Source organism: Brevibacterium ravenspurgense, assembly GCF_001584615.1.
GTDB classification, from domain to species: domain Bacteria; phylum Actinomycetota; class Actinomycetes; order Actinomycetales; family Brevibacteriaceae; genus Brevibacterium; species Brevibacterium ravenspurgense.
Window position 1 is genome coordinate 57,410 of the sequence record NZ_LQQC01000004.1, and the last position, 101,596, is coordinate 159,005.

The following is a 101,596-nucleotide window of genomic DNA, read 5'->3' on the forward strand; positions in this document are numbered from 1 at the left end:
ACAGTCGTCATCGGCACCGGCATCAATGTGCACCTCGCACAGGACGACCTTCCGGTTGAGACCGCCACGTCGCTGCTCGTTGAGGGCTTCGAGTTCAGCCGCGAAGCGCTCCTGGCCGCTGTTGTCAGCCGACTGCGCGAGGCCCTGGACTCGGCGTTCAGCCGCCCGGCGGTCGGAACAGCAGAATTCTGTGCGGACATGTCCGCCTCCATGGCCACCATTGGCCGCGACGTTCGGGTTGAACTGCCCGGCCAGGAACCCCTCACCGCGCGGGCGGTTGGCCTTGACAAGCACGGCGGACTCGTCATTGAAACCGCTGAGGGCCTGCAGACCGTCACCGCCGGGGATGTCATACACGCGAGGCTGCTGTGACCGAACCTGATCCGCGCACTCGAGCTCTGCCGCAGATCAACGAGCACACCGTTTTCTCACGGCCGGACGCACCATGGAACCGCGACGCTGCGGCAACAACCGAAATCCAGCGGATTGCCGAAACCTCCGAAGAGTTCAGTTCGAGCTTCCAGGAAGAGCGCGCACGCGCCAACGCGCGGTCTTCCGATGACTCCAGCGTCTCTGAACTGCGCGACCGCCTGGAGTTTTCGCAAGGACTGGCGGACGACCCCAACCCGCCGACAGAAGCGGTACCGGACCTTTTGGACAACCCGGAGCTCATCGAGCAGCGCATACAGCGACTGCGCGCGGCGGCGTCGCTGCTGGAAGAACAGCTGCTGGGCGGCAAACGGGTCCTGACCAGACGCGAAGTAGCCCAGCTGGCAGGTGTTTCCACTGTGTCTGCCAAGAAGTTCTGGCGCGCCCTCGGCCTGCCAATCGCAGAAGAGGGCACACCTGCCTTCACGATTCGCGATGTCAATGCACTGGCCGAAATGGCTGATCTTGTGGCGCGCAACATGGTGGACGAAGAGACCGCGGTGGCGCTCGCTCGCGCCATCGGCCAGACCACCGACCGTCTGGTGGTGTGGCAGATGGAGACGGTTGTCGAATACCTCGCTGAATCACGCCAGCTGGATGAGCGTCAGGCGCGCGCGGTTGCGCTGAGCCTGTTTGAGCAGATCCTGCCGTCGCTGGAAAAGGTCATGCTGTACGCGTGGAAGCACAACATGGCCAACGTCTTCGGCCGGCTCAACGTGAACCTGGGCGACGACGCCGGTCCCGGCGGCAAGAACGCCGGCCAGCCAGGTTTCTATGATTCAGCCATGCCGCTTGCCCGCGGAATCGGCTTTGTCGACCTCGTGTCGTTTACCCGACTATCGCAGCAGATGGAGCCCAGGCAGCTTGCCAGCCTGGTCAAGCGCTTCCAAACCCTGTGCTACAACATCGTGACCGCCGGCGGCGGCCGTGTCATCAAAACCGTTGGCGACGAAGTGTTCTTCGCCGCCGAAACTCCGCGTTCGGGTGCCGAGATCTCAGTGCGGCTCATGGAGCGCATCACCGAAGACCCTGACCTGCCGAAAGCCCGCGTGGGCTTTTCATGGGGCAAGGTCCTGTCCCGCCTGGGCGACATCTTCGGTTCGACCGTCAACCTGGCAGCCCGCCTGACTTCAATCGGCGAACCCGGAACGGTCACCACCGACTGGGAAACCTCGTCCGTCATTGCGCAGACGGAGGCCTATGAGTTCTCCAATCGCCGCACCGTGAGCCTGCAGGGACTGGGCGATATTACGATCGTCGACATGCACCGCGGTCAGGCACCGCGCATGGTCGTCGACGTCGAACCCTGAGATCGAGCTTTGACGGTCGGCTGAGCGTGCCCCGTCAGAGCCCAGGCTCCGTCAGAACAGCTGTTCGTCGTCGTGGGACACAATGACGCCGCTGTCGTCATCCTTGTCCCGGCCGATCCGCGCGTAGCGGTCGTCGTCGCTGAAATCAGGTGCGCCCGCAGCGCCCTTGGCTGTGCTCTTGGCACCGCTCTTCGCGGCTTCTCCACCACCGGCGGGTGCGGTTCCCTCTGCCGAGGTGCCGTCGGCTGCCGCTGGATCTGCGGCAATGCCGGTGCGCGGCAGGGTGCCGATCGCATCGATCCGGCCTTCAACGGGAGCGCCCGAACCGTCGCGGCGAGACAGCTCGTCCGGCAGTGCGCGTGCACCGCCGGTCTTGGCGGCCGCCTGCGGGTTGGGTCCGGCAAAGGCTGTTACGAGCTCGGTTTCGTCCTTGAGGAAGCGGTGGCTGCGCATACCCGCGGTGGCACGTCCCTTGGCAGGGAAGTCCGACAGCAGGGAGACCTTGACGGATTCGGTTTCCTCGCCGTTGAAGTTCACGCCCTTGGCAATCGTCACAACCCGGTTTTCCACGGCTGGGTCGACAACGCTGAAGCTGATGACCTCGATGTCCTTCGGCAGGCGAATGCCCGCGACACCGCCAGCACCGGGCCCCTGTGCGCGAACGGCGTCGAGGGTGAAGGTGAGCAGATTGCCCGCCTGGGTGATGAACACGGCAGATCCGTCATCGAGGTTGGGCAGCTGGCCGGCGCCCACGACGGTGTCTTTGCCCTTGAGCGCAATGATGTCCCACACGTCGCGGTTGTTCGGGATCTCACCTGCGGCAACGCGTTTGACCACGCCCAAGCGTGTGCCGAGCACCACCTCGGCAGTGGGGTCGATAAGGGTGATGACCTGTTCTCCGCGTTCGAGCTCGATGAAGTCGGTGATCTTCACCCCGCCCGACAGCACGGGGCGGGTGGCCTGGTCCGGCAGGGACGGCAGGTTGATGATGTCGATCTTGTGCACCCGCCCCTTGTTCGTCAGAGCACCCAGGGATCCGCGGGTGCTCGAGGGGATCTGCGCGATGAGAGCGTCGTTGGCAGCCCTGCGGCCGGTGGCTGACAGTTCGCCGGCTGTTGCCGTCCGGGCGATCTTCCCGGTGGTGGACATGAGCACCCAGCAGGGTTCGTCGGCCACCTGCAGGTTCTTGCCCTTCTTGCGGCCGGCGGCCTTGATCTCCTTGAGGCTGCCCTCAACGAGCACCGTGCGGCGGCCGGTGTCAAGAGCCTCCGCGGTCTCTTCGAGCTCATCCGACACGAGGGTCTTCAGACGGTGTTCGTCGCCGAGGATCTCCCGCAGGTCTTCGATCGTGGCCTGCAGTTCGTCGCGCTCAGCTTCGAGTTCAATGCGGGAGAACTTCGTCAGGCGGCGCAGCTGCAGGTCGAGGATGTAGGTCGCCTGGATTTCGGAGAGGTCGAAGACGTCCATCAGCCGGGTGCGCGCCTGTGCGGCATCGTCAGAGGAGCGGATCAGCTGGACGACCTCGTCGATGTCGAGGATCGCAACGAGCAGACCCTCCACTAGGTGCAGGCGGTCGAGTGCTTTCTGCAGGCGGAATTCACTGCGGCGGCGGATGACGTCGATCCGGTGGGCAATGAACACCTCGAGCAGGGCCTTCAGCCCCAGGGTTCGGGGACGGCCGTCCACCAGGCAGACGTTGTTGATGCCGAAGGAGTCTTCCATCGGGGTCAGGCGGTACAGCTCTTCGAGAACAGCTTCCGGGTTGAAGCCGGACTTGATGCCGATGACCAGGCGCAGGCCGTGCTTGCGGTCAGAGTAGTCATCAACCGAGCTGATGCCCTGCAGCTTTTTGGCCTGGACGTTGTCCTTGATCTTCTCGATGACCTTTTCGGGGCCCACAAGGTAGGGAAGTTCGGTCACGGTGATGCCACGGCGACGCGGCGTGATGTTCTCAAACTTCACGGTTGCGCGAGTGCGGAAGGTGCCGCGGCCGGTTTCGTAGGCATCCCGCACACCCGACAGGCCGATGATCCGGCCGCCTGTCGGCAGGTCCGGACCCGGGACGAAGCGCATGAGCTCATCCAGGGATGCGTCGGGGTTGAAGATCAGGTGGCGGGCGGCGGCGATGACTTCGCCGGGATTGTGCGGGGCCATGTTGGTGGCCATGCCGACCGCAATGCCGGAGGCCCCGTTGACCAGCAGGTTCGGCAGTGCGCTGGGCAGCGCTTCGGGCTGAGTGAGTGAACCGTCGTAGTTCGGCACAGTGTTGACGGTGTCTTCGTCCAGGTTGCGCAGCATATGCATGGCCGCTTGGTCCAGCCTGGCCTCCGTGTAGCGGGGAGCCGCGGGGCCGTCGTCAAGCGAACCGAAGTTGCCGTGGCCGTCGACAAGCGGGACGCGCATGACAAAGGATTGAGCCATGCGCACCAGCGCGTCGTAGATGGCGGTGTCGGAGTGCGGGTGCAGCTTGCCCATGACATCGCCGACAATGCGCGAGGACTTGACGTAGGGGCGGTCGGGGCGCAGCCCCATTTCCGACATTTGGTAGAGAATGCGGCGCTGGACGGGTTTGAGGCCGTCGCGAGCATCCGGCAGCGCGCGGGAGTAGATGACCGAGTACGCGTATTCGAGGAACGACGTCTCCATTTCCTGGGTGACATCGATATCGACGATCTGACCGTCGGTCACGCGGCTTCCTCCTTGTGCAGCGGCTGTGCCATCAGGAGGTCAGTGTAGCGCTCAGCAGGGCAGAAACCGCTGATTTCACGGTCGCCGCGTCGGCTGAGCGCGCTTAAGCGTCAGTCAGTCGGCGGTTCACATCCTGCGGCGCAGAGTGTCCATGCGGTCTGCATCAGCCGCCAGCTGAATGCGGGCCGACAGGAGGTAGCTCTTATCGGTGGTGATCATAATTGGGCGGATTTCAATGCTGCGGATGACGGGGAACTCGTCAACCAGCGCCGCCAGGCGCAGCAGGATCTCTTCGGCCGGTTCGACGTTGGCCACCGGCAGGCCCTTGTAGCCGAACAGACGAGGTGAGGCTCCCGGAGTGCGCACCATGTTGCGGGCATCGAGGTCGGTCAGGGGAGCGACCCGGTGGGCAACATCGTCCAGCAGCTCGGTGGAGTCACCGGCAAGGGAGAACGACACCATGGGCCCCAGCAGCGGGTCCTCGCCGGCGCGGATGACGCACCCGACACCCGCCGGCGCCATCGCCTGCACGTCGATGCGGCGGTCGTCATCGTCATCGAGCGATTGCGCGATGACCTCGGCGATGCCGTTCCAGTCGCCCACGAGCTCCGCCTCGTTCTGAATGGCAAGGCGCACCCCGCCGAACTCAAAGCGGTGACGCAGCTTCCTGTGGACAGCCTTCAGCGCTACCGGATAGCCGATCTTCGCGGCGGCCGCCTTGGCCTCTTCGACAGTCGAGGTGGATATATAGGGCAGCACGTCGATGCCGTAGGCGCCCAGAAGAGCGTGCGCGGCCTCATCAGTCATGGTCACCCTGGGCGAATCGGCTTCCGCCAGGCTGCTTTCGATGATCCGGCGGGCTTCGCGAACCTTCAGGTCTGTGAAGATCGGGTAGTGGCCGTGATCGGACTTCTTGTACACCGCGTACTCGGTTGCCCGGGCAAGCGCCCACACGGCAGCTTCGGGACCGCCGTAGGACGGGACGACGTGCTTGGTGCGCTCGCCGTCGGCAGACCGGGTGTAGGACGTGAGCATTTCGTCCTTGCCGTACACCCCGAGGAAGCACGCGACCGTGGTCTTGCCCGACTGGGCTGCTGCATCCGCAATGGCCTGCGCCATCTGGGATGACGAAACACTGGGGGAAGGCGTGATGATGACGACAACCGAATGCACGTGCGGGTTGGCGTACACCTGCCGCAGCTGAGCTTCGAAGTCATCGACCGTGGCCTCCGGGTGCATGGACACCGGGGCGGTGCCGAGCTTCAGCCCTTCTGCGCGCACACACTGTTCGACAAGTGTTGACAGCGCTGCGGAGTTGCCCACAATGCCCACGCGCTTGCCGTCCGGCAGCGGCTGCGTGTCGAACACCTGCGCAATGTCGTACATCTGGCTGACCGAGCGGGCGCGAATAACACCCGCCTGCGCAAGAACCTGATCCATGGCGCTGGCAGACAGGGACGACACGCGCACCGCGTGACCCGGCGGGAGCTCACCTCCGGTGAGATCGGACTTGATGACGATGACGGGCTTATTGCGGGTGACCCTGCGGGCAATACGCGAGAACTTTCGCGGATTGCCGATCGATTCGAGGTACAGGCACACGACGTTCGTGGCGGGATCTTCCTGCCAGTACTGCATCATGTCGTTGCCCGACAAGTCCGCACGGTTGCCGGCAGACACAAAAGTCGAAATGCCGATGCCGCGCTCGCGGGCAGCCGCCAGCATTGCCGTGCCCAGAGCACCCGACTGGCTGAACACGCCCACGTGGCCGGGATCGGGCAGGAACGGCGACAGTGAAGCGTTGAGGTCAACTTCGGGGTCGGAGTTGAGAACACCAAAGGAGTTTGGGCCGATCAGGCGCATGCCCCACGTGCGGGCGGTGGTGAGCACCTGCTCCTGCAGTCGCGCACCCTCTTCTGAAGTCTCCGCAAAACCAGAGGAGACCACGACAACGCCCTTGACGCCTCGTTCCGCGCAGTCGCGGACAACCTGGGGGACAGAGACAGCAGGGACCGCGATGACGGCGACATCGATGTCGCCCTCAATCTGATCCAAGCTCGACACGGTGGGCAGGCCCGCAACCTCGGAAGCCTCCGGGTGGACGATGTTGAGCCGACCCCGGAAGCCGCCGGCAGTCAGATTGCGCAGCAGCAGATTGCCGATCGACGCACGGCTGCGCGAAGCCCCGAATACAACAATCGATTCGGGGTGCAGAATGCCGCGCACCGACAGGGCCTCAGCACGATGCTCACGCGATGCCAGCACCTGCCGGGACTTCTCCGTGGGGTCGATGTCGAAAGCAACAGCCACAACCCCGTCATCGAATTCGCGGGTGACCTCGTAGCCGGCGGCGGCGAACACCTGCAGCATGGGACGGTTCTGCGGCAGAACCTCGGCAACAAAACGGTCAATGCCCATTTCGCGGGCCGCAGCGGCCAGGTGCTCCAGAAGAATTGAGCCGATGCCGCGGCCCTGGTGCGCATCCGCAATGTTGAACGCCACCTCGGCAGAGTTCTCATCCAGCCGGTCGTAGCGGCCGATGCCGATGATCTCGTCGCGGATCGTCATGACAAAGGCAACGCGGTCGCGGTAGTCGACGTTGACGAACCGCTCGAGGTCCTTGTCTGGGATCTGCTTGATCGGGGCGAAGAACCGCATGTAGATGGATTCGGCTGACTGCTTCGAGTGCATAGCCTGCACACCGTCGGCATCACTTTGAAGAATGGGGCGCAGACGCGCCGTCGCACCATCGCGGAGGACAACGTCGGCTTCCCAAGACTGTGGATAGGCGCTCATACCACCCAGCTTATGCCCCGCGGGGGCTCCCGCCTAGCCCTACGCGCGGGCGGCAGTAGACAATGGTGCAATGGACCTTCCACAGCGACTCATCGCCGACATCCAAGACGCCGGCTACTACCCGCAGATAGCAGCGACTGCAATAGCGGAAGCCCTGCTGGACGAACCCGTGCTCGACCACCTGGTCTACACCGACACGCACATGGACCTCGACACCATCCACCGGCTGGTGAGCGTCTTCGTGCTCACGCCCACCCGACTGGTGCTTGCGCGCGTTGACGACGAACCACATCCCGAACCGGGGTGGAGCGAACCGCGTGCCCTGTGCAGCACAGAAGAAGTGGAACTCGGCAAGCTCGCGGCCCCGGCAATCTTCGCCACCTACGCTGATCCCGCCCACTACCGCCCCGGTGACAGCCCTGTGGAAGTGCAGCTCATCATGTCCTGGGGTGCACGCAGTCGCCTGGAGGTGTTCCCCGAAAACTGCGGCAACCCCGACTGCGATGTCGACCACGGTTTCAGCGGCGGCACGTTCAGCGAAGACGTCGCCCTGCGCGTATCCGCCCAGGCCGAAGGCCAGCAGGCCGTCGATGCGACCGTCAGCTTCGCGAACACACTGCGCCGGGTCATCCACGCCGCACGCACCCAGCGCCGATAAACCCAACATCCCGCCCAGGCCGCACGGCAGTGCGGAACCGGGCCTCCGCCTCGTCAGAGAAATCCCGTACGCAACGTCAGAAAGCCCAGCGTGACACACCAGTTTCAGCCGCCGGACTACGCGAACAGCCCGCTGCTGTCGGACATCGTTCCGGCAGCGGCCGCCGCACTCGATGCCCAGAGTGTGCTGTCAGCCGATCAGCGACTGCGCACCGAGCGGATTCTCAGCGGCAGTGCGGCCGAAGCTCGCGTTGTGGTTGTCGTGCTCATCGACGGCATGGGGCTTGAACTGCTGCGCGCCCGGAAGGCCTACACGCCGTTTCTGCGTTCCGTCGGCCAGCACCTGAGGGCCGGCAGTGCGGGCTTTCCGTCGACCACCGCGAACTCGCTGTCCTCGCTCGGTACGGGAATGCTGCCCGGTGGGCACGGAATCATGGGCTACAAACTCCTCGACCCCGAAAGCGGCGAGGTGTTCAATCAGCTGACAGGTTCGAGCGAAGTCGACCCCAGCCGGTGGGTGCCGGACACCACGCTGTTCGAGAGGCTGACCGCCGCCGGTCTTGACGTCGTGCAGCTGGGCGAACCGAAGTTCAGCCGCGGCGGACTCAATGCGGCAACCCTGCGCGGGGGTCGCTTCCGCGGCTCTGACTCCTGGGAGCAGCGGGTGCGTCACGCACACGAAGAAATGCGCGCTCCCGGCCGCCGGCTCGTCTACTTCTACTGGGGCAAACTCGACAAAACCGGACACCAGGCCGGCTGGAACTCCGACCAGTGGATCGAACAGCTCGAACAGGTCGACCAGATGCTCAGCGGCCTCGCGGCAGCGCTCGGGCCGGACATGACAATGATCATCACCGCTGATCACGGCATGGTCGATGTCGCCCACGACAACCGCATTGACCTGGCCGAACACCCTGAGCTGGCGGCGGGATTGACAGCCGTCGGGGGAGAGCCCCGGGCGGCACACCTCTACACCCGCGACGGCGCTCGCGACGACACAGCGGAAGCCCTCCGCGCTCAGCTGGCCGGCAGGGGACGCGTCATGACCCGTACCGAAGCCATTCGCGAAGGCTGGTTCGGGCAAGTCGCCGATGCCTTCCGCGCCCGCATCGGCGACCTCGTGGTGGTGTGTGACGAAACAACCGCCATTGTCGATTCGCGCAATGATTCGCCTTCGGCTCTGAGCCTGCTGGGCCACCACGGGGGAGTGAGCTCAGCCGAGCTCACCATCCCGCTGCTCGTTCTGCACGGCTGAGTCTGCTTTTTGGGCTGAGTCTGATTCTGGGGCAGGTGCCGGGTTGCCGAAATCTGACGAGGTGTCTGTCAGGACCTCGCGCCTGTGCGACTTTCCGCGGTACAGCCAGGATCGGTAGGCGAAGTACCGCATGATGTTGCCCAGCAGCAGTCCGATGACATTGCCGGATATGTTGTCGGCCAGCAGCGATGTGAAGCCCAGAACATCGTGGGAGACCCAGAGGGTGAGAAGCGCGATGCCCATCCCCGCGGCATTGACGGCGAAGAACAGGATGCCCTCAAAAGCGGGCCGGTAGCGCGACTCCTGGTCGGCAAAGGTCCAGCGCCGCGACCCGATCCATGAAACAGCTGTTGCACACAGAACCGCCACGGTCTTCGACCACACGGGGTGGCCCTGCAGGACAGTCAGCATGAGCAGGTTGAAAACGCTGACGTCGACGAAGAATGCGACAGTCCCGACCACCGTGAAGCGGCCGATTTTGACGAGTTCGCGTCTCTTCTTGCCCACGCGCCCACTATAGGCAGGCTGCACCCACTGCGGGTTGGTCGACACTGGGTGCGAGTCACTCAGGGCTTGGTCGGGTGGCGGGCGCTAGAGTGAGGGCGTGTCTTTTCCACGTATTGGTGTAATCGGCGGCGGTCAGCTGGCGCGCATGATGGCGCCGGCTGCCGAAGCGCTCGGTGTTGCTTTTCATGTTCTGTCGGAGGCAGAAGGGTCTTCTGCCGCGCAGGTTTCCTCTCAGGTGACCGTCGGGGACTACAAGGACTTCGACACGCTGCGCGCGTTTGCTGAAACGGTCGACGTCATCACCTTCGACCACGAGCACGTGCCGACTGAGCACCTCGAAGCCCTTGTGGCAGCCGGTCACAGCGTCCACCCCGGCCCTCACGCGCTCGTCTACGCGCAGGACAAGCTCAAGATGCGCGCCAAAATGGACGAACTCGGCCTGCCCAACCCCACGTGGCGCGAAGTAACAGACACTGATTCCCTGCAGGCCTTCGGCGATGAGATCGGCTGGCCGATCATCGTGAAAACGCCCCGCGGCGGCTATGACGGCCACGGGGTCAAGCTCATCAACAGCGCCGACGAAGCCGCCGACTGGTTCGGCAAGGGCCCGCTGCTGGCCGAAGAGGCCGTTGACTTCACCCGCGAACTGTCCGTCATGGTCGGCCGTTCGCCCATGGGCCAGACCGCCGTGTGGCCGGTTGTGGCAACCCTGCAGGAAGGCGGCATCTGCACTGAGGCCGTCGCACCCGCTCCCGACCTCGATCCCGCGAAGGCCCAGGCAATCACCGCTGATGTGCTCACGGTCGCCGAATCGCTCGGCGTGACCGGTGTGATGGCGATGGAGATGTTCGAAACCGCTGACGGCTACATGGTCAACGAACTGGCCATGCGGCCGCACAATACGGGCCATTGGACACAGGACGGCTCAATCACGACCCAGTTCGAACAGCACCTGCGGGCCATCCTCGATCTCCCGCTGGGTGACCCGGCCCCGAAAGCACCCGTGACGGTCATGGCGAATGTCCTCGGTGCCGACCGCGAAGACCTCTACCGGGCCTATCTGCACGTTTTGGCTCACGACCCGCAGGTCAAGGTCCACATGTACGGCAAGGGAGTGCGTCCCGGTCGTAAGCTCGGACACGTCAACATCAGCGGTGACAACGTCGAATCGGTTCTGGCACGCGCCCGCCACGCGGCGCACTTCATTGCCGGAACTGACACCAACCCGCACCCTGACCTGCCCTGAGGGAGGACGCAGACATGAGCACCAAGCCGAAAGTCGGCATCGTCATGGGGTCCGACTCGGACTGGCCCACCATGAGCGCCGCCGCGGACGTCCTGGAAGAACTGGGCATCGAGTTTACGGCGGAAGTCGTTTCCGCCCACCGCATGCCCCACGACATGATCGAATGGGGTGCCCGTGCTGACGAGGCGGGGTATTCCGTCATCATCGCCGGTGCCGGAGGTGCCGCCCACCTTCCCGGGATGATCGCCTCGGTCACGTCCCTGCCGGTGATCGGCGTTCCGGTGCCGCTGAAGCACCTCGATGGCATGGACTCACTCCTGTCGATCGTCCAGATGCCCGCCGGTGTGCCGGTGGCGACCGTGTCGATCGGCGGAGCGAAGAACGCGGGCCTGCTGGCCGCCAGAATCATCGGCGCCGGACGGGATGACGAGTCGGCGGCTCTGCGCGGTCGCCTTGACGACTACCGCCTCGAACTGGGGCGTGCCGCTGAAGAGAAGGGCCGAGCGCTCAAGCGCCGGCTCGAAGAGCACAGCTGAAAGGGAAACCAATGTTCGATGTCTACAAGCTGACCGAAGAGCACGAAGAGATCCGCGCTGCGGTGCGCTCGATCGTCGAAGACAAAATCGTCCCCGCCGCAGCCGAAGTCGACGCTGAGGCGCGCTACCCGCAGGAAGCACACGATGCTCTCGTGGCCACCGACTTCTTCGCCCCGCACGTGGCCGAAGAATACGGCGGTGTGGGTGCAGACGCCCTGGCAACCTGCATCGTGATCGAAGAGGTGGCCCGCGGCTGCATGTCGTCGTCCCTCATCCCCGCCGTCAACAAGCTCGGCTCCATGCCGGTGATCCTCGGCGGCGGCGAAGAGATCAAGCAGAAGTACCTGTCGCAGCTGGCACAGGGCCGCGGATTCTCCTACGGCCTGTCCGAACGCGAAGCAGGCTCCGATACCGCCAGCATGAAGACCCGCGCTAAGCGCGACGGCGACGACTGGGTGCTCAACGGCGTCAAGACCTGGATCACGAATGCAGGTGTTTCTGACTTCTACACCGTTATGGCCGTCACCGACCCCGAAGGCCCCCGCGGCCGCAACATCACCGCATTCGTGGTGGAAAAAGACGACGAGGGCTTCACCTTCGGCGAAAAGGAGCGCAAGCTCGGCATCAAGGGCAGCCCCACCCGCGAACTGTTCTTCGAAGACTGCCGCATCCCCGGCGACCGCATCATCGGCAATGAAGGCGAAGGCCTCAAGATCGCCCTGCGCACCCTCGACCACACCCGTGTGACGATTGCCGCGCAGGCCGTCGGTGTTGCCCAGGGTGCGCTCGACTACGCGATCGACTACGTCAAGGACCGCAAGCAGTTCGGCAAGTCCGTGTCCGACTTCCAGGCTGTGCAGTTCATGGTCGCGGACATGGGTATGAAGCTTGAAGCCGCCCGCCAGCTGACCTACGCGGCAGCCGCGAAGTCGGAGCGCGATGACGACGACCTCGGCTTCTTCGGCGCAGCCGCCAAGGCCTTCGCTTCCGATGTCGCCATGGAGATCACCACCGATGCGGTGCAGCTGCTCGGCGGTGCCGGCTACGTTGTCGACCACCCGGTTGAGCGCATGATGCGCGATGCGAAGATCACCCAGATCTACGAAGGCACCAACCAGATCCAGCGTCTGGTCATGGGACGCAAGCTGCTGGGCTGAAAGACGACACCCGCATGAGCCAGCGCAGGCAGCTGCAGTACGCAGACCCCATCCGCAACCCCAAGCGAAGCCCACAGTATGTCCGGGATCGCCGCGGGTGGTGGCTGCTGCTGTGCTCTGCGCTCGTGCCGGGTTCCGTGCAGAGTGTGCTCGGCGCCCCGCGGAAGTTCACCCGGACGGCGCTGGGCATCACACTCGGCACCTGGGTGCTGGTGCTGGCGGCCGTCATCATTGCGCTTATCAAACGCAGCTTCCTGTTGACCGTCGGCACCGATCCCTTTCTGTTGATCGTCGTTCTGCTCGTGGTGCTTGCCGCCGGCATCAACTGGGTTGTGTGTCTGCTGGACACCATGCGGCGCGTGAAGGTCGTCAGCCTCAGCAAGAAGACCCGGCCGAAGTTCTTGGCTGTAGGTCTGGCTGCCGCCCTCATCGTGGGCCTGGGCACCGCGTGGGGCGGCGTGACGGTCAACGCGCAGCGTTCGCTCATGTCTCAGCTGTTCGCTTCCGGCAAGCTCAAGAAGCCGGTCGAGGGCCGGTACAACGTGGCTCTGCTCGGCTCTGACGCGGGCAAGGGCCGCGAGGGCATCCGCCCCGACAGCCTCACGGTTGTGTCGATGGACGCCAAAACCGGAAAATCGGTTGTCATCGGCATTCCCCGCAACACCCAGAACGTGCCGTTCCCCAAGTCTTCGCCCATGCACAAGCACTTCCCGCAGGGCTACAACTGCGGCAATGACTGCCTCATCAACGCCGTCTATCAGGAAGCGGAAAAACACGCCGACGAATACGAGGGCGATGTTCCCGCTGGAGTGCAGGGCACGGTTGAAGCCCTCGAAGGCGTGACTGGCCTCGACATCCAGTTCTACGCGATGATCGACCTCAAGGGCTTCGAACAGCTCATTGACGCCATGGGCGGCATTCGGCTGAATTCGGAAGTGCGCGTGCCCATCTCGAGGCCCATCAACCCGGCCACCGGCAAGCACTATCCGCCGAAGGAATGGATTGAACCGGGGCAGAACATCAAAATGGATGGTCGCACAGCCCTGTGGTACGGCCGTTCCCGCGAATTCTCCTCTGACTACGAGCGCATGGTCCGCCAGCGCTGCGTGCAGGAAGCCATGCTGCGGCAGATGGATCCGGCGACCCTTATGACGCGCTTTACGAAACTCGCCGCGGCCGCACCGGATGTCATTTCAACCGACGTTCCGCAGCGGCAGGCCGACGACTTCATCAACCTGGGCATGAAGGCGAAATCGCAGAAGATGCTCTCGGTTGAGCTCACCCCGCCGCAGGTCACACCTTCCCATCCGGACTTCACAGTGACCAAGAAGCTGGTCCAAGAGGGAATCGAGAAGTCCAAGCAAGAGGACAAGCAGGCATCAGCGGGGCTGTTCGCGCCCGCACCGGCGCACGCGGCTGAAAAGAAGCCCAAGGCCAGCTCCATCTGCTCGGTTCCCAAGTGATTTCGGTGAATGTAACCTCCTCTTCACCTTGATGTCGCCTTCTGCGGCCATAGCGTTCACAGTGGACTCCTACGGTAGCCGGACGCTAAGGTTGCAAGGAGACGATGTTGAAGCTACAAGGCTCGCCGGCTAACTACGCCTGGGGTTCGACCACCGCCATTCCCGCCCTTCTCGAACAGGCTCCCACTGGCGAACCCATTGCCGAAATGTGGTTCGGAGCGCACGAAGCCAGGCCCTCAAAGGTCGTCTGGTCCGCCCCCGCATCGGAACAGGCCTACGGAATTGCAGTTCTTCCGCGCACCCTGTCTGACGTTGTTGCCGAAAGCCCCGCCGCTGTTCTTGGCGAAGAAACGGTTGAAACCTTCGGCCCGCGTCTGCCCTTCCTCGTGAAACTTCTCGCAGCGGACAAGGCGCTGTCGATTCAGGTGCACCCGGACCTCGAACAGGCCCGTGAAGGCTTTGCCCGCGAAAACGCCGCCGGCATTCCCATCGATGCACCGCACCGCAACTACCGCGACGCGTGGCACAAGCCCGAACTCATCTACGCCCTGTCGCCGTTTGATGCACTCACGGGTTTCCGCGAGCCTCACGCGATTGCGGCCACCGTTGACCGTCTGCTGGCTGCCGAGGTGCCGGGCACCCACGCGGCACTGCTCACGTGGCGTGAGGTCCTGGCGGGGGACAACCCGCTGCAGGACTCCATGAACCTCCTGCTGGATACTCCCAACTTCGGTGCGGTTGCCGACCGTCTGGCCGCCGCCGATATCCCTGAGGCTGCACCAGACTGCGATTCGCGCATCGGATGCGATATCGATCCGATCCACATCCTGCGGATGACCAACGGTGATTTCCCGAACGACGCGGGCGCTCTCGTTGCGCTCATGCTCAACATGGTCCGCATGCTCCCGGGCCAGGCTCTTGCCATGAAGGCCGGCATTCCGCACGCCTACCTGCGCGGTCTGGGCGTTGAAATCATGGCCTCGTCTGACAACGTCGTTCGCGGTGGCCTGACCAGCAAGCACATCGATATTCCCGAACTGCAGCGCCTGGTGCGCTTCGAAGTGCAGAAGCCCCACATCCAGCACCCTGATGACAGCGGTCTGCTCGACACCGGATGCCGCGACTTCGGAATGCAGGTCATCAGCTGTGCTGACAACCTCCAGCTCGGCGAGGACGCTCCCACGATCGCCCTGTGCACCTCGGGTGAGTTCCAGGTGAGCACCGACCACGGCACCCAGCAGCTGAACCCGGGTGACGCCTACTTCATCGGCGCTGACGAAGCCCCTCCCACGTTCAACGGCCAGGGAGCCCTGTTCGTCGGCGGCCTGGGACGCTGACACACCGGCTGGCTGCTTCAGCCAGCAGGCGCAGACACTGAGAGGGACGGTCAGATGACCGTCCCTCTCACTTGTCCTGCATACACCCACAAGCAACAAAACACCCGTCAGCAGCAAGGCTGACGGGTGTTTCTGTGGTTGATGGGTATCCCGGCAGGATCAGACGTCGGCAACCTGCATTTCGGGAACATCTCCGTCTACGATCAGCTTCGCCTGCGTCTTGTCGACGATTTCCTCGACAGTGACACCGGGGGCGCGTTCAACGAGCGTGAAGCCCTCCGGGGTGACGTCGATGACGGCGAGGTCGGTGATGATGCGCTGCACAACGCCCTTGCCGGTCAGCGGAAGTTCGCACTTCTCAAGAAGCTTGGGCGAACCGTCGCGAGCCACGTGGTCCATGATGACGAAAACGGATTTCGCGCCGTGTACCAAGTCCATGGCTCCGCCCATGCCCTTGACCATTTTTCCGGGGATCATCCAGTTGGCGATGTCGCCCTTCTCATCGACCTGCATAGCACCGAGAATGGCCGCATCGATCTTGCCGCCGCGAATCATGCCGAAGCTCTGCGCAGAGTCGAAATACGCTGCACCCGGGCGCATGGTGACGGTTTCCTTGCCGGCGTTGATGAGGTCCGGATCGACCGTTTCGCGGGTAGGGTAGGGGCCCACGCCCAGGAGGCCGTTTTCGGACTGGAGCACCAGCTGGACGTCGTCGGAAACATAGTTCGGGACGAGGGTGGGCATGCCGATGCCGAGGTTGACGTAGCTGCCGTCTTCGAGTTCCTGCGCGGCGCGGGCAGCCATCTGGTTGCGTGAAAGTGCCATGTCAGTCCTCCTGCACCGTGAGCTTTTCGATGGGCTTGTCAGCAGCTTCTTCTGGGCTGAGCTTCACAACCCGGTGCACGTACACACCGGGCACGTGAACATCCGCCGGGTCGATTTCGCCCGGTTCGACGAGCTCTTCGACTTCTGCGATCGTGATGCGTCCGGCCTGCGCAGCCGGCGGGTTGAAGTTCTGTGCTGACTTGTTGAACACGAGGTTGCCGTGGCGGTCGCCCTTGGCCGCACGGACGAGCGCGAAGTCGCACGGCAGAGACTCTTCAAGAACATAGGTCTGCTCTTCGCCGAAGGTGTCGAACTGGCGTTCTTCCTTGGCGGGGGAGGACTCGACCACGTTGCCATCGGCGTCATAGCGCCACGGCATGCCGCCTTCGGCCACCTGGGTGCCGGCACCCGTAATGGTGTAGAACGCCGGAATCCCAGCACCGGCAGCGCGCAGCTTTTCTGCCAGAGTGCCCTGCGGGGTCAGTTCCACGGTGAGCTCTCCGGACAGGTACTGGCGGGCGAACTCTTTGTTTTCGCCGACGTACGAGGCGATCATGCGGCTGATCTGCTTGCTTTCGAGCAGAAGGCCAAGGCCTCGGCCATCAGTTCCCGCGTTGTTGGAAACGCAGGTGAGATTCTTTGCACCCTGATCACGCAGAGCGCGGATGAGGTATTCGGGAACTCCGACGACTCCAAAGCCGCCTACGGCAATGCGGGCGCCGTCAAAAATGTCTGCAACCGCTTCAGCGGGTGATGAAACTTCTTTGTCCATGGTGCGAACCTATCACGCGGCCCCATTGGCTTTGCAGGGCTTTCAGCCCAAGGTGAGAATCCCGCCCAGAAGAGCCCGCAGGGCGTTGGTGAGCTCCGCCTCGTCAGTGGGGAAGGCAGGCAGAACAGCGTCCGGTCCCGGCTCTTCGGGAATCGGGACACTCAGCGTCCTGCCCTTCACGTCCAGCCGCAGCTGCTGCGTGTAGGCGAGAGGAAGCACGTCCGGCAGGGAGCGGACCTCGGTGATGAAGTCGAGGAAGTCCTCAGGGACGTCGGTGGTCAGTGCCAGCGGTTCGGTCGCGTAGACGAAGACCTCATCGGCATCGAAAGCCGCGCTCGCCTGCTCCATGCCGGCGGGAACAAGAGCCATGTGAGCGCCATCGGGGGCTGGCGAATCGGCCTCGAGGACCGAAACCGGCAGACCGAGGCCCGCCGCGGCGACCATGCCGGCGGCTGCCCGCCAGTGCAGGTGGCCGTCGGTGATGACGGCTAGTCCCGAGGCCCCGTAGTCCTCCCACAGAGCGGTGGACTTATAGATCCAGTTGGCGAACACAGCGCCTGTGAGCTCAAGGTCTCCGGAAGGCCCGGACCAGCGCACGGCCGGTTCGGAACGGGCGGCAAGCTGGGCGATGAACGATGCGAACACGGTTCTCCTCGGTTGGTTTGGAAGGCGGGTCAGGGCACGATGATCCGCACGTCGGCGCCGCTGCCGTCGGTGCGCACGTGAGCGTCGGCGCGCAGGCCCTCAATCCACAGCGCCGAACTGAAGCGTTCGACAAGAGCACCCAAGCCGATGGCCGCGCGAGGGTCTTCCACTGTGGTCTGCGTTGCCGGTTCGATGAGCACACGAGCGCCGGAGCCCATGGGCACAAAGCGCCAGCCGTCTTCGCCGGGTACGCGGGCGGGACCTGAGCGCACTGTCGCTATTGCGCGGCTGACGTGGGCAAGGATGTCGTCGTGGCGGGTGCCGGAGATCGGCCGGAGGCCCTCCGGGTGGGCACCGAGCGCACTCTGGCACGCTTCGGCCCAGCCCAGGCGGAACCACGGGGCCAGCCCGCCTGTTTCGTCAAAGGTTTCCGCGGGATGCTCGGTTGGCGCGTCCGGTACGACAGGGCTGCTGCTGTGGGCGCGGATGATCGCAAGCGTCGAGTCTTCTGCAGTGAGCGCCGCAGTCGCGGCTGCGTGGTCGGCTGTTTTCTGGTCGACAACCCCGTACGAGGCGAGGCTTCCCGCCCGCTGTCCCCGCCGGAAGGGGTGGGGGAGGTCCTGGAAGATGACGACTCCGATATCGGCCGAGAAATAGGAGCGCAGCCACGCGCCGGCCCCAGCTGCCCACCGGTGCGGGTGGTGCACCGGGGCGATGACGGTTTGCCCTTTTGCGCGGTGGCCGCCGTTGAATTCGACGGTGCCGTTGGAGGTGAAGGTCAGGCGCACGGGGGTGCCGTTGAACGTCCGCGAGGCTATGAGTGCGCGGGTGGCTTCGGCAACGCTTGTTTCGACGTCAGGGCTATCGGCCGGCAGCAGGCGTCCCTGGCAGGCTGACACGAAGTCTGCGCGCACGGCGATGATGTCGTCGTCCCGGATTTCCACTCGGGCCCTGTCGATGTCGGCGGCGATCAGAGCTGCCGTGCGGTCAGTGTCGAGGGGGTTCTGCGGGAAGCCCGCGGCGATTCCAAACGCCGTGGCCAGCGATGTTCGCGCCATCATCCCCACACCGTGGTCGGCCCGTCGTCCGGGCGTGCCGAGGCGGCCTCTGCGAGGAGTTCAGCAAGCCGCTCATCGGCTTTTTCGCCGCCGAGCCCGGTGCGGGTTTCCGCATCCAGTCGGTCGGCGCCGACCGTAAGAACTTGGGCGCGGGTGCCGGTGAGAGCATCCATCATGCCCGGCAGGCGGAGCGTTGGTTCGGCCGTGAACTCGGGGCGTTCGTCGACGGCGAAGATGACAACGTCGGCTTCGCGGATTGCTTTGAGTACGCCAGGCGCGGCTTTGGCACTGTCGAATACAGGCCGGGCAATGCGCGTGGCGTCCGTGCGGCCCTCTGCGGTGTAGCGACGTGCCGGCCACGCTTCCTCAGACTGAGCTCCCGGGACGACCACCATCGTTTCGACAGCGGTGTCGGTCAGCGGCAGCAGAGTGAAATCCGGTGCGTAGCGCTTGCTCATGGCCTGTGTGACCGCGGCCAGCCCGTAGCCCAGCCCCATAAGCCGGCTGCGCAGGACCGCCGCGGCCAGCTGGAGGTCGTTCATGCGGAACCACTCGGCGTCTACCCGAAAAGCGGCCAGTTCGGCTGCTGCGCCACCGGGAACCGGCGATGCCGGCGGGATGAGGCAGGCATCGATGTCGGGGCAGAAGCGCAGCCCGTGGACGGTGACGTCGGTGAGCGTGGAGGCAATCACCGTCAAGTCCGTATCGGCATGCTGCAGCCCCGCCTGGCGGACGTCGGCGAGCACGTGGGTGAGTCCGTCGGTGACGGGCAGAACGGTGATCTTCATGGGCTCATCATGTCATCCGATGTTCGTGTGCGCCGAATCGGTGCACAGTGTTCTTTCTGCCGCGCTGCGGTGCTCCGGGTGTCTGGTGGGAGTGCTGTCCGGCGGGAGGGGAAAGGGTGCAGTGGATGGGAAAAATCATGAGAAATCGGCCCGATTCCCACAGGTTGTGGTGTGCGGGTTAGTCGGTGGCCACATGTTGTGTTCATGTGGCCAGTGGGGTGGGAACGCGTGTTCTATTGTCGGGTTCTGGGAGGGTTGAATAGCATGGCCCCACTTGACTAAAGGGGAATGACACACGTGTAATTTAACTACGACGCGTCCCGCAAGGACTGTCGTAGAAAGGGGAAGCACGTGTCAGAAGCGCGCAAATACAAGAGTTCTCCGCAGCGTCCGGCACCCAGTGTCACCGAGCGTGCAGCTCAGGACTGGTTCGTCGACCCTGCGCACTCCTCCCCGTCTTTCGTCCCGGATCCGCTCTCTGTCGATCCTACCGAGCTCAAGCCGATTTCCGGCGGACCCGATGCCGGCATTTCCAGCATCAATCCGCTGGCTCTCCTCCTGGGAGAAGGCGACGGCGGTCTCGATTGGCAGGACCAGGCGCTGTGCGCCCAGACGGACCCCGAGGCTTTCTTCCCCGAAAAGGGCGGCTCCACCCGCGAAGCTAAGAGGGTGTGTGCTTCCTGCGAGGTTCGCGCCGAATGTCTCGAATACGCGCTGTCCAACGACGAGCGTTTCGGAATTTGGGGTGGACTGTCAGAACGCGAACGACGTCGTGTGAAGAAGCAGGTCGTGTGAACTCCACGGACTGAAAAAGGGGCGAGGCGCCAGCCGTCGCCCCTTTTCCGTTCCCGGGCCGCTGCCTCGGGTGGGCATCAGCCGAACATGAGGTCCAGCAGCTCCGTCAGCTCCGCATCGAGAATCTGGCCCCTCTCCTGGGCAGTGCGCGCCAAAGCGCGCAGCGGTAGGTAGTTGACCTCGATGATGCCGGGGCTTGTATCCGTGCGCTCATAGGCGAGAGCCGCAAGGCCCATCGACGTGGTCAGCCCCTGCTGGCCAGCCGGCGGCACCCAGCACAGCCGCAGTTCGTAGTCTTCTGGATTGGCACCTCGGGCAGTGAGCAGCTCAGCCAGCAGCTCCGACCCGGCCCTGTCCAGCTGGTCCCGGCGGGTCAGTGATGCCGGAGCGTGCGGCGGCAGAGCCGAACCGCGAAAATCACGATGCCTGGACACGGGGCCTCCCTTCCGGGCCAGCGTATCCGCTCAAACGCGCAGCGGCCTGTACTACACTGCCTGTGTGTTTCGCACCTGTTCCAAAATCGGCTGCTCTGAACCGGCCAATCGCACGCTCACCTATGTGCATTCCGAAGCGTGCATTGTCATCGGCCCTCTTTCCCAACAGCCCGAACCGGGAGCACACGACCTGTGCGAAACTCACTCCGATCGGATCACCCCGCCACAGGAATGGCAGATCATCCGCTTGGAAACCGACGGCCCGCCCATCGAGCGAACCCGCGATGATCTGCTGGCGATTGCAGATGCCGTCCGCGAAGCCGAACCCGAAGCGCCCGAAGGCCGCAAACACGGACACCTGACCATCATCGAGGACACATGACTCGCTATGCGCGTGAACGCCGAACCGTCGGCGCCTATGACGTACGCGGGCTCGTCGGCGAAGAGCTCACCGACGACTTCATCTTCGCCTTCGGCTGGGCTGTTGCCCGCGCCGCACAGGCCGAATGGGGCAGCGAGGAGATCCTCATCGCCCACGACATGCGGGAAACCTCGCCGCGTTTTTCGCGCCTGCTGGCGGCCGGCAGCCGGCAGGCGGGACTGCAGCCGAAGAACATCGGCATGGCCTCGACCGATCAGCTGTACTTCGCTTCCGGCGAATACGGTCTGCCCGGTTTCATGGTGACCGCCAGCCACAACCCGCCCGAATACAACGGAATCAAAGTGTGCGGACCCGGAGCATCCGGTGTGTCCCGGAAAGACCTTCTGGGCACAGCACTCGAACTGCTGGACTCCGCCCCCGAATGTTCCTACGGCCCCGGCTCCGCTGACTCTGCGGCAGCCGCTGATACGCAGCTTGGCGTCGATGAAGCGCTGGCGCAGCGCACGGCCCGCGGCTTCGCCGAGCGCATCCGCAGCCTCACCGGCTTAAACCGGGTCCAGGGGCTGACGATTGTCGTCGACGCCGGAAGCGGCATGGCCGGGTTGACGGTTCCGCAGGTGTTCGGAAGTGCGGCGGAGCTGGAGGCGCTGAACATCACGGTGCGCGGCATGTACATGGAGCCCGACGGCACTTTCCCGTACCACCCGGCCAACCCGCTGGATCCCGCCAACCTCGTCGACCTGCAGAAAGCTGTCATCGCAGCGCGTGCCGAAACAGCCGAACCTGTCATCGGCCTGGCCTTCGACGGCGATGCCGACCGCTGCTTCTTTGTGGATGAAAACGGCGACACCGTGTCAGCATCCGCGATCGGTGCGATGACCGCCGTCAACGAAATCCGCCGCGTCCGCGCGGAAGAACAGCCCGTTGTGCTGCACAACCTGCTCACATCGCGTTCTTCAGTGCAGTGGGTGGAAAAGGCCGGCGGAACGCCCGTGCGCACTGCGGTGGGGCATTCCGGCATCAAACAGGCCATGCGCACCAACAACGCTGTCTTTGCGTTCGAGCACTCAGCTCACTACTACTTCCGCGATTTCTTCGGGGCAGACTCCGGTCTGCTCGCAGCAGGGCACGTGCTCGCCGCCGTGCACGCTTCGGGCAAACAGCTGAGCGAACTGGCAGCTGACTACGCGCCCGGGCCCATGAGCGGCGAAATCAATTCACGCGTCGAAGATCAGCAGACGGTGCTGGAGGCCGTGGCTGAGGCCGGCCAGCGCGGTGACTTCGGCCCCGTGACAATTGATCGCCTGGACGGAATCACGCTCGACGGTGATGGCTTCTGGATCAATGTGCGCACATCCAATACGGAACCGCTCGTACGGCTCAACGTAGAAGCCGGCAGCCAGGAGCGGGTTGACGAACTCGTCGAAGCGGCACTGGCCATCATCCGCGCATAGGCCCGCTCGGTAAGCCCACTCAGCCTGCGCAGAAGGACGCCTGCCGCGCTTACTGCAGGCGCATGGCTCACTGCAGGCGCATACCGTGAGGCAGCCTGTCCATGCGGCTGGCGAAGACGTCTTTTGCCTTCTGCGCGTTCTGCGCTCGCCGGTAGCCGTCCCAGCGCTGGAACTCCACGATCGTGGCAATGAACTCTTCGGGCAGTGTGCCCATTGGGGGAGCCGGGGCAGCGTAGTTGTTGAGCTCATCGGCGATTTCCACCGCTCGCGCCCACCGGGATTCCTTCGTGTGCATGTGAGCCGTTGCGAGGAACTGTGCCGCGCGGTGTTGCAGGGGTGCGGGGATCGGGGAAATGTCAGCGCTGCGCGCCCAGGCCGCCAATTCGGGCTTGACGGGATTGGTGCGCGTCGCCGGCAGCTTTGCCCGTTCGCTGATGGCGATGGTGCCCGCCAGGTGATCGCCCAGCCGCTTCGTGTCAGCGGAGAACAAACCCACGAGAGCCGCGACACCGCCTCCGGAGCCCAGAATCTCAAAAGGCCACAGGAGGGCGCGGATGAGGCTGTGGCGAAAAGCCAGGGCGCCCCCGTCGTCGCGGACGATCCGCAGTCCCACAATGAGCTTGCCGACAGAACGGCCGCGCGTCAGAAATTCGACGATGCAGGGCACGCCCACAAGAATGAAGATCGACGCGAGCGTGACGATCGTGATGGCAAGCAATTCGCCGCTGTAGGTGTCGACATTGCTCAGAAGGTATGCCAGCCCGATGAAGTAGGCGATGTAGACGACCGTGTAGATCGCGAAGTCAATAGCGCACGATGCCGCCCGCGCCATGAGGGATGCGGGGCGGATGCTGAGGCTGATGGCCTCACCGGTGACGAGTTTGCTCACCCGTACATCCTCGCATATTCGCCGCCGGGTCAAGATGCCTTAATCTGGTCTTTATGGATCCCATTCTGCTGGCCGCTTTGAATTCGCCGGACTGGAAAGAGCTGCAGCGCCTTTCGAAGAAGTCGCGCCTGTCCGGCCCCGAGGTGGCAGAGTTCAACCGCCTGTACCGCAGGGCGAACAAAGACCTGTCGCATCTGCAGACGGTCGCCCCGGAATCAGACGCCGCGGTCTACTTAAGCAGGGTAGTTCTGCAGGCGAGGGTCCACTTCGGCTCTGTTCCCGGTTCTGCGAAGTCGACGGCCACGCGCTTCTTCGGGCAGTCGCTGCCGGCGGCACTGTATTCGCTGCGCTGGTATTTTGTCGGCGTTTTTGTGCTGTTCACGGGTGTTGCCGTGGGCACCCACATCTGGGCGGCAACCACGCCGGGTCTGCTTGACTACATGCTGCCGCCGGAAGCACAGCGCGAGATCGCCGAACGCGGCTTTGTCGCCTACTACCGCGAAAACCCCAGTTCGGTCTTCGCCCTGGGCGTGTGGGTCAACAACGCTTGGATTGCCGTGCAGTGGGTGGTGCTCGGCATCACCGGGATCTACGTAATCAACGGCATCATCATGAACGCGGCGAACACGGGGATCATGGCCGCTGTTATGTATGAGGCCGGCTACGCGGAGGACTTCTGGAAGTTCATCCTGCCCCACGGTGTCCCGGAGATCACGTGCATCCTCATTGCCGCTGCCGCGGGTCTGAAGATCTTCACGTCTTGGATCATTCCGCGCAATATGACGCGACGTCAGGCTGTGGCCAAAGAGGGCCGTTCGCTCATCACGGTTGCCATGGGACTCGTGATCTTCCTGTTCCTGTCCGGGCTCATCGAAGGCTTCATCACGCCGTCCTACATGCCTTTCGGAATCAAGATGATCTTCGGTGCTGCACTCACCATCGGCATCGTCGCCTACACGATTGCGCTGGGTCGTCCCGCCTACCTTGCGGGTCTCGACGGGGACCTCGACGAGGAGCGCGCCGGCTACCGCACCGTCACCGTCCAGTAAGCCCGACCACAGAGAAAGCCGTGGTCAGCAGACCACGGGGCAGGCACCTCGTACGTCAATTCACGAGGTGCCGCTCGTCAGAGCTTCCCCTGCGCCTTAAGCCGGATGTAGAGGTCCGCAAGCGCCGGCGGGAGCTTCTCTTCGGGTTCGGTGAGTGAATAGACGCCGCTTGCCGACATTGCGCGGCTCAGCGCACGCTGATTGAGCATTTCCCGCTGTGCCGCACCGGCCCGGTACACCTGAGCGGGCGAATAGACCTCGTCGGCCATGTCCTGCAGCTGCGGATCGGAAACCGAGGCGAACGCGATCTGGTGGCCGCGCTTGAGCAGCGGCAGCGACGGCAGAACGTCCTCCTGGATGGTGATGGCATCCAGGGGAGTGAGGAACACGACGAGCGCCTGTGTCGAGCAGCGCTTGAGAACCTCAGAGGCCATGACCTGCCAGTCGGATTCGTACAGGCTGGGGAAGATGTCCGCGATCTCCTCATCAAAGCGGGGGATCGCCTTTTCCCGGGCCAGGGGGCCGAACGCGGTGCGGATCCTGGCATCGGCCACGATCACATCCACGCGGTCGCCAGCCGAACCGGCCAAAGCCGTCAGCAGCATCGCCGCTTCGACGAACGTGTCGAACTGCGTGCCCTCAGCCGAGCGCTTCGCCGCCAGCCGGCCTGAGTCGATGACGATCACCACGCGACGGTCACGTTCGGGCCGCCACGTCTTGACCATGACCTCCTGGGCACGCGCCGTGGCGCGCCAGTCAATTGAGCGCACATCATCACCCGGCACGTATTCGCGCAGCGAATCGAACTCGGTTCCCATGCCGCGCACCATGAGTGCCGTGCGGCCCTCCAGTTCCCGCAGGCGGTGCAGACGCGAAGGCAGGTGGCGCCTCGACAGGAACGGGGGAGTGATCGCAACCTGGGCCGGAACATCAAATGACACCTGACGGCCGGCAATCCCCAAGACCGAAAAGCTGCGCAGCGTGACCTTGTCCGCTGACAGCCAGCCGCGGCGCGTGGGAGTGAGCGTCTGTCGGCGCACGTGCGATTCGCCCGCGGCAAGACGACAGCGGTCCCGGTTGTTCTCAGCACCGGCACTGGGCGACCACGCATCACGCAGGTGCAGCCTGTACGTGCGCTTGGTGGGATTGTGCAGGGTGAGGTCGGCCCACGTTTCCTGGCCCAGACGAACCTTGCCGCCGGCAGTGCGCGCCGCCTCAATCCTGCGCGGGGACGGCGTGATGAGCAGGTCGACGACAATGCCGACCAGCAGCACCGTGATCCCGATGAGCGCGGCCGCGGTCGTCTGCAGGGCAACAACGCCTACGCCGATGATCCCGGCGAAGACCATGGTGCGCCACGTGAGAACCATCAGCGCGGAACCGCAACCGTCGACACGATCGATTCGAGAACATCGTCGACGTCGAGACCGTCCATGTGCGCTTCAGGGTTGAGGCGCACACGGTGGCGGAAGGAAATCGGCACGAGGAACTTGATGTCATCCGGGGTGATGAACGCCCGCCCGTACAGCCACGCGTGAGCCCGCGCGGCAGACAGAAGGCGAGTGGCGCCTCGGGGAGACACACCCAGTTCCAGTGACGGGGCCTGGCGTGTGGCCTGCACGAGGTCGACGATGTAGCCGAGCACTTCCGGGGCGCAGTAGACATCTGCCACGCGCTCGCGGGCAGCGAGGATCCCCTCGGCGTCGATCTGCGGGGTCACCCCGGCATCGGCCAATTTGTCGGCTGCGAAGCCGCCTGCGTGACGCTGCAGAATGTCAAGCTCAGCATCGCGCTGCGGCAGGTTCATCTGGACCTTGAACAGGAAGCGGTCCAGCTGGGCTTCTGGCAGCGGGTAGGTGCCGTCGTACTCGATGGGGTTCTGGGTGGCGGCAACGAGGAACGGCTGGGGCAGGGAGTACGTGTTGCCGTCGACCGACACCTGCTTCTCTTCCATCGCCTCGAGTAGGGCCGACTGGGTTTTCGGCGGGGTGCGGTTGATTTCGTCGGCGATGAGGATGTTGGTGAACACCGGGCCGGGACGGAACTCGAAGTCGCCGGTCTTGGCGTCGTAGATGGTCGAACCGGTCACATCGCTGGGCATGAGGTCCGGGGTGAACTGGATGCGCGCGTGATCGAGCTCAACAGCGTGCGACAGCGCACGCACCAGCAGCGTTTTGGCGACACCGGGAACACCTTCCAGCAGCACGTGGCCACCCGTGAGAAGCGCAATGAGCAGAGCGTGCGTGGCGTGGCCCTGACCGACGACCGCGTTAGCAGTGGCGCTGCTGACAGCGCCGAAGCGTGCCCGCAGTTCGTGGTCGACGTCCGTCAGCTGGTGATCCTGGGCCAGGCGGTCAACAAGCGACGATGCGGGCTGTGCGCCGGGCTGCTGAGCGCTCGCCTGGGGGTTCGGCTGGGCGGGAGCCGCTGCCGAGGCGGAGTCGGCGGGGGCGGGCACCGAACCGGACGGCTGTGCGCCGGGCTGGTGCGCGCCGGGCTCGTTCTCCGGCATGTCTGGGATGGGAGCGCTGGGGTCGTGCTGGTTTGTCATAGTCGCCTTTCGAGTTCGCTGATGGCCTGAGCCAGGCTGACAAGTTCTGCGTCTGATGTCGGTTCTGCGTGCAGCAGAAGGTGCTCGATGCGCTGTGGACTCTCGCCCAGTTTGGCCGCGACCGCGCGGCAGACGTCTTCTGCCGGAGCTGACGTGGGCACGCTGAGCTTGCGGGCCAGCGAGATGATCGCGGCCTGCTGAATGGGTCGCAGGGTTTCTGGTCGGGCCCCGGCTCGCTGCAGAAGACCCGCGTGTCCGGTCACGGTTTCCTTTGCCGGAACAGTCACCGGCAGGTGCTCGGCAGCCAGTGGGCCGAAGCGGCGTCCGCGCCACAGCAGAGCCACCAGAGTGAGCACGCCGATCCACAGGACTGCGAAGTACACCCACTGGGGAACGAAATCCTGGGTCTCCTGGATATCGGAGTCGATGAAGTCATCGGGATTCGGCCAGAACAGGACGACGGAATCTGCGTCCGCGACGAGACCCATAGCCAGTGAGGCATTGCCGTGCAGGGCGATCTCGTCGTTGCCGATCCAACTGCTGTTGCCCATCACCGTCATAGTGCCCTTGCCGACCGGAGCTTGGACGAGGCCGGAGGCCTGCTTGCCCATGTCGGGACGGTAATAGCACTTCACCGAGTCTTTGTGGGTCGAGTAGTAGTGAATGAAGGGCGCGCTGACCGGGCCTGCCTTCTTGGCCGCGGGGTAGTCACAGGCAGGTTCGCGGGATTCTTCAAAATCGTCGGGGCCGGCGAATTCCTCTGTGGGGTGGATTGTGTTTCCCCAGCCGCCCATGTCGTACGGGGCTGAAAGGATCACGTGGCCGCCTTTTTGAGCTGCGGCGGTGATCTTCTGCCTGCTGTCGACGGATATGTCGTCCGGGTTGATGACAACGACCGTTGTGCCAGGTTTGGCAGCGGCTTTCACGGCTGTGTCGAAGTTGTCGGTCTTCTTAAGCTTGGCGCCGTGGTCTTCAAGAAGTTTGGCGTAGGCGTGAGTTCCGTCTGCGGCGAAGCTGTCGTAGTGCCCGGAGCGTGTTTCGTCGCGTTCCGCGGAGGTCAGCGTGATCGCCGCACTGGCCATGAGGAGAACAGCCACCAAAACGAGCCACAGACCGGCTGATCGACCAAGGGACTTCAGGCTGCGTCCGGCACCCGCTGAGCGTGTGCCGCGGACCGCGACGTCGAGTGCGGCGCTCATGCCCTCACCTGCTCAGAACCGCGGGAGTTTGCAGCCTCAGCCGAGTCAGCTGTTTCCTGACCGGGCGCGCGCAGCGCTTGAGTTGCGGAGTCGAGCTGTTCGGCAAATCGGTAGTCGGCTTCGTCGGCTGGATGGCTGCCGAAGACGATCCGGTCGAACAGAGAGGCGGCCTTATTCAGCTTGTCGCTCATAGCCGGCAGTGCCGCGGAAGCCGCGGCTGCAAGCTCCGCTGCAGTCGAGGCGGCCTCGACATCGATGATCCGCTTCTTGTTCAGCTCTGCGAAGACTGCGCGAATCTGGTTGGCAGTGGCATCTGCCCAATTGCCGTTCTCAGCCGCTTCGTGTGCGAGCTTGCGGAACACGCGGGGTTCGACACCGGTGAACTCGGAGTCCATTTCGAACAGCTGCTTCGAGAAGTCGTCGTCGGTGCCGCGGCGAACCCGCCAGATCACAAAGCCCACAACGGCGGCTGTGAACAGGATGACGCCGATGATGAACCACGGGGACTGGGCGTTGTCGACCCCTTCCGCGAGCTTCTGGAAGAACAGGTCGAGCATGCGCTTGATCTTGCCGAAGAACGAAATGTCGACTTCGCTGTAGCGAGGATCAGACAGTTCGCGTTCGGCCCATTCACGGCCCTGTTCTGGGGTGGGCTGCTGCAGTCCGCTCATACTTCCTCCGCTTCTGCTAGGAGGACGAGGTCATAGCCTTCTGAGCGCATGCGCAGGTTGAAGTAGACAGTTGCCAGAAGGGCCGCCCGGTAGGCGTAGAGGAGAACGCCGATGGCCAAAAAAAGCCCAGTGAAGATGGTGCCGAGAACAGCGGCGACAGCAGGCCCCTCGAGCTCGCCGCCGCCGAGCATCAGAATCGAGAGCACGCCGATGACGCCTCCCAAGTAGATGAAAGCGGGTGTGGCGATGATGCCGATGACCTGATTGGCCAGCCAGAACCCGAACACGGTCTGCCCTGCCACCTGCAGGAAGCCGCGGCCGGTCATCTTCCAGGACCGGGCGATGGCGGAGAAGATCCCCACTCGCTCCTGGGCGATGATGCATCCCGTTAGACTCAGGCGAATGCCGAAGAACACCGTCAGCGCCCACCAGACGAGGACGAGCGCTGTGCCGAGAGTCAGGCCGATGACAGTCCCGCCGACGGCGCCGGCGAGAATCGCTGCGGCAAGGAACACTGCGAGGACAACAAGGTGGGCCGTGCCCATAAGCAGTGCCGCACTGAACAGCTTTCGGCGGCATCCCCGGAGGCTCTGCCAGCCCTGGCGCAGCGTCATTGGGCGGCCGAAGAACGCTTCGCGGGCGCCGACGCTCGTCATTCCGCTGAACACGATGAGGATGGCTAGGGTGAGGTATTCGACGATTCCCGCGCCGATCTGCACCACAAAGCTCAGACCGCTCAGAGCTTCTTCGGATGAATTGAGGAGCTTGGTCAAGAAGCTGTGCCCGAAGTACCACGTGATGGCTCCCGCAAGAGCAAAGAGGCCGGCGGTCAGCCCTGCACCGAGTCCTGCGCTGCCGTAGGTCAAGCCGGGGAAGCGGCGCATCAGGCGGAAGCCGCCGTCGAGCACCTCGAAGAAGCCCAAGGGGCGCTTGGGCAGAATCCCCGGGACAGGCGGGGGAGACCATTGGGGCCGGCGGCGAGCCTTGGCGGGAACCCGCTGGCCCGTCGACCAGTCGACGGTCAGACCCCAATCAGGGCTGTTCTGTGTGAACACTTCACTCCTGCGAGATGAGTATTTGACCAGCCCATCATTCCACAGGTTCCCGTGATCAGGCTGCGCGAAAATCGGCGGGCCGAAGTGAAAACCTTTGGTGGGTAGGGAACAATAAAAACTATGAACGCACGGATTCTTGTGGTAGACGACGACACGGCGCTGGCCGAAATGATCGGCATTGTGCTGAAGTCAGAAGGATTTGACCCCGATTTCTGCGCCACCGGCGATGGCGCCCTCGGAGCATTCCGCGAATCCAAGCCCGACCTCGTGCTTCTTGACCTCATGCTTCCCGGCAAAGACGGCATGGAAGTCTGCCGCGAAATCCGCCGGGAATCCGATGTCCCGATCATCATGCTCACGGCCAAATCCGACACGGTCGACGTTGTCGCCGGTCTCGAAGCCGGGGCCGATGACTATGTCCCCAAGCCGTTCAAGCCCAAGGAGCTCGTCGCCCGGGTGCGCGCCCGACTGCGCATCACCGAACCCACAGCGCCGGAGCACCTGACCGTCGGGGACGTCACCATTGACGTGTCCGGTCACAACGTGACCCGCGGCGGAGAGCCGATTTCGCTTACGCCCCTGGAATTCGACCTGCTGACCGCACTGGCCCGCAAGCCGTGGCAGGTGTTTTCGCGCGAACAGCTGCTGGAAGAAGTGTGGGGCTACCAGCACTCGGCTGATACGCGCCTGGTCAATGTGCACGTGCAGCGTCTGCGCTCGAAGATCGAGCGCGACCCTGAGAATCCTGAAATCGTCGTCACCGTCCGCGGCGTGGGCTATCGGGCCGGTCACGCTGCGTGAGACTCTGGAAGACCGTCCGTCGGCTGGCGTTGCGGGCGTACCTGTTCACGGTTCGGCTGTTCCGCCGTTCGCTGCAGGTGCGCGTCGTTGCGCTGACGCTCATTCTGTCGATGGCGGCGGTCCTTCTGGTCGGTTCATACGTATCGCGGGAAATCGCCCGCGGCCTGTATGAGGCCAAACTGCAGTCGATCACCTCGCAGACTGCCGGCTACGCATCAGAGCTCGAATCCACCGCAACGTCGGAGGGCATCGCACAGCTGAGCGAAACCGTGAACACACAGCTGCGCGGCATGATGGCCCGGTCGTCGACCCCGCTGCGCAGCATCGCCCTGGAACCGCGGGATCGCGGACGCTCGGTCGCCCCGATCATCGCCCTGCCGTACGGCCAGGAGCCGGTTCGGCCCTCAGAGCTCGACGAGGAATTTCTCAGCCGGGCACAGGAAGCCCCGGCGGGCACCCAGACGTACCAGTCGATCACCCTGCCGGGCGCGCAGCACTCTCCCGGAATCGTGGTCGCACAGACAGTCTCGCTGCCCGGCAGCGGCAAATTCGACCTGTACGTTGTTGCCGACCTGCAGGAAGAGCAGAACACGCTGAGCTTCATCCAGCGTGCGCTCACAGTTGCCGGCATTGTCATGGTCGTCCTCGTCGTGGCTGTGGCCTGGCTTGTGACAGGGCTTGTGGTGTCACCCATCCGCTCAACGGCGCGGGCTGCGCTTCGCTTGGCCGACGGTGACCTCGATGAACGCGTCACCGTCACCAGCCACGACGAACTCGGCGCATTGGGCCGCAGCTTCAACGACATGGCGGACACTCTGCAGGACCAGATTGTGCGGATGAAAGAGCTCACCGTGCAGCAGCGCCAGTTCGTGTCGGATGTTTCTCACGAACTGCGCACACCGCTGGCCACGATCGGTGCGGCCACCGAAATGCTGTATGCCGAAAAGGACGAGCTCGACGAAACCGGGCAGCGCTCCCTAGAGCTGCTGAAGTCCCAAGTGGAGCGCTTTGAGCTGCTCCTGTCGGACCTGCTTGAGGTTTCGCGGCATGACGCTGGTTTCGTCAAGCTGGAAACTACTGAACAGGACATCACAGAAATCGTGTCCAATGTGGTCGACGGGCTGACCTTCGTGGCTGAGCAGTCCGGCAGTCAGATCGTCATGCACACCCCGTCTACCCCCGTAACCGCGGAAGTCGAGCAGATCCGCATCGGCAGGATCCTGCGCAACCTCATCGTCAACGCGATCGAACACGGCGACAAGAAGAACATCGACGTGTATGTTGCGGCGACCGCAGAGTCGTGTGCGGTCAGCATCCGCGATCACGGTGTCGGGTTGACCGCAGATCAGGTCGAGCACGTGTTCGACCGATTCTGGCGCGGTGATCCATCGCGGCGTCGTACGCTCGGCGGCACCGGCCTGGGCCTGGCGATCGCACTGGAAGACGCCCACCTGCACGGCGGGTGGCTGCAGGCGTGGGGCAGGCCGGCAGGCTCGGGCAGCGCGCCCTTCATTCACTACTACTCTACCCACACCGAGCTGACATCCTCACCGCTGCCGCTGCCGCCGGCAGACGCCCCGAGCAGCGGACCTGAAGCTCCCGTCGGCAAAGGCACCTCGGACGGCGCGGTGCGCGTGCAGACCGGCTCGATACCGATTGTCGTTGAAACCGCATCACCGTCTGATGCGGCGGACGAGGACGGAGGACAGCCATGACCAGCAGGCTCCGGAAACTCGCGGCGGCTGTGACGGCCTGCCTTCTGACGTTCAGTGCGGCCGGCTGCGCCACGATTCCCCACAGCGGGCAGATCGGAACGGTCGCCGTGGAGGACTCCGACAACGACGTCCAGTCCCGCACCGACCCGGACGGCCCGGCACCCGGTGCCAGCCCCGCCTCGATCGTGCGCGGCTTCCTGGCAGCCGGTTCGAGCCCTGCCAGCAGCTTTGCAGTGGCCCGCTCTTTCTTGACTGACGATTTCGCCGGCGAATGGAGCCCGCTCAAAAGCGTCTCGATCGTCGAATCGGGTCTGTCGCTGGAGAGCCTCACAGCTTCTGTGACAACCGATTCGCGCAGTGTGTCGTTTACGGTTCCCGTGCAGGCATCCCTCGATTCCGCACACGTCTACCGCGACAGCCCCTCGGGTACAGAGACGAAGCTGAAGTTCAGCCTTCGCCAGGTCAACGGCGAATGGCGGATCTCGGATGCTCCCGACGGCATCGTGCTGTCAGAAGCGAACTTCAATCGGCTCTTCCAGGCATATCCGCTGTACTTCTTCACGCAGGACTATTCATATCTTGTTCCCGACGTGCGGTGGTTTGTCCGCAGCAACAGCACGCTGACGGAAGTGGCCCGCCAGCTGCTTCGGGGACCCGCGGACAATCTGCGCGGAGCTGTCATCTCGGCCGTTCCGGAAGGTACGACGCTCGAACCGTCCGTCGTCACAGTCGAAGGCGGCACAGTCGACGTGGGCCTGTCCCAGGAAGCCGGTGACCTGGACAAAGGGACAAGCAAGCGCCTGTACTCCCAGATATCCCAAACCCTGCGGGCCAACACCTCGATCTCTGATGTGCGCGTGCAGACACCCCAGTCGAACATCACCTCGGGCTCCGACGTGTCAGCTGACCTGCCGGTCGATGCGCCCGCCGTTGTGGTTTCGGAAGGGAAGATCGCGGAAGTTCGAGGCAACTCCTTCGAACCGGTTCCCAATTCGCCGAAAGTGTCGGACAAGGTCCTTCCGGCCCAGTCCTATGACGGGAACACCTACTACTACACGAATGAGAACCGCAAGCAGGTCGAGCGCTTCAGCGCAGAAAAAGACGTCGAAACCCTCATCACCGGAAAAGACTTTGTGGGCGTGAGCGCTGACCGTTTCGAATGGGTGTACACGGCCGAAGCCAAGTCGGCGGAGATCCGCGCCGTGGGCAAAAACGGCGAACTCGTGAAGATGGCGGTGCCGTTCGCCAAAGACCGCACCATCAAGCGAATCGCGGTCTCCCGCGAAGGCAGCCGGCTGGCCGTCCTGACTTCCGCTGCGGACGGCACCCGCATCGACGTGGTGGGAATCGTCCGCTCCCGAGGCGGAAAGCCCAACCATCTGACCGCGGGGGCGCCGCTGTCGGTCGGCCAGAAATTCGATCAGGTTGCGGACTTCAGCTGGGCCGGCGGATCTTACCTGGCCGTGCTGTCCGCGGATGATGCTTCGGCTGGTGCTTACCGCGTGTGGGTCGGCGGACCGTCCGTGGGACTGGGGTCAATTTCCGGCGGCCAGACGATCTCGGCTGCCGGCGACCTCGGCAGCATGCGGGTTGGGGCTGAGAGCGGTGATGTCTACACCTACACGTCCGGGACGTGGCAGCGAATCGTCGGCGCAAAGGCCTGGAACCCCACGTACCCGGGCTGACCGTGAAGCTGCTGTCCGACATCGCCGACCTGCTCCTGCCGCGCGTGTGTGCAGGGTGCGGAATCGAAACCGTGTCGCTGTGCGGCGACTGCATCGAAGCTCTCGATGGACCCGTTGTGCGCAGCCAACCGCGCTTCGGCCACCTGCCGGTCAGCGGGGCGGGCGTGTACGACGGTGTGCTGAGGAATGTGCTCGTGGCCTATAAGGAAAACGGCAGACGTGACATCGTGGCCGTTTTGGGTCTTCTCCTGGCCCGTGCCGTCGTCGATTCCCTTCAGAACAGCCAGGTTGACGGCAAGCCGGTGATCCTCGTTCCGGTGCCCTCGTCATCGTCCGCTGTGCGCAGGCGAGGAGGCAACCACGTTGCCGCATTCGCTGAGTCAGCAGCCCAGATGCTGCGCTCTGACGGGCTGCGGGCTGGGTGCGCCGATGTTCTCACCGTCAGCCGCCACCGCGACCAGGTAGGCTTCGGCAGTGCGGCCCGGAAGGCAAATGTCGAAGGTACACACGCCATCGCCCGCGAACACACTCACCTGGTACGACAGTGGGATAGGCGGGCGAAGGTCGTCGTCGTCGACGACATTTCCACCACGGGGGCAACGGGTGCGGAATCGACGCGCGCCCTCATGAATGCCAGGTGCACACCGGATGGACTGGCGGTTATCGGAATCGCGCGGGGGAGTTCTCGTCAGCCTGAGCTCGATGCGGTTTAATGAAGGTGACCATCGTTGTTGATGGTTTCCCGACGTCAAAGGAGAGCACAATGGACATCGTCGTCAAGGGACGCGGCCTCGCCATCTCGGACAGCTTCCGCACCCACATTGAGGACAAGATCTCCAAGGCCGAAAAGCTCAGCCCTGATGCCCAGGCCGTTGAAGTCAACATCACCCACGAAGACAGCGTGCGTCGTCCAGACGAGGCCTTCCGCGTGGAAATCACCGTGTTCAGCAAGGGAGCGGTTCTGCGCGCCGAAGCGCACGCTTCAGACAAGTACGCGGCACTTGACCTCGCTTGGGCGAAGCTCCTTGAGCGTCTGCGCCGGGCACGTGATCGCCGCAAGATCTCCCGCAAGGGCGGCCACCGTCGCCAGTCGACCGGTGAAGCATTCGCCGAAATGCCCGTTGTCGACGCCCCGGCAGCCCCCGCAGCCGCCGAAGACGGCGAACCGGCAGTCGAAGAAGACGGCGACGCCGAGGAAGCAGACCCCACCAACGGCCGCATTCAGGCTGAAGGCGATTCTCCGGTTCTGCTGCGCGAAAAGACCTTCCCGGCCGAGCCGATCGGCATCGAAGAAGCTCTCAACCGCATGGAGATGGTCGGCCACGACTTCTACCTCTTCATTGACGAAGAAACCTCGCAGCCGTCGGTCGTCTACCGCAGGCGCGGCTGGAGCTACGGTGTGATCGCACTGGACGACTCCAAGAACAGCTGACCTGTCAGCCCTGCTGAAACAGCGCGGCGGATGCTTCACGGCATCCGCCGCGTTCTGTTTTCTGGAGTCGGAGTGGGGCAGCACTGACAATCCGATGGGCGATGTCGCCTGCTGGCTCGTTCGGCCCGCAGGCTGTCCGCGCGACATGCGCGCAACTGCGCGTTAGACTTGTCGGGCGCATGTCGAGATTCGCTGCGCTGAGACGGACAGAGGAGAAACGTGGCCAACATCCTTGAGAAGCTGCTTCGGTTCGGCGAAGGACGCACCCTGAAGAGGCTCCGGAACTACGCCACGGCGATCAACAACCTGTCCGACGAATACAGCGACATGACTGACGCGCAGCTGCGTGAAGAAACCGACCGCTACAAGGCCCGTGTTGCCGACGGCGAAAGCCTTGACAAGCTTCTTCCGGAAGCTTTCGCAGCTGTCCGCGAAGCCTCCACGCGCACGGTCGGACTGCGCCACTTCGACGTGCAGCTCATGGGCGGCGCCGCACTGCACATGGGCAATATTGCCGAAATGAAGACCGGTGAAGGCAAGACGCTGGTCGCCACAGCGCCGTCGTACCTCAACGCACTGACCGGCAAGGGCGTGCACGTCGTGACGGTCAACGACTACCTGGCCAGCTACCAGTCAGAACTCATGGGGCGTGTGTTCCGGTTCCTCGGAATGGAAACCGGCTGCATTATGTCGAACATGGCGCCCTCCCAGCGTCGCAAGCAGTACGCCGCTGACATCACCTACGGCACCAACAACGAATTCGGCTTTGACTACCTGCGCGACAACATGGCGCTGGAAGTAGCCGACATGGTCCAGCGCGGCCACAACTTCGCAATCGTCGACGAAGTCGACTCGATCCTCATTGATGAAGCGCGCACCCCGCTCATCATTTCGGGTGCTGCTGAAGGCGACGCCAACCGCTGGTTCGGCGAATTCGCCACGATCGTCAAGCGCCTCAAACTGGACCGCGACTACGAAGTCGACGAAAAGAACCGCACCGTCGGCATTCTCGAGCCCGGTATTGAGCGGGTTGAGAACTACCTCGGCATCGGCAACCTCTACGACGAAGACCACACGTCGCTCATCAGCTTCCTCAACAACTCGATCAAGGCCAAAGAGCTGTTCAAACGCGACAAGGACTACGTCGTCCTCGACGGCGAAGTCATGATCGTCGACGAACACACCGGACGTATACTGCCCGGCCGTCGCTACTCGGAGGGTCTGCACCAGGCGCTGGAAGCCAAGGAGAACGTCGAAGTTCAGGCCGAGAACCAGACTCACGCCACGATCACACTGCAGAACTACTTCCGCCTGTACGACAAACTGTCGGGCATGACCGGTACCGCCGAAACCGAAGCTGCCGAGTTCAACTCGACCTACAAGCTCGGCGTCGTGCCGATTCCCACGAACAAGCCGCTGCTGCGCGAAGACAAGCCCGACCTCGTCTACCGCAATGAAAAGGTGAAGTTCGACGCGGTTGTCGAAGACATCGCCGAGCGCCACGAAGAGGGCCAGCCGGTTCTTGTGGGCACCACCAGCGTGGAAAAGTCCGAATACCTGTCGGGTCTCCTGGCCAAGCGGGGCATCCGCCACGAGGTCCTCAACGCCAAGAACCACGCGCGCGAAGCCGCAATCGTCGCAATGGCCGGCGTCAAGGGCGCGGTTACGGTCGCCACCAACATGGCCGGCCGCGGTACCGACATCATGCTCGGCGGCAATGCTGAGCACATTGCGGTGGCAGAAATGGAGAAGCGCGGCCTGGACCCGGCCGATGACTCCGAAGAATACGAAGCCCAGTGGCCAGCCGTTCTCGAAGCGGCTGAAAAGCAGGTCGAGGAAGCCGCGGAGGAAATCCGCGAACTCGGCGGCCTCTACGTTCTGGGCACAGAGCGCCACGAATCCCGTCGTATTGACAACCAGCTGCGCGGACGCTCCGGCCGTCAGGGTGACCCCGGTGAATCGCGCTTCTACCTGTCGATGCGCGACAACCTCATGCGCCTGTTCGGCGCCGGTGCCGCTGAACGCGCACTCGCTCTTGCGAACACCCCGGAAGATGAACCGCTTGAATCGAAGATGGTCAGCCGCGCAATCCTGTCGGCACAGAACCAGATCGAGCAGCGCAACGCGGAACAGCGCAAGAACGTCCTGAAGTACGACGATGTTCTCAACCGCCAGCGCACCGTCATCTACGACGAACGCCAGCGCGTTCTCGAAGGCGACGACTTCGAAGACCAGATTCACGACTTCCGCGACGATGTCCTGCGCGCCTACGTCGAAGGCGCGACGGTCGGCGATCCCGAAGACTGGGAAATGGACAAGCTGTTCGTTGCGCTGCAGGACCTCTATGCCACCTCGATTACGCCGGAAGACCTCTACGAGGACGCGGGAGGCAAGAACAGCCTCAACCGCGAAAAGATCCTCGAAGAAGTCCAGGCGGATGCCGACCTCGCCTACGAAAAGCGCGAAGAAGAACTCGGTTCAGAAGCGCTGCGCCAGCTTGAGCGCCGCGTTCTGCTGACCAGTATCGACAAGCGCTGGCGTGAGCACCTGTACGAAATGGACTACTTGAAGAACGGCATCGGCCTGCGCGCTATGGCGCAGCGCGATCCGCTCGTGGAGTATCAGCGCGAGGGCTTTGAGATGTTCACCCGAATGCAGGACGGCATCAAGGAAGACGCCACGCGCCTTGTCAACAAGCTGCAGGTGCAGGTCAAGACCGTCAAGAGCGACGAGGTCGAAGTTGAGTCCGATGTCTTCCGCACCAAGCTGCCCAAGCTGACGCTGGCCGGCCCCAGCGAATCTGGGGAAAGTGAAGCGCGCACGGACACTGCGGCGGACGACGACGGCGGTTCGGGCAACCGCGCTGAACGCCGCAAGAAGAAGCGTCGCTGAGGCCCCGGTCTGAGCACTGACGAGCCCCCGTGCTGCGAATCGCAGTGCGGGGGCTCGCTGTTTGTTGCCGTGTTCGTTCCGCAGGGGTGCCTGCTGTCGGTTCAGGCAGTCAGATATTCGCGGACGATCCACCGGTCGCGATTCTTCTCCAAACGCAGCGCGCAGGCTTTTGTGCGGGGCCGCAGAGCGATCGACACAGCGGCTTCTATGACGTTCGGCGCAGGTGAGCTCAAGCGCGGCCGGCCGATGCCGCGGATGTAGTCAACCTGCTGTTCGGATCGCAGTGTGCGGCGCATCCGCAGTGCGGAGACCACGGAGCTGCGGACTTCCGGGTCGAGCCAGCGTTCAATGGACTGCAGGGTCCGCACACCGTATTCGACTTCGGTCAAAGCGGTGACGATTGAGCGCACAAAGGCGGCTGCGGCTGCTGCTTCGCGCTGTTTTTTGGCAGCTGTCTGCTCTTCGGAAGTCGGCGGGCGCTTGTTGAACATGCGGGTACGAGGTGTCGCGGGTCGGGTCAGGGTAAGTGGTTCGGCGGTCATGGCAGCTCCAGTTCGGTGTCGGGGTAGATGAGGTCGGGGTTGCCGCCCAGGGTGTCGGCATTGGCTTTGCTGATGGCGCTTACGCGTTCAGCTGTTGTCTGGCCGGGTTTCGGGTGGGCGATGGCGATCTTCCAGATGCTGTCGCCCTTTTTGACTGTTACGCGCTGAGGCGATTCGGGTTTCGGTGCTGTGTGTTCGGCTTCTTTGCCGTGCGCGTCCTGTTTGCGCTGCTCGGGTTGAGGTTCTTGTTCCTTCGGTTCCTTGGTCTGCGTCCGAGGCGGTTTCGGTTCGGGCTTCTGTGTTGGCCAGCTGGGGTCAGCCGGTGGGGCCGTGCTCGGTTCGGGGTAGGGGGTGTCGCCCGGCGGGGACGTCGGCCAGTGCGGCGGAGGTGTTTGCGTGCCCTCGGTCTGGGGTGCTGTCGACTCACCGTGTGCGGCCTCTGCTTGTGAGGGCGAATTCTGCGCCGGTGCCGCGTGGGCTGTTCCGGCGGCGAGAACGACCGCTGTCATGGATGCGGCTGATGCTTTCAGTGCGGCGGGGGCGATCCTGCGCGCCCACGTGGCAAGTGCGACTGCGCCCGGCACGCCGATGAGGTCAAAGACGCGAGCCGCCGCGATGAGTACGAGCGACAGCTGCAGGCGAAGACCGGCGAGGGCTGCCGCGCAGAGTGCTGTTACGACTACCGCGGCACCGATGTCTGCGTTGAGCGCTCGGTCTGCGAAAGAGGGACCCGCTGTGAGCAGCGCGGCGCATATCAGCAGGTGCAGAGCGGATGCTCCCACATGGATTTCTGTTGGCTTCATGTTCACTCCTTTGTGATCATCTGCAACCAAAGTACATGATTAAACGCAAAACACAAGAATGTTCGAATAAGTGCGAATAAAATCTTCAAGCCATGGTTTGGCCGTGTGACTGCAGGCACAATGTGGGTATGGATCGTTTTGATGAGCTTTTTGCTGATTTAGAGGGCCAGGCTGCGGCCGAGAGAGCGCGCGAACGCGAGGGCGAGTTCGGTGACCTTGTTGCCGAGAGCTTCTATGAGGTCACCTTTGTGGAGCGCTTGGCCGGCGCAGTCGGTGAGCGCGTCGATCTGCGCACTGTGTCTGGAGCTGTTTCCGGCGTGCTGACCTCGGTGGGTGAAGGGTGCTGCTGTATTGACGGCGGAGTTCTTGTGATGCTCGCAGCTGTCGAAGGCGTGGCACTGAAGCCTCGAGAGCACGCGGTGCAGGAGCGCTGGAGGTCTGCGCGTTCAATTCTGGGGCAGTGGTGTGCTGAGCGTAAGCAGGTACGGGTTGAAACTGCAGGAACAACACTGGAGGGGACGCTGCACGCTGTTGCGCGTGACTATCTGCAGCTTCGCAGACGAGGCGCCTTTGAGCTGGTGCCTTTGCGCAGGATTTCTGTGGTCCGGGTGTTGCAATAGCACCGCTGTACGGATGTGCTCACACGTCAGTGCCGGCTTCGATTTCCTGCTGGGTTTGGGCGTACATGCGCTGAATGTAGTTTTCGATTTCAGCTTTTTCGACGCGCCACTGCCCGCGGCCGCCGACTTTGATGGCCCGCAGTTCGCCGGAGCGGACGAGTGCGCGAGCTCCTGCGGTCGAGATGCTGAGCATTTCGGCGACATCGGTCAGGGGGAGGAAGCGTGTTTCGACGACCATTGCGAGCTCCTTGGTCTGGTGGCCAACCGCAAAGGGGTGGGCGAGGGTGGCGTATCCGTGTATATTCAAAGAAGAATATTCCGTAAACTGCATCAAATGATAGCAAAGTACACCTAACGGCAGATAAATCGATCAATGGAGATCTGATGCACACTGCACCCCGTTTCCGCACTCCCAAGCTGCGTGATCCGCGCGTTCTCATAGCTGTTCTCTTACTTGTCGCCTCCGTTGTCGCCACGTGGCTGGTGGTCACGAGCGTTGCGAAGACGACGACGGTGTGGGCAGCAGCGGAGCCTTTGGCACCGGGCACTGTCATTACGCGCGAGAACGTCCGGCCGGTCGAAGTGCGACTGCCGGAGGACAGCGGCGGATACAAGCGGGCGTCCGATGACGACCTCATCGGCCAGACAGTCCTCAGCCCCATTGCGGCCGGCGACCTTGTACCGGCATCGCAGGTCGGTTCGGGTGACAGCTTGGGCGGTCGACGAGTTTCGCTTCCGCTGCAGCGGTCTCTGCCGGCAGATGTCAAGGCCGGTTCCCGGGTCGATGTGTGGGCGGTTGACATGCGCGAGGACAGGGGAGAACCGCAGCCTGTTCTGCGCAATGCTGCGGTTCTTGCCGTGAATCGCGACGGTGGGGGATTCACTGTCAGTTCGGGTGTGAGCGTTGAGGTGTTCGTGCCCAATGACAGTCTGCAGAAGGTTCTACAGGCCGTTGCGGCTGAAGACCATCTGTCGGTCGTGTCGATTCCGAAGGACCGTCCATGATTTCGGTTGTGCTCGCGGTCGATGTTGAGTTCGAAAGCTCCGCCGCAGCCGCACTTTCGGCTGCCGGCGATATAGCGGTTCGCTCCCGGCCCGCCGATGGGGTTGAACTTGCTGCCGCGATGTCGGCCGGTGCCGCAGAAGTCTATGTGCTGAGCCGCTATTTCCCCGGAGTCGATGCTGAGTTTCGGGATCGCGCGCGCCGGCTGGGTGTGCGCATTCTGGGCTATGGCGCGGGGCTTGTGGCGGACTGGGGTGTGGCTGTCGAGGTGGAGGCCGGCTGTTCGGCGGAAGCCCTGTGTGAGGCTGTGCGCGCCTGTGCTCAGGCTGAACCAGCGGAGGTTTCTGAAGCGCCCGCAGCCGCACCGGTCGAAGCTGGAAGCCCGGGGCGGATTGTCGCCGTGTGGGGCGCTGACGGTGCTCCCGGCCGCTCAACGATTGCGGCAACGCTTGCCGACATCAGCTCGCGGGCTGAGCGCACGGTTCTCGTCGATGCTGACACGGTCCACGCCGGGCAGGCTGTCATGTTGGGCCTGTTGGACGACGCATCGAAGATCGCCGCTTTGTGTCGCAGCGCAGAATCTCTTGACGACACTGTGATTTCTCGCTGTATTGCCCGCATCCGCGATGGCTTGGATGTGGTGACTGGGCTCAGCCGCGCGGATCGGTGGCCGGAGGTGCGAGCCGGCGCACTGACCGCCGTTCTTGAGGAACTGGCCAAGCGCTATCCGGTTGTCATCATCGATGTTTCCGCCCGCGTTGACCCCGATGACCCGCTTGCAGATCCCTTCTATGACCGGCATGCGGCAACCAGGGCGGCTCTGGATGCCGCTGATGAGGTCATCGTGGTCGGCGCGGCGGAACCGCCGGCGCTCGTGAGGCTTATGAATGTCCTCAGCAGCGAGCGTTTTCGGCATGCGGAGAAGACACACGTCGTCGTCAACCGGGTGCGCGAAGGCGCTGTGGGAGCCGATCCCGAGCAGCGCATCCAGCAGACACTTCAGCGCTTTGTCGCATGCGAATCACCGGTTCTGCTGCCGGATGCGCGCGATGCTCTCGACAGGGCAGTTCTTGCCGGCACCACGATCATTGAGTCCGCTCCGAAGAATCCCCTGAGCATTGCCCTGTGGGATTTCGCAAGGCAACTCGGGCTCGCCCCGGCCGGGCGCAGGAGAGCGGGGAGGCCTCGCAGGCGCGGTATTGCGAAGCTGCTGAAGAATTCACCGCGCGACAGCGGGGCTCGCACCGGCGGGCGCGCAGGCATTGGACAATAGGCGTATGAAGAAGCGCGTCTACACAGCTTGTGATTTGGAAGAATTCGCAGCCGCCTGGCCGAACCTGGGGGAGCGGACGGTGTTCTTCCTGACAGATTCAGCGGCAGCCCTGCGCGGGGACGACCTTGATTATGCCGAGTGGCGTGCGATGACGGCCGCGGCGACAGCGGCAGCCGCTTCTGCGGCTTCCAGCGGAACTGCCAGGATCGTGGCGGCTGCCGATGTTGAGGTGAGTAGTACCTCGAACGTGGATGACCAGATAGCGGTGGGTTCGGCGAGCGTTCCCGCGGCGTCGGTTGTGAGCTTCCACGTGGATGAGCATCTGCGGCACGAAAGCACGGAAGACGATCTCATCCAGCAGGACCTTCTGTGGTACGCGCCTTCTGAAATTGATCACCTGCTGGGGGACTTCCGCGGCTGAGCCGCGCAAGGTTCACTCAGAGCCGCGCGACCCTCGCTCAGCTCCGCCTCACTCAGAGCCGGCGATGGTGGCCAACCGGTCGCGGAAGACACGTTCGACCGCGGCTGCCGCGGCTTCTTCGATCATGCCGCCCAGCAGCGGGATGGAGGATTCCGCCTCGGCGTCGACCGTGATGAGCGAATGACCGTCACCCAGCCCCTCAGCGGTGATGTCGGCGGTGATGCCAAGCGGCACGCCCGGAATCTCTGCGCTGTAGGCGGCCGGTTGATCCGGGAATGCGTTCGGCACCGTGATCGTCTGCTCGAGGTGCGCCGCTTTGCTCACGAACGCGGCAGCGGCATCGGGAATGTCAAAAGAGGCCAGCGAGGCCCGGGCGTGTACGACGGTTCCGGAGCCAGTCGCTTCGACTGTCGCAGTGGACCCTTCAGCCGTCTGCCAGCTGTCCGGGGAGGCCAGAATCGAGCGGATCGAGTCGGTTTCCACCCTCAGTCGTTCACTCACGCGAATTTTCTTCATTCGGCAAATATACCGATCGCCATTCACGTCCTAGAGTGGTACCGAAAGCTTTAGACCATTCATGAGGTGATGAGCGTGACGCAGGCGCACACAGCCGAAATCGCACAGCGTTGGCAGCAGCTGTCAGGCAACCCCGGATCAGCCGCCCTTGTCAGCGCGTATTACCCGAATGTCACCGAAAGCGATTTCGAGGTGTACGGCCCAGAAGTGCTCGCGGCCACCCTCGACTACCACTTCGGTGTTGCCCAGCGCTTCGACGGCGAAGCGCCGCAGATTGACATTCACAACCCCGACGCAGAGGCCCCGGACTACACCGGCAACCGCACCATCATCGACATCGTCGTCGGTGACAAGCGGTTCCTCCTGTCCTCGATCGTCAACAAGATCTCCAGCCTCGGCTACGCCATCCGGGCCGTGCACCACCCCATCCTGCGCACCGTGCGCACCGGCGGCACCCTCGAAGTGATCGACCCCGCACAGCTGCGACAGACCACGACCGACACCTCGGCCCTGCCGATCATCTCGGCTGAGCTCAGCGAAGGCGGACAGTCGAACCCCGAATCATGGATCCACATCGAAATCGACCGGATCCCGGAAGAAGAGTTCGGCCAACTGCAGGAAACCCTCGCAAGCGTTGTCAGCATGCTCGGTGCGGCCACCCGCGACTACCCGGCCATGCGCGACCGCGCCCGGGAAATCGCGGAAGGCCTGCGCGCAAACCCGCCGGCGGAAGACCTCGCAGACGAAGCCAGCGAAGCCGCCGCGCTGCTCGAATGGCTCGATGGGCGCTTCGCCTTCATGGGGTACCGCGAATACCGGCTGAAAGAAGTCGACGGCCAGTCTGTCCTCGAACCGATTGAGGCCACCGCGCTGGGCATTTCCGCTATGCGCAGCGCCACCACCTCACCGCTGTCAGAAGCCGTTGCCGCGCATGCCTTGGACCGCCACGTGCTGGTCCTGACGAAGGCCAATTCGCGCTCCCACATCATCCGTCCTGACTACATGGACTACCTGGGTGTCAAAACCTTTGACGAAAACGGGCAGATCGTCGGTGAGAAGCGCTTCGTCGGGCTGTACACAACGTCCATGTACACCTCGTCAGTCCTCGACATCCCGGTCATCCGCGGCAAGGTCCGCGCGATCATCGAACGCTCCGGCATGTCCCGGGAATCGCACTCCGGTGACGAACTCCTGTCGGTGCTCGAAAGCTACCCGCGCGACGAAATCCTCCAGTCGACCATCGAAGACATCGAAAAGGTCGTCCTGCCGGTGGTCAACCTGCAGGAGAAGCGCGAAGCCAGCGTCTTCATCCGCCGTGACGAATACGAACGCTTCGTGTCCGTGCTCGTGTACGTGCCCCGCGACCTCTACGACACAGCTTCGCGCAAGCGCGTTGAGCGCGTCCTGCGTCAGCGCTACCGGGCTGAAAGCGTGGACTTCGACGTCCAGCTGAGCTCGTCCGCACTCGCCCGCCTGCACTTCACCGCCCGGGTGGCCCGCAACGAACCGCTTCCCGCGGTCGACTCCGCAGAAGTGGCCGACAGGATTCGGGCCGCCGTGCGGTCCTGGAGCGAAGACGTGCAGGAATTCCTCGCACCTTCGGGCACTCGTGTATCCCACAGCGATCAGGCCCGCGTGGCCCAGTGGGGCAACGCCTTCCCCGGCGCCTACGAAGAGTCCTACACGCCGCACGAGGCACTGACCGATATTGCGCGCTTTGAAGAATGCGAACGTCTGGGCAGCGCACTCATGCGCTTTGAACCGGACTCCGAATATCTGCGCGAGGCAGGCATCGATCCTGACACGCTGCCGGACGACGCAGAACTCACCCGCGTGCGCATGCTGTTCTACAAGCGCAAGCCCGCGTCGCTGTCGACCATGCTGCCGCTGCTGTCGTCCATGGGCGGCGACATCATCGACGAACGCCCGTTCCGCCTGTCGCTCGGCGATGGCACACAGCGCTACCTGTACGACTTCGGCATCGAGTTCCCCACACCCATCACGCAGGCTGATTTCGGCCGTTTGGAAGGCGCCTACCTGGCCGGGTGGATGGAAGAACGCGAGTACGGCAACCTCGACCGCCTGCTGCTGGCGGGCCTGAACTGGCGCGAAGTCGAGATTCTGCGCGCAATCGTCCGCTACCTGCGCCAGGCCTCGGTGGCCTACTCCGACAGCTACATCGCGCGTGTGCTCGCGGCCAACACAGACCTTGCCCGCGGCCTGGTCGACCTGTTCGCCGCTAAGTTCGACCCGGACTTCGCCGGTGACCGCGAAGCCGCGGTCAGTGAACTCGAAGAGCGTGTCGAAGAAGGCCTGCGCGGCCTGTCAACCCTCGATGAGGACCGCATCGTGCGCTCCATGCTGGCCTTCATCAAGGCTGTTGTGCGCACCAACTTCTACCACCCGACCGACGGCACCCTGCCGACGGCGCTCGCGTTCAAACTGCTGCCGGACGAGCTGAGCTTCCTGCCGCTGCCGCGCCCGCAGATCGAAACCTGGGTCTATTCCCCGCGCGTTGAGGGCGTGCACCTGCGCTTCGGTGCGGTCGCCCGCGGCGGCCTGCGCTGGTCGGATCGCCGCGATGACTTCCGCACGGAAGCCCTCGGCTTGGCGAAGACCCAGATGGTCAAGAACGCCCTCATCGTGCCGGCGGGCGCGAAGGGCGGCTTCTACCCGAAGGGCCTGCCGGTCGGCGACCCCGAAACTCGCGCCCAGTTGGGCCAGGCAGCCTATGAAGAGTTCATCGGCGCGCTGCTGGACATCACCGACAACCTCGATGCCGACGGCACGGCCGTCAGCCCTGAGCGCACCGTCATATACGACAGCGAAGACGCCTACCTCGTGGTCGCCGCAGACAAGGGCACGGCGCGCTTCTCCGACGTGGCCAACGCAATCTCGACCGCCCGCGGCTTCTGGCTGGGTGACGCCTTCGCCTCCGGTGGGTCGAACGGCTACGACCACAAGGAAATGGGCATCACCTCCCGAGGTGCCTGGAAGTCCACGGAGCGCCACTTCCGTGAGCTTGGGGTCAACACGGACGAAGACAACTTCACCGTCGTCGGCGTGGGCGACATGAGCGGAGATGTGTTCGGCAACGGCATGCTGCGCACACCCCACACCCGCCTGGTCGCAGCGTTTGACCACCGCGACATCTTCATCGACCCCAACCCGGATGCGGCCGCATCGTTCCAGGAGCGCAAGCGCCTGTACGACCTTCCCGGCTCGTCCTGGCAGGACTACTCGAAGGAGCTCATCTCCGCAGGCGGCGGCGTGTTCTCCCGCAGCGCCAAAGCCATCACGGTGAGTGAAGAGGCAGCCGAGGCCCTCGGAATCGAACCGGGCTCCACCTCGCCCGATGACCTGATCCGCGCAGTCCTGCGCGCCCCCGTCGACCTTCTGTACTTCGGCGGGATCGGCACCTACCTCAAGGCCACGGAAGAATCTGACCTCGACGTCGGCGACAAGGCCAACGACGCCATCCGCATCAACGGCGAAGACGTGCGCGCCCGCGTCGTAGTGGAGGGCGGCAACCTCGCCTGCACCCAGCGCGGACGCGTGGAAGCCGCCCGCAGCGGGGTGCGCATCAACACCGACGCAATCGACAATTCCGGCGGCGTTGACGCATCTGACCACGAAGTCAACATCAAACTGCTGCTCGAACAGGCCATCGCCGCAGGCGCCCTGGCCCGCGAAGACCGCAGCGGCCTGCTGCGCTCACTGCAGGATGACGTCGCACAGTCGGTGCTTGAGCACAACTACGCGCAGAATGCAGCCCTGGGCGACGCCGCGTGGAATGCCCGCGCTATGACGCAGACGCACGTGCGCCTCATGGGATACCTCGAAGAGCACGCGGGGCTCGACCGCGAAGTCGAAGCGCTGCCCACCGACGCAGAGCTGACAGAGCGCCACGAAGCCGGCGGCGGCATCACAACGCCGGAAACCGCGGTGCTCCTGGCCTACGTCAAGATGGACGCCGGCAGCCAGATCTACAACTCGGCGGTGCCGGATGAAGCGTTTATGCGCCGGTACCTCGAGAGCTACTTCCCGGCATCACTTGCCGAGCAGTTCTCCGAGGTCCTGGCCTCCCACCCGCTGGCACGCGAAATCGCGGTTTCGAACCTCGTCAACCGGATTGTGGACTTCGGCGGCATCAGCTATCTCTACCGTCTGCTGGAAGAGACCGGCACGAGTGTCGCCCACGCTGCCCGGGTCTACACGGTCGTGAACGAGCTGTTCAGCCTTGAGGCGCACCTGGATGACATCCGCACGCTCGACAACCGGGTGTCAGTCGATGTGCAGAAGCGCCTGCAGTACAACGCAGTACGTCTGCTTGACCGTGCATCGCGCTGGCTCATCCAGCAGGCGCCGGGTGAATTCGACGTGCTCAGCGCACTCGAGTACTACCAGGCCACTGTCGCTCAGCTGCGCGATCTCATGCCCTCAGTTCTGCAGGGCAAGGACCTGTCGGACTACGAAGCGAACAAGCAGGCGTACATTGACGAGGGCGTCCCGGAAGACGTCGCCGCTCGCGCAGCCGGGCTGCTCGATGAGTTCTCGCTGCTGGACATTGTGCAGATCGCCAGCCGCGTGGACCGTCCGGCACTCGACGTGGCCGCCGTCTACTACGGAATGTCGGCTCGCTTCCAGGCGGCGTCGCTGCTGAAGATGATCGGCAGGCTCGACCGCAGCAGCCGCTGGAAGGCTCTGGCGCGTGCGGCAACGCGCGACGAGTTCTACCAGGCCATGCACGGAATCGTCGTGTCTGTTTTCGATGTTTCGCACACAACAGCGCCGACGTTGGAAGACCGTGCGGCTGAGCGCATGGAGCAGTGGGAGTACACCAACCGCACGACCATGGAGCAGGTGGTGGAGCTCATTGACGAGATCAGCCGGATCGATGACCCCGGTCAGGCCCCGATTTCGGTTCTGCTGCGCATGCTGCGTTCGGTTGTCCGCTCCACCGAGTTCCAGTCTGAGGTTCGATGACGTTCACGGACCAGCTGCAGTCGGCGCCGTCGATCCGCGGGGAAGAAGACGCCGAGTGGATACACCTGCTGGTGGGGGACTGGCAGCTCATTGCCGACCTGTCCTTTGCCGACCTCGTGCTGTGGGTTCCAGAGGAAGTCGATGGTGAGGAGAGCTTCCGCATCATCGCCCACTGCCGGCCCACCACGGGGGCGACGGTGTTCCACCGCGACCAGGTGGGGGAGCGTGCTGAGCCCTTGGTGCACGATCTTCTGGCGCGCGCCTACGCGGAGGGGCGGATTGTCGCCACTCACGAGGACGAATGTGACCTGGCCGAGGTCGAAGCGGTGCCGGTTAAGCGCGATGGTCGCACGATTGCGCTGCTGACCCGCCACACGCAGGGTGTCCGCCGCGGCGGTGTCAGCAGGCTGGAGCGGAACTACCGGCTGTGCGGATCGACTCTTCTGGCGATGATCGCCGAAGGGTCTTTCCCCGGCACCGAGGCGCCGTCTGCTGCCCGCCGAGGTGAACCACGGGTGGGGGACGGCTTGGTTGTGCTGGCTCGCGAGGGCCGGGTGCGGTACGTGTCGCCGAACGGGATTTCGGTTCTGCACAGGCTGGGGCACGAAGGCGACATTGAGGGCCTCTACCTGGCTGAGATCGTGTCCGGCCTGATCAAACAGCAGCGGCCGGTCGATGAAGCTCTGCCGCTGGTGCTCACGGGGCGGGCCGCATGGCGCACCGAGGTCGAGGCGGGCCGAGTTGCCGTTTCGCTGCGCTCGGTACCGCTGTCGCGCGGTGGTGTGCGCACGGGTGCGCTTGTTCTGCTGCGCGACGTTTCGGAAATCCGCCGGCGTGAGCGCGATCTCCTCAGCCGTGACGCCATGATCCGCGAAGTGCATCACCGGGTGAAGAACAACCTGCAGACGGTGTCGGCGCTTCTGCGCCTGCAGCAGAGGCGAACGGAATCACCGCACGCCAAGGAGTCGCTTTCGGAGGCGATGCGCCGGGTCGAGATGATCTCGATTGTCCACGAGGTGCTGTCGCAGGGCATCGAAACGGAAGTCAACTTCGATGAGATCGTCGACAAGGGCCTGCGCCTGACACCGGAGCTGGCTTCACCGAACATTCGGGTGGAGGTGAGCAGGCGCGGCAGCTTCGGGCCGATCAACTCGGCTGATTCGACCGCTCTGGCTCTTGCGCTGACGGAACTGGTCACCAACGCTGTGGAACACGGCTTCGGAGGCTTCGACGAAGACGAAGAAGTTGAGGGGTCGGTGACCGTGACCCCTCGCCGCTATGACGATCGCCTCGAAGTGGTCGTCGCAGACACCGGGGTGGGCATTTCCGGGGAGCGCGGTCCGAGTTCCGGCCTGGGCACCCAGATTGTGCGCACGCTCATCACCACCAACCTCGAAGGCAACATCGAATGGCGGCCGCGCCCCGGTGGCGGCACGGAAGCTGTTATTGATGTTCCGCTGCGCGAAGGCGAATAGCTGAAGCCCGGGGCAGCCGGGGAATTCCCGTACACACGCAGAAGCGGGGACTGAGTCACTCAGTCCCCGCTTGCGCTTTGCTTGATGTCAGCGTGCTCGGCGTGCGCGTGCAGCCCGACGTTTGAGGGCGCGGCGTTCGTCTTCGCTCATACCGCCCCACACACCGGCGTCCTGACCGGAGTCAAGAGCCCACTGCAGGCAGGTTTCAGCAACCTCGCAACGACGGCAGACACTTTTGGCCTCTTCGATTTGAAGCAGGGCCGGCCCGGTGTTTCCGATGGGGAAGAAGAGCTCGGGGTCCTCATTGAGGCACGCTGCGCGGTGGCGCCAGTCCATGATGTCCTTTCGTACGGTTGCCGTTAGGCAGGCGGCTGGTGAGGGCACCAAAGCATGCCTGATCCAGGGGTGTGGATGGAGGGAGCGGCGATGCTTCGAATGGCCTGTGTTTACAGCCTGTATTAAGGGTCACACACCGGGCACGCGTACACAAGGGGTTTCTTGTGTGAACTCCATGACAACTCTGGTTGACCGCAGGGTGATGGCCGGTGCTGTTGGATGGGCGCACCCGGACCGGCCAGTTCGGTCGCCGCGGGAGTTTGCGATAATGCCCGTGTGAAGAATGTGCTTGATCCCTCGCAGAACCGTGTAGTCATCATCGGCGGTGGTCCCGGCGGATACGAAGCCGCTCTCGTCGCCGCTCAGATGGGCGGTGAAGTCATGCTCGTCGAAGCCAATCGCACCGGCGGTTCGGCAGTGTTGACCGACGTTGTGCCTTCGAAGTCCCTGATCGCAACGGCCGAACTCATGGTCGAAATGGAATCGGCCTCCCACCTGGGGCTCGTCACCTCCGGCGATTCCGACGACTACGGCCTCGACGCTGATCTGGCTCAGATCAACGCGCGCATCAAGCGGCTTGCTGATGCCCAGGCGTCCGACATCAAGCAGGGTTTGCACGAAGCGGGTGTCAAAGTCATCAAGGGCCGCGGCCGTCTGGCCGGCCCGGATCTTGTCGATGTCACCGAGCCTGACGGCACGGAGTACCAGCTCAAGGCCGACACCATTCTCGTCGCCGTCGGTGCGCATCCGCGCGAACTCGATACCGCCAAGCCGGACGGCGAGCGGATCCTCACATGGAAGCAGCTGTACGACCTTGACGAACTGCCCGAACACCTCGTGGTTGTCGGTTCGGGTGTGACGGGTGCCGAGTTCGCCTCGGCCTACCAGGCACTCGGCTGCGAAGTGACCCTGGTGTCGTCGCGAGACCAGGTGCTGCCCGGCAAGGACGAAGACGCCGCCGAAGTGCTTGAGAATGCTCTGCGCGGTCGCGGCATGAACGTTCTCAGCCGTTCGCGCGCAGCCTCTGTCACCCGCGACGGCGACAGCGTGACTGTCGAACTGGCTGACGGCCGCAAGGTCAAATGCTCCCACTGCCTCATGGCGGTCGGCTCGATCCCGAACACCGACGACCTCGGTCTGGAGGACGTCGGAATCGCAGTGGAAGAATCCGGCCACATTGGCGTCGACCGTGTTTCGCGCACCACCGTTCCCGGCATCTACGCCGCCGGTGACTGCACACCCGTGCTGCCGCTGGCTTCAGTTGCCGCCATGCAGGGCCGCATCGCCATGTGGCACGCCTTCGGCGACGCGGTTATGCCGTTGAAGCTGCGCAATGTCGCATCCAACGTCTTCACGGCACCGGAAATCGCAACCGTAGGCTTTTCGCAGGCGGACATGGCTGAAGCCGGTCATGACGTCGAAGAGCTGCTGCAGCCGCTGCCCACCAACGCGCGCGCAAAAATGCAGGGCATCAAGGACGGCTTCGTCAAGATCTACGCTCGCCGCGGATCAGGTTCCGTGCTCGGCGGTGTTGTCGTCGGTCCGAAAGCATCTGAGCTCATCATGCCGATCACGGTTGCAGTCGAAAACCGCCTGACCGTCGATCAGCTCTCAGCATCCTTTGCCGTTTACCCGTCGCTGTCTGGTTCTATTACTGAGGCCGCCCGCCGTCTGCACCAGTCGGCAGGTCTGGACTTCTGAACCGCGGAAGACCTAGCCGCAGACAGCAGAAGAGCCGCACAGCAAAGGAGCCGCACTGAGCAGTGCGGCTCTTCTGCTGTCTGTTGGTCGTGCGGCCCCGGCTCCTCGTCTTCAGCACCCGCCCGGCACCTCGGCCTTCAGCACTCACCCGGCACCTCGGCCTTCAGCACTCACCCGGCGCCTCGGCATTCAGCACTCACCCGGCGCCTCGGCCTTCAGCACCCGCCCACGCTTTAGCAACGGATCCACGCTTTAGCAGTGGTTGCTAAGGCGCACATCCCGGCTATTGGGTGTTTTTGTGCGGCTAAGGCGCAGATTCCGTCTAACGGGTGTGCCGAAAGCTGGCCCGTACGCTCGGCAGGCAGGCCTTAGGAGGCGAAGGTGATGAGCGTCGTTCCTGATTTTACGGAGGCGCCTGCCTCAACCAACACGTCGCTCACGACACCCTCGCGGGTGGCCTTGAGCGGCTGTTCCATCTTCATGGCCTCAATGACGGCCAGCGTCTGACCTTCAGATACCGAATCGCCGGCTGCCACCTCGACGGACACGATGGTGCCCTGCATGGGAGCTGCCAGTTCAGCCGATTTGTTCGAACGGCGCGATCCCTTGCGGCGCAGACGACGGGCGGGACGCTCAGCGGGGACCGCGCTGCCGTTGCCGGCAGCAGCAAGCTCCTTGGGAACCTTGACCGTCAGGCGGTGTCCGTCAACCTCGACGACAACATCGACCGAACTGGTTTCGGGACCGGTCTCACCCGGTGTTGAGGCGGGAATGTCGAAGTTCGGGACGTATTCCGTCTGCAGCCATTCGGTTGACACCGAGAAGTCGTCGGCAAAAGCCGGTTCGTTCACGAGTGCGCGGTGCAGCGGCAGAAGTGTGGCCACGCCTTCCAGGACGTATTCGTCCAGGGCACGGCGTGCACGCGCGAGAGCCTGCTGGCGGTCTTCGCCGGTCACGATGAGCTTGGCGAGCATGGGGTCGAAGTCAGAGGTGACGAAACGACCGACCTCCACACCGGAGTCCATGCGCACACCCGGGCCTGCGGGTTCGCGCAGAGCCGTGATCTTGCCGGTTGCCGGGAAGAAGTTCTGGGCGGGGTCTTCGGCGTTGATGCGGAACTGGATGGCGTGACCGCGGGGAGCGGGGAAGGATTCGGGCAGCGATTCACCCTGGGCGATCTTCAGCTGCCATGCGACCAGGTCGATGCCGGCAACTTCTTCCGTGATGGTGTGCTCCACCTGGATGCGGGCATTGGTTTCCATGAACGACAGCGTGCCGTTGTCGCCCATGAGGAACTCACACGTGGCCGCACCCACGTAGCCGACGGCGTGCAGAATGTTTTCAGTCGCCTCTGTCAGCGTGGCAACCTGTTCGTCGCTGAGGAACGGTGCCGGCGCCTCTTCGATGATCTTCTGGTTGCGGCGCTGCAGTGTGCAGTCACGGGTCGAGCCGATGAGGATCCGTCCGGCGGCATCGGCAATTGCCTGAACCTCGATGTGGCGGGGGCGGAGGATCTGCTGTTCAACCAGCACGTCGTCGCGGCCGAAAGCGGCTTTGGCTTCGCGGCCGGCGGATTCGTAGGCATGCGGCAGTTCGGCGCGGCTTGCTGCCGTGCGGAAGCCGCGTCCGCCGCCGCCGTGGACTGCTTTGATGACGACGGGGTAGCCGATTTCATCGGCCACGGCCAGAGCGTCGCCGACGTTCTCGACAGGGCCGTTGGAGCCGCGCGTGGTGGGCGCGCCGACTTCGCGGGCCACAGCGCGGGCGTTGGCTTTGTCTGCAAGACCGGCGATGGCCGCCGGGGGAGGTCCGACCCACACGAGCCCCGCATCGATGACCGCCTGCGCGAATTCGGGGCTTTCTGCCAGGTACCCGTAGCCGGGGTGAACGGCTTCGGCGCCGGAGCGTTCCGCGATTGTGAGGATGGAGTCGATGTCGAGGTAGGTTTCAGCTGCGCCGTTGCCGGGCATGAGCCAGGCGTCGTCGGCGTAGCGGACGAAGTCGGCGTCGGAGTCGGGTGTCGTGTATGCGGCGATCGCGGTCAGGCCGAGATCGTGGCATGCCCGGACAACCCGGAGGGCGATTTCACCGCGATTGGCGATGAGCACCCGCGTGAACGGCTTTGTGTTCACCGTTGCGGAAAAGGTCGACGACATTCGCTCTCCTGTGGGGATCGGGGATAGACACAGCAAATCTAGTGATAGGCACTAATAGTTTGTGTGTTGAAGACAAAAGCAGGGGAAAAGCTTTTGGCGCAAGCATTGTGCACGCGTGTCTTCTGTGGGTTGGCCTACCTGTCAGCCCGGTGCGTGCTGGGGGCCATCTACGTGACCGCTCACACGGCACCGACAGCGTCAGCGCTCACACGCTGGCACCGGACGCCCTGTTCCAAAGGGAGTGCCATTCGATGCTCAGCTGTCGGCACATATCGCGCAGCAGTGGAACCGACATGCCCAGGACGTTGGTGTGATCACCCTCGATCCTGGTGACAAAAGCGGCCCCGTAGCCGTCGATCGTGAGCCCTCCTGCCACCTCGAGAGGCTCCTCGGTTCCCACATAGGCATCGATCTCAGCATCTGTGAGTTCAGCGGTGGTGATCAGCGTGGAGCCCACGGCCTCCGCGGAGTCCTCAACAGAAGGTGCACCGCCGTCGCTCGCGCGGCTCAAGCGCGCCATGAAGATGCCGCTGTGCAGATGAGCGGTGCGTCCGCCCATGTCCCGCCACAGTGCGCGCGCCCTTTCCGGTGTGTGCGGTTTGCCGACGGCCCGCCCGTCAAGTTCCAGCATGGAATCCGATGCAATGAGCACAACCGGTTCACCGGTGCGGCCCGGCAGACTGTCAGCGGTCAGTTCGCTGATGACCGCACGGCCCTTAGCGGTGGCCAGGACGGCGGTCTGCTCAGCGGTGGTGAGTTCGCGGCCGCGCTCCTGTTCTGCCCGGGCAAGGGCCGCGTCTTCGTCAACGCCGGACACGATGACGGTCGGTTCGACGCCGGCTGCCCGCAGGATCGACAGGCGGGAGGGAGACCCGGATGCGAGGATCACTGCGGTCATACTGTGCTCTCCTGTTCTTCCCCCGCGGCTTCTTCTGCCGCACGGTTCCGAGGTGCCCGGGCGGCCTGCCTTTCCAAGGCCTGTGTGGGTGCAGGGGGAGTTGACGAGGGCTGGGAAGGATGGGCGATCGCGGTGGGGAACTCCATGACGCGGGCGGCTGTTGTGATGACACCCGAGGCGATCTGAGCGCTTCCGAAGCGGGATGGGTAGCGGCCTTCGGGTGCCAGCAGGCTCACTCGCGAGGTGCCGGAAAGCAGGTTGGTGAGGCTGATGGGGACCGCATTGGTCGACAGGGCGGCGACAGTCTGCGATCCGGCAAGAACACGCGATGAGCGGCGCAGGACTGTGCGCACGGGATTGCGCAGACCCGGCAGCCCGCCGAGGTTCGGAGTGGTGAGAACAAGGACCCTGTAGTGGCCTTCAACCTGCAGTCGGTTGATGGCGTTGGTGAGGATCGGCAGGCCGATTGTGCCTTTGACCGGATGGACCACATCGGCTGTGCCCATTGAGATAACGGCCAGGCGAAGCTGCGATCCGCCGGGTGTGCGCTCCATGGTCGCATCGGCCAGCAGCTCCGAAACCTGGGAGGCAACAGCGGAAGCTCCGACGGCGGGAACAGCAAGGCTGCGCAGGCGCACGGGTGACTGTGCCAGAGCGGCAAAGCCCCGGGCAATGCGCACAGCCGGGTGGTCGGCAGCTGTTTCCAGACCGACGCCGGACAGCCACGAATCCCCGATGACGGCAACGGCGGGCAGGCCGCTGTCCTCAGCGCTCAGCGGGCCGCGCGAGCCGTCTTCGCTCACGACGGCGGCATGGGGATATTTTCGCCGCTGTGCATCGGCGCGGAACGCGCGGCGAACACGCTTCGACTGTGCGCGCAGAATTCCCGATCCGGCTCCCACTGCAGCACCGGCTGTCGTTCCGACTGCGAGTATCGCTTTCCAGCTGTTCTTCACAATTCCACTCTAACCGTCCCGCCCACGGCGGCCTACGCACAGGACACACCTCGCGTTCGGCAAGCCGGGAGCGCTGAAACGGCGTGCAGGATATAGCCTGGTCTCATGACGAAGAAGAGCTCCAAAGAACAGCCGGGAACAGCGGTCAAGCCGCTGACCGACCCCGCTATGGCTGACGCGTACCGCTTGCAGTCGCGAAGCTACGTGCCCTTTGTGTCGCGCGGACTGCGCTTGGCCGCAGCGTGGAGCTGGCGCTCGCTTGTTGTTTTGGCAGCGGTTGCGGTTCTTCTGTGGCTCCTGGGGAAGGTCACATACGTTCTCATTCCGCTGCTTGTCGCCCTGCTCATTTCGGCGCTGCTGACTCCGCTGGTGAATTTCTTGGTGCGTCACAAGTGGCCGCGTGCAGCTGCTGCCGCGATGGTGCTGCTGAGCTTCATCCTTGTGGTGGTTGGCCTGCTTGCGCTCGTCGGCCAGCAGCTTGTCACCGGCATCATCGATCTGACGTCAACCACCATGAAGGGTGTTGACGCCATTGCCACGTGGCTTCAGTCAAACCCGCTGGGCCTGGATTCAAGCGTGATCGCACAGGCTGTTGCTGACGGAACACAGCAGGTCAACACCTTCCTCAGCGAGCAGAAGGGCAAAATCGCAACGGGTGTTGTGGGTGCTGCGACGAGTGTCGGCAGCTTCTTCGCAGGCATGCTGATTTCGCTGTTCGCCACCTTCTTCTTCCTTCTCGAAGGATCCACCATCGCCCGCTGGATCACCCGTCTGCTGCCGGTGCCGGCGCGCGAACCTGCGCTCGGAGCTGCCACTCGCGGGTGGGTGGCACTGGGCCAGTACGCCCGCATCCAGGTGATCGTCGCAGCGGTGGATGCTCTGGGCATCGGCATCGGCGCGCTCATTCTGGGTGTGCCGCTCGTCATTCCGCTGACGGTGCTGATCTTCCTGGCATCCTTCATCCCGATTGTCGGTGCGGTTGCAACGGGCATCATCGCGGTTCTGCTGGCACTGGTGGCCAAGGGATTTGTCCATGCGATCGTCATGCTTGCCATCGTCCTTTTTGTACAGCAGGTCGAAAGCAACGTGCTCCAGCCGTTCCTCATGGGCAAGGCGGTTTCTGTTCACCCGCTGGCCGTTGTTCTCGCAGTGGCCGTCGGCTCCTACCAGTTCGGCATTGTCGGCGCCCTGTTCGCCGTGCCGGTAGTCGCTTCTGTATCCGCCGCCATCGGCTATCTTGCCGAACTGTCCTCCCAGCAGATGCTCGCTGACGCTCGGCGTGAAGGCGTGATCGCCCCCGGGGAGGGCCCCGAGTTGCCGGATGATGACTCATCGACCCAGGTGGGGTCGTCTCAAGATCGTCGGCGCACCGTCATCATCTCTGACTTCAAAGAGGGCAAACCTGCTGACTGAGCCCGCTGATTCTGACTGAGTCTGTGAGGTTCTGACTGGGTTCAGCCTGAACACAAAGACGGCGGGAACAGACAGTGTGTCTGTTCCCGCCGTCAGTGTTTTGGGAAGTCTGCTTCCCGCTGTTTCAGGTGATCAGTAAGCTTTGGCAGACTTCACGGTGACGGTGATCTTCCGACCGTTGGGTGCTTCGTATTCGACGTCGTCGCCGACTTTCGCACCGTTGACCGCTTTGCCAAGCGGCGACTGTTCGGAGAAGACCTCAACCTTGTCCTCTTCAGAGATGATTTCGCGCGAACCCAGCAGGAACTCCATCTTGCGGCCGTTCATTTCGACCACGATGAGCTTGCCGGGGCCTGCGATTTTGTCGTCCGCATCGGCTTCGCCGACTTCTGCGTTGCGCAGCAGCTCTTCGAGCTGGCGGATACGAGCTTCCATTTGGCCCTGTTCGTCGCGGGCAGCGTGGTAGCCGCCGTTTTCTTTGAGGTCGCCCTCTTCGCGTGCCGCGTCAATGCGCTCGGCGATTTCTGCGCGGCCCGGGCCCTGGAGGTGCTCGAGTTCCTTCGTCAGGCGCTCGTGGGCCTCTTTGGTCAGCCACGTCTTGTCGCCGACGTTTTCCTCAGCCATGCTGTTTCCTCCTCAGGCGCTGCACCGTGCAGCGCTTGTCTACGTGAAATCCCGGGTCCGCAGGGACCCGGGATGGTGATTCGGCTATCTTAGCTGACGAACCAGCAGGATTCTAAGTGTCCCTGTACGGCCCGCTGGGTCGTGTTGACCTCGACTTCCTGATGGAACAGATCTGACGAGGCGGTGTCGGGTGACGCTGGGATCGTCACTTCGCGGTAGCCCACCACGGCTTCGAAATCGTTCTTGGCAACAACTGAGCACACGGAGTCCCGTTCGCGATCCGGACGGATGTTGAATGTCACGACCGCGCGGTTGGAGTCGAGGGCCTCAAACGAAACATTGGACGCTGTGGTCGGTGCGCCGGCCGGGCGGAACGCGAAGAAAGCAGCCCCGATTGCAATGAGTACGGTGACGACGCCGGCGACGATGAGCAGAGGGCGCTTATTCAGCTTCGTGCCCTGATAGCCCGGTGCACGACCCCCGTATCTTTCGCTCACAGCCGACCTTTCTGTCAAGCGTCTACCTTCGACGTACTAGTCTAGAGTAGTCATTTCCGCCCGGAGCGACCCCGCGCCCTCATGGAGGTCCACGTGAAGCCAACCGCGCCGTATTCGCAGCTGCGCATGCTTGCAGTGCATGCTCACCCTGACGACGAATCGTCTAAGGGAGGTGCGACGACGGCGCTCTACACGACACTCGGAGCGCAGGTCACGATCGCCACGATGACCGGTGGGGAAGCGGGTTCGATTCTCAACCCTGCTCTCGAGGGAAGCCCCGCGGCCATTCGCGACATCGCGGGTCTGCGCCGGGACGAAATGGCGCGTGCCGCACAGCGTCTTGGTGCCCAGCACAAGTGGATCGGCTTCGTTGATTCGGGCCTGCCCGAAGGCGGCTTCGACGATATTGATCACGGAACGTTCTGGACCGCTCCGACAGAAGTCGCGGCACGGCCCCTGGTCCACCTCATCCGCCAACTGCGCCCGCACGTGGTGACGACCTATGACGAACTCGGCGGGTACCCCCACCCGGACCACATCCGCGCTCACGAAGCCACGATGCTCGCAGTCCAGATGGCAGCTGATGCTGACTGCAATCCCGAACTGGGCGAGGCCTGGCAGGTGCCGAAGGTCTACTACAACATGGACCTCACCCCGGCTAAGTGGATGCACATTCACGGCATCATGGCGAAACTGGGCGCTGAATCGCCCCTGAGTGCTGAACGCCAGGAGCGCATCCGCAGCTCGGCGAACAAACGCGACTACAAGCTGACCGCATCAATCCCCGCGGGGGCCTTCTTGGAGACCGCGGCAGAAGCGCTGCGCGCTCACGCAACCCAGATCGACCCAAGCAGCGGGTTTTTCTCGGAAGTGCAGATGATGGCTGAACAGTACTGGCCCACAGAAGAGTTCGAACTCGCCGTCGACAACACCGGCAGGGACGGCGATTTCGGCGAGTTCTCCGAACATGACCTGTTTGAGGGAATCACACTCGAAGACGGCACCGTCGTAGCGCCGGGAGACCTGAAAGCCGCCATGCGCACAGCCGGAATTGAGATCGTCGAACCCGCCCAGAAACTCCAAGGAGAATGATGCTCGACACCATCGTCTTCGCCGTGGCACAGCAACAGCCGCCGAAAATGCCGGACCCCGTGCTGGTCACCCCCGGCACAATCGGGTTCGTCGCCACAGCGCTTGTTGTGGTTGCAACGATCTTCCTCATCCGCGACGCCGTACGCCGCATTCGCCGCATTCGCGCACGCGACGGCGCACGGGTCGAATACACCATTCCGCTGCGCAAAGACGGCGACCTCGAAGGACAGCAGTCAGCCCGCCCCGACTGGCAGGGACCGGAAGAGAGGCAGGACGGCGACAGCGGACAAACCGGACCCGAAGACACCCGCACAGACAGCTGAAAGCTGATCGGCGCCTTTAAGAGGAATGCCAAAAGATCGGGGTGACTGCCTGACAGGGCAGTCGCCCCGCTTTTATATGGCCATAGCGGAGGCGGTGAGCATAGCCGCCAGATGACAGCCGTAGCCCACCACGGTGCAGGCGTGGAAGATCTCGTGGAAGCCGAAGGCTCCCGGCACCGGATTGGGGCGCTTGAGCCCGTAGATGACAGCACCGGCAATGTAGAAAGCCCCGCCGATCACCACGAGGATTCCCGCGGCAAGGTTCGCCACCCACATGTGCGGCACATATCCGACCCCGGCCACACCGATGCCGATGTAGACCGGGACGAAAAGCGCACGCGGGGCTGACGTCCAGATGAGCCGGAAGGCAACACCGGCAGCCGCCCCAACCCACATGACGGTCAGGAGGATGAGCGCCTCGTCAGACGGCAGCAGGAGCAGTGCCAGGGGAGTGTAGGTGCCGGCGATGATGAGGAAGATGTTGGCGTGATCGAACCTGCGCAGCAGCAGGCGAATGCGCATGCGCCACGGTCCACGGTGATATACAGCCGAAGTGCCGAACAGCAGCATGCCGGTCAGGGCGAAAACAGCAGCACCCAGGCGCACCGGGATGGTCGGACCGAGGATGACGGCAGCGAGTCCGCCGATGACGGCCAAAGGGAATGCGCCGACGTGAATCCACCCGCGCCACGATGTTTTCTTCTGCCCGACCATACGGCCCAGCTCAGTGCGAAGAAAGGCTCGCCTGCGGCGTGACATGCGGCTGCGCGACACAGAGACCCTGCGGCCGGGGGCAGTGGTTTCTTCACGTGGCCGATCGTCCGGAACAAGGGCCGAGGCGGCGGTTTGGTGCTCCATATGTGAAGTGTATGTTTTGGGACTGATAGAAGCGTGGGCATTCCACAGGGCGGCCCCTGCTATCTATTAGATTAGGAATGCACCCACAAGCACACGGTGGATGCGGAAGTCGATGGGCTGAAGGCTCACATGAGTCAACTGTCCGCACGGGAGGAAGGCCGAAAGATGAAAGCACCGAGAATACCGCGTGCTGGTTCATCCACGGGCCTGCTGCACTGGCTGTACAACCTGCGCATGGTCAAATCCCTGCAGCCGGACACCGCGATTCCCCGTCACATCGGAGTCATCACCGACGGCAATCGTCGCTGGGCGCGCGAATTCGGCGCAACCACCGAACAGGGCCACAGGGCCGGAGCTCAGAAGATCATCGAGTTCTTGGGCTGGTGCGATGAAATCGGCGTCGAAATGGTCACCCTCTACGTCTTGTCGAAGGAAAACCTGGCCCGTGCCGAAGAAGAAGTTGCGGCGCTGACCGAAATCATCGGCGACCTTGTTGACGAAATCGCCGACACTGAGTGGTACTCCGTCAACCTTGTGGGCAATCTTGAACTTCTTCCCGGTGGTCTGCGCAGCCGACTGCAGGCGGCACAGGAACGGTCTGCCGGGGCGTCTGAAACAGCTTCGCGCGTTGCGGTCAACATTGCCGTCGGCTACGGAGGGCGGGCTGAAATCATCGACGCGGTTCGGTCCTACCTGAAGGCAGAACTCGAAGCCGGACGCGACCTCAGCTGTACAATCGACGATGTTTCCGAAGAGAAGCTCTCAGAGCACCTGTACACGAAGGGACAGCCGGACCCCGATCTGATCATCCGGTCGTCGGGCGAACAGCGGCTGTCAGGCTTTCTTATGTGGCAGAGCGCCTATTCGGAGTTCTACTTCTGCGAGGCCTACTGGCCGGCTTTCCGCAAAACAGACTTTCTGCGCGCGGTGCGCGACTTCTCGAACCGTTCACGCCGCTTCGGCCGCTGACGGGCCGAATGCGCACCGGGCGTGGCGCCACCGGGGCGTGGCGCCTGAAGCTATAAGGCAGCTAAAAGACGGGCGCCCGCCGACTCCGTGTGGAGCCGGCGGGCGCCCGTTCTGCTGTCAGGGGCTTGCCGAGACTGGTTTGCCCAGCGCTGGGTCAGCGGTTGTAGTTGCCGACCATGGTCATCACGTCAAGAGCCTTGTCGAGCTCTTCTTCCGTGATGGTTCCGTTTTCGACGTAGCCCAGGTCGATGGTGGCTTCCTTGACCGTCATCTTCTCTGCAACAGCGTGCTTGGCGATGGCTGCAGCTGCTTCGTAGCCGATGACCTTGTTCAGCGGAGTCACGATCGACGGCGATGCTTCGGCGAGGAAGCGAGCGCGCTCTTCGTTGACTGTGAGGCCGTCGATCATCTTTTCAGCCATGACGACCGAGGTGTTGGCCATCAGGCGGATGGATTCCAGCAGGTTCGCAGCCATGACGGGGATGCCCACATTGAGTTCGAAAGCGCCGTTGGTCGAGGACAGCGAAATGGTGGTGTCGTTGCCGATGACCTGAGCCGAAACCATGATCGCGGCTTCGCAGATGACCGGGTTGACCTTGCCGGGCATGATCGACGAACCGGGCTGGAGGTCAGGAATGTGGATTTCGCCCAGACCCGTGTTGGGGCCCGAACCCATCCAGCGCAGGTCGTTGTTGATCTTCATGTAGCTGTAGGCGATGGTGCGCAGCTGACCGGAGACTTCCACGAGGCCGTCGCGGTTGGCCTGTGCTTCGAAGTGGTTGCGCGCTTCCGTGATGGGCAGGCCGGTCTGTTCGGCCAGCAGTTCGATGACGCGCTTGGAGAAGCCGTCGGGCGTGTTGATGCCGGTGCCGGTGGCAGTGCCGCCCTGCGGGACTTCAGCCACGCGGGGGAGCGAAGCTTCGATGCGCTCGATGCCGATGCGCACCTGTGCGGCGTAGCCGGAGAATTCCTGGCCCAGCGTCACCGGGGTTGCGTCCATCAGGTGGGTACGGCCGGCCTTGACGACGTCCTTCCAGGCTTCGGCCTTTTTCTCCAGCGATTCAGCGAGAGTGCGCATAGCCGGAATGAGGTCGTTGACCAGTGCGCCTGTGACGGCGACGTGCACCGAGGTGGGGAACACGTCGTTGGAGGACTGGGAAGCATTCACGTGGTCGTTGGGGTGAACCTCGATGCCCTTGTCCTTGAGGATCTGGGTGGCGAGGTTGGCCAGGACTTCGTTCGTGTTCATGTTCGACGAGGTGCCGGAACCGGTCTGGAACACGTCGATGGGGTATTCGCCGTTGTGCTTGCCGGCGATGACTTCGTCAGCTGCCTGGGCGATGGCTTCGGCGCGGTCGGCGTCGAGAACGCCGAGTTCCTGATTGGCGCGCGCTGCGGCCTTCTTCACCTGGCCGAGAGCCGCGATGTGAGCGTTTTCGAGGGTCTTGCCCGAAATGGGGAAGTTCTCGACGGCGCGCTGGGTCTGCGCGGCGTAGAGGGCGTCCTTGGGGACTTTGACTTCGCCCATGGTGTCGTGTTCGATGCGGAATTCTGTCACTGTGCTGCCTCCGTGAGTTCGTTTTCCGTGGCCGCTTCGCCGCCGATCTGGGCGACGATCTTGGCGCGGCCGTCTTTGAGCTTGTAGGTCATGCCGACGATCATGAGCTGGCCGGAGTCGACCAGCTCTTTGAGGATCTGTGAGCGTTCGTACAGCAGGTGCACCGTGTCGACGGTGTTCTGGTGTACAGCGCCGCCGATGTCATTGAAGCCGTCGCGACGAGCGTGGATGACGGTCGGCAGGAGTCGTGAGACGACGTCGTAGACGAATCCGTTGGGCGTTTCGCCGGTTTCAAGGGATTCCACTGCGGCGGTTACAGCCCCGCAGCTGTCGTGGCCCAGCACGATCAGCAGCGGTGTGCCGAGGTTGGATGCCCCGTATTCGAGGCTGCCGATGGTGACGGCGTCCGTGACCTGGCCGGCCGTGCGGACGACGAACATTTCGCCAAGACCGACGTCGAAGATCATTTCCGCGGCAACGCGCGAATCAGCGCAGCCGAACAGCGTTGCATACGGGTGCTGGTGGTCGGTCAGCGTGCTGCGGTGCTTGGAGTTCTGGTTGGGGTGCGACGGGGTGTCGGCAACAAAGCGCTTGTTGCCTTCCATCAGGTGCTCAAGCGCCTGCTGCGGGGTCAGATTGCGTGCCGGCATCAGACCAGACCTCGCGCAGCGGCTTCCTTTGCTGCTTCTTCGTAGGAGTGGGTCTTCTCAAGAAGGTGCTCGGCCATGACGGTGCGGACCGTGCCGGACTTCGAGCGCATGACGAGCGATTCTGTGACGACGCGCTTGCCTTCGTAGCGCAGACCGCCCAGGAGGTCGCCGCCGGTGATGCCCGTGGCGACGAAGTACGTGTTGTTGCCGGTCACGAGGTCGTCAGTGCTGAGCACCGCGTCGACGTCGAGACCCGCGTCGACTGCACCCTGGCGTTCAGCGTCGTCCTGTGGCCACAGGCGACCCTGGATGACGCCGCCGAGGGCCTTGATTGCGCAGGCCGAGATGATCCCTTCGGGGGTTCCGCCGATGCCCATGAGCATGTCGATTCCGGTGCCGGGGCGGCAGGCTGCGATGGAGCCCGCGACGTCGCCGTCGGAGATGAGCTTGACGCGTGCGCCGGCGTCGCGGACCTGCTGGATGAGGTCTTTGTGGCGGGGGCGGTCGAGGATGACGACGGTGACCGAGGAAGGGTTGCCGGGGTTGCCCTTGGCCTTTGCAACGCGGCGGATGTTTTCGTCCACCGGCAGGCGAAGGTCAACGTAGTCTGCGGCGTCGGGGCCGACGACGAGCTTTTCCATGTAGAAGACAGCCGAAGGGTCGTACATGGAGCCGTCTTCAGAGACCGCCATGACGGAAATCGCGTTGGGCATGCCCTTGGCGGTCAGCGTGGTGCCGTCGATGGGGTCGACTGCGACATCGCACAGAGCGCCGTCGCCGTTTCCAACTGCTTCGCCGTTGTACAGCATGGGGGCTTCGTCTTTTTCGCCTTCGCCGATTACGACGGTGCCGTTCATGGTGACGGTTGAAATGACATTGCGCATGGCGGCAACTGCGGCGCCGTCGGCGGCCAGTTTGTCGCCACGGCCCACCCACGGGGCTGCCGCGATTGCGGCGGCTTCTGTGACGCGGACGAGTTCGAGTGCGAGGTTGCGGTCGGGTTCGCCGGCCTGCGTGCGCAGACGCTGCGTCCATTCATCGGTGACGGCCTGAGGCGGGGCAGAAGCCCGTCCGCCGTTGTGGTGGCCTTTGACAGTCGGGTTTTCTGCCGGTGTTTCGCTGGTGCTCATAGTCCTTATTGTGCCACCCGGCTGTGACACAGCGAACTCAGATGGGCCAAGGGGTGGGTGGGTGTGCGTTTGCGTTCGCGCTCAGAGACAATAGGGGGCGTGTCTGAGAAGAAGCCCGTTCCCGGTTCGCGGGAAGAAATGCGCCAGATCCGCCTGACGTCGAACTGGGTCAATATGATCATCGCCCTGCTCATCTGCTTCGGCGTGGTGTTCGTTGTTTTTATGCTCGTTCCGCAGCCGAAGGGCGATCCTACGCGCAGCGTTGATGTTGCCTCGATCGGCCAGGCTGCCGAGGATCACGCCGGCTTCGATCTCTACACACCGAAGCTTCTCGAGGACTGGAACGCCAATGACGCCCACTTCACCAAGATGGGCCACCCTGAGGCAGATACGTGGTACGTGTCGATGGTCGGCCCCCAGGACCAGTGGGTTTCTGTTCGCCAGTCTGAGGGCGACGATGATTGGCTCGCCTCCGTTGTTGACGGCGCTGTCGAACGCGGAAAGTCGGACATCGATGGGGTGACGTTCACCGAATACGAATCGAAGGACCTCACCCAGCAGGCGCTGGTGGGCAAGATTGCCGGAACAACGGTCGTGTTCAAGGGCTCAGCCCGGTGGGAGAGCTACCACGAATACGCGAAGCAGGCCGTCGAACAGCTGAACGGCTGAGTGCTTCTTTCACTGGCTCTGCTCCAGCGCGGCTGCTGAACGCCGCTGAGCGGTCGGAAACCGCCGCTGAAGCTGCAGCCCTTATTCAGCGGACTCCGTGGTGTTTTCGCGCTTGGCCTGAGCCTCGTTGAGGGTTTCGCGGGCACCGTCGAGCCATGCTTGGCACCGGTCGGCGAGTTCTTCTCCGCGCTGCCACAGGCGCAGTGATTCTTCCAGCGGCAGGTTGCCGCCTTCGAGTGTGCGCACGACAGTGACGAGTTCGTCGCGCGCCTGTTCGTAGCTCATGTTCTGCGCATCCGACGGTGCAGCGGTGCTTTCGGGCATGGTGTTCTCAGTCATGTGAATCTGTTCCTTCCGTGGGGCGTCCGGGGCCGTCGGTGTTGGTGATTTCAGTGACGTCGGCGGTGAAGACACCGCGCTCGACTGTGATGGTCAGGTGATCGCCGGGTAGAAGTGTTTCCGCAGAGCGCACGGCGGTTCCGTCAGCGCTCTGCACCACGGCGTAGCCGCGAGCCAGAGTGTTCAGCGGCGACAGCGAGCGAACCTGGGTGCGCAAATGCTGGACTTCCGCCAAGCCGGACTGCACTGCTGCATTGCCCAGCTGCCAGGCGCGTTCGCGCCAGTTTTCGACATCCTGTTGGCGTGAGGTGATCATCTGCTGCGGTTCAGCGAGCACGGGCCTTGAGCGCACGGATTCCAGTGCTGTGAGTTCGCGTGAGATAAACCTCTCCAGGGCTCCGTCCAGCTGGGCGCGCGCCTGGAGGATCTTCATGTTTTCTTCGTGGACGTCCGGCACGATTCTCTTGGCAGCGTCGGTCGGCGTGGATGCGCGCAGGTCCGCAACTTCATCGAGGATGGGGTTGTCGGCTTCGTGCCCGATGGCTGACACCACGGGGGTGGTGGCATCAGAGACCGCGCGGATGAGCGTTTCGTTGGAAAACGGCAGGAGGTCTTCCATGCTTCCGCCGCCGCGGGCGATGACGATGACGTCGATAGTGGGGTCGCTGTCGAGTTCGCGCAGTGCGCTGATGATCTGGCCGACCGCGGTTGTTCCCTGCACCGCTGTGTTGCGCACTTCGAACTGCACGGCCGGCCAGCGCAGGGTGGCGTTGCGCAGGACGTCCTTTTCGGCATCGGAGTTCCGTCCGGTGATGAGCCCGATTCTGCCGGGCAGGAACGGCAGCGGCTTTTTGGCCGCAGGGTCGAAAAGGCCTTCCGCTGCCAGTTGACGGCGCAGGCGTTCCAACCGGGCGAGGAGTTCGCCAAGACCGACCGGGCGGATGTCGCGAGCGCGCATGGACAGGCGTCCGGCTTTGCCCCAGAAGTCTGCTTTGAGCTGCACGACGATGTGCGAGCCTTCTTCGATGGGGGATTCGAGCCTTTCGAGGACGTCGTTGAACACCTGCACGGGCAGCGACATTTCTTCGTTGAGGTCCCGCAGCGTGAAGTAGCTGACCCGGCCGCGCCGGTTGAACTGGATGACCTGGCCTTCGACCCACACGACCGACATGCGGTCGATGTACTCTTTCATCTTGCGCGACAGAAGAGCCAGGGGCCACGGGTTGTCCGCAGTGGTGTCGCCGGCCAGTGCGGGCAGGGGGCGTGGGGTGTGCGCGCCCAGTGTTCCCGGGGTTCCGCTGATCCGCTGTGCCACGCTTCCTCCGCTTCTGCTGCCGTCGCTTGGGGTTGTCGGGAAGTCTAACGCCAGGTGCTGACACAGAATTCTCATAGGCGCTTCCTACAATGGTGGCGTGAGTACTGTGAGCGTTCCCATGCCGGCCATGCCTCGTGTGCGCAAAGAGCCGAGTGAAATCCGACAGCCCGAGAGCGCTAAGCAGGTTCTGCTGGCGGCTCCCCGCGGTTACTGTGCGGGCGTTGATCGTGCTGTCATCGCCGTTGAACGTGCCCTTGAGCACTATGGTGAGCCCGTTTATGTTCGGAAGGAGATCGTCCACAACCGCCATGTTGTTGAGACGCTCACCGAGCGCGGCGCGATCTTCGTCGATTCCGCCAATGATGTTCCCGAAGGCGAACGCGTGGTGTTCTCTGCCCACGGTGTGTCTCCGGAGGTGCACGCCAAGGCCGCTGCGCGCAATCTCGAGACGATTGACGCCACCTGCCCGCTGGTGACGAAAGTACACCGTGAGGCAATCCGCTTTGCCAAAGAGGGCTACCTGATCGTCCTTGTGGGCCACGATGGTCACGAAGAAGTCGAGGGCACGATGGGCGAAGCCCCTGACCACATTGTGCTGGTGCAGAACCCGGATGAGGCTCGCACGGTCGATCTGGGTGATCCCGAAAAGCTCATTTGGATTTCGCAGACCACCCTGTCGGTGGACGAAACCATGGAAACGGTCAATATTCTGCGGGAGCGCTACCCGCAGCTGCAGGATCCGCCGAGCGATGACATCTGCTACGCCACCCAGAACCGTCAGGTTGCGGTGAAGAAGATCGCACCGCAGGCAGATTTGGTGATCGTTGTGGGCTCGGCGAATTCGTCGAACTCGGTGCGTCTTGTCGAAGTTGCTCTGGAAGCCGGAGCGAAGGCCGCGCACCGGGTGGACTTTGCGCGCGAAGTCGACGAAGAGTGGTTCCACGATGTTGCCACCGTCGGTGTGACCAGCGGTGCTTCTGTTCCCGAGGTTCTGGTGCAGGGAGTGCTGAAGCTTCTGGCCGAGTACGGCTACACGGATGTCGAAGAAGTGCAGACCGCTACCGAGGACCTGATGTTTTCGCTGCCGCGCGAACTGCGCAAGGACCTCAAGGCTGCCGGACACAAGACGTCAAACAAGAAGGATGGCGCGGACCGCGAACACGACCTGCGCTGACGTTTCTTAAACGTCACACAGCCTGCCGCTCAGCCGGCCAGATCAGTGATCTGGCCGGCTGAGTTCGTCTGCGCTGGGTTTGCGCACAGCGGCGTCGAGACCGGGCAGGGCATCGATCTGTTCGGTGCTCAGGCCTGTGTGGGTGAACTTCCGTGCAGTTACCAGGAACCTGCTTTCAAAGGACCCAATGAACGTGTTGTAGTCGCCGACCGCTCGCTGCAGTGCCGTACCGACTCGGGCTGCGTGACCGGCAAGCGTTCCCACGCGGTCGTAGAGTTCCCGGCCCAACTGCAGGACTTCTTCTGCGGAGCTGCTGATGGCTTCGTGCCGCCAGCCCATGGCTGCGGTCTTCAGCAGCACGAGGAGGGTCGAAGGGGAGGCAATGACGACATTGCGCGACATCGCCTGTTCGATGAGCTGTGGGTAAGCAGCCGCGGCCTCTGACAGGAGAGAATCGCTGGGCACAAAGCAGACGACGAAGTCAGGGGAAGCGGCGAACTGCTTCCAGTACTCCTTTGATGCCAGCGAGTCGACGTGCCGCAGGAAGGCACGCGCGTGTTCGTCCGCGGCGGGCTTGCCGTTCTCTTCTGCCCGCAGGCGTGCTGACAGCGGTGCTTTTGCATCGACGACGATGGTTCCGCCGTGGGGCAGGTTGATGACCATGTCGGGGCGGAGGGCGGAGTGTGCTGTGGTCACGCGGACCTGAGTGTCGAAGTCGACGTGTGGAAGCATTCCCGCGTATTCGACGATCCTGCGCAGTTGAACCTCACCCCACGCACCGCGGGACGAGGTCGCGTTGAGCGCCTGTCCAAGCCGTCCGGTCGATTCGCGAAGGTCCCGGTTCTGCTGGCTTAAGTGAGTGAGCTGTTCGCTCAGCCTGGTCATCTGCTCAATGCGCTGGCGCTCTGTTTCGGTGAGGTCTTCCTGCAGCCGGCGCACTCCGGCTGCAAGAGGGCCGACAGCGCCGGTGAGTTCGCCGGCTAGGCGCGCATCAGCCTCCAGTGCTTCGGAACGGTCAGTCAGAAGCTGCTGGGCTGTTTCCGCTTGAGCAAGCCTGGTGGACATTTCCGAGCGGGTGCGCGCTGAACCGAACAGGAAGCCGATAACAGCACCGAGCGCGAGGAAGACGATCGCTGCAACGGCGGCGGTGACGAGGGCTGCTGTAGTCATGCCCCCAGTGTGCACCGAGGCACTGACATAACCAGGGGCAGCTGTTTTCGGATCAGATTCAATCCAAGGGGAATAGTCAAAGGTTCAACTTTGTTTGGCTGGCATGAAGTCTTTTGGATTCCTCAGCTTCGGGCATTACGTGCCGGGCAGTGACCTTGATGCCAAACAGATGCTCACTGACGCGGTTGATATCGCGCAGGGTGCCGACGAACTTGGTGTCAACGGCGCCTATTTCCGTGTTCACCACTTTGCGCCGCAGTCGGGTTCGCCCATGCCGCTGCTGGCGACGATTGCGGCCAAGACGCGCAACATCGAAGTCGGCACCGGTGTCATCGACCTGCGTTAGCGCATCTCATGGTTGTGACGTTGGATAGCGGCTGCCGCCCGCGGCTGCGCCGCGGTTGCCCCCAACGTGACCGACTGGCCCACCCGAGCCCCTGTCAGTGACCGTTGCCGAGTCCTCCCGTGAGTCGGGCGTGGAACGCAGTCGTGAACTCGTTCATCCCGACGAACTCGACCGCCTTGCCGTGCTGTTCGTATTTGGTCTCGATTGCGTCGAGCGCCGCGACGGTGGAGGCATCCCAGATGTGGGATCTCGTGAGGTCGATGATGACTCGGTCAGGGTCGTCGGCGTACTCGAACATGGTGGTGAGGTCGTTGCTGGAGGCGAACAGGAGCTGACCCTCGACTGTGTAATGCGCGATCCGAGCGCCATCATGTTCAGTGATCTCACGCTTTACGTCGATGAGGTGGGCGACGCGGCGCACGAACATCACAGAGGCGACGAACACGCCGACGACGACACCGACGGCGAGGTTGTGGGTGGCGACGACGACGGCGACGGTGATGACCATGACGGTCGTCTCGCTCTTAGGCATCCGGCGCAGGGTGGAGGGCTTGATGGAGTGCCAGTCGAAGGTACCTACGGAGACCATGATCATCACCGCGACCAGCGCCGCCATGGGGATGATCGCAACGATGTCGCCGAGGACGACGATGAGGACCAAGAGGAACACACCTGCGAGGAACGTCGAGATGCGGGTGCGGGCCCCGGACACCTTCACGTTGATCATGGTCTGCCCGATCATCGCGCAGCCGCCCATGCCGCCGAACAGGCCGGAGAGCAGGTTCGCGACGCCCTGCCCCCAGCTCTCCCGGGTCTTGTTTGAGTGGGTGTCGGTCACATCGTCCACGAGCTTCGCCGTCATGATCGATTCCATCAGGCCTACCAGCGCCATCGCGAGGGCAAACGGCGCGATGATCGTGAAAGTCTCCCATGTCAGCGGCACATTCGGTATGAACAGCTCGGGAAGGCTGCGCGGCAGCTCACCCTTGTCGCCGACTGCGGGTACGTTGATCGCGAAGACGACCACGGCGGCGGTCACCAGAGCGATCGAGACCAGTGGGGCCGGTATGACCTTGGTGATCTTCGGCATGAAGACCATGATCAGCAGCCCGACCGCGACGAGGGGGTAGACCATCCAGGGCACGCCGATGAGTTCGGGCACCTGTGCCATGAAGATGAGGATCGCCAGCGCGTTGACAAAGCCGACCATGACGCTGCGCGGGATGAATCGCATGAGCCTGGCGACTCCGAAGACGGCGAGGAGGATCTGGAAGACCCCAGCCAGAAGCACCGTCGCGATGAAGTAGTCCAAGCCGTAGTCGCGGGCGACGGGGGCGATAACGAGAGCGATAGCGCCCGTCGCCGCGGTGATCATGGCGGGTCTGCCACCGAGGAACGCGATGGACACTGCCATCACGAATGAGGAGAACAAGCCCACACGTGGATCGACGCCCGCGATGATCGAGAACGAGATCGCCTCAGGAATGAGCGCCAGCGCCACGACCAGGCCTGCGAGAACTTCGCGGGTGAGGATGCGCGGGGTCTTCAGTGCGGTGAGCACCGACGGTTCGGGCCGGTACCGACCCTTGTCTTCTTTGGTCGCAGTGGGCACGGCCATGCGGTACCTCCATCTGTTCAGGGCGGCGCTCTCAGGCCGAGAGCGGAGAATGTCTGGTGGTGCGCGACAACGCGCGGCTTCGCCTGGTGATAGATCGCCACGGCGGAGGCATGTCCAGCTCATGTGGACACGAGAGTCAACACTAACGTAACGTGAGAGTTGTGTCGAACTGAGACGATGAGATGAGGAGGCCTCCGTGCCCGAAGCGGGAATGATGCACATCGGAGAGCTGGCTGAGCGGACAGCTCTGTCGCAGCGCACGATCCGCCACTACGACGAGATCGGACTCTTGACGCCCTCCGGACGCTCCGAGGGCGGGTTCCGGCTCTACACTGAGGGCGATCTCGGCAGACTCCTGCTGATCCGGCGCATGAAGCCACTGGGATACTCGCTCGATCAGATGGGCGACCTGCTCCGGGCGCTCGACGGCGCGGATGGCGTCGGTGCTGCCGCCGAGAGCGCCCGGCGGGCGCTGAACGATTTCCGCACCGACGCGGATGAACGCCGCGCGAAGCTTGCCAAGCAGCTTGACGCCGCTGACGAGTTCATCGGCCTGCTCGCCGCGCACTCCTCGGACTGAGTCGAAACAGACACACGATGCGCTATCTGTGCCAGCGAGGCCACTTCGGCAACCCGCGGCCCTTCCAGGCCGGCAACCCAGCGGACGGATGCGAAGAGCCCGTAGCCGGCCCCGGCGAAGCCCACGGTGACCACGAGCCAGCGCCCGATGCCGAGCCACAGGCTCCCGTCCACGTCGAGCGCCCACTGAGCGCCTGTGATGAGCCCGGCGATCGCCATCCAGAGCCCAGCGACGACCACGACCACTGGCAGGAAAGCGAGGCACATCGCGGCGGCAGCCGACCAGAGCTGACGAGCCTCTAGCTTCGCCGTCGCCGCCAGGATCCGCTCGGCACGCTCGTTCGACGCGTCGAGGTTCGCGGTCATCGTGGCGGAGGCCTCCCCGGCGACCTGCTCGACGGCCTTCTCGACCCGCTCCTCGGTCCGCTTCTCGATCCGCTGGACCGCGCCGCCGACCTGGCTCACGAGCTTATGGTTCGCTGCGGCCTGCGTCTTCAGCCCCTCAATCGCCGAGGCCGTAGCCGCGCGATTCTTCTGCGCCTCCGCGACCAAGCTCCGCGACGCGGCGTTCAAGCTCTCGCCGTTGAGACTCTGCGCGAACTCGCCGAGCGTGCTCGCGATCTCGTTCTGCCTGCTCTCGATGCTCGCGATCCTCGCGGACACGTCGCTGGAGGGCGAGGAGGTCGACGCCGGGGCCGTGATCCGCTCCAGCCGCCTCGTCGTCTCCTCGTCCATGACCTTCACGAACCCCGCGAGCTTCTTCTGCTGCTCGGTCAGCGTGGCGATCCTCGCATTCTGCGCCTCGACGGCGGCGAGGATCGAGGTCAACAACTCCATCATCTCCGGACTGCCGAGCTGCTGCTGCGACTGTACGGGCCCGTTCTGCTGCTTCAGCCTGTCGAGTGCTGCGCTCATAGTCCTGCTCCTTCTGCTGCTGGTGGTAGTCGAAGAACGCCTGCGCGCCCTCCGGGGTGAAGTCCGCCGAGAGTGCACTCGCGCGCTTGCGGCGCTCGGCGCGCCCGGACTCGCCGCGGCGGTCCTCGATGTAGAGCGTCCAGGTCTCCTGCCCGGCGCGCCTGCCCTTCTTGCTGACGGGGCTGTGCAGCCGCATCCGCGGCACCCGCTCCCCGTCATCGCCGAGCTGCTGGTTCTGCTCCTCGATCACCGCTTCGAGACCGGCCTTGTCCACCGCGCGGGGGTCGGCCAGCGCCGCGCTCATCCGGTCACCCATCTCGCGGTCGAGCGATCCCTCGGCGAAGTCCTCTCGGCGCAGCTCCCAGTCCTTCGGCGCGTGCTCCAGCCGCTTCACGACCGAGAGCCCGTGATCGCGCATCAGCTCGTCGTTTGCCGACTGCACGCCCTTCTGGTTCCCGGCCTTGCGGTCGTGGAACGTGCGATAGTCCGAGAGCGCCTTTCCCGTGCGGTTGTTGTGATTGAGAACCAAAATATGGTTGTGCGGCTTCTTTCCCCGCCCATCCACATGACTGACGACGAGGCAGTCCGAATCCGGGTGCATCTTCTTCGCGAGCTGGTAGCCCAGATCGTTCACCCTCTGCACGTCCTCCGGATTCTTCGGATCGAACTCTTCGTCGCTGAACGACTGGCGGTAATGCAGCGCCTCGACCTCGCGCGTCGTGTTCTGCGTCAGCGCCCGAGCGCGCGCCGAGAACGCGCCGAGGCCTCCCGGCACATCGCACGTGATCGCTACGCCCCGCGCGTCCTCCTTGCCACGGATATAGCGCTCCGTGTCGGCGGCACTGGCGCTCGGGCTGTAGTGCGTCGTGCTCATGAGGCCGTCCGATCCCCGAGCAGGGCGCGAACCTCGCGCAGCAGCTCGATCAGCTCGGGCACCTCCGCCGACAGCGCCACCGACTCACCGGCCCGCGCGCGGCGGTCCAGATCGTTCACGTTGATCGCCAGCGGGCGCACCTGCGCGGCAAGCTCGCGAGCGTCCGCCGACGCCTGCACGCGCGCCTCGCCCCAGAGCAGGTGCGCGGCCACGGCAGCGTCCAGCTCCTCGCTCCGAGAGGCGTGGAGCGCGTCGCGCACCACGGCCCGCACCCACGCGCTCGGAGCCAGCCCGAGCCGCTTCGCACGAGTGCGCAACGCCGCGAGCGTCTCCTCGCCGAAGTCGGTATCGAGCTTCGCGCGGCCCCACGACGACGCTTCGCGCCACCGTGACTCTGCCGCACAGCTTCCACAGCAAACCGACCGATGTTCACCTGGGAGTCGGCCTGCTGCTCCACCTGTACGCCAGAGTGGCAAGCAGTAGCCGCGTCGGACATTTCGCTGACGCTCATGTCCTCCCCGGCTGCTTGCGAGGGGCCTCCGGCCCCCTCGACCCCCTGGAAGAGCGCATCGCGTTTGGTGCTCATCGCACACCTCCCGCGACCAGCAGCCCACCGTTCGCGCGGAGGCGCTCGACCTTCGCTTCGAGGGCCTTCCGCTTGGCGTCGGCACGACGCTTGCGCTCCTCCTCGGAGAGCGCGGGACAGTCGTCGCCATGACGCGCATAGGTGCCCGACTGCGGCGTCGAACAGGTGCACAGCTTCAACTCACGGTTGTGCTCCTCCAGCTCGGCGAGACGCTTGCGCTGCTGTTCCTCGACGATCTCGCGGTCACGCTTCGCCGCCTCCTCCGCCACGGCGATTTCCTCAGCGCTCGGCTGGATCGGCTGGCCGACCCCGGCGAACTCCGCGAACAGATCGTGCCCGTCGATCGCGTCCAGCTCGGGGCGGGCGATCCGATCGTGCTGCTTGACGATCGGCGCGACCGTGCGCGCCTCGATCTCACAGCGCACGCGCTCCCGCTCCGCGGTGTCCCTGATCGCCTTGCACCTGCGCGCCAGCAGTTCGAGGTCCTGGCGCATGTGCTCGTACCGTTCGTAGCTCCGGTACTCGCGGGTGCCGTTGAGCACGCCGGAATTCACAAAGATCGAGAACTCCCGCTCGGCGACCGGAATGATCACCGGGAAGCGACGGAACCCCTGCCCGAGGTTCTCCGCCTGGTGCTTGACCCGCACGCCTCCCTGCATCGACTCGTACTCGCCAGCCAGGCCCCGGAGGAACTCCTCGTAGCCCTCCGGACCCCGTCACGATGTTCACCCGGTTGAGCAGCTGGGTCTTCGACCCCTTGATGTTCACGATCGGCTTCTCGTCCGGCTCACGCCACGGGCCGAGGATGCGGAAGAGCATTCCGCGGCTCTTTGCCGTGCGGATCATGTCGCCAACCCGCATGTCCTCCCAGATCACGACCGGCTCGCCGTCGTACCCCTCCCAAGAGACGTTCTCGCCGCCCACCTTGAAGTACGGCTTATCCGCGTCCGGGGCCAGAGCGCGAGCGAGCGCCTTCGCAAGCAGATCCTTGCCCGTGCCGCCTTCGCCGAACACGTAGAAGTTCATGACCGACTCAGGCGCGTCCTGATACGCGAGGAAGTCGCCCCGCAACTTCTGGAAATGCGCCAGGTTTCCCTTCGCGAAGTAGATCGCGGGCTCCTGATCGCGAACCTGCTTCAACGTCAGCGAGCCCTTGCCCACGGCCTGGAAGAGCTTGCTGAGCTTCGCACCCCCGCCACCCTCCGCGGCGTTGCGGCGCATCGCCATGTGCGCGTCCAGTTCCCGCCCGAAATCGAAGTTCGCGACGATCCGCCCACGGCCGTACTGATATTTGCCAGGCATGCCCTCCTGCGTCTTGTCCACGAGGTAATGCCGATCCGACTGGTGGATGCCCGGGATGGCGTTCTTCCCCCGCGACTCATGCGGCAGGTACTCAGCGAGATCGAAGAACGCCTTCTCTGCCGCGTCGCGAACCTTGGTCGCGGAGGCGCAGAAGAATCGCGCGGCTACGGCCTCGGCGATTGAGGGTCTGAAGGTGCAGGCCACAACGAACCAGAAGCTTGTGAGCCAGGTCGGCGGCGCGGTGCAGCGGATCGAGAAGCGTACTGAGGAGCGGGTCGAGAAGGCCGTCGAGCAGGTCGCCGGGGAGGCCTCGGCCACGATGACCGCGAACCTCGACGCCTCGAACGAGCGCGCCGAGCGGATGATGGCGGCGACGGCGAAGCTCGAAGCGCGTCAGCTCTGGTCGGCCGCCGCTGCGATGTGCCTCGCCCTGCTGCCGGTGGTCGTGGTCGTCGCCGGGCTCTGGATGGGCATCGCCGGTCTCATCACGGGCGCTCAGTGGGCGCTCGCCGTGGACGGGCGCATCTGGCTCGGCATCGGGCGCTGGCTCGTGGTCTCCGTGGGTCTCGCCGGGGCCGGCTACGGGCTCTTCGCGTCCGTCCGCTCGGCCGCCGGCCTCGCGGAGACGTGGAAGGGTCGCGGGGTGCCGAAGTGGCCGAGGTGGCGATGATGGCTGGATCCGCTCGAGCTACCGGTTCCGATCAGCGGTCGAAGGATTTTCGCAGCAGCCGGTCCTGCGGCCTCGGTGCCGCCGCCCTAACCTGACGAGCATCCCCGCCGTGACGGCCATCACGACGGCGATCCCGGCACCGATGATCCAGGGGTTACCGAGGAGCCCACCGACGCCCGCGAGTGCTCCGCCCGCCGCGATGAGCGGCAGGCCGCAACAGAGCAGCAACGGAAGCGCGCAGCATGCCAGCAAGAGCAGTCCGGTCCCTGCAGCGACGACGGGACCGGCGCGCCGTTCGTCGCGGTCCTGATCGGCGCTCGTCGTCTGCACCTCTTCAGGATGAGATCTCCCCGATTGCCTGCGCTGCCGGTCATGCGCAGCACGACAGCAGCGACGGGTCGGTGGTGAAGGCCTTCGCGGCGATCCGGATGCCCTCGGCCATGGTCAGGTAGGGAGCCCAGGCGTCGGCGATCTCGGCGACGGTCTTGCCGAGCACGTGGACACCGGCGGCGGCGAGCTCTCCGGCGTCCTTGGCGACGGCGGTCAGGCCGAGGATCTCGTTCGTGTCGGCGTTCACGACGATCTTGATGAACCCGCGGGTGTCGCGGTTGACCAGCGCGCGGGGCACGTGGTGCAGCGGCAAGACGCGGCAATCGCAGCGGATCCCCGCAGCAAGCACTTCCTTCTCGGTCATCCCGACCGCTCCGATCGCGGGCCCGGTGAACGTCACCCGCGGCAGGCGGGAATAGTCGACGGCACGATCGGCGTCGGCGAACGCGTTCTCGGCGACGAGGGTGCCGTGGTGGGCGGCGACGTAGACGAACTGGGGGTGCCCGGTCACGTCGCCTGCGGCCCAGATCCGCGGGTTCGAGGACCGCAGCCGGTCGGAGACGACCACCTCGCCGGAGTCCCCGGTCTTCACCCCGACCGCATCGAGGTTCAGGCCATCGGTGACGGGACGGCGTCCGAGGGCGACGAGCACCTGCTCGGCGCGGAACTCCTGCGAGTCGCCGGACACGTCGGCGGTCACGACGGCCTCGCCTCCCGTGCCGCGGGAGACCCGGGTGGGCACCACGCGGCGGACGACGCGGATGCCTTCGTCGGCGAACGCCTCCTGAAGCGCCTTGGACACCTCCGGCTCCTCCTTCGAGGCGAGCCGGGACCGCACCAGCAGCGTGACCTGCGAGCCGAGGCGAGCGAACAGCTGCGCCTGCTCCAGGGCGACGTAGCCGCCGCCGAGCACCAGCAACGACTCAGGAACCTCAGCGAGTTCCATTGCCGTGGTCGAGGTCAGGTACCCGGTCTCCTCCAGGCCGTCGATCGGCGGAGCCCACGGGCGAGAACCAGTCGCGACCAGGAAGTGGTCGGCCTCGATGGTCTCGACCGTCCCGTCGCCGGCGATGATCTCCAGTACCGGGGCGTCTGGGCCGCCGGCGAACGATGCATCGCCGCGGCGGACCTGCCAGCCGTAGGAGTCGGCGACGTCGGCGTACTTCTCGCCGCGCAGCGACTCGACCAGCGCCTGCTTCCCGGCGATCAGCGCAGGCATGTCCACTGTCTCAGCCGTCGCCGCGATCCCCGGGAACCGGCCTGAAGCGTCGGCGGCGACGTGACGGGTGTCGGCAGCGGCGATGAGGGCCTTCGACGGCACGCAGCCGGTGTTCACGCAGGTGCCGCCGAGCGTCCCGCGCTCGATCATCACCACCGACTTGCCGAGCGTGGTCGCACGGATGGCGGCGGCGAATGCTCCGCCTCCGGATCCGATGATGGCGAGGTCGTACTTGGTAGGCATCGCTGCTCCTGTCAGTCCTTGGCTTTCTGCTCTGTCTCAGCCATACTGGACCTTCCAGTGCAGGGGAAGGTCAAGCCTGCTCCTGCCGAACGATCGGAGGCCGCGATGCGCATCGGAGAACTCGCCGAACGCGCGGGCACCACGGCGAAGACGCTCCGCTTCTACGAGGGGCAGGGGCTGCTTCCGCCGGCCGAGCGCACGCAGTCCGGCTATCGCGACTACGCACCCGAGACGGTCGCCCGGATCGACTTCGTCCACCGCGGCCAGGCCGCGGGCCTCACCCTCGCCCAGATCCGCCAGATCCTCGACATCCGCGACGGCGGCCATGCGCCCTGCGAGCACGTGCGCGACCTCCTCGACGCGCGCCTCGCTGAGATCGAGCAGCAGATCGCGCAGCTCTCCGTGCTGCGCGACACTATCGCGGACCTCAGACAGGACGCCGCGCACCCGGACCCTGAAACGTGCAGCACCGATCAAGTGTGTAGGTACTTGTAGACGACGGTAGCCAATGACTCCAACGCTACAACCCCGATATGCGCTACGAAAACCCGCTGTACCTGGCGGAGGAAGCCGCCGCGCTCGACCTCTTGTCCGATGGGCGGGTGGCACTGGGAATCTCGCGCGGCTCACCAGAACCGGCTGAGCGCGGCTGGGAGGCCTTTGGCTACACGGGCTCCACCGACCCGCGCGGAGCCGATATCGCGCGCGAAAAGTTCCCACATTTCATGGCGGCGATCCGCGGTGAAGGCATGGTCGAACCTGCCAGGCAGCAATCCGGCTTCCCGCCCTCACCGGCTGATGAACACGGGCGTCTGCGCATTGAACCGCACTCACCAGGGCTTGACCGCCGCATCTGGTGGGGTGCCGGCAGCCGCGAAACAGCAGTGTGGGCCGCGCAGCAGGGCGTCAACCTCATGTCCTCGACCCTCCTGACCGAGGCCACGGGTGATTCTTTCGCACAGCTGCAGTCGGAGCAGATCGCACTGTTTCGCGATGCATGGAAAGAGGCCGGCCATGATTGGACGCCGCGCGTGTCCGTTTCACGCAGCATTTTCCCGATCGTCAACGAACTCGATGCCATGTATTTCGGTGCTCGCGGCCAGGGTGCGAACGACCAGATCGGCGTCATTGACGGTTTCCGCTCTACGTTCGGCAAGACCTACGCGGCGGAGCCAGACCAGCTGGTCGAACAGCTCAAGCAGGACACCGCGCTCATGGACGCTGACAGCGTCATGCTCACCATTCCCAGCCAGCTCGGTGTTGATTACAACCTACACATTTTGGAAGCTTTCGCCACACACGTTGCGCCTGAACTCGGCTGGCAGCCAGCTTGGCAGGGCCCTACGGAGGGTTATCCCGGCAGCTGATCTGGGCAAGCCCGTCGGGCCAAGGGAGACCGCGCTCAGGCGGGGGAGTGGGGTGACTGTGGCGGCACCTCGTCAGCGGGGCCCGAAGGCCGCTGCCCAGCAGCAGGCGGCTTGGTGCCTCGCTGGGTGAAGAACTCAACCGCAAGCAGACCGCCTCCGGCGATCAAGACCAAGGACATCAGGACCAAGAGGCCAAGACCCACGTGCGGGAACATCCCGGAGAAGACATAGGGCAAGCGGGCCAGGACAGTGAAGATGCCCAGCAGGCCCGCCAGCGCACCCGCACCGCCGGCAATCAGTTTGAGGATGGGCTTCTTCGTGATGATCGCAGCGATTGCAGTGCCGATTGCGCCCAGGCACAGCAGCATGACGAGGATGCCGGCGAAGGCTCGACCGCTCACCATGACCGAGAACGAAAAGAAGTTCAGGGTGCCGTGGTCGCCCAGTATGTCGACCATGGCGAACGGCAGAAAAAGGCTGATGATTGCCAGGAGCGCTGCGGCTGGCAGACCAAAGGATGCCCAGCGTGCAAAGGTGCCGATCTTGCCGCTGCCCTGGGTGCCGTGCTTGTTGAGGAAGTCCTGTGCTTCTGCGCTGGAGCGTTCAACCGTTGGTGCGACGTGGGTGGTGTAGGCGTCTTTCGCGCTGGCGCTGAAGTTGCGGAAGCCGGAGCTGAGCTGCTCGCCGAACTGCTCGAAGGACTGGTGCTGATCGTTGTGGATCTCGCCGCGGTCAAGAGCCGCGCGGTACTCCTCGACCGTCGGCGGCCGGCCCTGGGAGGTGCGGAAAGCCTGAGCCCATTCTTCGGGGGTGGGCTTGCGGTTCGGCTGCTGAGGATCAGTGGGGTCGGTGTGCTCGGCAGGTGCCACGGGGTTCCTTCCGTGCGGTGTCGGCGGTTCTGATCGCAGCTCGTCACAGCGAGCTGATCTGCTCAGCTTATGGATTCAAAGCGGCGTGCAGAAGGACATCGGCTGAACAAGTCCGCACAGAAAGCTGAAAGCGCGGGCGGACGGTGGTGGGAGGGCCAGGCCTCCTGACGAGGCACGCCCGGAGGCGACCGTCAGCCGGGCGCGGGCTAAAATGTCCGCGTGGCTTTGACAATTGGAATTGTGGGACTGCCCAATGTGGGCAAGTCGACCCTGTTTAACGCTTTGACCCGTGCTGAAGTTCTCGCGGCGAACTACCCGTTCGCAACGATCGACCCGAACGTGGGCGTAGTGCCGCTGCCTGACCCGCGGCTGGACCGGCTGTCTGAGATCTTCGGCTCTGAGAAGATCCTGCCGGCGACCGTGAGCTTCGTGGACATTGCAGGCATCGTCAAGGGCGCCTCGGAAGGCGAGGGTCTGGGGAACAAGTTCCTGGCCAATATTCGCGAGGCCGATGCCATCTGCCAGGTGACCCGCGCTTTCTCGGACCCGGATGTCACCCGGGTTGAAGGTTCAGAGACCCCGGCGGGTGACCTCGACACGATTTCGACCGAGCTGATTCTGGCTGACCTGCAGACGCTGGAGAACGCTCGTCCGCGCATTGAAAAGGACGTCAAGCGCAAGCTCATTGACGGTGCGGTGCTTGAAGCGATGGACAAAGCCGCGGCTCTTCTTGAAGACGGCACCACCCTGTTCCAGGGAGCAGAGAAGGCCGGGATTGATGTTTCGCTGCTGAGCGAACTGCAGCTCATGACGGCAAAGCCCTTCATCTACGTGTTCAACACTGATGAGGAGGGCCTGGCTGATGAGGACATGCAGAAGCAGCTGCGCGAACTCGTGGCTCCGGCCGAGGCGATTTTCCTCGATGCGAAGTTCGAAGCTGAACTCATTGAGCTTGATCCTGAAGAAGCCGCCGAAATGCTTGAATCCACCGGTCAGGACGAGCCCGGTCTGGACAAGCTGGCACGAGTCGGCTTTGACACTCTTGGTCTGCAGACGTACCTGACTGCCGGGCCGAAGGAGGCTCGTGCGTGGACCATCCGCAAGGGCTGGACAGCTCCCGAGGCGGCAGGGGTCATCCACACCGACTTCCAGAAGGGCTTCATCAAGGCTGAGATCGTGTCTTTTGAAGACCTCGATGAACTCGGCTCGATGAACGAGGCGAAGGCAGCCGGCAAGGTCCGCATGGAAGGCAAGGACTACGTTATGGCTGACGGTGACGTCGTGGAGTTCAGATTTAACGTGTAGTGCTGGAAAACATAAGTAGGCATTAGTTCGGGTTGTTGCGGACAAGGAGAGCACACCATTGTCGAGACTGACGGAGTTGCTGCGGCAGGCCCGCAAGGCTGATCCGCAACTCGGTGCTGATCTGGAAGCAGAGATCGCCGCACTCACCAAGCGTCGCACCTTCGGTCTCGTCTTCGAACAGCATCAGCCCGAGGCCGTTGAGTTGCCCGGCAGGCCGGTGCGACGAGGCGACAAGGTGCGCGTGCTTCCGTCCCGTGGGGAGACGAAGGCAGGCGACCAGCGACTGTGGCGGGTGACTCGGGTCGAGCGACTCGACGGGCAGCGTCTGGCCCATCTCGCGGAGCTGGACGCCGAGAAGCCTGAGACTCAGATCATGCCTGCCGACGACATGGTGGTCGTCGCGGAGTTCCGGGACCGCATCTACCCCGGCCTCGTGGAGACAGGTCGCGTCGAGCGGGGTGGAGACAAGCCGTTCCACTCGGTCATCAACGCGGAGAACTACCACGCGCTGGAGATGCTGACGTACACCCATCGGCACTCCATCGACGCCATCTACATCGACCCGCCGTACAACAGCGGTGCGAAAGATTGGAAGTACAACAACGACTACGTGGAGTCAGACGACGACTACCGGCACTCGAAGTGGCTTGCCTTCATGGAGCGGCGCCTGAAGATCGCTCGCGAGTTGCTCAACCCCGACGACTCGGTGCTCATCGTCACGATCGACGACAAGGAGATCAACCGCCTCTCGCTTCTGCTGGAGCAGACATTCCCCGAGGCCAAGATTCAGACTATCTGCTCAATCATCAACCCCCAAGGCATCTCCTCCGGTGCCGGAGAGTTCAGCCGCGTCCATGAGTACGTCCTGTTTGTGTACATCGGCGACGCCGCACTCACGCAGTGGTCCCGCTCGATGGTCGACAACGACAAGGAGGCCAGCGACGTTTCGGACGACCGTTCAGTTCGCTGGGCTGACTTCGCGAGGTACGGAGCGAAGGCAAGCCGCCAGCACAGTCCAGGTGCGTTCTTTCCGATCTTCGTAAACATCAGCGACGAAGCGATTCACAGCATCGGAGACGCTCTGGACGAGGATCAACAGCGCGACGATGTTCCGGTGCCGGAAGGGACCCGTGCTGTATGGCCACCGAACCGACCCGATGGTGGCGACGGTCGGTGGCGCGTGACGGCCGAGTCCTGCCGCGACTTGAACGACAACGGCTACCTACGGGTCGGTCCGTACAACAAGCGCAGCGACCGTCACTCCTTCGCCTACCTCCAAGACGGGGCGATCCGCAAGATCGGCACAGGAGAGATCGTCGTGACGGGCAAGGACGTCAAGGGCGCAGTGACGGTCGAGTACGCGGACAACACCAAGACCGCGACGCCCAAGACCATCTGGACCCTCCCGAGCCACGACGCATCTCGGCACGGGTCAAACCTCCTGCGTCAGTTCCTGCCAGGCAGGTCGTTCCCGTTCCCGAAGAGCCTGTACGCCGTCGAGGATGCGCTCCGCTTCTTCGTCGCCGACAAGCCCGACGCGACGATCATCGACTTCTTCTCCGGGAGCGGCACGACAGCACACGCAGTCATGCGCCTGAACCGGGATGGCGGTCGGCGTAGGTCGATCTGCGTCACTAACAACGAAGTCAGCGCAAACGAGCAGGCTGGCCTCCGGAAGAACGGGCTCCGCCCAGGTGACCCGGAGTGGGAAGCCCTCGGCATCTGTGACTACATCACCAAGCCGCGCCTTACCGCCGCGATCACCGGCCAGACCCCCGAGGGCGAGTCGATCAAGGGCGACTACAAGTTCACCGATAAGTTCCCGATGTCGGAGGGCTTCGAGGAGAACGCCGCGTTCTTCACCCTCACCTACGAGGCGCCATTGTCGGTTCGTCACAACCGTGCCTTCGAGCGCGTCGCACCGATGCTGTGGCTGCGCGCCGGCTCCCGCGGTCGCGTCATTTACGACCTCGGCGAGGACGGTTGGGACGTGGCCGAGTCGTACGGCGTGCTGGAGAACCTAGACCAGGCGGACGAGTTCGTCACGGCGGTGAGTGCTCGTGAGGGCATCGACATCGTGTTCGTCGTCACGGATGACGACAGCGCCTTCCAGATGGTGTGCCGAGAGCTGCCGAACGAAGTAGTACCGGTGCGCTTGTACGAGTCGTATCTCCAGAACTTCGAGATCAACACGGGACGGAGCCTGTAAATGCGTTACACGCTGAAGGACTACCAGGCCGAGGCCGTCCGTGACGTGCTGCGGAACCTGGACCGTGCTCGCGACTCCTACCGTCGCTACGGCGCGCTCTCTCAGTTCTCACTGAGCGCCACGACCGGTGCTGGGAAGACCGTCATGGCCGCTGCCGTGTTCGAATCGCTCTTCTTCGGCAACGATGAGTTCGACGTAGCCGGTGACCCGGGCGCCGTCGTACTGTGGTTCTCGGACGACCCGGCGCTGAACGAACAGTCGCGTGCTCGAATCCAAGCGGCGGCCAGCGAACTCGACCACCGACTCCGTGTAGTGCCGACGACATTCTCCGAGCCGACCTTCCGGCCCGGAAACGTGTACTTCCTCAACACGCAGAAGCTGAGCAAGAACTCTCGCCTGGTCAAGGGTGCTCCGGAAGCCAGAAGCGATGACACACTGCCAGGTCTCGAGCCTCGCCCTGACGAGGTTCAGTCCTCCATCTACGACACGATCACGAACACCATCGCCAATGAGGACCTGACGCTCTACCTCGTGCTCGACGAGGCGCATCGCGGCATGGGGACGCGCGTACGCGAACGGTCCACCATCGTGCAGCGACTCATCAACGGCCAGGGCAGCGTACCTGCGATGCCGGTCGTCTTCGGCATCTCGGCCACGGTTGAGCGCTTCGAGACTGCGATGAAGGAAGCCAAGGGTCGTGACGCCCTCCCGTCGGTGCAGGTGGACTCCGCGCTGGTCCAGGCCTCAGGACTCTTGAAAGACGACATCGCCCTGTCGATCCCTGCCGAGGATGGCGCGTTCGAGACAGTGCTCCTGACCAAGGCCGTTGAGAAGATCAGGGCCTCCGAGAGTGCGTGGCAGGACTATGCGCGCGAGCAGGGCGAGGCTGAAGCCGTTCGTCCGCTTCTGGTGGTTCAGGTTGGGGACAAGCCCTCGCAGGATACGCTCACGCGGACACTGGACACGATCTACGAGGCATGGTCGGACTTGCCTTACGACGCCGTGGCGAACGTCTTTGGTGAGCACACCGACCTAACCATCGGGCGGCAGATCGTGCCCTACATCGAGCCGCAGCGGGTGCAGGACGCGACGCATGTGCGGGTTCTGTTGGCCAAGAGTGCGATCTCCACCGGCTGGGACTGCCCGCGAGCCGAGGTGCTCGTCTCGTTCCGCCCTGCCAAGGACCGCACGCACATCACACAGTTGCTCGGGCGGATGATGCGCACACCGCTGGCTCGGCGCATCCCCGGCAACGAACTGCTGAACTCGGTGGACTGCCTGTTGCCGTTGTTCGACCGGAAGACCGCGACCGGGGTCGCGAAACTGCTGATGAAGGGCGCGACAAGCAAGGACGCCGACGATGGAGAGGACGGTGGCGGCGGTCTGGGCCGCCGGGTGCTGTTCGACCCGATACCGTTGTGTCCGAACCCTGCCATCGCTCAGGCGGTGTGGGAGCGGTTCGCAGCCATCCCCTCGGTGACGATCCCGAAGAAGAACGTCAAGCCCATTCGCAGGCTCACCGCACTGGCTACGGCGTTGTCGAAGGACCACCTCATAGATGAGGCCGTGGAAAAAGCGCACAAGCACCTCCACGCCGTCCTTGACGGGCGCGCGGTGCAGTACAAGGACAAGATCGCGAAGGCCCGCGAGGACGTGCTCACGATGGAAGGCGAGGAGGTCCGAGGCCGAGTCGGCGGCGGGTTCTCTTACCGAGCGTTCTCTGTCAGTGCTGACCCGCGCGCCATCGAGGACTACTACCGCGCGTCCACCCGCGTGCTGAGCCCGGCATTGTGCGCTTCCTACGTCGATCACCTGGTCGGGCCAGACGGCGACGAGGATGAACTCCTCGAAGCCCACATCACCCTCGCCTCGCTCGGGCGAATCCCCGAGATCGCGCAGGCGGTCGAGGCCGAGGCAGATGGGCTGGCCCGTGACTGGCTCACGCAGACCCGTGTCGCTCGGAAGGGGCTAAGCGACGAGCGCCAGGCCGAGTACGACGGCCTGGAGTCGATGTCCACCACCCCAGAGCCAATCAGCCTTACTACTCCGAAGAACGGCCAAGCCGACACCAAGCTGCGCCATCCCGACGGCACCGAGGAGGACCTGCCCACCCGCGGGATGCACCTGCTCGCTGCGGACGACGGCACGGTCCCGATCAGGTTGAACGAGTGGGAGCTTAAAGTCCTCGATTCCGAGGCCGCTCAGCCGGGTTTTCAAGGTTGGTACCGCAATCCCGACCGCGCCACGAAGGAATCCCTCGCGGTGGCCTACAAAGACGAGATGGAGGATTGGAAGGCGCTGCGCCCGGACTTCCTGTTCTTCGGCACCAACCATGACGGGAGCGTCGCTGTGGACCTCGTAGACCCACACGGTCACCACCTCTCCGATGCATTGCCGAAGCTGCGAGGCCTCGCCGACTTCGCCGAGTGCTTCGCAGATGACTTCCGCCGTGTCGAATCGGTGGCTGAGACGAGTGGCGTGCTACGGGCCCTGGACATCACCAAGCCTCGAGTTCGGGTGGCGATCCGAAGTGCCAAGAGTGCAAGGTCGCTGTACGAATCGGAACTGGCCAATGATTACTGACGTTCGTGTCGCAGACAATGGCTGCATGTAATTGGCAGCCTGACGCAGGAGGGAAGAAGTGAAGTCACCTCTAAACAACGAGGCCGCGGCAGCGCTCGCTCAGTTCTTTTTTAAGGGTGCCGGGCCGTCCCATTCGGTGCTGACGCGGACATTCATATCAGCGGGGTTCGCCGCAAGCGATCCATACGACGCAGATACGCAGACTCCCAATAAGCAACAACGGGTTCTCGCCGTGTGCCATGCGGCTCAAAATCGAGCTGAGGGTGCACGTGAGCTTGTCAGCGGGTTGTTAGACGCGCTCAGGCTTCACGGCTCATTTAGTGATGAAACTGAGCAAGATAACGTGAGGCATCTCCGTTCGGCATTTTCACACCTGGGGTGGGAACTTACTGCAGAAGGGCGATTGAGCCGCGTCGGTGATATTGACTTGAACACGGGTGGCCGAGAAGCGCTCGACGAACAGCTCAAACGATTGCGGCGCAACATCGACGATCCTGCGGCTTTACTCGGTGGCGCTAAGGAGCTTCTGGAAGCCGTCGCCAAGTTTGTCCTTGAAGAAGGTGGACGGCTCCCTCAAAGAAACGCTGGCTTCTCGGCACTTGTCTCGATGGCATTTGAAATGCTCGGGCTCCAACCTGCTGTTGTAGATGATTCCATTCCTGGTGGTAAGCAAATTCGAGCGATCTATCAGTCAGCTAAGCAAATCGCGTTTGCGGTGAACGAACTGCGCAATCTACAGGGCACTGGGCACGGGCGTACTCTGCCAACGGGCGTCACACACCAAGCTGCTCAGTTCGTCATCCGTGAAGCCACGCATGTTGCAGAGCTGATGCTATCGACCCATGATCGCCAGATGGGTCGATAGCCCGCCGTGGTCCCTAGCATCTCTGGGACGACTGCCCCGGAGCGCTGATCGGGCCGACCTCGACGCCTCAGATGTAGGGGTCGGATGTCGTTGAACGCTGGCGTAACGTATAGCGTTATTGACGCAGAGCGTTATGCCTGGGTATGGTTAAGCTGTGATCCAGTCATTCGCCGACAAGGACACTGAACGACTTTGGAATCGAGAGCGGGTGCGTTCAATCGATTCCCGAATTCACTCAGTGGCGTTGAGAAAACTGCGTCAGCTCGGTTACGCGCAGAGCCTCGAAGAATTGCGGATTCCGCCGGGTAACCGTCTCGAAGCACTTAAGGGCGATCGCGTGGGTCAGCACAGTATCCGTATCAACGACCAGTGGCGTATCTGCTTTCAGTGGACAGCTGCTGGCCCAGAGGAGGTTGAGATCGTTGACTACCACTGACAAACTCCCTCCGGTTCACCCGGGAGAAGTCCTTATGGAGGACTTTCTTAAAGACCTGGGCATTACACAGCACAAGCTCGCGGTCTCAATCGGAGTCCCGCCTCGGCGAATCAACGAGATCGTTCACGGTAAGCGTGCGATCACTGCTGACACTGCCCTTCGACTGGCGAAGTTCTTTGGTATGAGCCCTCAGTTCTGGCTTGGGTTGCAGACTCAGTACGACCTCGATGTGGCAGAAGATAAGGTCTTCTGCGAACTTGAGCAGATTCAAGCCATCAACGTTGCCTGACGATAGGTTCGAGTGAGATTGCTCGACGATGATTGCGCTCGCTGTGTCGGCGCAGCGTGTTATAACTCTCATTGCGGCGTCAGCTGCTCAGTTTGATACTTGAGTCATGACAATCTGGAAGGTGTCCGATGACTGGTTTGATCGGCACACAACTCAAGACCTTGCTTACCGCGTCCGGGTGCGTGCAGTTACGCCGGGTGCGCTCGACTCGGCGTGGGCCCGCGTCGTTGAAGAGCACGGCTCTGACGACGATGGTGTCGTGCCCATCGGCGGGGCTGCGCTCATCCGAGTGAACGATCACGAGGTCGATGCCATCAGCGGGGGAGAAGACGCCCTTGACTCGCTCGAGTGGGCGGTCAATGACGTCCTCGGTGAAGCTCTCAAGGGCGCCGAGGTGCTGGTTGTGTCCGAAGAGCGATCCCTGGTTTTCGACTAGTTGCGGTAGAGCACTTCTGAAACGCAGTTCGGTTCGCGTCCTTGAGGAGGGGTGGGCGCATGAATGATTCGCTCGTCACAGGTGATGATGGGATCATCCGGCCGGTGTGGGCAGCTTCGGACCCTTTGCTACGTGAGTACTACGACACCGAATGGGGCCGGCCGGTCTGCGATGAACGGGGCCTGTTTGAGCGGCTCAGTTTAGAGGCGTTTCAGTCGGGTCTTTCATGGCTGACGATTCTGCGCAAACGCGAGAATTTCCGCGACGCTTTCGACGGTTTCGATCCCGAACTCGTTGCCGCCTACACAGACGCAGACCGGGGGCGCCTGATGGCGGACGCCGGGATTGTGCGCAATCGGCGCAAAATCGACGCGACGATCACCAACGCGCAGGCAACACTGACACTGCGTGCCGATGGGGGACTGGCTGACCTCATCTGGTCCTACCAGCCTGAGGTGCACCCCACCCCGAGAACCGCAGGCGAGGTGCCCACCACCTCGCCAGAATCGAAAGCTCTCGCTGCAGCACTGCGAGGGAAAGGGTTTGTGTTCGTTGGACCCACGACCATGTTTGCGCTCATGGAGGCCGTTGGCATCGTCAACACCCACCTGGTCGGCTCAACCGCGCGGCCGGAATGACTGTGCCTCTTCGAAGGGGACAGAAAGTGAGCACCCTCGGTACATGTATTGAGGGGGCTCATTTGTGTTCGGGTGCTTAGGAGATGGCGAAGCCCGAGGCGGGGCCGTCTTCCGTGATCGGCTTTCCGTTTTCGTCGACGTACCAGTCGATCTCGATTTCGAGTTCACGCTCAATTCCGCGGCGCTTACGGGAGTCGGTGACTTCCATCGTCGTGCGGAACGTGCCGGGAAGATCCATGGCGAGAGCGCTATCGCCGGTGCCTAGTGTCATATCGCCGGCGCGGACACGCTCAGCAAGGCTTTCAAAGAAGGCGGCCAGTTCCTCACGGCTGAAGTCGCCTTTGCTCTTGAGCAGCTTCTGGTTTCTCTTGGGTGTGTTCGGGGTCTGCGTCATTGCGATCCTCTCTATGTCAGCAGGGGCGGCTTCGAAAGAGCCTCAAGCCCTGGTTTGCACCGCCGCCATCTCATTATATGAAACTGTCGCTGGGCGTTGTTGGCTGGTCTACCAGAAGTGACCGCGGGTGCGTATTCTGTACGAAAGTCGTGGAAAGTTCATAAGGGATGAATGCATGAAGACTGTTCGCATTGCCATTGCTGTTGCCGCTGCACTGACCCTTGCCGGCTGCGGCTCAGATGGGCCGTCGGTATCAACTGGCGACAACACCCCAGCGCAAGAAGCGCCGAGTGAAGCGGCCACGGAGGGCGCTCCAGCACAGGACTCTGACGAGCCGCAAAAGCCGAAGGAAGAAGAGAAGCCCGCGGGTGAAAGCGCGATGGGCGCATCCTTCGATGGCAAGAAAGTCGACCCCGAGGGATTCAAATCCACAGCAGTGTTTGCTGACGGCGGGTACTACTTCCAGACTCAGTCGGGTAAGCACCAGTGTGTGATCACTGCTGAATTCGTTGGCTGTGTGCACATGGCTGCGCCGCCCAATGCTCCTGAAGTCCAGCAGGCGGATGGCGGTTATGGGCCTGCTAATGCTTCCCGTATGTACGCCGGCAAAAAGGCTGAAATGTTCGGAATGAGCGATACGACCTTCCTGAAGCAGGACGGCCAGGCAAAGGTTTTGGGCTACGGCGAAGTGCTTGATGTCAAAGGCTTCAAGTGCACTACGGACATGGAACTCGGCGTCATCTGCATTCAGGGCGAACACGGGTTGCAGGTGTCTTCGCAGAAGTACACGCTTCGCTGATTTCGGCAGGGGGTGCGTGCGGTTTCATAGCGTGTGAGGACAAAGAATTGCGAATTGTGAACGGATAGAATTGCACCATGAAGATTCTGCGCACCGCGGGTGCTGTTCTTGCCGTGTTTGCCCTTGCTGGCTGCGGTTCGAGCCGGCCGTCAGTTGAAATTGCCCAGCCAGAGCAAGCCGAGACGAGCCAGACTGAAAGCGGTCAAGAATCAGACTCCGGTCAGGAGCAATCTGATCCCAACGAGCCGATTCGCCCAACCGGTGGTGCTCCCGCGCCTAAGCAGCAGGACCAGAAACAGGCTCCAAAGAAATCGAAGAGCTCCGGCAGTGGCGGCTCCAGCAGTGGCGGCAATTCGCTCAACAGCTACTTCAAGGGCGGTAAAAAAGTCGGCACTGAGCCATTCCGTGAGGCAACCGGATATATCGGTGACGCGTACTACTTCCAGGCGCCTTCCAAAGTGCACTTCTGCATGATTTCGAAGGACTATGTCGGCTGTCAGTCGAGCAACCCGCCGGCGAATGCTCCTTCGGTTCAGTATGCGGACGGCGAGCACGGCAAGCCGAACGGCATCGTCATGGAACAGGGGAGTAGGCCTGCGTTTCAGGGGCTCACCGACACTGCGTATATCAACAACTACAGCAGCTCGACGGTTGTCCTTCAGTACGGTCAGGTCCTCGAGGCCTACGGTTTTAAGTGCACCACGAACGTCGATTCCGGTGTGATCTGCGTGCAGGGCTCCCACGGTTTCCAGTTCTCGTCGAAGAAGCACAAGATCCTCTGACGTCACCTCAATACCCCAACATATTAGCCAATGCTTATATGTTGTAAGGTGGACATATAAGCAAACGCTTATATGTCCACCTTTTTAAGGAGTGCCTGATGACCGCCGCGTGCTGTGCAGCAGAAGCCCCCACCCGCCCCATCGTTCCCGGTGAAGAAATTGAGACGGCCCCCGCGTGGTGGCGTGACCCGGCTTTGCTGCCGTCGGTAATCTCGGGTGCGTTCCTCCTCGGCGGCTTTGCCTTCGGGTTTGCGGGCCAGGCGCTGATCGCGACCATCCTCGAATCCATTGCTCTGCTGGCTGGCGCGTGGACTTTCGTGCCGGGAGCCCTGAGGGGAGTGGCGCGCGGCAAGATCGGCGTCAGCCTGCTCATGACGATCGCAGCGGTCGGTGCCGTTGCACTTGGTCATGTTGCCGAGGCGGCTGCGCTGGCGTTCCTCTTCTCCCTTGCCGAGGCGCTGGAAGACCGCGCGATGGACCGCGCCAAAGCGGGACTGCGGGAACTGCTTTCCCTGGTTCCGCAGACCGCCCGGGTGATGCACGGCGAAGAAGTCCACACGGTTCCCGTGGCGAACCTTCGTGAAAACGACCGCCTGATCATCGGTGCTGGTGATCGGATCGCAACCGACGGCGTGATCGTTGAAGGCCAGTCGCACATTGACACCTCGGCCGTTACCGGTGAGTCAATCCCGGTGGCGGCGGCAGCAGGCGACGAGGTGGCGGCAGGAACCGTCAACGGCTCGGGTTCGCTCGTGGTCAGGGCAACTGCGGATGGTCGGGACAACTCGCTTACGCAGATCGTTGCTCTTGTTGAGCAGGCGCATGCCCGCAAGGGCTCACGAGCCCGGCTGGCAGACCGAATCGCCCGTCCGCTTGTGATGATTTCACTCATTGCCGCGGCCTTCGTTGCAGTGTTCGGCTTCATCATCGGAGATCCGTGGACATGGGTTGAGCGCGCACTCATTGTGCTTGTCGCTGCCTCGCCGTGTGCGCTCGCCATTGCGGTGCCGGTGACCGTCATCAGCGCCATCGGCTCGGCATCAAAATTCGGCATCGTCATCAAATCCGGTGCGGCCTTTGAACGCTTCGGCGCTGTGGAACAGGTGGCCTTCGACAAGACCGGCACCCTGACCAACGGACACCCGGAGGTTGCGGAGGTGCGCACGGCCGGGGAAATAACCGAGGCTCAGGTTGTGGCGTGGGCTGCCGCGGTCGAGGCGACAAGCACACATCCGCTGGCCGAGGCAATCGCTGCGGCGGCGCCCGCTGCTCCTGCGGCCGCTGACATCATTGAAGAAGCAGGCCATGGCATTCGCGGGACCGTCCAGGGCACAGCTGTTCGTGTGGGCAGCCCGCGCTGGATCAACCCGGGCGGCCTCAGCGCTGATGCTGAAGAGCTCGCCGAAGCCGGTATGACGGTTGTGGTTGTTGAAGCTGACGGTGAGGTTGCCGGACTTATCGGTGCCCGTGATGAGCTGCGGTCGGAAGCGAAAGAGACAATCGCGATGCTTGCCGAAGAGGGCGTCAATACAATCATGCTCACCGGCGATAACCGTCGCACCGCCCAGGCGATTGCTGCGGCCGCAGGCATTGACGAAGTGCGTGCTGAACAGCTTCCGGCCGATAAGGCGGCAGCTATTGCCGGGCTGAATGAAGGGCGGCCAACCGCGATGGTCGGCGATGGCATCAACGATGCTCCTGCGCTGGCCACCGCAACGGTCGGCATCGCGATGGGCGCCACCGGTTCGGCTGCAGCGGTGGAGTCAGCTGACATCGCACTGACGGGGCGCGACCTTCGGCTGATTCCGGCAGCCCTCGCACATGCCCGCCGCGGCCGGAAGATTATGACTGTCAACATCGCCCTGTCGCTGGCGACTGTCCTTGCGCTGTTCCCGATCGCTGTCTTCGGTGTGCTCAACCTCGCCGGGGTGGTGCTGGTTCACGAACTCGTTGAGATCATCGTCATTCTCAACGGTGTGCGAGCTGCTCGCGTGGGTCGGAAGTACCGCGGCATCGCTGCGCAGTAACGCGCAGGTTCGGCTCCTGTTGGATTGACTGACGAGGTGGAGCGCAAGCACGTGGGCCCCGGAATGTTTCCGGGGCCCACCGTGTGACTGTCTGTCAGTATGCTGTCAGATCAACCTGGTTTCAGGCATCCGTCGTTTCGCGCTTGCGTCGACCTGCGACGACAGCGGCGGTACCGGCTGCCAGCAGGCCTGCCGCAATTGCGGCAGCCGTGCCGATTTCAGTACCCGTGCGGGGGAGTGAACCGCCAGTGTTCGAGCTGCTGCCCGCAGCGGCAGGTGCCTCTGAAGGGTCGTCGTCCGTGTCAGCCGATGCGTTGTCGTTTTCGGTCTGCTCGCGGCCCTGTTCGTCGTCGCCCTGCTGTTCTTCCTTGCCCGGTTCTTCCGCGGGCTTGTCGGAAGCGCCGTCTTCAGGCTTTTCGCCGGGCTTGTCGGACGGGTCGTCGCTTGCTTCCTTCATAAGGTCGAAGGAAAGCTTCGCGACGTCGGTGTTGTCGATGTAGTCACCGCGAACGGGGTCAGTGCCCTTGACGTGGCCGTTGATGGTGTCAGCCCCTGCTCCCTTGGCGAAGAACGGAACCAGGTGGTTGGTGTGCTGGGGCGAGTTCCAGCTGTCAATGGGGAGCGTGCCCTTCGTACCGGTCATCGGAGCCCACTGCTCAGTGGAAGCGGCGCCCTCTTCAGCCGGCGCGGGAGCGGCAGCTGCGGGAGCGGCATTACCTTCACCAGCTGCGCCATCGTCGGCAGCGCCATCAGTCGCACCGTCAGTTGCGCCGTCATCAGCTCCGCCGTTCACTGCACCGTTGAGGTAGCCGGTTTCGTGGTCAGCGGTGACGATCACAAGGGTTTCTTCCCAGCTGGAGTTCTTTTCGACCCATTCGGTGACAGCTTCGACCGACTTGTTGAAGTCGTCCATCTCTTCAATGTTGCCGACGGTGGCGTTGGCGTGGCCGGCCCAGTCGATTGCGCCGCCTTCGATCATGGTGAAGAAGCCGTCTTCGTCCTGTGACAGGACATTCAGGGCCGCCTTGGTCATGTCCTCGAGCGACACGACGTCGTTCTTCTTTGCTTCGCCTGGCAGAGGAGCTTCGCCCTTGATCGGCTGGCCGTCGGTGCGGCCCTTGCCCTTGTTGCGCGGCTCAGCTTCTTCGAGGCTTGACCGGTTGAACTGCAGGGTTTCGGCAACCGGAGCAAGTCCGAAGAGTCGTTCGGGTACGTTTTCACCGCGAGCAATGGCTTCAATGCCCTTGGTGTCTTCAACGAAGGTTCGTCCCGAACCGTCCTTCTGGAGACCTGCGTACTGCTCTTCCGTCAGCCAGGCCCATTCCGCCTCGCGCGGTTGGGCGTCATCGTCAAACTTCGGGTGGCCGGCACCCATAATGACGTCAAGCGAACCGTCGATCATCTGCTGGGCGATCTTGTGGTTTTCCTTGCGGCTTTCAACGTGAGCGCCCCATGCGGCGGGGGTTGCGTGGCCGAAGGGCACAGAGGACACGACACCGGTTGCGCGTCCGGTTTCGTGGGCGTGTTCAGCGGCGTTCTTGATGGGGTTCTTGTCCCCGTCAACGCCCAGGTAGCCGTTGTGGGTCTTCTTCCCGGTGGCCAGTGCGGTGCCTGATGCCGCCGAGTCGGTGGGCTTGTTATTAGCCCAGTCGAAGTCACCCCAGGCGTCTTCGCTCTTGTACTCGGGGGAGTCGAGTGAGGGGTGCTTCATGGAAAGCTGCACGTCGAAGTTCTCATAGACCTGTGACGGCGTTTCCCCGTAGCCGTCCTGCTTCGTGATCTTGTCGCCAGCGCCGGGCTTGCCTTCAATCTGCCAGTTGGTCTTGCCGTTGTTGTAGAGGCTGGATACGTCAACGTGGTTGAAGCCCATGCCGTCGCCGATCATGATGATCACGTTGCGCGGTTCGGTCTGCGGTTCGGCCATGCCGGGCGCTGCGAAGCCCATGGAGCCGACCGCAGCGGCGGCGACTGCGCCGCCCAGTGCTCTGCGAGCGGTTGATGCGAAGCTCATTGCGTTCCTTCGACGTGGTTGTTGTGTGACTCAACAACCACATCGAACGCGAGTTGCAGGCCTCTGACCTCGGGTTATGTGCGAAGCGAGCGCAAAGTTAACTTCGGGTCAACGAGTCCATCGCTGACAGGGATTCGCTGGAAGAGCGCTTTGGTGTGCTGTTCAGGCTTCAACCGCTTCGTGTTCGCGCCTGCCCGCAACCACCGCCGCGGCCGCTGTCGTCAGCAGGCCGCCGGCGACGGCGGCCGCAACTGCGAGTTCGGTTGTCGTCTGCGGCAGCGAGCTCCCACTGCGGTCGTAGACAGCGCGAACGCTTTCGACATCGGGCGCGTTTCCGTAGAGCTTGGTAACGCTCGCCTCGGCCTCCGCTGCCGAGGTGCCGCTTGCCGTGATCTGCTCCGTCTGGTCCGGTGCCGCTGCTGCGGGTGCGGCAAAACCGGTGATGGTCAGGGCGGCAAAAACAGCCGTGCCGACAGTGATCTGGCGGGCGGTGTTCGCAAAGCTCATGCAGCACTCCTCAGGATTCCGTATGCGAAGGGAGAGGCGGCGCGAAGCGCCGCAGCTATTGCATGCCTTAAGAGTGGCGGGATGTTGGCCGGTGGTTGGACCGGCGGCAAGCCCGAGGTGAACGCGCGGACAATACCGCACGTTCACCTCGGGCCTGGTCTCGGTTGTAGGGCTTCTTGGGTAGAAATTCAGCCCAGAAGGTTGAAGCCTGCGACTGTCAGAACTCCAAACAGTGCGCCCCATATGACGATGGAGACAATCTGCCATCCGGCAACAGCATTGCGGGAGGCGCCAAAGGACACCATTGCCATCGATGTGATCTGGCTGGGCAGGACCGTCTGTCCCAGGAGGCTGACGCCGGGTACGCCCCAGCGGTCGAACATTTTTCTCAGGCGCTGCGTGCTGCGTTTGGGCTCACGCTTGGCGAAGCGGCTGCGCAGTTTGTGTGCACCGAAGACCAGCAGAAGCATCGATGCTGTGTTGCCGATGACTGCGGCGGTGACCGCGACAACCGGGTGGACGCCGGCGATGATCCCAATTGTCGACCCGAAGTAGGACTCGACGAACGGCAGTGCGGCAATGAGGATAACGCCGGCCCACCGCGCCCATTCGGGCAGTGACTGCGTGAAGTTCTGAAGTGCCTCGATCATGATTCCTCCCGGCTTGGTACGGTGTGCTAGTTCAGTGTACTAGCACGATGTACTAGACTGTCAACAGCTGAATGGTGCAATGCTTCAGGCAAGGGATGGGAGTTGGAATGAGCGATCGGCGTGAGCAGATTCTTGAAGCGGCACTGCAGTTGGCGAACGAGAGCGGGCCTGGGGCGCTCAGCGTGCGTGCGGTAGCCGAGCGCGCGGGGATCGGGGCAAGTACTCTTCGCTACTACTTTCCAGCGCAGAGCGATCTTGCGTTTGCCGTATCGGAGCGAATGATGCTGCGCACGGTTCCCGACCTCAACATCGAAGATTCGACATTGCCCCCGCGGCAGCGACTCGTGGAGTGCGCGATGCAGTTTCTGCGGCCGAGTGCTGACGAGGCTCCGTATCTGGTCAGCGTCTGGGCGGAGCAGATCGGCGCGGGATTCGGGCTCAGTGCAGACGAGACTTCGAGGCGCCTTTTGGAGCGGCTGTATCGGCTGGGCATCGGTCGTTTTGAGGCCTGGCTGGGCGTCCTTGCCTCAGAAGGGCACGTGGACGAAGGCGAGGTTGTCCAAGCGGCTTCGATCCTCTCGGCTGCCTGTGACGGCTTCATGTTGCAGCTGGCAGCCGGGGAGGCTGATCTTGAAGAGGTGCGCTCGCGCCTGGAAGGGCTGTGCGCTCTGATCGTGCCCTATGGGCATTGACGGTCCGTATGGCGAGTCCACAGGCCGCACTGCCGTGAAATCGGAGATGATTGGGTCATGACAGCGATTGACCACTTCCTTTCCAACGACAACGGCAAAGGCTCCTTCAGCGCCGACATCGAACCCGTCCTCAGGATCAAGCCCGGCACCGGCGAAACCATCGGCTTTGAAACTGACGACGAGGTCTACGACCAGCTGTACGAAGGCAAAACCCTCGACCAGATCACAGCACAGATCAACCCCGTCACCGGCCCGGTTTACGTCGAAGGCGCAGAACCCGGCGACACCCTGGCCGTCCACATCCACGACATCGAGCTGACCGAGTTCGGCTACTCGGTGTATCTGCCCGGTGCTGGAGCCTTGGCAGAGCGCATGGGCCAGGACCAGATGGCCCGCCGCATCCCCGTAAAGGACGGCAAGGTCACGCTGCTCAACGGTGTGGAGGTCGATGCCCTGCCGATGATTGGCTGCATCGGCACCGCCCCTGCAGAAGGCGAAGGCTCAGTTGTTATGCCCAGCTTTGCCGGTGGCGGCAACATGGACCTCACGGATGCTAAACCCGGTTCGACCGTCTACCTGCCTGTAGACGTGCCCGGTGCGCTGCTGTCAATCGGCGACATCCACGCCATCATGTCCCGCGGTGAATCCAGCTTCGTCGCAATCGAAGCGCAGGGCACGGCCATCGTGTCCGTCGACCTCATCAAGGGTGTGAAGCACCGCGCTCCGCGAATTGAAACAGAGGACGAATGGATCTTCATCGGCCTGGGCAATCCCGTACAGGAATCCATCCAGCGAGGGTACGAAGACGTCTTCGACTTCCTCGTTGAAGACAACGGCTATTCGCGTGAAGACGCCTACGTCGTTATGAGCGCTCTTGCACATTCAGAGCTGGGCGGGCCCACCGGTTCGGAAGATCCCGACCCGCTGCACCCGTTCACAGCAATCGGCGCAGTCACTGTCCACCGCCTGCCGAAGTCACTGCTCAAGTGATCCAGTGAGCGTTGCCTGCAGCGTGAATAAGCCAGCGGCCGGGTTCTGGAAATCGAGAGCTCGGCCGCTGTGCTTTTTCAAACTGTGAGCGTCTGCCTCAGCTCTTATGGGCAACGCCCTTCTTCCAATAGCCCATGAACGACACGCACTGGCGAGGGACTCCACGCCCCTGAACGAGCAGGCGCCGCATGGCAGTGACCGCCCCGGATTCTCCGGCAATCCAGTAGTAGACATCGTCGGCTTCTGCGTCCTCTACTGGAGCGAGATCTTCTCCGTTTCGCGAGAACTGCGGTGTTTCCCACACCATTGCGCTCGCGTCGTCAGAAGACGCATCGAGTTGCGGCTGGTCACCAGGTTCGCTGCCAGACTGCGCGGCCGATGCAGCTGCTTCGAGTGCACTGATCAGGAGGTCGCCGTGGTCGGCATTCTCGCTTTCGCGGACGAGCCAGTGGATCCTGACGCCATCAGGCGCATCGACGCTCTGCTTGTCGGCCTCGGTCGGCACCTCGATGAAGGCTTCACCTGTGGTGCCCTCCGGCCATTCAGAGAGCGTCTTGGCAATGGCCGGCAACGCGGTTTCATCACCGTACAGCTGCACGGTCTTGCAATCTCCGGGGGAAAACTCAATGCCGGCGCCGGAGTCATCGTCGATGCTCGGAGCAATGACGAGCAGTTCATCGCCCGGTTTGGCTTCTTCCGCCCAACGGGACGCAGGGCCGGACTGGCCGTGCTCGTCGGTGTGGAGAACGAAGTCGATGTCGAGCTCTGCTCGGTTCTGCGATGCCTGGTTAGGGTCTTCGGGGCGGCGGAAGTCGCGAACACTGTATGTTCGCATGATTCCGCGCTCGTCTTCCGGCAGAGCTCTTCTCACCTGGATCCCTTCTGGACCCGCAGGCAGATCCGGAAGACCTTTGAGCCCCGGGATGATGATCTTGATGCGCAGGTCGCGGGTCACCCGCGCCGGTCCCATCTGGTCAACACCTGTGAACGTCACTCGCTGAAAGTTAGGGGTGATGCGCTCGCTGCGCAGAACGCTGACGCGAAACGGCATATACATGGGGGGCTCCTTCTATCAGTGGGGTGCGTTGATGTGTGCTTGGCGGATGAAGCCGTCAGCGTGGTGGCGGCCAATGGGCATGATCGACGGCAATCCCGACACAGGATCTGCGACGATTGACGCTTCAAGGTCAAAGACATCTCGCAGTGTTGTATCGGTGATGACGTCGTGAGAGCTTCCGGCGCGCTTGACCGTTCCGCTGCGCATTGCGACAAGCTCATCCGAATACCGGGCCGCGAGGTTGAGGTCGTGGAGAACCATGATGATCGTTGTGCCGCGCTGTCGATTGAGATCCGTCAGCAGGTCGAGAACCTCAAGCTGGTGTTTCAGATCCAGATATGTCGTCGGCTCATCGAGCAGAAGCACATCTGTCTGCTGGGCAAGTGCCATGGCAATCCATACGCGCTGGCGCTGGCCACCGGACAGCTCGTCGACAGGGTGGTCTGCGAGATCTGCGATCTTCGTGTCCTCGAGTGCGCGCGCTGTCGCCTCAAAATCCTCGGAACTCCAGCGGCCGAAGAGACCCTGGTGAGGTGTTCGTCCGCGCCCAACGAGGTCGAACACCGATATGCCCTCAGGTGCGGTCGGCGTCTGCGGCAGCATCGCAACCCTGCGTGCCAGTTCCTTCGATCCGAAGTCGGACAGCGGCCGTCCGGCCAGTTTCACAGCGCCGCCGCTGGGCTTGATGAGCCGGGCAAGGGTTCGCAGGAGAGTCGATTTGCCGCACCCGTTGGAGCCGATGATCGATGTGATCCGCCCAGCGGCGAATTCATGGTGCACCGAGTCGACGATGCGGCGATCGCCGTAGCCCGAGCTGAGGTTCTCAGCCGCCAGGCTCCAATAATCTGCGGGCGACGTGGGTGAGGAGAGTGCAGACATCGTCGATCGGGCCTTTCTGTTTCGGAATGTCATTTTCGAGTGCGGATGAGCAGGGCAATGAGGAGCGGAGCGCCGAGCGCGCCGGTGACGACGCCGACGGGATAGCGCGTCCCGAATGCGAATTGACCGATCGCGTCGGCTGTGAGGATGAGTGCCGCGCCCACTAAACCGGAGGGAAGGATGAGGGACGCCCCGGCAGGGAAGAGTCGGGACGCAATCGGACAGGCCATGAAAGCTGCGAACGCGATGGGGCCCGCAACGGATGCGGCGGCCGCAAGGAACAGAACTGCGGCCATCAGCAGAGCTGGACGGAGCATCCGCGACCTCACGCCCAAAGCTTCGACAGTGTCATCGCCGAAGCGCAGCAGTGCGAGGCGATTCGAACCGAGAACTCCCACACTCAGAGCTGCCGTCGCTGCGATGAGGGCGGGCCAGCCCTGTTCAAAGCTCACGCTGTTGAGAGACCCGGTCAGCCATCGAACTGCTGTCGGGGCATCCCATGCGGCAGCTCTCGACAGCACATAGGACGTCCACGACTGCATCACGGCGCCAACGCCGATGCCGATGAGGATGAGCTTCGGTCCCGAACGTGGCCGGGGCACCAGAACGAAGACCGCTGCGGCAACGACAAGCGAAAAGATCAGCGAAGCAGCTGACACCGCCGCGGTGCCCCAGTGGAAGAACACGATTGCCGTTGCGCCGGCAGCCGAGGCCGCGCTGGAGATTCCGATGATGTCCGGCGAGGCCAGCTGATTGCGCAGCAGGGTCTGGAACAGTGCCCCAGAAACCCCGAACGCCGCCCCGACGGCCGCACCGACCGTTGCGCGCGGAAGCCGGAGGTCGCCAACGGCAAAAGAGGCGCCTGGGACGGTGTGGCCGGTGAGAACGGCCCAGACTTCGCTCGGGGAGTAGAACACGTCGCCGATCATGAGGCTGCAGAACCACAGGACGAGGACCACTGCTGTAAGAACTGTCAATCGGACCACAGTGCTCAAGCGCGCTGACCGGCGAGCAGAGCGCAGATGTGTCACAGCAGTCACAGTCCGCCTCCTTTTGCTCGCCTAGCTGTACTAACCGGGGACGTTGGTTGAGTTTGTGTGTTGCGGTGGCATAGGGAAGACCTCTGGTGTGGAATGAAGGTGCTCTAATCCGCTCACTCGACACAAGAGGTCTTCTTGATGGTCCACTC

At 63.4% G+C, this 101,596-nt stretch carries 96 protein-coding genes and 1 pseudogene (1 of these 97 only partly in view); 51 read left to right on the plus strand and 46 right to left on the minus strand.

The annotated features are described in order from the left end of the window. Positions 1–372 carry the 3' portion of a biotin--[acetyl-CoA-carboxylase] ligase gene (locus Bravens_RS01580; protein ID WP_167346380.1) on the plus strand. The gene continues 447 nt to the left of window position 1, outside the view, so the window shows 372 of its 819 coding nt (coding positions 448–819); its start codon lies beyond the left edge, outside the window; its stop codon occupies positions 370–372. Next, a complete protein-coding gene (locus Bravens_RS01585) occupies positions 369–1,739 on the plus strand; it encodes an adenylate/guanylate cyclase domain-containing protein (RefSeq protein WP_062019697.1) in 1,371 nt (456 codons plus the stop codon). Before Bravens_RS01580 ends, Bravens_RS01585 begins: the two co-directional genes overlap by 4 nt. Positions 1,740–1,790: 51 nt before the next feature. On the opposite strand, the gene Bravens_RS01590 is transcribed toward Bravens_RS01585, so the two are convergent. Together Bravens_RS01590 and Bravens_RS01595 are read right to left on the minus strand one after the other, a co-directional pair. Then, the gene (locus Bravens_RS01590) at positions 1,791–4,427 is read right to left on the minus strand and encodes a DNA gyrase/topoisomerase IV subunit A (protein ID WP_062019699.1); all 2,637 of its coding nucleotides are present in this window, start codon (positions 4,425–4,427) and stop codon (positions 1,791–1,793) included. Positions 4,428–4,553: 126 nt separating this feature from the next. Continuing rightward, a complete protein-coding gene (locus Bravens_RS01595) occupies positions 4,554–7,223 on the minus strand; it encodes a bifunctional acetate--CoA ligase family protein/GNAT family N-acetyltransferase (protein WP_062019701.1) in 2,670 nt (889 codons plus the stop codon). Between the two features lie 70 nt (positions 7,224–7,293). On the opposite strand from Bravens_RS01595, the gene Bravens_RS01600 reads away from it, so the two are divergent. Next, the gene (locus tag Bravens_RS01600) at positions 7,294–7,881 is read left to right on the plus strand and encodes a DUF5998 family protein (protein WP_062019703.1); all 588 of its coding nucleotides are present in this window, start codon (positions 7,294–7,296) and stop codon (positions 7,879–7,881) included. A 90-nt stretch (positions 7,882–7,971) separates the two neighbouring features. Further along, complete coding sequence (locus tag Bravens_RS01605; protein ID WP_062019705.1) at positions 7,972–9,135, plus strand: alkaline phosphatase family protein; 1,164 nt, start codon at positions 7,972–7,974, stop codon at positions 9,133–9,135. Here Bravens_RS01605 and Bravens_RS01610 read toward each other — a convergent pair. Next, the gene (locus Bravens_RS01610; protein WP_062019707.1) at positions 9,094–9,642 is read right to left on the minus strand and encodes a GtrA family protein; all 549 of its coding nucleotides are present in this window, start codon (positions 9,640–9,642) and stop codon (positions 9,094–9,096) included. The genes Bravens_RS01605 and Bravens_RS01610 overlap by 42 nt on opposite strands. A 97-nt stretch (positions 9,643–9,739) precedes the next feature. Here Bravens_RS01610 and Bravens_RS01615 point away from each other — a divergent pair, with 97 nt between their 5' ends. The 5 genes from Bravens_RS01615 (at position 9,740) to manA (ending at position 15,381) form a co-directional block, all read left to right on the plus strand. Beyond that, positions 9,740–10,888: a 5-(carboxyamino)imidazole ribonucleotide synthase gene (locus tag Bravens_RS01615; RefSeq protein ID WP_062019709.1), complete on the plus strand. Its 1,149-nt coding sequence runs from the start codon at positions 9,740–9,742 to the stop codon at positions 10,886–10,888. Between the two features lie 14 nt (positions 10,889–10,902). Beyond that, positions 10,903–11,424: a 5-(carboxyamino)imidazole ribonucleotide mutase gene (purE, locus tag Bravens_RS01620; protein WP_062019711.1), complete on the plus strand. Its 522-nt coding sequence runs from the start codon at positions 10,903–10,905 to the stop codon at positions 11,422–11,424. 11 nt (positions 11,425–11,435) lie between these two features. Next, positions 11,436–12,581 carry an acyl-CoA dehydrogenase family protein gene (locus tag Bravens_RS01625; RefSeq protein WP_062019713.1) on the plus strand — a complete coding sequence of 382 codons (1,146 nt, stop codon included), beginning with the start codon at positions 11,436–11,438 and terminating at the stop codon, positions 12,579–12,581. Positions 12,582–12,595: 14 nt separating this feature from the next. Further along, positions 12,596–14,044: an LCP family protein gene (locus Bravens_RS01630; RefSeq protein WP_062019715.1), complete on the plus strand. Its 1,449-nt coding sequence runs from the start codon at positions 12,596–12,598 to the stop codon at positions 14,042–14,044. A gap of 104 nt (positions 14,045–14,148) precedes the next feature. Next, positions 14,149–15,381, plus strand: coding sequence for a mannose-6-phosphate isomerase, class I (manA, locus tag Bravens_RS01635; protein WP_062019717.1), 1,233 nt, complete (start codon positions 14,149–14,151; stop codon positions 15,379–15,381). A gap of 159 nt (positions 15,382–15,540) precedes the next feature. Here manA and Bravens_RS01640 read toward each other — a convergent pair whose 3' ends face one another. Genes Bravens_RS01640 through Bravens_RS01660 form a run of 5 tightly spaced genes read right to left on the minus strand, consistent with a single transcriptional unit; the run spans position 15,541 to position 19,469 of the window. Beyond that, positions 15,541–16,206 carry a CoA transferase subunit B gene (locus Bravens_RS01640; protein ID WP_062019719.1) on the minus strand — a complete coding sequence of 222 codons (666 nt, stop codon included), beginning with the start codon at positions 16,204–16,206 and terminating at the stop codon, positions 15,541–15,543. A 1-nt stretch (position 16,207) separates the two neighbouring features. Further along, positions 16,208–16,978, minus strand: a complete 771-nt coding sequence (locus Bravens_RS01645; protein ID WP_062019721.1) for a CoA transferase subunit A — start codon at positions 16,976–16,978, stop codon at positions 16,208–16,210. Between the two features lie 42 nt (positions 16,979–17,020). After that, positions 17,021–17,623, minus strand: a complete 603-nt coding sequence (locus tag Bravens_RS01650; protein ID WP_062019723.1) for a hypothetical protein — start codon at positions 17,621–17,623, stop codon at positions 17,021–17,023. Between the two features lie 29 nt (positions 17,624–17,652). Further along, the gene (locus Bravens_RS01655) at positions 17,653–18,681 is read right to left on the minus strand and encodes a coenzyme F420-0:L-glutamate ligase (protein ID WP_062019725.1); all 1,029 of its coding nucleotides are present in this window, start codon (positions 18,679–18,681) and stop codon (positions 17,653–17,655) included. After that, positions 18,681–19,469 (minus strand): 2-phospho-L-lactate transferase CofD family protein, encoded by a 789-nt coding sequence (locus tag Bravens_RS01660; protein WP_062019727.1) that lies wholly within the window; start codon positions 19,467–19,469, stop codon positions 18,681–18,683. Before Bravens_RS01660 ends, Bravens_RS01655 begins: the two co-directional genes overlap by 1 nt. Positions 19,470–19,820: 351 nt before the next feature. On the opposite strand from Bravens_RS01660, the gene Bravens_RS10825 reads away from it, so the two are divergent. Next, positions 19,821–20,264, plus strand: a complete 444-nt coding sequence (locus tag Bravens_RS10825) for a WhiB family transcriptional regulator (RefSeq protein ID WP_280512867.1) — start codon at positions 19,821–19,823, stop codon at positions 20,262–20,264. A gap of 77 nt (positions 20,265–20,341) precedes the next feature. Here Bravens_RS10825 and Bravens_RS01670 read toward each other — a convergent pair whose 3' ends face one another. Next, positions 20,342–20,698 carry a hypothetical protein gene (locus Bravens_RS01670; RefSeq protein ID WP_062019729.1) on the minus strand — a complete coding sequence of 119 codons (357 nt, stop codon included), beginning with the start codon at positions 20,696–20,698 and terminating at the stop codon, positions 20,342–20,344. Between the two features lie 64 nt (positions 20,699–20,762). Here Bravens_RS01670 and Bravens_RS01675 point away from each other — a divergent pair, with 64 nt between their 5' ends. Together Bravens_RS01675 and Bravens_RS01680 are read left to right on the plus strand one after the other, a co-directional pair. Next, positions 20,763–21,080, plus strand: coding sequence for a DUF3499 family protein (locus Bravens_RS01675; RefSeq protein WP_019175635.1), 318 nt, complete (start codon positions 20,763–20,765; stop codon positions 21,078–21,080). Continuing rightward, positions 21,077–22,534: a phosphohexomutase domain-containing protein gene (locus Bravens_RS01680; protein ID WP_062019731.1), complete on the plus strand. Its 1,458-nt coding sequence runs from the start codon at positions 21,077–21,079 to the stop codon at positions 22,532–22,534. The genes Bravens_RS01675 and Bravens_RS01680 overlap by 4 nt, the downstream gene beginning before the upstream one ends. Positions 22,535–22,601: 67 nt before the next feature. Here Bravens_RS01680 and Bravens_RS01685 read toward each other — a convergent pair whose 3' ends face one another. After that, complete coding sequence (locus tag Bravens_RS01685; protein WP_062019733.1) at positions 22,602–23,423, minus strand: RDD family protein; 822 nt, start codon at positions 23,421–23,423, stop codon at positions 22,602–22,604. 53 nt (positions 23,424–23,476) lie between these two features. Between Bravens_RS01685 and Bravens_RS01690 the strand changes: the two genes are divergently transcribed. After that, positions 23,477–24,472, plus strand: coding sequence for a stage II sporulation protein M (locus tag Bravens_RS01690; RefSeq protein WP_062019735.1), 996 nt, complete (start codon positions 23,477–23,479; stop codon positions 24,470–24,472). A gap of 77 nt (positions 24,473–24,549) precedes the next feature. Here the strand turns inward: Bravens_RS01690 and Bravens_RS01695 are convergent, their stop codons facing one another. From Bravens_RS01695 to Bravens_RS01715, 5 genes are read right to left on the minus strand one after another with little or no spacing between them, the layout of a single operon-like run. Continuing rightward, positions 24,550–25,842, minus strand: coding sequence for a DUF58 domain-containing protein (locus Bravens_RS01695; protein WP_062019737.1), 1,293 nt, complete (start codon positions 25,840–25,842; stop codon positions 24,550–24,552). Beyond that, entirely contained in the window at positions 25,842–27,023 is a 1,182-nt protein-coding gene (locus Bravens_RS01700; RefSeq protein WP_062019739.1) for an AAA family ATPase, read from the minus strand. Before Bravens_RS01700 ends, Bravens_RS01695 begins: the two co-directional genes overlap by 1 nt. After that, positions 27,020–28,222: a DUF4350 domain-containing protein gene (locus Bravens_RS01705; protein WP_062019741.1), complete on the minus strand. Its 1,203-nt coding sequence runs from the start codon at positions 28,220–28,222 to the stop codon at positions 27,020–27,022. The genes Bravens_RS01700 and Bravens_RS01705 overlap by 4 nt, the downstream gene beginning before the upstream one ends. Beyond that, on the minus strand, positions 28,219–28,893 hold the full coding sequence (locus Bravens_RS01710; protein WP_062019743.1) for a DUF4129 domain-containing protein: 675 nt from the start codon (positions 28,891–28,893) through the stop codon (positions 28,219–28,221). The genes Bravens_RS01705 and Bravens_RS01710 overlap by 4 nt, the downstream gene beginning before the upstream one ends. Further along, entirely contained in the window at positions 28,890–29,948 is a 1,059-nt protein-coding gene (locus Bravens_RS01715) for a hypothetical protein (protein WP_062019745.1), read from the minus strand. The genes Bravens_RS01710 and Bravens_RS01715 overlap by 4 nt, the downstream gene beginning before the upstream one ends. A gap of 120 nt (positions 29,949–30,068) precedes the next feature. Here Bravens_RS01715 and mtrA point away from each other — a divergent pair, with 120 nt between their 5' ends. The 6 genes from mtrA (at position 30,069) to secA (ending at position 38,473) form a co-directional block, all read left to right on the plus strand. Continuing rightward, the gene (mtrA, locus tag Bravens_RS01720) at positions 30,069–30,749 is read left to right on the plus strand and encodes an MtrAB system response regulator MtrA (protein ID WP_061944026.1); all 681 of its coding nucleotides are present in this window, start codon (positions 30,069–30,071) and stop codon (positions 30,747–30,749) included. Then, positions 30,746–32,464 carry an MtrAB system histidine kinase MtrB gene (gene mtrB / locus Bravens_RS01725; protein ID WP_062019747.1) on the plus strand — a complete coding sequence of 573 codons (1,719 nt, stop codon included), beginning with the start codon at positions 30,746–30,748 and terminating at the stop codon, positions 32,462–32,464. The genes mtrA and mtrB overlap by 4 nt, the downstream gene beginning before the upstream one ends. After that, a complete protein-coding gene (locus Bravens_RS01730) occupies positions 32,461–34,149 on the plus strand; it encodes an LpqB family beta-propeller domain-containing protein (RefSeq protein WP_062019749.1) in 1,689 nt (562 codons plus the stop codon). The genes mtrB and Bravens_RS01730 overlap by 4 nt, the downstream gene beginning before the upstream one ends. Next, the gene (locus tag Bravens_RS01735) at positions 34,098–34,862 is read left to right on the plus strand and encodes a ComF family protein (protein WP_157452678.1); all 765 of its coding nucleotides are present in this window, start codon (positions 34,098–34,100) and stop codon (positions 34,860–34,862) included. Before Bravens_RS01730 ends, Bravens_RS01735 begins: the two co-directional genes overlap by 52 nt. A 50-nt stretch (positions 34,863–34,912) precedes the next feature. Next, positions 34,913–35,581: a ribosome hibernation-promoting factor, HPF/YfiA family gene (hpf, locus tag Bravens_RS01740; protein ID WP_062019753.1), complete on the plus strand. Its 669-nt coding sequence runs from the start codon at positions 34,913–34,915 to the stop codon at positions 35,579–35,581. A gap of 219 nt (positions 35,582–35,800) precedes the next feature. Beyond that, positions 35,801–38,473, plus strand: coding sequence for a preprotein translocase subunit SecA (gene secA, locus Bravens_RS01745; RefSeq protein ID WP_062019755.1), 2,673 nt, complete (start codon positions 35,801–35,803; stop codon positions 38,471–38,473). A gap of 101 nt (positions 38,474–38,574) precedes the next feature. Here secA and Bravens_RS01750 read toward each other — a convergent pair whose 3' ends face one another. Both Bravens_RS01750 and Bravens_RS01755 read right to left on the minus strand, forming a co-directional pair. Then, on the minus strand, positions 38,575–39,015 hold the full coding sequence (locus Bravens_RS01750) for an Rv3235 family protein (protein ID WP_062019757.1): 441 nt from the start codon (positions 39,013–39,015) through the stop codon (positions 38,575–38,577). Further along, positions 39,012–39,818, minus strand: coding sequence for a LysM peptidoglycan-binding domain-containing protein (locus Bravens_RS01755; protein WP_062019759.1), 807 nt, complete (start codon positions 39,816–39,818; stop codon positions 39,012–39,014). Before Bravens_RS01755 ends, Bravens_RS01750 begins: the two co-directional genes overlap by 4 nt. A gap of 128 nt (positions 39,819–39,946) precedes the next feature. On the opposite strand from Bravens_RS01755, the gene Bravens_RS01760 reads away from it, so the two are divergent. Further along, a complete protein-coding gene (locus tag Bravens_RS01760) occupies positions 39,947–40,438 on the plus strand; it encodes a hypothetical protein (protein ID WP_101672913.1) in 492 nt (163 codons plus the stop codon). A 19-nt stretch (positions 40,439–40,457) separates the two neighbouring features. Here Bravens_RS01760 and Bravens_RS01765 read toward each other — a convergent pair whose 3' ends face one another. Continuing rightward, positions 40,458–40,676: a helix-turn-helix domain-containing protein gene (locus Bravens_RS01765; RefSeq protein WP_061944051.1), complete on the minus strand. Its 219-nt coding sequence runs from the start codon at positions 40,674–40,676 to the stop codon at positions 40,458–40,460. A gap of 146 nt (positions 40,677–40,822) precedes the next feature. Between Bravens_RS01765 and Bravens_RS01770 the strand changes: the two genes are divergently transcribed. Genes Bravens_RS01770 through Bravens_RS01780 form a run of 3 tightly spaced genes read left to right on the plus strand, consistent with a single transcriptional unit; the run spans position 40,823 to position 43,135 of the window. Then, on the plus strand, positions 40,823–41,443 hold the full coding sequence (locus Bravens_RS01770) for an SAF domain-containing protein (RefSeq protein ID WP_061944054.1): 621 nt from the start codon (positions 40,823–40,825) through the stop codon (positions 41,441–41,443). Next, positions 41,440–42,714: a CpaE/TadZ family protein gene (locus Bravens_RS01775; protein WP_062019763.1), complete on the plus strand. Its 1,275-nt coding sequence runs from the start codon at positions 41,440–41,442 to the stop codon at positions 42,712–42,714. Before Bravens_RS01770 ends, Bravens_RS01775 begins: the two co-directional genes overlap by 4 nt. 4 nt (positions 42,715–42,718) lie before the next feature. Further along, the gene (locus Bravens_RS01780; RefSeq protein ID WP_019175614.1) at positions 42,719–43,135 is read left to right on the plus strand and encodes a DUF6912 family protein; all 417 of its coding nucleotides are present in this window, start codon (positions 42,719–42,721) and stop codon (positions 43,133–43,135) included. A gap of 48 nt (positions 43,136–43,183) precedes the next feature. Here the strand turns inward: Bravens_RS01780 and Bravens_RS01785 are convergent, their stop codons facing one another. Further along, positions 43,184–43,651: a DUF2505 family protein gene (locus Bravens_RS01785; RefSeq protein ID WP_082790963.1), complete on the minus strand. Its 468-nt coding sequence runs from the start codon at positions 43,649–43,651 to the stop codon at positions 43,184–43,186. A 69-nt stretch (positions 43,652–43,720) separates the two neighbouring features. On the opposite strand from Bravens_RS01785, the gene Bravens_RS01790 reads away from it, so the two are divergent. Then, positions 43,721–48,637, plus strand: coding sequence for an NAD-glutamate dehydrogenase (locus Bravens_RS01790; protein ID WP_062019767.1), 4,917 nt, complete (start codon positions 43,721–43,723; stop codon positions 48,635–48,637). Then, a complete protein-coding gene (locus Bravens_RS01795) occupies positions 48,634–50,112 on the plus strand; it encodes a sensor histidine kinase (RefSeq protein ID WP_062019769.1) in 1,479 nt (492 codons plus the stop codon). The genes Bravens_RS01790 and Bravens_RS01795 overlap by 4 nt, the downstream gene beginning before the upstream one ends. 87 nt (positions 50,113–50,199) lie before the next feature. Here the strand turns inward: Bravens_RS01795 and Bravens_RS01800 are convergent, their stop codons facing one another. Beyond that, positions 50,200–50,448, minus strand: a complete 249-nt coding sequence (locus Bravens_RS01800) for a WhiB family transcriptional regulator (protein ID WP_019175610.1) — start codon at positions 50,446–50,448, stop codon at positions 50,200–50,202. Between the two features lie 276 nt (positions 50,449–50,724). Here Bravens_RS01800 and Bravens_RS01805 point away from each other — a divergent pair, with 276 nt between their 5' ends. After that, the gene (locus Bravens_RS01805; RefSeq protein WP_062019771.1) at positions 50,725–52,149 is read left to right on the plus strand and encodes an NAD(P)H-quinone dehydrogenase; all 1,425 of its coding nucleotides are present in this window, start codon (positions 50,725–50,727) and stop codon (positions 52,147–52,149) included. A gap of 368 nt (positions 52,150–52,517) precedes the next feature. Here Bravens_RS01805 and Bravens_RS01810 read toward each other — a convergent pair whose 3' ends face one another. The 3 genes from Bravens_RS01810 to Bravens_RS01820 form a co-directional block, all read right to left on the minus strand. Beyond that, complete coding sequence (locus Bravens_RS01810; protein WP_062019773.1) at positions 52,518–54,305, minus strand: acetyl/propionyl/methylcrotonyl-CoA carboxylase subunit alpha; 1,788 nt, start codon at positions 54,303–54,305, stop codon at positions 52,518–52,520. A 205-nt stretch (positions 54,306–54,510) separates the two neighbouring features. Further along, positions 54,511–55,203 carry a Maf family protein gene (locus Bravens_RS01815; RefSeq protein ID WP_082790964.1) on the minus strand — a complete coding sequence of 231 codons (693 nt, stop codon included), beginning with the start codon at positions 55,201–55,203 and terminating at the stop codon, positions 54,511–54,513. Further along, the gene (locus Bravens_RS01820; protein WP_062019775.1) at positions 55,200–56,159 is read right to left on the minus strand and encodes an SGNH/GDSL hydrolase family protein; all 960 of its coding nucleotides are present in this window, start codon (positions 56,157–56,159) and stop codon (positions 55,200–55,202) included. Before Bravens_RS01820 ends, Bravens_RS01815 begins: the two co-directional genes overlap by 4 nt. A 105-nt stretch (positions 56,160–56,264) precedes the next feature. On the opposite strand from Bravens_RS01820, the gene Bravens_RS01825 reads away from it, so the two are divergent. Further along, positions 56,265–57,572: an AI-2E family transporter gene (locus Bravens_RS01825; protein WP_062019777.1), complete on the plus strand. Its 1,308-nt coding sequence runs from the start codon at positions 56,265–56,267 to the stop codon at positions 57,570–57,572. 132 nt (positions 57,573–57,704) lie between these two features. Here the strand turns inward: Bravens_RS01825 and greA are convergent, their stop codons facing one another. Continuing rightward, positions 57,705–58,196, minus strand: coding sequence for a transcription elongation factor GreA (gene greA / locus Bravens_RS01830; protein WP_062019779.1), 492 nt, complete (start codon positions 58,194–58,196; stop codon positions 57,705–57,707). Positions 58,197–58,285: 89 nt separating this feature from the next. Further along, positions 58,286–58,693 carry a DUF4307 domain-containing protein gene (locus tag Bravens_RS01835; protein WP_062019781.1) on the minus strand — a complete coding sequence of 136 codons (408 nt, stop codon included), beginning with the start codon at positions 58,691–58,693 and terminating at the stop codon, positions 58,286–58,288. Between the two features lie 93 nt (positions 58,694–58,786). Here Bravens_RS01835 and mca point away from each other — a divergent pair, with 93 nt between their 5' ends. After that, on the plus strand, positions 58,787–59,785 hold the full coding sequence (gene mca, locus Bravens_RS01840; RefSeq protein WP_082790966.1) for a mycothiol conjugate amidase Mca: 999 nt from the start codon (positions 58,787–58,789) through the stop codon (positions 59,783–59,785). Next, complete coding sequence (locus Bravens_RS01845) at positions 59,785–60,108, plus strand: hypothetical protein (protein ID WP_019175601.1); 324 nt, start codon at positions 59,785–59,787, stop codon at positions 60,106–60,108. The genes mca and Bravens_RS01845 overlap by 1 nt, the downstream gene beginning before the upstream one ends. A 72-nt stretch (positions 60,109–60,180) precedes the next feature. Here the strand turns inward: Bravens_RS01845 and trhA are convergent, their stop codons facing one another. Continuing rightward, positions 60,181–60,966: a PAQR family membrane homeostasis protein TrhA gene (trhA, locus tag Bravens_RS01850; RefSeq protein ID WP_062019785.1), complete on the minus strand. Its 786-nt coding sequence runs from the start codon at positions 60,964–60,966 to the stop codon at positions 60,181–60,183. Between the two features lie 165 nt (positions 60,967–61,131). Between trhA and uppS the strand changes: the two genes are divergently transcribed. Next, positions 61,132–61,935 (plus strand): polyprenyl diphosphate synthase, encoded by an 804-nt coding sequence (uppS, locus tag Bravens_RS01855; protein ID WP_062019787.1) that lies wholly within the window; start codon positions 61,132–61,134, stop codon positions 61,933–61,935. A 154-nt stretch (positions 61,936–62,089) separates the two neighbouring features. Here the strand turns inward: uppS and Bravens_RS01860 are convergent, their stop codons facing one another. From Bravens_RS01860 to glpX, 3 genes are read right to left on the minus strand one after another with little or no spacing between them, the layout of a single operon-like run. Further along, the gene (locus Bravens_RS01860; protein WP_082790967.1) at positions 62,090–63,493 is read right to left on the minus strand and encodes a class II fumarate hydratase; all 1,404 of its coding nucleotides are present in this window, start codon (positions 63,491–63,493) and stop codon (positions 62,090–62,092) included. Further along, a complete protein-coding gene (locus tag Bravens_RS01865) occupies positions 63,490–64,143 on the minus strand; it encodes a carbonic anhydrase (RefSeq protein WP_062019789.1) in 654 nt (217 codons plus the stop codon). The genes Bravens_RS01860 and Bravens_RS01865 overlap by 4 nt, the downstream gene beginning before the upstream one ends. Beyond that, on the minus strand, positions 64,143–65,273 hold the full coding sequence (gene glpX, locus Bravens_RS01870; RefSeq protein WP_082790968.1) for a class II fructose-bisphosphatase: 1,131 nt from the start codon (positions 65,271–65,273) through the stop codon (positions 64,143–64,145). Before glpX ends, Bravens_RS01865 begins: the two co-directional genes overlap by 1 nt. 99 nt (positions 65,274–65,372) lie before the next feature. Between glpX and Bravens_RS01875 the strand changes: the two genes are divergently transcribed. Continuing rightward, positions 65,373–65,942, plus strand: a complete 570-nt coding sequence (locus Bravens_RS01875; RefSeq protein ID WP_062019791.1) for a DUF4245 domain-containing protein — start codon at positions 65,373–65,375, stop codon at positions 65,940–65,942. Positions 65,943–66,023: 81 nt separating this feature from the next. Here Bravens_RS01875 and Bravens_RS01880 read toward each other — a convergent pair whose 3' ends face one another. Further along, complete coding sequence (locus Bravens_RS01880; protein ID WP_061944103.1) at positions 66,024–66,281, minus strand: exodeoxyribonuclease VII small subunit; 258 nt, start codon at positions 66,279–66,281, stop codon at positions 66,024–66,026. Further along, entirely contained in the window at positions 66,274–67,596 is a 1,323-nt protein-coding gene (gene xseA, locus Bravens_RS01885) for an exodeoxyribonuclease VII large subunit (RefSeq protein WP_062019793.1), read from the minus strand. Before xseA ends, Bravens_RS01880 begins: the two co-directional genes overlap by 8 nt. 118 nt (positions 67,597–67,714) lie before the next feature. Between xseA and Bravens_RS01890 the strand changes: the two genes are divergently transcribed. Further along, positions 67,715–68,770 carry a 4-hydroxy-3-methylbut-2-enyl diphosphate reductase gene (locus tag Bravens_RS01890; protein ID WP_062019795.1) on the plus strand — a complete coding sequence of 352 codons (1,056 nt, stop codon included), beginning with the start codon at positions 67,715–67,717 and terminating at the stop codon, positions 68,768–68,770. 42 nt (positions 68,771–68,812) lie between these two features. Here the strand turns inward: Bravens_RS01890 and Bravens_RS01895 are convergent, their stop codons facing one another. Then, positions 68,813–69,940, minus strand: a complete 1,128-nt coding sequence (locus Bravens_RS01895) for a DNA recombination protein RmuC (RefSeq protein WP_062019797.1) — start codon at positions 69,938–69,940, stop codon at positions 68,813–68,815. A gap of 103 nt (positions 69,941–70,043) precedes the next feature. Between Bravens_RS01895 and Bravens_RS01900 the strand changes: the two genes are divergently transcribed. Then, positions 70,044–70,286, plus strand: coding sequence for an LLM class flavin-dependent oxidoreductase (locus Bravens_RS01900; protein ID WP_082790969.1), 243 nt, complete (start codon positions 70,044–70,046; stop codon positions 70,284–70,286). Positions 70,287–70,380: 94 nt separating this feature from the next. Here the strand turns inward: Bravens_RS01900 and Bravens_RS01905 are convergent, their stop codons facing one another. Continuing rightward, positions 70,381–71,904, minus strand: coding sequence for a SulP family inorganic anion transporter (locus tag Bravens_RS01905; protein ID WP_062019801.1), 1,524 nt, complete (start codon positions 71,902–71,904; stop codon positions 70,381–70,383). 196 nt (positions 71,905–72,100) lie between these two features. On the opposite strand from Bravens_RS01905, the gene Bravens_RS01910 reads away from it, so the two are divergent. Both Bravens_RS01910 and Bravens_RS10635 read left to right on the plus strand, forming a co-directional pair. Beyond that, a complete protein-coding gene (locus Bravens_RS01910) occupies positions 72,101–72,484 on the plus strand; it encodes a MerR family transcriptional regulator (RefSeq protein ID WP_062019803.1) in 384 nt (127 codons plus the stop codon). Positions 72,485–72,501: 17 nt separating this feature from the next. Beyond that, positions 72,502–72,786: a hypothetical protein gene (locus Bravens_RS10635; protein WP_070576606.1), complete on the plus strand. Its 285-nt coding sequence runs from the start codon at positions 72,502–72,504 to the stop codon at positions 72,784–72,786. Positions 72,787–72,985: 199 nt separating this feature from the next. Here the strand turns inward: Bravens_RS10635 and Bravens_RS10335 are convergent, their stop codons facing one another. From Bravens_RS10335 to Bravens_RS10650, 4 genes are all read right to left on the minus strand, one after another. Then, the gene (locus tag Bravens_RS10335; RefSeq protein ID WP_070576604.1) at positions 72,986–74,272 is read right to left on the minus strand and encodes a relaxase/mobilization nuclease domain-containing protein; all 1,287 of its coding nucleotides are present in this window, start codon (positions 74,270–74,272) and stop codon (positions 72,986–72,988) included. Beyond that, positions 74,269–74,484 carry a hypothetical protein gene (locus Bravens_RS10885; protein ID WP_082790974.1) on the minus strand — a complete coding sequence of 72 codons (216 nt, stop codon included), beginning with the start codon at positions 74,482–74,484 and terminating at the stop codon, positions 74,269–74,271. The genes Bravens_RS10335 and Bravens_RS10885 overlap by 4 nt, the downstream gene beginning before the upstream one ends. A 370-nt stretch (positions 74,485–74,854) precedes the next feature. After that, the gene (locus Bravens_RS10645) at positions 74,855–75,352 is read right to left on the minus strand and encodes a hypothetical protein (protein WP_209435903.1); all 498 of its coding nucleotides are present in this window, start codon (positions 75,350–75,352) and stop codon (positions 74,855–74,857) included. Next, entirely contained in the window at positions 75,273–76,160 is an 888-nt protein-coding gene (locus tag Bravens_RS10650) for a hypothetical protein (protein ID WP_425304147.1), read from the minus strand. Before Bravens_RS10650 ends, Bravens_RS10645 begins: the two co-directional genes overlap by 80 nt. A gap of 109 nt (positions 76,161–76,269) precedes the next feature. On the opposite strand from Bravens_RS10650, the pseudogene Bravens_RS01930 reads away from it, so the two are divergent. Further along, positions 76,270–76,830: pseudogene (locus tag Bravens_RS01930) on the plus strand (hypothetical protein); the annotation flags it as partial. Positions 76,831–77,200: 370 nt separating this feature from the next. Here Bravens_RS01930 and merA read toward each other — a convergent pair. Further along, positions 77,201–78,622 carry a mercury(II) reductase gene (gene merA, locus Bravens_RS01940; protein ID WP_062019805.1) on the minus strand — a complete coding sequence of 474 codons (1,422 nt, stop codon included), beginning with the start codon at positions 78,620–78,622 and terminating at the stop codon, positions 77,201–77,203. 105 nt (positions 78,623–78,727) lie between these two features. Between merA and Bravens_RS01945 the strand changes: the two genes are divergently transcribed. Continuing rightward, positions 78,728–79,117, plus strand: a complete 390-nt coding sequence (locus tag Bravens_RS01945; protein WP_062019866.1) for a heavy metal-responsive transcriptional regulator — start codon at positions 78,728–78,730, stop codon at positions 79,115–79,117. A gap of 38 nt (positions 79,118–79,155) precedes the next feature. After that, positions 79,156–79,989: an LLM class flavin-dependent oxidoreductase gene (locus Bravens_RS01950; RefSeq protein WP_062019807.1), complete on the plus strand. Its 834-nt coding sequence runs from the start codon at positions 79,156–79,158 to the stop codon at positions 79,987–79,989. A 35-nt stretch (positions 79,990–80,024) separates the two neighbouring features. Here the strand turns inward: Bravens_RS01950 and Bravens_RS01955 are convergent, their stop codons facing one another. Beyond that, on the minus strand, positions 80,025–80,858 hold the full coding sequence (locus Bravens_RS01955; protein ID WP_062019809.1) for a hypothetical protein: 834 nt from the start codon (positions 80,856–80,858) through the stop codon (positions 80,025–80,027). 219 nt (positions 80,859–81,077) lie between these two features. Here Bravens_RS01955 and ychF point away from each other — a divergent pair, with 219 nt between their 5' ends. From ychF to Bravens_RS01995, 8 genes are all read left to right on the plus strand, one after another. Then, positions 81,078–82,163, plus strand: coding sequence for a redox-regulated ATPase YchF (ychF, locus tag Bravens_RS01960; RefSeq protein WP_062019811.1), 1,086 nt, complete (start codon positions 81,078–81,080; stop codon positions 82,161–82,163). Between the two features lie 58 nt (positions 82,164–82,221). Beyond that, on the plus strand, positions 82,222–84,372 hold the full coding sequence (locus Bravens_RS01965) for a site-specific DNA-methyltransferase (protein WP_062019813.1): 2,151 nt from the start codon (positions 82,222–82,224) through the stop codon (positions 84,370–84,372). Continuing rightward, positions 84,373–86,955, plus strand: coding sequence for a DEAD/DEAH box helicase (locus Bravens_RS01970; protein ID WP_062019815.1), 2,583 nt, complete (start codon positions 84,373–84,375; stop codon positions 86,953–86,955). Positions 86,956–87,013: 58 nt separating this feature from the next. Next, positions 87,014–87,820 (plus strand): abortive infection family protein, encoded by an 807-nt coding sequence (locus Bravens_RS01975; protein WP_062019817.1) that lies wholly within the window; start codon positions 87,014–87,016, stop codon positions 87,818–87,820. 154 nt (positions 87,821–87,974) lie between these two features. Further along, complete coding sequence (locus Bravens_RS10345; protein WP_026022812.1) at positions 87,975–88,256, plus strand: type II toxin-antitoxin system RelE/ParE family toxin; 282 nt, start codon at positions 87,975–87,977, stop codon at positions 88,254–88,256. Further along, positions 88,243–88,545 (plus strand): HigA family addiction module antitoxin, encoded by a 303-nt coding sequence (locus tag Bravens_RS01985; protein ID WP_082790970.1) that lies wholly within the window; start codon positions 88,243–88,245, stop codon positions 88,543–88,545. Before Bravens_RS10345 ends, Bravens_RS01985 begins: the two co-directional genes overlap by 14 nt. Positions 88,546–88,651: 106 nt before the next feature. Then, positions 88,652–88,981: a hypothetical protein gene (locus Bravens_RS01990; RefSeq protein ID WP_062019824.1), complete on the plus strand. Its 330-nt coding sequence runs from the start codon at positions 88,652–88,654 to the stop codon at positions 88,979–88,981. A 59-nt stretch (positions 88,982–89,040) separates the two neighbouring features. Then, positions 89,041–89,619 carry a DNA-3-methyladenine glycosylase I gene (locus tag Bravens_RS01995; RefSeq protein ID WP_062019826.1) on the plus strand — a complete coding sequence of 193 codons (579 nt, stop codon included), beginning with the start codon at positions 89,041–89,043 and terminating at the stop codon, positions 89,617–89,619. Positions 89,620–89,695: 76 nt separating this feature from the next. Here the strand turns inward: Bravens_RS01995 and Bravens_RS02000 are convergent, their stop codons facing one another. After that, the gene (locus tag Bravens_RS02000; RefSeq protein ID WP_062019828.1) at positions 89,696–90,013 is read right to left on the minus strand and encodes an amphi-Trp domain-containing protein; all 318 of its coding nucleotides are present in this window, start codon (positions 90,011–90,013) and stop codon (positions 89,696–89,698) included. 175 nt (positions 90,014–90,188) lie between these two features. Here Bravens_RS02000 and Bravens_RS02005 point away from each other — a divergent pair, with 175 nt between their 5' ends. From Bravens_RS02005 to Bravens_RS02015, 3 genes are all read left to right on the plus strand, one after another. Beyond that, on the plus strand, positions 90,189–90,812 hold the full coding sequence (locus Bravens_RS02005; protein WP_062019830.1) for a hypothetical protein: 624 nt from the start codon (positions 90,189–90,191) through the stop codon (positions 90,810–90,812). 77 nt (positions 90,813–90,889) lie between these two features. Continuing rightward, positions 90,890–91,594: a hypothetical protein gene (locus Bravens_RS02010; protein WP_062019832.1), complete on the plus strand. Its 705-nt coding sequence runs from the start codon at positions 90,890–90,892 to the stop codon at positions 91,592–91,594. A 98-nt stretch (positions 91,595–91,692) separates the two neighbouring features. Further along, positions 91,693–93,621 carry a heavy metal translocating P-type ATPase gene (locus Bravens_RS02015; protein WP_062019834.1) on the plus strand — a complete coding sequence of 643 codons (1,929 nt, stop codon included), beginning with the start codon at positions 91,693–91,695 and terminating at the stop codon, positions 93,619–93,621. A gap of 121 nt (positions 93,622–93,742) precedes the next feature. Here Bravens_RS02015 and Bravens_RS02020 read toward each other — a convergent pair whose 3' ends face one another. From Bravens_RS02020 to Bravens_RS02030, 3 genes are all read right to left on the minus strand, one after another. Beyond that, complete coding sequence (locus Bravens_RS02020; protein ID WP_062019835.1) at positions 93,743–95,632, minus strand: alkaline phosphatase; 1,890 nt, start codon at positions 95,630–95,632, stop codon at positions 93,743–93,745. Positions 95,633–95,794: 162 nt separating this feature from the next. After that, the gene (locus Bravens_RS02025; protein ID WP_062019837.1) at positions 95,795–96,139 is read right to left on the minus strand and encodes a hypothetical protein; all 345 of its coding nucleotides are present in this window, start codon (positions 96,137–96,139) and stop codon (positions 95,795–95,797) included. Between the two features lie 188 nt (positions 96,140–96,327). Continuing rightward, the gene (locus tag Bravens_RS02030; protein WP_062019839.1) at positions 96,328–96,789 is read right to left on the minus strand and encodes a hypothetical protein; all 462 of its coding nucleotides are present in this window, start codon (positions 96,787–96,789) and stop codon (positions 96,328–96,330) included. A gap of 107 nt (positions 96,790–96,896) precedes the next feature. Here Bravens_RS02030 and Bravens_RS02035 point away from each other — a divergent pair, with 107 nt between their 5' ends. Beyond that, positions 96,897–97,481 (plus strand): TetR/AcrR family transcriptional regulator, encoded by a 585-nt coding sequence (locus Bravens_RS02035; protein WP_062019841.1) that lies wholly within the window; start codon positions 96,897–96,899, stop codon positions 97,479–97,481. 57 nt (positions 97,482–97,538) lie between these two features. Continuing rightward, the gene (locus Bravens_RS02040; protein ID WP_062019843.1) at positions 97,539–98,471 is read left to right on the plus strand and encodes an acetamidase/formamidase family protein; all 933 of its coding nucleotides are present in this window, start codon (positions 97,539–97,541) and stop codon (positions 98,469–98,471) included. Between the two features lie 97 nt (positions 98,472–98,568). On the opposite strand, the gene Bravens_RS02045 is transcribed toward Bravens_RS02040, so the two are convergent. Genes Bravens_RS02045 through Bravens_RS02055 form a run of 3 tightly spaced genes read right to left on the minus strand, consistent with a single transcriptional unit; the run spans position 98,569 to position 101,393 of the window. Continuing rightward, on the minus strand, positions 98,569–99,528 hold the full coding sequence (locus tag Bravens_RS02045) for a siderophore-interacting protein (protein WP_062019844.1): 960 nt from the start codon (positions 99,526–99,528) through the stop codon (positions 98,569–98,571). A gap of 15 nt (positions 99,529–99,543) precedes the next feature. Then, entirely contained in the window at positions 99,544–100,407 is an 864-nt protein-coding gene (locus Bravens_RS02050; protein WP_062019846.1) for an ABC transporter ATP-binding protein, read from the minus strand. Between the two features lie 29 nt (positions 100,408–100,436). Continuing rightward, on the minus strand, positions 100,437–101,393 hold the full coding sequence (locus Bravens_RS02055) for a FecCD family ABC transporter permease (RefSeq protein ID WP_231863315.1): 957 nt from the start codon (positions 101,391–101,393) through the stop codon (positions 100,437–100,439). Positions 101,394–101,596: the final 203 nt, after the last annotated feature.

Bases quoted from the DNA above. Each gene is read 5' to 3' on its own strand.
- Bravens_RS01595 (WP_062019701.1), bottom strand. From the start codon at position 7,223: ATGAGCGCCTATCCACAGTCTTGGGAAGCCGACGTTGTCCTCCGCGAT.
- Bravens_RS01600 (WP_062019703.1), top strand. From the start codon at position 7,294: ATGGACCTTCCACAGCGACTCATCGCCGACATCCAAGACGCCGGCTAC.
- purE (WP_062019711.1), top strand. From the start codon at position 10,903: ATGAGCACCAAGCCGAAAGTCGGCATCGTCATGGGGTCCGACTCGGAC.
- Bravens_RS01625 (WP_062019713.1), top strand. From the start codon at position 11,436: ATGTTCGATGTCTACAAGCTGACCGAAGAGCACGAAGAGATCCGCGCT.
- Bravens_RS01630 (WP_062019715.1), top strand. From the start codon at position 12,596: ATGAGCCAGCGCAGGCAGCTGCAGTACGCAGACCCCATCCGCAACCCC.
- manA (WP_062019717.1), top strand. From the start codon at position 14,149: ATGTTGAAGCTACAAGGCTCGCCGGCTAACTACGCCTGGGGTTCGACC.
- Bravens_RS01640 (WP_062019719.1), bottom strand. From the start codon at position 16,206: ATGGCACTTTCACGCAACCAGATGGCTGCCCGCGCCGCGCAGGAACTC.
- Bravens_RS01645 (WP_062019721.1), bottom strand. From the start codon at position 16,978: ATGGACAAAGAAGTTTCATCACCCGCTGAAGCGGTTGCAGACATTTTT.
- Bravens_RS01655 (WP_062019725.1), bottom strand. From the start codon at position 18,681: ATGGCGCGAACATCGCTGGCCACGGCGTTTGGAATCGCCGCGGGCTTC.
- Bravens_RS01660 (WP_062019727.1), bottom strand. From the start codon at position 19,469: ATGAAGATCACCGTTCTGCCCGTCACCGACGGACTCACCCACGTGCTC.
- Bravens_RS01680 (WP_062019731.1), top strand. From the start codon at position 21,077: ATGACTCGCTATGCGCGTGAACGCCGAACCGTCGGCGCCTATGACGTA.
- Bravens_RS01690 (WP_062019735.1), top strand. From the start codon at position 23,477: ATGGATCCCATTCTGCTGGCCGCTTTGAATTCGCCGGACTGGAAAGAG.
- Bravens_RS01695 (WP_062019737.1), bottom strand. From the start codon at position 25,842: ATGGTTCTCACGTGGCGCACCATGGTCTTCGCCGGGATCATCGGCGTA.
- Bravens_RS01700 (WP_062019739.1), bottom strand. From the start codon at position 27,023: ATGACAAACCAGCACGACCCCAGCGCTCCCATCCCAGACATGCCGGAG.
- Bravens_RS01705 (WP_062019741.1), bottom strand. From the start codon at position 28,222: ATGAGCGCCGCACTCGACGTCGCGGTCCGCGGCACACGCTCAGCGGGT.
- Bravens_RS01710 (WP_062019743.1), bottom strand. From the start codon at position 28,893: ATGAGCGGACTGCAGCAGCCCACCCCAGAACAGGGCCGTGAATGGGCC.
- mtrA (WP_061944026.1), top strand. From the start codon at position 30,069: ATGAACGCACGGATTCTTGTGGTAGACGACGACACGGCGCTGGCCGAA.
- Bravens_RS01730 (WP_062019749.1), top strand. From the start codon at position 32,461: ATGACCAGCAGGCTCCGGAAACTCGCGGCGGCTGTGACGGCCTGCCTT.
- hpf (WP_062019753.1), top strand. From the start codon at position 34,913: ATGGACATCGTCGTCAAGGGACGCGGCCTCGCCATCTCGGACAGCTTC.
- Bravens_RS01750 (WP_062019757.1), bottom strand. From the start codon at position 39,015: ATGACCGCCGAACCACTTACCCTGACCCGACCCGCGACACCTCGTACC.
- Bravens_RS01755 (WP_062019759.1), bottom strand. From the start codon at position 39,818: ATGAAGCCAACAGAAATCCATGTGGGAGCATCCGCTCTGCACCTGCTG.
- Bravens_RS01760 (WP_101672913.1), top strand. From the start codon at position 39,947: ATGGATCGTTTTGATGAGCTTTTTGCTGATTTAGAGGGCCAGGCTGCG.
- Bravens_RS01765 (WP_061944051.1), bottom strand. From the start codon at position 40,676: ATGGTCGTCGAAACACGCTTCCTCCCCCTGACCGATGTCGCCGAAATG.
- Bravens_RS01770 (WP_061944054.1), top strand. From the start codon at position 40,823: ATGCACACTGCACCCCGTTTCCGCACTCCCAAGCTGCGTGATCCGCGC.
- Bravens_RS01775 (WP_062019763.1), top strand. From the start codon at position 41,440: ATGATTTCGGTTGTGCTCGCGGTCGATGTTGAGTTCGAAAGCTCCGCC.
- Bravens_RS01780 (WP_019175614.1), top strand. From the start codon at position 42,719: ATGAAGAAGCGCGTCTACACAGCTTGTGATTTGGAAGAATTCGCAGCC.
- Bravens_RS01785 (WP_082790963.1), bottom strand. From the start codon at position 43,651: ATGAAGAAAATTCGCGTGAGTGAACGACTGAGGGTGGAAACCGACTCG.
- Bravens_RS01790 (WP_062019767.1), top strand. From the start codon at position 43,721: ATGAGCGTGACGCAGGCGCACACAGCCGAAATCGCACAGCGTTGGCAG.
- Bravens_RS01795 (WP_062019769.1), top strand. From the start codon at position 48,634: ATGACGTTCACGGACCAGCTGCAGTCGGCGCCGTCGATCCGCGGGGAA.
- Bravens_RS01800 (WP_019175610.1), bottom strand. From the start codon at position 50,448: ATGGACTGGCGCCACCGCGCAGCGTGCCTCAATGAGGACCCCGAGCTC.
- Bravens_RS01810 (WP_062019773.1), bottom strand. From the start codon at position 54,305: ATGTCGTCGACCTTTTCCGCAACGGTGAACACAAAGCCGTTCACGCGG.
- Bravens_RS01815 (WP_082790964.1), bottom strand. From the start codon at position 55,203: ATGACCGCAGTGATCCTCGCATCCGGGTCTCCCTCCCGCCTGTCGATC.
- Bravens_RS01825 (WP_062019777.1), top strand. From the start codon at position 56,265: ATGACGAAGAAGAGCTCCAAAGAACAGCCGGGAACAGCGGTCAAGCCG.
- greA (WP_062019779.1), bottom strand. From the start codon at position 58,196: ATGGCTGAGGAAAACGTCGGCGACAAGACGTGGCTGACCAAAGAGGCC.
- Bravens_RS01845 (WP_019175601.1), top strand. From the start codon at position 59,785: ATGCTCGACACCATCGTCTTCGCCGTGGCACAGCAACAGCCGCCGAAA.
- trhA (WP_062019785.1), bottom strand. From the start codon at position 60,966: ATGGAGCACCAAACCGCCGCCTCGGCCCTTGTTCCGGACGATCGGCCA.
- uppS (WP_062019787.1), top strand. From the start codon at position 61,132: ATGAAAGCACCGAGAATACCGCGTGCTGGTTCATCCACGGGCCTGCTG.
- Bravens_RS01865 (WP_062019789.1), bottom strand. From the start codon at position 64,143: ATGCCGGCACGCAATCTGACCCCGCAGCAGGCGCTTGAGCACCTGATG.
- glpX (WP_082790968.1), bottom strand. From the start codon at position 65,273: ATGAGCACCAGCGAAACACCGGCAGAAAACCCGACTGTCAAAGGCCAC.
- Bravens_RS01880 (WP_061944103.1), bottom strand. From the start codon at position 66,281: ATGACTGAGAACACCATGCCCGAAAGCACCGCTGCACCGTCGGATGCG.
- Bravens_RS01890 (WP_062019795.1), top strand. From the start codon at position 67,715: ATGCCGGCCATGCCTCGTGTGCGCAAAGAGCCGAGTGAAATCCGACAG.
- Bravens_RS01895 (WP_062019797.1), bottom strand. From the start codon at position 69,940: ATGACTACAGCAGCCCTCGTCACCGCCGCCGTTGCAGCGATCGTCTTC.
- Bravens_RS01900 (WP_082790969.1), top strand. From the start codon at position 70,044: ATGAAGTCTTTTGGATTCCTCAGCTTCGGGCATTACGTGCCGGGCAGT.
- Bravens_RS01905 (WP_062019801.1), bottom strand. From the start codon at position 71,904: ATGGCCGTGCCCACTGCGACCAAAGAAGACAAGGGTCGGTACCGGCCC.
- Bravens_RS10635 (WP_070576606.1), top strand. From the start codon at position 72,502: ATGCGCTATCTGTGCCAGCGAGGCCACTTCGGCAACCCGCGGCCCTTC.
- Bravens_RS10335 (WP_070576604.1), bottom strand. From the start codon at position 74,272: ATGAGCACGACGCACTACAGCCCGAGCGCCAGTGCCGCCGACACGGAG.
- Bravens_RS10645 (WP_209435903.1), bottom strand. From the start codon at position 75,352: ATGCGCCAGGACCTCGAACTGCTGGCGCGCAGGTGCAAGGCGATCAGG.
- Bravens_RS10650 (WP_425304147.1), bottom strand. From the start codon at position 76,160: ATGCCTGGCAAATATCAGTACGGCCGTGGGCGGATCGTCGCGAACTTC.
- merA (WP_062019805.1), bottom strand. From the start codon at position 78,622: ATGCCTACCAAGTACGACCTCGCCATCATCGGATCCGGAGGCGGAGCA.
- Bravens_RS01945 (WP_062019866.1), top strand. From the start codon at position 78,728: ATGCGCATCGGAGAACTCGCCGAACGCGCGGGCACCACGGCGAAGACG.
- Bravens_RS01950 (WP_062019807.1), top strand. From the start codon at position 79,156: ATGCGCTACGAAAACCCGCTGTACCTGGCGGAGGAAGCCGCCGCGCTC.
- Bravens_RS01970 (WP_062019815.1), top strand. From the start codon at position 84,373: ATGCGTTACACGCTGAAGGACTACCAGGCCGAGGCCGTCCGTGACGTG.
- Bravens_RS01990 (WP_062019824.1), top strand. From the start codon at position 88,652: ATGACAATCTGGAAGGTGTCCGATGACTGGTTTGATCGGCACACAACT.
- Bravens_RS01995 (WP_062019826.1), top strand. From the start codon at position 89,041: ATGAATGATTCGCTCGTCACAGGTGATGATGGGATCATCCGGCCGGTG.
- Bravens_RS02000 (WP_062019828.1), bottom strand. From the start codon at position 90,013: ATGACGCAGACCCCGAACACACCCAAGAGAAACCAGAAGCTGCTCAAG.
- Bravens_RS02005 (WP_062019830.1), top strand. From the start codon at position 90,189: ATGAAGACTGTTCGCATTGCCATTGCTGTTGCCGCTGCACTGACCCTT.
- Bravens_RS02010 (WP_062019832.1), top strand. From the start codon at position 90,890: ATGAAGATTCTGCGCACCGCGGGTGCTGTTCTTGCCGTGTTTGCCCTT.
- Bravens_RS02015 (WP_062019834.1), top strand. From the start codon at position 91,693: ATGACCGCCGCGTGCTGTGCAGCAGAAGCCCCCACCCGCCCCATCGTT.
- Bravens_RS02020 (WP_062019835.1), bottom strand. From the start codon at position 95,632: ATGAGCTTCGCATCAACCGCTCGCAGAGCACTGGGCGGCGCAGTCGCC.
- Bravens_RS02025 (WP_062019837.1), bottom strand. From the start codon at position 96,139: ATGAGCTTTGCGAACACCGCCCGCCAGATCACTGTCGGCACGGCTGTT.
- Bravens_RS02030 (WP_062019839.1), bottom strand. From the start codon at position 96,789: ATGATCGAGGCACTTCAGAACTTCACGCAGTCACTGCCCGAATGGGCG.
- Bravens_RS02035 (WP_062019841.1), top strand. From the start codon at position 96,897: ATGAGCGATCGGCGTGAGCAGATTCTTGAAGCGGCACTGCAGTTGGCG.
- Bravens_RS02040 (WP_062019843.1), top strand. From the start codon at position 97,539: ATGACAGCGATTGACCACTTCCTTTCCAACGACAACGGCAAAGGCTCC.
- Bravens_RS02045 (WP_062019844.1), bottom strand. From the start codon at position 99,528: ATGTATATGCCGTTTCGCGTCAGCGTTCTGCGCAGCGAGCGCATCACC.
- Bravens_RS02050 (WP_062019846.1), bottom strand. From the start codon at position 100,407: ATGTCTGCACTCTCCTCACCCACGTCGCCCGCAGATTATTGGAGCCTG.